Annotated in this window: 115 protein-coding genes, 8 tRNA genes, 1 other RNA gene and 1 riboswitch (1 of these 125 running past the window's edge); of the genes, 71 read left to right on the top strand and 53 right to left on the bottom strand. The window is 36.1% G+C overall.

Features of this window, described 5'->3' with window-relative positions; all coding sequences use genetic code 11:
* From DBR39_RS16500 to DBR39_RS16300, 42 genes are all read left to right on the top strand, one after another.
* Positions 1–391, top strand: the 3' end of a protein-coding gene (locus DBR39_RS16500) for a dicarboxylate/amino acid:cation symporter (protein WP_124534917.1). Its footprint begins 818 nt before the window's first position; the window shows 391 of its 1,209 coding nt (coding positions 819–1,209); its start codon lies beyond the left edge, outside the window; it ends in the stop codon at positions 389–391.
* Between the two features lie 80 nt (positions 392–471).
* Positions 472–1,194: a hypothetical protein gene (locus DBR39_RS16495; RefSeq protein WP_124534915.1), complete on the top strand. Its 723-nt coding sequence runs from the start codon at positions 472–474 to the stop codon at positions 1,192–1,194.
* A gap of 172 nt (positions 1,195–1,366) precedes the next feature.
* The gene (locus DBR39_RS24520) at positions 1,367–1,501 is read left to right on the top strand and encodes a hypothetical protein (protein WP_262484685.1); all 135 of its coding nucleotides are present in this window, start codon (positions 1,367–1,369) and stop codon (positions 1,499–1,501) included.
* A 166-nt stretch (positions 1,502–1,667) separates the two neighbouring features.
* Positions 1,668–1,946 (top strand): co-chaperone GroES, encoded by a 279-nt coding sequence (gene groES, locus DBR39_RS16490; RefSeq protein ID WP_034696138.1) that lies wholly within the window; start codon positions 1,668–1,670, stop codon positions 1,944–1,946.
* 104 nt (positions 1,947–2,050) lie between these two features.
* Complete coding sequence (gene groL, locus DBR39_RS16485) at positions 2,051–3,676, top strand: chaperonin GroEL (RefSeq protein ID WP_103232534.1); 1,626 nt, start codon at positions 2,051–2,053, stop codon at positions 3,674–3,676.
* Positions 3,677–3,777: 101 nt separating this feature from the next.
* Positions 3,778–4,779, top strand: coding sequence for an SEFIR domain-containing protein (locus tag DBR39_RS16480; RefSeq protein ID WP_124534913.1), 1,002 nt, complete (start codon positions 3,778–3,780; stop codon positions 4,777–4,779).
* A 388-nt stretch (positions 4,780–5,167) separates the two neighbouring features.
* Positions 5,168–5,986 (top strand): DUF5694 domain-containing protein, encoded by an 819-nt coding sequence (locus DBR39_RS16475; RefSeq protein ID WP_124534911.1) that lies wholly within the window; start codon positions 5,168–5,170, stop codon positions 5,984–5,986.
* A 358-nt stretch (positions 5,987–6,344) separates the two neighbouring features.
* Positions 6,345–7,301: a hypothetical protein gene (locus DBR39_RS16470; RefSeq protein WP_124534909.1), complete on the top strand. Its 957-nt coding sequence runs from the start codon at positions 6,345–6,347 to the stop codon at positions 7,299–7,301.
* Between the two features lie 98 nt (positions 7,302–7,399).
* Entirely contained in the window at positions 7,400–7,597 is a 198-nt protein-coding gene (locus DBR39_RS16465) for a hypothetical protein (RefSeq protein ID WP_124534907.1), read from the top strand.
* 135 nt (positions 7,598–7,732) lie between these two features.
* Positions 7,733–8,257: a hypothetical protein gene (locus DBR39_RS16460; protein ID WP_124534905.1), complete on the top strand. Its 525-nt coding sequence runs from the start codon at positions 7,733–7,735 to the stop codon at positions 8,255–8,257.
* 454 nt (positions 8,258–8,711) lie between these two features.
* Entirely contained in the window at positions 8,712–9,803 is a 1,092-nt protein-coding gene (locus tag DBR39_RS16455; RefSeq protein ID WP_124534903.1) for a kelch repeat-containing protein, read from the top strand.
* Between the two features lie 127 nt (positions 9,804–9,930).
* Positions 9,931–10,584 carry a DUF4919 domain-containing protein gene (locus DBR39_RS16450; protein ID WP_124534901.1) on the top strand — a complete coding sequence of 218 codons (654 nt, stop codon included), beginning with the start codon at positions 9,931–9,933 and terminating at the stop codon, positions 10,582–10,584.
* A 49-nt stretch (positions 10,585–10,633) separates the two neighbouring features.
* Positions 10,634–11,026: a DUF5071 domain-containing protein gene (locus DBR39_RS16445; protein ID WP_124534899.1), complete on the top strand. Its 393-nt coding sequence runs from the start codon at positions 10,634–10,636 to the stop codon at positions 11,024–11,026.
* 323 nt (positions 11,027–11,349) lie between these two features.
* Complete coding sequence (locus DBR39_RS16440; protein ID WP_124534897.1) at positions 11,350–12,306, top strand: DUF2157 domain-containing protein; 957 nt, start codon at positions 11,350–11,352, stop codon at positions 12,304–12,306.
* Positions 12,296–13,366 (top strand): DUF4401 domain-containing protein, encoded by a 1,071-nt coding sequence (locus tag DBR39_RS16435; protein WP_124534895.1) that lies wholly within the window; start codon positions 12,296–12,298, stop codon positions 13,364–13,366. Before DBR39_RS16440 ends, DBR39_RS16435 begins: the two co-directional genes overlap by 11 nt.
* Positions 13,353–13,841 (top strand): GDYXXLXY domain-containing protein, encoded by a 489-nt coding sequence (locus DBR39_RS16430; RefSeq protein ID WP_124534893.1) that lies wholly within the window; start codon positions 13,353–13,355, stop codon positions 13,839–13,841. The genes DBR39_RS16435 and DBR39_RS16430 overlap by 14 nt, the downstream gene beginning before the upstream one ends.
* A gap of 54 nt (positions 13,842–13,895) precedes the next feature.
* Positions 13,896–14,555, top strand: coding sequence for a DUF2461 domain-containing protein (locus tag DBR39_RS16425; protein WP_124534891.1), 660 nt, complete (start codon positions 13,896–13,898; stop codon positions 14,553–14,555).
* Positions 14,556–14,649: 94 nt separating this feature from the next.
* Positions 14,650–15,906 (top strand): serine hydrolase domain-containing protein, encoded by a 1,257-nt coding sequence (locus DBR39_RS16420; RefSeq protein ID WP_124534889.1) that lies wholly within the window; start codon positions 14,650–14,652, stop codon positions 15,904–15,906.
* A gap of 173 nt (positions 15,907–16,079) precedes the next feature.
* On the top strand, positions 16,080–16,640 hold the full coding sequence (locus tag DBR39_RS16415) for an SHOCT domain-containing protein (RefSeq protein ID WP_124534887.1): 561 nt from the start codon (positions 16,080–16,082) through the stop codon (positions 16,638–16,640).
* 187 nt (positions 16,641–16,827) lie between these two features.
* Positions 16,828–17,307 (top strand): hypothetical protein, encoded by a 480-nt coding sequence (locus DBR39_RS16410; RefSeq protein ID WP_124534885.1) that lies wholly within the window; start codon positions 16,828–16,830, stop codon positions 17,305–17,307.
* A gap of 50 nt (positions 17,308–17,357) precedes the next feature.
* Positions 17,358–17,999: a hypothetical protein gene (locus tag DBR39_RS16405; protein WP_124534883.1), complete on the top strand. Its 642-nt coding sequence runs from the start codon at positions 17,358–17,360 to the stop codon at positions 17,997–17,999.
* A 77-nt stretch (positions 18,000–18,076) separates the two neighbouring features.
* The gene (locus DBR39_RS16400; protein ID WP_124534881.1) at positions 18,077–18,835 is read left to right on the top strand and encodes a hypothetical protein; all 759 of its coding nucleotides are present in this window, start codon (positions 18,077–18,079) and stop codon (positions 18,833–18,835) included.
* A 37-nt stretch (positions 18,836–18,872) separates the two neighbouring features.
* The gene (locus DBR39_RS16395) at positions 18,873–19,529 is read left to right on the top strand and encodes a hypothetical protein (RefSeq protein WP_124534879.1); all 657 of its coding nucleotides are present in this window, start codon (positions 18,873–18,875) and stop codon (positions 19,527–19,529) included.
* Positions 19,530–19,592: 63 nt separating this feature from the next.
* Positions 19,593–20,354, top strand: coding sequence for a phosphodiester glycosidase family protein (locus DBR39_RS16390; protein ID WP_124534877.1), 762 nt, complete (start codon positions 19,593–19,595; stop codon positions 20,352–20,354).
* 85 nt (positions 20,355–20,439) lie between these two features.
* The gene (locus DBR39_RS16385) at positions 20,440–20,979 is read left to right on the top strand and encodes a dihydrofolate reductase family protein (protein WP_124534875.1); all 540 of its coding nucleotides are present in this window, start codon (positions 20,440–20,442) and stop codon (positions 20,977–20,979) included.
* A gap of 18 nt (positions 20,980–20,997) precedes the next feature.
* A complete protein-coding gene (locus DBR39_RS16380; RefSeq protein ID WP_124534873.1) occupies positions 20,998–21,372 on the top strand; it encodes a VOC family protein in 375 nt (124 codons plus the stop codon).
* Between the two features lie 23 nt (positions 21,373–21,395).
* Positions 21,396–22,169, top strand: coding sequence for a hypothetical protein (locus DBR39_RS16375; protein WP_124534871.1), 774 nt, complete (start codon positions 21,396–21,398; stop codon positions 22,167–22,169).
* 1 nt (position 22,170) lies between these two features.
* Positions 22,171–22,701, top strand: a complete 531-nt coding sequence (locus tag DBR39_RS16370; RefSeq protein WP_124534869.1) for a hypothetical protein — start codon at positions 22,171–22,173, stop codon at positions 22,699–22,701.
* Positions 22,670–23,203, top strand: coding sequence for a hypothetical protein (locus tag DBR39_RS16365; RefSeq protein WP_124534867.1), 534 nt, complete (start codon positions 22,670–22,672; stop codon positions 23,201–23,203). The genes DBR39_RS16370 and DBR39_RS16365 overlap by 32 nt, the downstream gene beginning before the upstream one ends.
* A gap of 2 nt (positions 23,204–23,205) precedes the next feature.
* Positions 23,206–24,009: a hypothetical protein gene (locus DBR39_RS16360; protein ID WP_124534865.1), complete on the top strand. Its 804-nt coding sequence runs from the start codon at positions 23,206–23,208 to the stop codon at positions 24,007–24,009.
* A 115-nt stretch (positions 24,010–24,124) separates the two neighbouring features.
* Complete coding sequence (locus DBR39_RS16355; RefSeq protein ID WP_124534863.1) at positions 24,125–25,741, top strand: serine hydrolase; 1,617 nt, start codon at positions 24,125–24,127, stop codon at positions 25,739–25,741.
* Between the two features lie 132 nt (positions 25,742–25,873).
* Positions 25,874–26,257: a 5-carboxymethyl-2-hydroxymuconate Delta-isomerase gene (locus tag DBR39_RS16350; RefSeq protein WP_124534860.1), complete on the top strand. Its 384-nt coding sequence runs from the start codon at positions 25,874–25,876 to the stop codon at positions 26,255–26,257.
* Positions 26,258–26,290: 33 nt separating this feature from the next.
* Positions 26,291–26,794 (top strand): DinB family protein, encoded by a 504-nt coding sequence (locus DBR39_RS16345; protein ID WP_103232609.1) that lies wholly within the window; start codon positions 26,291–26,293, stop codon positions 26,792–26,794.
* 80 nt (positions 26,795–26,874) lie between these two features.
* The gene (locus DBR39_RS16340; protein ID WP_124534858.1) at positions 26,875–27,645 is read left to right on the top strand and encodes a hypothetical protein; all 771 of its coding nucleotides are present in this window, start codon (positions 26,875–26,877) and stop codon (positions 27,643–27,645) included.
* A gap of 37 nt (positions 27,646–27,682) precedes the next feature.
* Complete coding sequence (locus DBR39_RS16335; RefSeq protein ID WP_124534857.1) at positions 27,683–28,690, top strand: DUF2268 domain-containing putative Zn-dependent protease; 1,008 nt, start codon at positions 27,683–27,685, stop codon at positions 28,688–28,690.
* A gap of 621 nt (positions 28,691–29,311) precedes the next feature.
* Complete coding sequence (locus DBR39_RS16330) at positions 29,312–30,142, top strand: hypothetical protein (protein ID WP_124534855.1); 831 nt, start codon at positions 29,312–29,314, stop codon at positions 30,140–30,142.
* A gap of 98 nt (positions 30,143–30,240) precedes the next feature.
* Complete coding sequence (locus tag DBR39_RS16325) at positions 30,241–31,485, top strand: hypothetical protein (protein WP_124534853.1); 1,245 nt, start codon at positions 30,241–30,243, stop codon at positions 31,483–31,485.
* A gap of 151 nt (positions 31,486–31,636) precedes the next feature.
* Complete coding sequence (locus DBR39_RS16320) at positions 31,637–32,413, top strand: alpha/beta fold hydrolase (RefSeq protein WP_124534852.1); 777 nt, start codon at positions 31,637–31,639, stop codon at positions 32,411–32,413.
* A gap of 351 nt (positions 32,414–32,764) precedes the next feature.
* Positions 32,765–33,178, top strand: coding sequence for an SMI1/KNR4 family protein (locus tag DBR39_RS16315; RefSeq protein WP_124534850.1), 414 nt, complete (start codon positions 32,765–32,767; stop codon positions 33,176–33,178).
* 2 nt (positions 33,179–33,180) lie between these two features.
* Positions 33,181–33,621, top strand: a complete 441-nt coding sequence (locus DBR39_RS16310; protein WP_124534848.1) for a DUF1801 domain-containing protein — start codon at positions 33,181–33,183, stop codon at positions 33,619–33,621.
* A gap of 126 nt (positions 33,622–33,747) precedes the next feature.
* Positions 33,748–33,873: riboswitch (FMN riboswitch) on the top strand.
* 92 nt (positions 33,874–33,965) lie between these two features.
* The gene (gene ribB / locus DBR39_RS16305) at positions 33,966–34,613 is read left to right on the top strand and encodes a 3,4-dihydroxy-2-butanone-4-phosphate synthase (protein ID WP_124534846.1); all 648 of its coding nucleotides are present in this window, start codon (positions 33,966–33,968) and stop codon (positions 34,611–34,613) included.
* A 132-nt stretch (positions 34,614–34,745) separates the two neighbouring features.
* Positions 34,746–35,744, top strand: a complete 999-nt coding sequence (locus DBR39_RS16300) for a T9SS type A sorting domain-containing protein (protein ID WP_124534844.1) — start codon at positions 34,746–34,748, stop codon at positions 35,742–35,744.
* Between the two features lie 204 nt (positions 35,745–35,948).
* On the opposite strand, the gene DBR39_RS16295 is transcribed toward DBR39_RS16300, so the two are convergent.
* Positions 35,949–38,033, bottom strand: a complete 2,085-nt coding sequence (locus DBR39_RS16295) for a TonB-dependent receptor domain-containing protein (RefSeq protein ID WP_124534842.1) — start codon at positions 38,031–38,033, stop codon at positions 35,949–35,951.
* 165 nt (positions 38,034–38,198) lie between these two features.
* Between DBR39_RS16295 and DBR39_RS16290 the strand changes: the two genes are divergently transcribed.
* A complete protein-coding gene (locus DBR39_RS16290) occupies positions 38,199–38,951 on the top strand; it encodes a DUF3575 domain-containing protein (protein ID WP_228447853.1) in 753 nt (250 codons plus the stop codon).
* A gap of 110 nt (positions 38,952–39,061) precedes the next feature.
* Complete coding sequence (locus DBR39_RS16285; protein ID WP_124534838.1) at positions 39,062–40,354, top strand: MFS transporter; 1,293 nt, start codon at positions 39,062–39,064, stop codon at positions 40,352–40,354.
* Positions 40,355–40,414: 60 nt separating this feature from the next.
* Here the strand turns inward: DBR39_RS16285 and DBR39_RS16280 are convergent, their stop codons facing one another.
* Positions 40,415–40,630, bottom strand: a complete 216-nt coding sequence (locus DBR39_RS16280) for a hypothetical protein (protein ID WP_034696179.1) — start codon at positions 40,628–40,630, stop codon at positions 40,415–40,417.
* Positions 40,631–40,849: 219 nt separating this feature from the next.
* Here DBR39_RS16280 and DBR39_RS16275 point away from each other — a divergent pair, with 219 nt between their 5' ends.
* From DBR39_RS16275 to DBR39_RS16250, 6 genes are all read left to right on the top strand, one after another.
* The gene (locus tag DBR39_RS16275; protein WP_124534836.1) at positions 40,850–41,524 is read left to right on the top strand and encodes a DUF4919 domain-containing protein; all 675 of its coding nucleotides are present in this window, start codon (positions 40,850–40,852) and stop codon (positions 41,522–41,524) included.
* Between the two features lie 203 nt (positions 41,525–41,727).
* The gene (locus tag DBR39_RS16270) at positions 41,728–42,579 is read left to right on the top strand and encodes an alpha/beta fold hydrolase (RefSeq protein ID WP_124534834.1); all 852 of its coding nucleotides are present in this window, start codon (positions 41,728–41,730) and stop codon (positions 42,577–42,579) included.
* Positions 42,579–43,049 (top strand): RNA polymerase sigma factor, encoded by a 471-nt coding sequence (locus DBR39_RS16265; RefSeq protein WP_124534832.1) that lies wholly within the window; start codon positions 42,579–42,581, stop codon positions 43,047–43,049. The genes DBR39_RS16270 and DBR39_RS16265 overlap by 1 nt, the downstream gene beginning before the upstream one ends.
* The gene (locus DBR39_RS16260; RefSeq protein WP_124534830.1) at positions 43,039–43,632 is read left to right on the top strand and encodes a hypothetical protein; all 594 of its coding nucleotides are present in this window, start codon (positions 43,039–43,041) and stop codon (positions 43,630–43,632) included. The genes DBR39_RS16265 and DBR39_RS16260 overlap by 11 nt, the downstream gene beginning before the upstream one ends.
* Positions 43,629–44,243 carry a class I SAM-dependent methyltransferase gene (locus tag DBR39_RS16255; RefSeq protein WP_124534828.1) on the top strand — a complete coding sequence of 205 codons (615 nt, stop codon included), beginning with the start codon at positions 43,629–43,631 and terminating at the stop codon, positions 44,241–44,243. Before DBR39_RS16260 ends, DBR39_RS16255 begins: the two co-directional genes overlap by 4 nt.
* Before the next feature lie 58 nt (positions 44,244–44,301).
* On the top strand, positions 44,302–46,083 hold the full coding sequence (locus DBR39_RS16250; protein ID WP_185147204.1) for a M43 family zinc metalloprotease: 1,782 nt from the start codon (positions 44,302–44,304) through the stop codon (positions 46,081–46,083).
* A 326-nt stretch (positions 46,084–46,409) separates the two neighbouring features.
* On the opposite strand, the gene DBR39_RS16245 is transcribed toward DBR39_RS16250, so the two are convergent.
* From DBR39_RS16245 to truA, 3 genes are all read right to left on the bottom strand, one after another.
* Positions 46,410–48,167: an ABC transporter ATP-binding protein gene (locus tag DBR39_RS16245; protein WP_124534824.1), complete on the bottom strand. Its 1,758-nt coding sequence runs from the start codon at positions 48,165–48,167 to the stop codon at positions 46,410–46,412.
* A 288-nt stretch (positions 48,168–48,455) separates the two neighbouring features.
* Positions 48,456–48,797, bottom strand: a complete 342-nt coding sequence (locus DBR39_RS16235; RefSeq protein WP_103231912.1) for a hypothetical protein — start codon at positions 48,795–48,797, stop codon at positions 48,456–48,458.
* Between the two features lie 28 nt (positions 48,798–48,825).
* A complete protein-coding gene (gene truA / locus DBR39_RS16230) occupies positions 48,826–49,557 on the bottom strand; it encodes a tRNA pseudouridine(38-40) synthase TruA (protein WP_103231911.1) in 732 nt (243 codons plus the stop codon).
* A 109-nt stretch (positions 49,558–49,666) separates the two neighbouring features.
* Between truA and lpxK the strand changes: the two genes are divergently transcribed.
* From lpxK to DBR39_RS16200, 6 genes are all read left to right on the top strand, one after another.
* A complete protein-coding gene (lpxK, locus tag DBR39_RS16225) occupies positions 49,667–50,692 on the top strand; it encodes a tetraacyldisaccharide 4'-kinase (RefSeq protein ID WP_103231910.1) in 1,026 nt (341 codons plus the stop codon).
* Positions 50,676–51,491, top strand: coding sequence for a purine-nucleoside phosphorylase (locus DBR39_RS16220; RefSeq protein WP_124534822.1), 816 nt, complete (start codon positions 50,676–50,678; stop codon positions 51,489–51,491). Before lpxK ends, DBR39_RS16220 begins: the two co-directional genes overlap by 17 nt.
* Before the next feature lie 211 nt (positions 51,492–51,702).
* Positions 51,703–52,218, top strand: a complete 516-nt coding sequence (locus DBR39_RS16215) for a TlpA family protein disulfide reductase (protein ID WP_124534820.1) — start codon at positions 51,703–51,705, stop codon at positions 52,216–52,218.
* 88 nt (positions 52,219–52,306) lie between these two features.
* The gene (locus tag DBR39_RS16210) at positions 52,307–52,759 is read left to right on the top strand and encodes a GNAT family N-acetyltransferase (RefSeq protein ID WP_124534818.1); all 453 of its coding nucleotides are present in this window, start codon (positions 52,307–52,309) and stop codon (positions 52,757–52,759) included.
* A 185-nt stretch (positions 52,760–52,944) separates the two neighbouring features.
* Positions 52,945–54,042 carry a DNA polymerase IV gene (gene dinB, locus DBR39_RS16205; RefSeq protein WP_124534816.1) on the top strand — a complete coding sequence of 366 codons (1,098 nt, stop codon included), beginning with the start codon at positions 52,945–52,947 and terminating at the stop codon, positions 54,040–54,042.
* A 44-nt stretch (positions 54,043–54,086) separates the two neighbouring features.
* Positions 54,087–55,559 (top strand): alpha-amylase, encoded by a 1,473-nt coding sequence (locus DBR39_RS16200; RefSeq protein WP_124534814.1) that lies wholly within the window; start codon positions 54,087–54,089, stop codon positions 55,557–55,559.
* Positions 55,560–55,844: 285 nt separating this feature from the next.
* Here DBR39_RS16200 and DBR39_RS24295 read toward each other — a convergent pair whose 3' ends face one another.
* The 3 genes from DBR39_RS24295 to DBR39_RS16190 form a co-directional block, all read right to left on the bottom strand.
* Positions 55,845–56,012, bottom strand: a complete 168-nt coding sequence (locus tag DBR39_RS24295) for a hypothetical protein (RefSeq protein WP_185147203.1) — start codon at positions 56,010–56,012, stop codon at positions 55,845–55,847.
* Between the two features lie 247 nt (positions 56,013–56,259).
* Positions 56,260–57,600, bottom strand: a complete 1,341-nt coding sequence (locus DBR39_RS16195; RefSeq protein ID WP_124534812.1) for a carboxylesterase family protein — start codon at positions 57,598–57,600, stop codon at positions 56,260–56,262.
* Positions 57,601–57,902: 302 nt separating this feature from the next.
* Positions 57,903–58,805 (bottom strand): helix-turn-helix domain-containing protein, encoded by a 903-nt coding sequence (locus tag DBR39_RS16190; RefSeq protein ID WP_109739072.1) that lies wholly within the window; start codon positions 58,803–58,805, stop codon positions 57,903–57,905.
* A 131-nt stretch (positions 58,806–58,936) separates the two neighbouring features.
* On the opposite strand from DBR39_RS16190, the gene DBR39_RS16185 reads away from it, so the two are divergent.
* Both DBR39_RS16185 and DBR39_RS16180 read left to right on the top strand, forming a co-directional pair.
* Positions 58,937–59,347, top strand: coding sequence for a cupin domain-containing protein (locus DBR39_RS16185; RefSeq protein WP_124534810.1), 411 nt, complete (start codon positions 58,937–58,939; stop codon positions 59,345–59,347).
* A 14-nt stretch (positions 59,348–59,361) separates the two neighbouring features.
* The gene (locus tag DBR39_RS16180; protein ID WP_124534808.1) at positions 59,362–60,414 is read left to right on the top strand and encodes an NAD(P)-dependent alcohol dehydrogenase; all 1,053 of its coding nucleotides are present in this window, start codon (positions 59,362–59,364) and stop codon (positions 60,412–60,414) included.
* A 49-nt stretch (positions 60,415–60,463) separates the two neighbouring features.
* Here the strand turns inward: DBR39_RS16180 and DBR39_RS16175 are convergent, their stop codons facing one another.
* Positions 60,464–60,892 (bottom strand): winged helix-turn-helix transcriptional regulator, encoded by a 429-nt coding sequence (locus tag DBR39_RS16175; protein WP_124534806.1) that lies wholly within the window; start codon positions 60,890–60,892, stop codon positions 60,464–60,466.
* Between the two features lie 83 nt (positions 60,893–60,975).
* Between DBR39_RS16175 and DBR39_RS16170 the strand changes: the two genes are divergently transcribed.
* Positions 60,976–61,854 carry an NAD(P)H-binding protein gene (locus tag DBR39_RS16170; RefSeq protein WP_124534804.1) on the top strand — a complete coding sequence of 293 codons (879 nt, stop codon included), beginning with the start codon at positions 60,976–60,978 and terminating at the stop codon, positions 61,852–61,854.
* A 275-nt stretch (positions 61,855–62,129) separates the two neighbouring features.
* Here DBR39_RS16170 and DBR39_RS16165 read toward each other — a convergent pair whose 3' ends face one another.
* From DBR39_RS16165 to tuf, 25 genes are all read right to left on the bottom strand, one after another.
* Entirely contained in the window at positions 62,130–63,413 is a 1,284-nt protein-coding gene (locus DBR39_RS16165; protein ID WP_124534802.1) for an ectonucleotide pyrophosphatase/phosphodiesterase, read from the bottom strand.
* Between the two features lie 109 nt (positions 63,414–63,522).
* Positions 63,523–64,368 (bottom strand): GNAT family N-acetyltransferase, encoded by an 846-nt coding sequence (locus DBR39_RS16160; protein WP_124534800.1) that lies wholly within the window; start codon positions 64,366–64,368, stop codon positions 63,523–63,525.
* 182 nt (positions 64,369–64,550) lie between these two features.
* On the bottom strand, positions 64,551–65,309 hold the full coding sequence (locus tag DBR39_RS16155; RefSeq protein ID WP_124534798.1) for a T9SS type A sorting domain-containing protein: 759 nt from the start codon (positions 65,307–65,309) through the stop codon (positions 64,551–64,553).
* Between the two features lies 1 nt (position 65,310).
* Positions 65,311–65,835 carry an ankyrin repeat domain-containing protein gene (locus DBR39_RS16150; RefSeq protein ID WP_124534796.1) on the bottom strand — a complete coding sequence of 175 codons (525 nt, stop codon included), beginning with the start codon at positions 65,833–65,835 and terminating at the stop codon, positions 65,311–65,313.
* A complete protein-coding gene (locus DBR39_RS16145; protein WP_124534794.1) occupies positions 65,832–66,377 on the bottom strand; it encodes a YceI family protein in 546 nt (181 codons plus the stop codon). The genes DBR39_RS16150 and DBR39_RS16145 overlap by 4 nt, the downstream gene beginning before the upstream one ends.
* Positions 66,378–66,387: 10 nt before the next feature.
* On the bottom strand, positions 66,388–66,735 hold the full coding sequence (locus tag DBR39_RS16140) for a hypothetical protein (RefSeq protein ID WP_228447852.1): 348 nt from the start codon (positions 66,733–66,735) through the stop codon (positions 66,388–66,390).
* 1 nt (position 66,736) lies between these two features.
* Positions 66,737–67,579: a DUF5777 family beta-barrel protein gene (locus DBR39_RS16135; RefSeq protein WP_124534790.1), complete on the bottom strand. Its 843-nt coding sequence runs from the start codon at positions 67,577–67,579 to the stop codon at positions 66,737–66,739.
* 126 nt (positions 67,580–67,705) lie between these two features.
* The gene (locus tag DBR39_RS16130) at positions 67,706–68,356 is read right to left on the bottom strand and encodes a Crp/Fnr family transcriptional regulator (protein ID WP_124534788.1); all 651 of its coding nucleotides are present in this window, start codon (positions 68,354–68,356) and stop codon (positions 67,706–67,708) included.
* A 189-nt stretch (positions 68,357–68,545) separates the two neighbouring features.
* Positions 68,546–68,851 (bottom strand): DUF3467 domain-containing protein, encoded by a 306-nt coding sequence (locus tag DBR39_RS16125; RefSeq protein WP_002976436.1) that lies wholly within the window; start codon positions 68,849–68,851, stop codon positions 68,546–68,548.
* Positions 68,852–68,938: 87 nt separating this feature from the next.
* On the bottom strand, positions 68,939–73,204 hold the full coding sequence (gene rpoC, locus DBR39_RS16120; RefSeq protein ID WP_124534786.1) for a DNA-directed RNA polymerase subunit beta': 4,266 nt from the start codon (positions 73,202–73,204) through the stop codon (positions 68,939–68,941).
* Between the two features lie 76 nt (positions 73,205–73,280).
* The gene (gene rpoB / locus DBR39_RS16115; RefSeq protein ID WP_124534784.1) at positions 73,281–77,102 is read right to left on the bottom strand and encodes a DNA-directed RNA polymerase subunit beta; all 3,822 of its coding nucleotides are present in this window, start codon (positions 77,100–77,102) and stop codon (positions 73,281–73,283) included.
* A 455-nt stretch (positions 77,103–77,557) separates the two neighbouring features.
* A complete protein-coding gene (locus DBR39_RS16110; protein WP_185147202.1) occupies positions 77,558–80,155 on the bottom strand; it encodes a T9SS type A sorting domain-containing protein in 2,598 nt (865 codons plus the stop codon).
* A 31-nt stretch (positions 80,156–80,186) separates the two neighbouring features.
* Positions 80,187–81,326: a hypothetical protein gene (locus tag DBR39_RS24290; RefSeq protein WP_185147201.1), complete on the bottom strand. Its 1,140-nt coding sequence runs from the start codon at positions 81,324–81,326 to the stop codon at positions 80,187–80,189.
* 130 nt (positions 81,327–81,456) lie between these two features.
* Positions 81,457–81,957: a hypothetical protein gene (locus DBR39_RS16105; protein WP_124534780.1), complete on the bottom strand. Its 501-nt coding sequence runs from the start codon at positions 81,955–81,957 to the stop codon at positions 81,457–81,459.
* 274 nt (positions 81,958–82,231) lie between these two features.
* A complete protein-coding gene (gene rplL / locus DBR39_RS16100) occupies positions 82,232–82,597 on the bottom strand; it encodes a 50S ribosomal protein L7/L12 (protein WP_007845452.1) in 366 nt (121 codons plus the stop codon).
* A gap of 46 nt (positions 82,598–82,643) precedes the next feature.
* Positions 82,644–83,237 carry a 50S ribosomal protein L10 gene (gene rplJ / locus DBR39_RS16095; RefSeq protein ID WP_124534778.1) on the bottom strand — a complete coding sequence of 198 codons (594 nt, stop codon included), beginning with the start codon at positions 83,235–83,237 and terminating at the stop codon, positions 82,644–82,646.
* Between the two features lie 17 nt (positions 83,238–83,254).
* Positions 83,255–83,947 carry a 50S ribosomal protein L1 gene (gene rplA, locus DBR39_RS16090; protein WP_047099699.1) on the bottom strand — a complete coding sequence of 231 codons (693 nt, stop codon included), beginning with the start codon at positions 83,945–83,947 and terminating at the stop codon, positions 83,255–83,257.
* Between the two features lie 11 nt (positions 83,948–83,958).
* Positions 83,959–84,402 carry a 50S ribosomal protein L11 gene (gene rplK, locus DBR39_RS16085; RefSeq protein WP_103235446.1) on the bottom strand — a complete coding sequence of 148 codons (444 nt, stop codon included), beginning with the start codon at positions 84,400–84,402 and terminating at the stop codon, positions 83,959–83,961.
* A 268-nt stretch (positions 84,403–84,670) separates the two neighbouring features.
* A complete protein-coding gene (locus tag DBR39_RS16080) occupies positions 84,671–85,339 on the bottom strand; it encodes a hypothetical protein (protein WP_109739065.1) in 669 nt (222 codons plus the stop codon).
* A 6-nt stretch (positions 85,340–85,345) separates the two neighbouring features.
* Positions 85,346–85,993, bottom strand: coding sequence for a hypothetical protein (locus DBR39_RS16075; RefSeq protein ID WP_124534776.1), 648 nt, complete (start codon positions 85,991–85,993; stop codon positions 85,346–85,348).
* 8 nt (positions 85,994–86,001) lie between these two features.
* Complete coding sequence (locus tag DBR39_RS16070; RefSeq protein ID WP_124534774.1) at positions 86,002–86,622, bottom strand: hypothetical protein; 621 nt, start codon at positions 86,620–86,622, stop codon at positions 86,002–86,004.
* Between the two features lie 543 nt (positions 86,623–87,165).
* Positions 87,166–87,708: a transcription termination/antitermination protein NusG gene (gene nusG / locus DBR39_RS16065; RefSeq protein WP_103233341.1), complete on the bottom strand. Its 543-nt coding sequence runs from the start codon at positions 87,706–87,708 to the stop codon at positions 87,166–87,168.
* A gap of 20 nt (positions 87,709–87,728) precedes the next feature.
* Positions 87,729–87,935, bottom strand: coding sequence for a preprotein translocase subunit SecE (gene secE, locus DBR39_RS16060; protein WP_103233340.1), 207 nt, complete (start codon positions 87,933–87,935; stop codon positions 87,729–87,731).
* A gap of 12 nt (positions 87,936–87,947) precedes the next feature.
* Positions 87,948–88,018 (bottom strand) — tRNA-Trp (locus DBR39_RS16055).
* A 57-nt stretch (positions 88,019–88,075) separates the two neighbouring features.
* Positions 88,076–89,287: an elongation factor Tu gene (gene tuf, locus DBR39_RS16050; protein WP_103233339.1), complete on the bottom strand. Its 1,212-nt coding sequence runs from the start codon at positions 89,285–89,287 to the stop codon at positions 88,076–88,078.
* 325 nt (positions 89,288–89,612) lie between these two features.
* Between tuf and DBR39_RS16045 the strand changes: the two genes are divergently transcribed.
* A complete protein-coding gene (locus DBR39_RS16045) occupies positions 89,613–91,112 on the top strand; it encodes a DUF4394 domain-containing protein (RefSeq protein ID WP_124534772.1) in 1,500 nt (499 codons plus the stop codon).
* 91 nt (positions 91,113–91,203) lie between these two features.
* Here the strand turns inward: DBR39_RS16045 and DBR39_RS16040 are convergent, their stop codons facing one another.
* The 15 genes from DBR39_RS16040 to rpsU form a co-directional block, all read right to left on the bottom strand.
* Positions 91,204–94,302, bottom strand: a complete 3,099-nt coding sequence (locus tag DBR39_RS16040) for an efflux RND transporter permease subunit (RefSeq protein WP_124534770.1) — start codon at positions 94,300–94,302, stop codon at positions 91,204–91,206.
* Positions 94,303–94,371: 69 nt separating this feature from the next.
* Positions 94,372–95,457 (bottom strand): efflux RND transporter periplasmic adaptor subunit, encoded by a 1,086-nt coding sequence (locus tag DBR39_RS16035; RefSeq protein WP_124534768.1) that lies wholly within the window; start codon positions 95,455–95,457, stop codon positions 94,372–94,374.
* Positions 95,458–95,461: 4 nt separating this feature from the next.
* A complete protein-coding gene (locus tag DBR39_RS16030) occupies positions 95,462–96,703 on the bottom strand; it encodes a TolC family protein (RefSeq protein ID WP_124534766.1) in 1,242 nt (413 codons plus the stop codon).
* Between the two features lie 219 nt (positions 96,704–96,922).
* The gene (locus DBR39_RS16025; protein WP_124534764.1) at positions 96,923–98,287 is read right to left on the bottom strand and encodes an ATP-binding protein; all 1,365 of its coding nucleotides are present in this window, start codon (positions 98,285–98,287) and stop codon (positions 96,923–96,925) included.
* Entirely contained in the window at positions 98,288–98,968 is a 681-nt protein-coding gene (locus DBR39_RS16020) for a response regulator transcription factor (protein WP_124534762.1), read from the bottom strand.
* Between the two features lie 249 nt (positions 98,969–99,217).
* Positions 99,218–99,289: transfer RNA gene (locus tag DBR39_RS16015), tRNA-Thr, on the bottom strand.
* A 40-nt stretch (positions 99,290–99,329) separates the two neighbouring features.
* Positions 99,330–99,402: transfer RNA gene (locus tag DBR39_RS16010), tRNA-Gly, on the bottom strand.
* Positions 99,403–99,487: 85 nt separating this feature from the next.
* A tRNA-Tyr gene (locus DBR39_RS16005) sits at positions 99,488–99,568 on the bottom strand.
* Between the two features lie 20 nt (positions 99,569–99,588).
* A tRNA-Thr gene (locus tag DBR39_RS16000) sits at positions 99,589–99,662 on the bottom strand.
* 89 nt (positions 99,663–99,751) lie between these two features.
* Positions 99,752–99,824 (bottom strand) — tRNA-Gly (locus tag DBR39_RS15995).
* A gap of 88 nt (positions 99,825–99,912) precedes the next feature.
* Positions 99,913–99,993: transfer RNA gene (locus DBR39_RS15990), tRNA-Tyr, on the bottom strand.
* Between the two features lie 20 nt (positions 99,994–100,013).
* A tRNA-Thr gene (locus DBR39_RS15985) sits at positions 100,014–100,087 on the bottom strand.
* A gap of 108 nt (positions 100,088–100,195) precedes the next feature.
* Positions 100,196–100,486, bottom strand: a complete 291-nt coding sequence (locus tag DBR39_RS15980) for an HPF/RaiA family ribosome-associated protein (protein ID WP_103233159.1) — start codon at positions 100,484–100,486, stop codon at positions 100,196–100,198.
* Complete coding sequence (locus DBR39_RS15975; RefSeq protein ID WP_124534760.1) at positions 100,483–101,370, bottom strand: tyrosine-type recombinase/integrase; 888 nt, start codon at positions 101,368–101,370, stop codon at positions 100,483–100,485. The genes DBR39_RS15980 and DBR39_RS15975 overlap by 4 nt, the downstream gene beginning before the upstream one ends.
* An 83-nt stretch (positions 101,371–101,453) precedes the next feature.
* Positions 101,454–101,651, bottom strand: coding sequence for a 30S ribosomal protein S21 (gene rpsU / locus DBR39_RS15970; protein WP_045501128.1), 198 nt, complete (start codon positions 101,649–101,651; stop codon positions 101,454–101,456).
* Between the two features lie 270 nt (positions 101,652–101,921).
* Between rpsU and ssrA the strand changes: the two genes are divergently transcribed.
* From ssrA to pyk, 7 genes are all read left to right on the top strand, one after another.
* Positions 101,922–102,319: a transfer-messenger RNA gene (gene ssrA / locus DBR39_RS15965) on the top strand.
* Positions 102,320–102,444: 125 nt separating this feature from the next.
* Positions 102,445–102,903, top strand: a complete 459-nt coding sequence (locus DBR39_RS15960; RefSeq protein ID WP_124534758.1) for a hypothetical protein — start codon at positions 102,445–102,447, stop codon at positions 102,901–102,903.
* A gap of 532 nt (positions 102,904–103,435) precedes the next feature.
* On the top strand, positions 103,436–103,675 hold the full coding sequence (locus DBR39_RS15955) for an acyl carrier protein (RefSeq protein WP_002976354.1): 240 nt from the start codon (positions 103,436–103,438) through the stop codon (positions 103,673–103,675).
* A gap of 34 nt (positions 103,676–103,709) precedes the next feature.
* Positions 103,710–104,954, top strand: coding sequence for a beta-ketoacyl-ACP synthase II (gene fabF, locus DBR39_RS15950; protein ID WP_103233925.1), 1,245 nt, complete (start codon positions 103,710–103,712; stop codon positions 104,952–104,954).
* Positions 104,955–104,963: 9 nt separating this feature from the next.
* On the top strand, positions 104,964–105,728 hold the full coding sequence (rnc, locus tag DBR39_RS15945; RefSeq protein WP_124534756.1) for a ribonuclease III: 765 nt from the start codon (positions 104,964–104,966) through the stop codon (positions 105,726–105,728).
* Positions 105,706–106,179 (top strand): IPExxxVDY family protein, encoded by a 474-nt coding sequence (locus tag DBR39_RS15940; RefSeq protein ID WP_103233927.1) that lies wholly within the window; start codon positions 105,706–105,708, stop codon positions 106,177–106,179. Before rnc ends, DBR39_RS15940 begins: the two co-directional genes overlap by 23 nt.
* Entirely contained in the window at positions 106,172–107,617 is a 1,446-nt protein-coding gene (pyk, locus tag DBR39_RS15935; RefSeq protein ID WP_124534754.1) for a pyruvate kinase, read from the top strand. Before DBR39_RS15940 ends, pyk begins: the two co-directional genes overlap by 8 nt.
* A gap of 107 nt (positions 107,618–107,724) precedes the next feature.
* On the opposite strand, the gene DBR39_RS15930 is transcribed toward pyk, so the two are convergent.
* The 4 genes from DBR39_RS15930 to hutI all read right to left on the bottom strand — a co-directional run bounded on the left by DBR39_RS15930 (position 107,725) and on the right by hutI (position 111,718).
* Positions 107,725–109,020, bottom strand: coding sequence for an aldehyde dehydrogenase family protein (locus DBR39_RS15930; RefSeq protein ID WP_124534752.1), 1,296 nt, complete (start codon positions 109,018–109,020; stop codon positions 107,725–107,727).
* A gap of 134 nt (positions 109,021–109,154) precedes the next feature.
* Entirely contained in the window at positions 109,155–110,069 is a 915-nt protein-coding gene (gene hutG, locus DBR39_RS15925; protein ID WP_124534750.1) for a formimidoylglutamase, read from the bottom strand.
* 9 nt (positions 110,070–110,078) lie between these two features.
* Positions 110,079–110,480 (bottom strand): hypothetical protein, encoded by a 402-nt coding sequence (locus tag DBR39_RS15920; protein ID WP_124534748.1) that lies wholly within the window; start codon positions 110,478–110,480, stop codon positions 110,079–110,081.
* 14 nt (positions 110,481–110,494) lie between these two features.
* A complete protein-coding gene (gene hutI / locus DBR39_RS15915) occupies positions 110,495–111,718 on the bottom strand; it encodes an imidazolonepropionase (protein WP_124534746.1) in 1,224 nt (407 codons plus the stop codon).
* Positions 111,719–111,964: 246 nt separating this feature from the next.
* Between hutI and ruvB the strand changes: the two genes are divergently transcribed.
* From ruvB to coaE, 4 genes are read left to right on the top strand one after another with little or no spacing between them, the layout of a single operon-like run.
* Entirely contained in the window at positions 111,965–112,987 is a 1,023-nt protein-coding gene (ruvB, locus tag DBR39_RS15910; RefSeq protein WP_109739049.1) for a Holliday junction branch migration DNA helicase RuvB, read from the top strand.
* 42 nt (positions 112,988–113,029) lie between these two features.
* Positions 113,030–113,641 carry an FMN-binding negative transcriptional regulator gene (locus DBR39_RS15905; RefSeq protein WP_124534744.1) on the top strand — a complete coding sequence of 204 codons (612 nt, stop codon included), beginning with the start codon at positions 113,030–113,032 and terminating at the stop codon, positions 113,639–113,641.
* A 13-nt stretch (positions 113,642–113,654) separates the two neighbouring features.
* Complete coding sequence (locus DBR39_RS15900; RefSeq protein ID WP_124534742.1) at positions 113,655–114,521, top strand: MBL fold metallo-hydrolase; 867 nt, start codon at positions 113,655–113,657, stop codon at positions 114,519–114,521.
* Positions 114,522–114,530: 9 nt separating this feature from the next.
* Complete coding sequence (coaE, locus tag DBR39_RS15895; RefSeq protein WP_124534740.1) at positions 114,531–115,160, top strand: dephospho-CoA kinase; 630 nt, start codon at positions 114,531–114,533, stop codon at positions 115,158–115,160.
* Positions 115,161–115,343: the final 183 nt, after the last annotated feature.

The following is a 115,343-nucleotide window of genomic DNA, read 5'->3' as shown; positions in this document are numbered from 1 at the left end:
TCAGGGATATGATCTGAAAATTCTGCGGTTTGTCATCCCGCTCGGATATAATTTTAATCTCGCAGGAGCCTGTATTTATCTTTCTATTTCATGTATTTTTCTGGTTCAGCTGTATAATATCCCTCTTACAACACAGGATTATTTATGGCTTTTCATCATTATTTCGCTAGCTTCAAAAACGGCATCCGGTGTTCCAGGCTCAGGTTTTCTGGCACTTATGTTTACCCTAAGCAGATTCGGAAAAATTCCAGTTACAGATCTGGCATTACTGTATAGTGTAGACCGTTTTATGAATGAGGCGAGATCAGTAACCAATTTCATAGGAATTTCGGTTTCGGCTGCTATTATTTCAAAACTGAATCAGCAGCAGAAAGACAAAATTCAATCTTAGGGATCTTTTTTATTTTCAAAAAACTCTCATAGTTTCCCTGTAACTTTTTGAAAACCAATAGTACTTATTGGGTAAAAACTATGAGAACATTCATTTTTCTTTTACTGATAAGCTGTACCCATTTATTTTCCCAGAAACTTCTTACCCCGGCCCATTCCGGTATTGATTCAAAATTGATAAAAGATGAAACTTCTGAAGCAATATGGTATCTTGAAAATGCAGGTTCAAAAACAGAAATCGGAAGCATCATTACGGAACTTAAAAAGCTAAATAAAACAGACCTTCTTATCAAAACTACTGTAAAAATGAAGCAAGCTCCGGACGCTAAATGGACAGATTCGACTATTGTAAAAAAGGCTGATTTTGCTCCACAATATCATTCTTCCTACAATTCTATGAGAGATATGGTTCTTAGATTCGGGAAAAATAGGGTAACCGGATATTATCTGGATAAAAAGTCTCAGAAAAAAGATCTTATCGAAACAGATGCGGTGAATTATTTTGACAGCAGCAGCTATCCCATGCTGATAAGATTTTTACCTTTACAGGAAAACTACTCTTCTGAAATTTCTATTTTCGACTATAATCCAAAAGCCAACAAAAATGGGGTGATCAAAGCCTATGTAGTAGATGTTAAAAAAACTGAATACAATGGGAAACCGGTTTGGGCAGTAAAAACAAATGATGACATCAGCAGTAAAACAACAACAACAACTTATTTTATTGATAGAGAAACAAGGAACATTGTAAAACAGGAAGTAGATATGGCGGGAAGAAAAATGTCACTGGAATTTATTAAATAAACACAAAGCCTCTATCAATTGAAAATCAAAATATTATTCAAAAAAATAAGATCTAAATATATCACATATTAAGGAAAAATATTATCTTTGATATAACACGCAAAACACCAAATGTCAAAAACCTGATTGACTATAAAATGTTCAGGAATCATACACACAAAAAATTATTACTATGAAAAATGCTAAATTATTAAGCAGAGATGCTCAAAAATCTATCAATGGAGGAGCAGCTGGACGCTTTTGTTGTGAATACAATTACAAAGGCCAATGCATCCTTTGGATCGGACCGGGACAGTATTGCCCATAGTTCAGTTCTCTCATAACAATCATAAAAGTCGGAAAGTTTCCGGCTTTTTCTTTTTTCTGCCAAATTTTCACATTCGGATACAAAAGTCTGCCATTTCAGCCATCTCCCTCTCATGGCATACATTTAGAGAAATATTAACCAGAAATAATTAATAAATAAACATATTATGTCAGTAAACTTTAAACCATTAGCAGACAGAGTTCTAGTAGAGCCTATCGCTGCAGAAACTAAAACAGCTTCAGGTATTATCATCCCGGACACTGCAAAGGAAAAGCCGCAAGAAGGTACTGTAGTGGCAGTAGGTCCTGGTAAAAAAGATGAGCCTACAACTGTTCAGGTAGGGGACAAAGTTCTTTATGGAAAATATTCAGGTGCTGAATTGAAGCTGGAAGGTAAAGATTATTTAATCGTAAGAGAAGCTGATTTATTAGGAATTATTGGCTAAGATTTAAGATCACAGACATCAGATTTAAGATTAAAAAAATCAAATTAAAAAACTTTTGTTAGTTGTCTAATATCTGACATCTAACATCTAATATCTAATCAAAAATGGCAAAAGAAATAAAATTCGATATTGAATCAAGAGACGCTCTAAAGAGAGGAGTAGATGCATTGGCTAATGCAGTAAAAGTAACTTTAGGTCCTAAAGGAAGAAACGTAGTAATCGAAAAATCTTTCGGTGCTCCTCACGTAACTAAGGACGGTGTTTCTGTTGCAAAAGAAATCGAACTTGAAGACAGAGTAGAAAATATGGGAGCGCAGATGGTAAAAGAAGTGGCTTCCAAAACTAATGATATCGCAGGAGACGGTACTACTACCGCTACTGTTTTGGCACAAGCTATCGTAAGAGAAGGTCTTAAGAATGTAGCTGCTGGTGCTAACCCAATGGACTTAAAAAGAGGAATCGACAAAGCAGTAACTGCAGTTGTTGAAAACCTTAAAGCACAGTCTCAAACTGTTGGAGATTCTACAGAAATGGTAAAGCAAGTGGCTTCCGTATCTGCTAACAATGACGAAACGATCGGTGCTTTGATCGCTGAAGCTTTCGGAAAAGTAGGTAAAGAAGGAGTAATCACTGTAGAAGAAGCTAAAGGTATCGATACAACAGTAGATGTTGTAGAAGGTATGCAGTTCGACAGAGGATACCAGTCACCTTACTTCGTGACTAACCCTGAGAAAATGTTAACTGAACTAGAAAATCCATATATCCTTTTAGTAGAGAAAAAAATCTCTTCAATGAAAGAATTATTACCAGTTCTTGAGCCAATCGCACAAGGTGGTAAGTCTTTATTGATCATCTCTGAAGAAGTTGAAGGGGAAGCTTTAGCTACTTTGGTTGTCAACAAACTAAGAGGTTCTCTTAAAATTGCTGCTGTAAAAGCTCCAGGATTCGGAGACAGAAGAAAAGCAATGTTAGAAGATATCGCAATCCTTACAGGTGGTCAGGTGATTTCTGAAGAGCAAGGTTTCACTATGGAAAACATCTCTTTAGATATGCTTGGTACTGCTGAGAAAGTAACGATCGACAAAGACAACACAACTGTTGTAAACGGTGGTGGTGACGAAGCTAAAATCAAAGGAAGAGTAGCTCAGATCAAAGCTCAGATGGAAACATCTACTTCTGATTATGATAAAGAAAAACTTCAGGAAAGATTAGCTAAGTTAGCTGGCGGTGTTGCTGTATTGTACGTAGGAGCAGCTTCTGAAGTTGAAATGAAAGAGAAAAAAGACAGAGTTGACGATGCACTTCACGCTACAAGAGCAGCAGTTGAAGAAGGTATCGTAGCAGGTGGAGGTGTTGCTTTAGTAAGAGCAATCTCTGCTTTGGAAAACCTTACAGGAATCAATTCTGACGAAACTACAGGGATCAAAATCGTGAAAAGAGCGATCGAAGAGCCATTAAGACAAATCGTTGCTAACGCAGGTGGTGAAGGTTCTGTAATCGTTGCTAAAGTAGCAGAAGGATCAGGAGACTTCGGATACAATGCTAAAACTGACGAGTATGTACACATGCTTGAAGCAGGAATCATTGACCCAACTAAAGTAACAAGAGTTGCCCTTGAAAATGCAGCTTCTGTATCTGGAATGCTTCTTACTACTGAATGTGTTATCACTGAAGTGAAGAGCGCTGAACCAGCTATGCCAATGGGTGGTGGAATGCCAGGAATGATGTAGTAGCGTAAGCTAAGACAAATTAATATACTAACCGTTCTACTTTGTAGAGCGGTTTTTTTAACCAAATTATAAAAATATTAATATAAATAAAAACAGAACCAATGGAAGAAAGTCAAAAAGAAAACGAGAAACAAAAAATAAATGTATTTGTAACTTATAGTTGGGACAATGAAGAACATCAAGAAAAAGTCCATGCTTTCACAAATCTATTGCGTGACAATGGCTTTCATGCTGAAGTAGATAAAATGTTAATACAGAGTGAAACAGCAAAAGATTTTAAAGTAATGATGCATAAAGGTATTACCGATTATAACAAAGTAATAGTTGTACTTTCTGAAGGTTATAAAACAAAAGCAGAAAATTTTATAGGAGGAGTTGGAACAGAATACTCTCTCATACTAAAAGATTTAGAAGAGAATCCCAATAAGTATATTTTAGTATCATTTGATGGAAGAGAAAATTCTATAATTCCATTATTCTTTAAAGCGCGAGAAATAATTAATTTGAAAGAAAATAATGAGAGCGAGAAACAAAAACTATTTTCTAAATTATTAGATATTAACTTATATAAATTTAATGAAGTAGCATCTAAACTTCCAGAAATAAATACAAAAGAAGTTCCATCAATGTTCTTTAAAGAACAGAAAAAAAGTCAAGGTATAGAAATATTAGAGTTAAATATTTCTCAAGATGGTAGTTCATATTTCGCTAAATTGTTAAAAAATGTAGAATTCAATTTAAGTATTGGGTTTAGGAATTTAAACGAAGAAGCTCTTAATGATTATAGTATAGAGATTTATTATCCAAAGCAAGCTTTATCTTTTGAAGTGGATGGAAGAATTGAAGGAGATTATAAGGTTTGCTTAATTGAATCAGCAAATAGAATTTTCTCTCAACAAACTAAAGTAGTTAATTTAGAACAGATAACATTAAGAAATTATACTATCAAAGAATTAATTGATAAAAACATAATTGTTAAAATCTATACGGAAAATGGGGTTTTTGAAAGAGAATTCCCACTGAAAAATTTCTTAATTAAAAATCATTTCACCGATATAAATGAAAAGTTAAGTTTAGATTTATTTCTTGATGAAAATTATTAATTTAAAATCCCCGCTGCGCAAAGTTGGAAGACTTTGGATAGTGCGGAACGTCAGGAATGATGTAGTAGCGCAAGCTAAGACAATTTAATATACTAACCGTTCTATTTTTATAGAGCGGTTTTTTGTTAATAAGATATCGGATCATGAAAAGCTCCCGGAGGCTTAGTTCAGAAGCTATTTCATGCATTTGCGAATTTTATAGCGAATTCATATTTACGTCTCGCAAGAAGCTTTATCTTTAGCCCCAAATAAAAACTATCGAAGTTCATAGCTGCATAAAGCGATGACACGTTGTAATTCACTTTTGAGCAAGAGAAATAATTGATCAATATTTTGTGGCAATTTTGGAAAACAACAACGATAAAAAAACTAATAATAAACTAAAACAATGACTTTCATTAAAACAATTTTCACATTTCTAATTATCCTTTTATCAGTAACAACAACTTTTGGACAAGCATCTAAGCATAAAACCAAAATCCTCTTAATCGGGACTATTCACTTCGAGACCCCTCATTTAGATACGTTTGAATTAAAGACTGACAATTTTTTAGCTCCGAAAAGACAGAAGGAACTGGAAGAACTGACCGAAATTTTAAAACGAACAAATGCAGATAAAGTAATGATAGAAAGACCATTGAATCAACAAAAGCAATTTGATAGTTTATATAATGCCTATTCCCAAAACAAGTATACATTAACCGTTTCTGAGCGAGAGCAAATTGGTTTTAGATTAGCCAAAAAATTAAATTTAAAACATATCAATTGTGTAGATATTTTTTATGGAATGAAACATGACAGTTTGGTTTCTGTCACTGCTAAAGAAAAAAATCAGTTGAATATATTAAAAGAATTAGGGACTACTGGGAATAACTTTATGCGTGAAATAGATGGTGTAACAAAACAAAATTCAATAACCGGAATACTAAAATATATCAACACAAAAGAACTTTTGCAGAAAAATTTATCATTGTACTTGAAATATTATGCAAAAATTGGTGCTGGAGACAATTACATTGGTGCAGAATCAGTTTCTGATTGGTATTTGAGGAATTTAGCCATTTACGCTAATATCATTACTCAGGTCAATGCCAATGACAAATACGTTGTCCTCCTATTTGGACAAGGACATATTCCTATATTAAAACACCTGCTGCAAAACAATGACGACTTTGAAGTCGTTGAAGTAAATAGCGTACTAAAATAAAAATACTTACTTCTTTAAAACATACTCCAAAGTCCAGAGACTTCTTACAATAGAATGTGTTAGCACTAAAGTAAAGAGCACTGAACCAGCTATGCCAATGGATGCTGGAATGCCGCGCTAACGCGCGATTGTATCGCTCGGTTTGGGCTTTTTATATCATTGGAAGTTTAATTTATAATATTTAAACCACACGAAAGCATTCGTGCGGTAGCGTGGTAAATAGTATATTTAAATTTTACATTTAATAATTAATAAATAGATAGCTAAAACCAAAACAACATTAACGCAATTATATTTTATACTATCGCAATGCGTAAATTTGGATGTTGTACGATATTTTGACCGAAAAAAACGAAAAATGAAAAACATATTAATTTTTGCTCTAATTTTTAATCTTTTATCTTGTAAAGCACAAGAATTTGAAAAATTATCTGTTTCAAAAACAGATGATTCCGAACTGTACATTAATGATGAAAATTCTACAGAATTATTTTATTATAAATATGTACCAAAAATTAGTATCAAAGGTGTTTTAGTTATTATTCCTTCTGGTGGAGAACTCGTTGAAAATACTTTAAAACAAATCACTCTGCAAAAAATAGCAGTTGAAAAAGGAATTATGGTAATTGTTCCATCAATAAATTGGGGAACAGATAATCGAGAAGCAGAATTCAAATTACTTGATAAAATTTTCAGTGAAATTGTCGCAAAGCATAAAGTACCGAAAGATAAATTTATAATCGGGGGCCTTTCAAGTGGCGCAATGATTTCTTTAACTTACGCTGAAAAGGCAACTAAAAATCCGGAAAAGTTTTTTCTGATACCAAAAGGAGTTTTTGCATTAGACGCACCTTTAGACCAGGCAAGATTTTATAAATATTGCGAAAGAGAAATCGAAAGAAATATTTACAAGCCTGCAGTAGATGAAGCAAAATGGATAAAGGATAATTGGGACAGTATTTATGGAGGGTCTCCAGATAAATTTCCAGAAAAATATCTGGAAAATTCTATTTATTCTTATGGAGCAAAAGATGGCGGAAACGCAAAGTATTTAAAAAAAATGCCTCTTTTAATGTTTACTGATTTGGATACAGATTGGTTAATCAATCAAAGACATCGTGACTTACATGATTGGAATGGAATTGATATAATCTCAATGATAAACCAATTAAAAATAATGGGAAATGAAAACGCCAGAGTAATAGTTAGTCAAGGAAAAGGAGTTCGATTAGACGGAACGAAAAACCCACATTCCTGGTCAATTATGGATTCCGAAGTTTGCCTGAATTGGCTAATAGAAACATTGGAAAAATAAAAACATCGCACAACAGGCGTTGGGCAATATTGCGACGTTTGTAGTAAACTCACGTTTACAGTTCGCAAAAAAAAATTATCTTTTATAGATTACATTTTATGTGGGATAAGTTAAATTATATCCATCTCAATCCTGTAAGGACTGGATTTGTTGAAAAAGGATATCATTATCTTTATTCTTCAGCTGGTAATTATGTTTTTGGAAAAGGATTACTTGAGGTTGAAATTGCTGAGAATCCAGTCATAGATCCTACTAAGAAAAATGAATTTTGGAAATATAATAATTATGATGAATGAAAATAAGTGCTCAAAGTCGGGAGACTTTGCGCAACGGGTTTTTATTATTTCCTTTATACATCAACAAAACCTGAAATAATAAGCAACATTTGTGTAAATTTGCGCACTTTAAATAAAAACTAATTCTTTTAATTTATGAAGTATTTATTCTTTACACTTTTTTGCTTTTCAGTAAGCTTTGCTCAATCTTCTAAATACGGGCTTGACAAACTTGGACCTAATCCTGTAACTTTTATCGATAGTGTAAAGGTTAACAAACCGGAAATTTTTGCGCTTGACCCAAAATTGGTTTCCTTAATGTCTGTCTATGATCCTGCCGAAGCAAAAGATCTAATTGGAGAAGATGGAAAAGATGGGGCTATCTATGTAGAAACAAAAGATTTTAGTACAAAAAGATTCTTAAGATATTTCAGATCCAAATCTAAAGAATTTTCAAAACTGTTGGATTCTAAGGGTGATGATCATACTTTTCAGTACATTCTTAACGGAAAAATTCTTACAAGTAATTTTGAAGGAGATCTAGCACTTATAGATGATAAGGTTTTCAAAAAAATAAATATTGTAAAGAAAAAAGAATTATCTGCACAATATAATATTACGGATAAGGAGTATGGAATCATGATAGCCTCTACTATTCCTGAGGATCCAACTAAGAAATAATTAAAGCCCGATATCAATTGCTTAATATCTCCCGATTTTAAGCTTTAGCACATACATCCGAAGTCAATAGGCTTCGGATTTCTTATGATAACAAATCATCCAAAGTCATCAGATTTCGGCAGTAAAGCACCTCTACCCACTTCCATACTCCCTCTAGCCCCTTCTATAAGTACCTCTAGCCCCTTGAGTAAGTGGGTACCCCCCTTTAGGAACGGTCTCTACCCCCTTACCTAAGTGGGTAACTACATCTGAGAGTGGAATACAGAACACGAGTGAAGTAATAGTTTTTTAGAAAATTCTTTTCAACTTTTTCTTATCTTTAAACCACCATATTCAATTAAAGAAATTCAAATAAACACTAACAACACCATTGAAAACAAAATTATTATTCCTTTCATTTTTTGGCTCAGTGCTAACCCATGCACAAACACTTGAATTTAAAACTCTCGCCAATATGTCTGCAGGCAGAGGTGCTATGACCAGTGTAATTGTGAATGATAATATATATGTGATCAATGGGTATCAGGAAAAAGGAGGTAACACCAATTATATTGAGAAATATAATATTACTGATAACCGCTGGAGTGTTTTCAATTCTACTCTACTTACCAAAAAATTTGCTAATTCGGAGACTTATGATAATAAAATTTATGTTTTTAATGGTTGGGGAAACAGCCATCTTGAAATTATAGACCTTGCCACCAATACAATAACGAAGGGAGCTGTTAATCATTCTTATACAGGAAATGCAGGTTCTGCCATCTATAATGGCAAAATATATGTGTTTGGTGGCAGCGGATTAAACGGAGCCAAAAGCACTGCATTTTCCAATAGATTCCAGTATTATGATATTGCTTCAAATACATGGCATCCGTTACCCGATATGCCCACAGCCAGAGAAGCAAAAGGCAAAATTGTGAATGATAAATTGTATGTCATTGGTGGTTTTAATGGTACTTCATCCCGCCTGATCAATGTTTATGACCTCAACACTAATCTATGGACCAATCAATATACGATGCCTGCTGGGATATCCGGACACTCATTAGCGGTATCCGGTAATAAGATTTTTATTGCAGGGGGATATAATAATCAAACTTTTCTGGCTTATTTTGATACCACAACCAATAAGGTACATCAGTTATCCTCCAATATGATTCCCCGAAGACACGCTGTAGCGGAGGTATATAACAATAAATTATACATCATTGGTGGAAGCACAACGTCTCTCACCAGCTCAGCTATTAAAAGCGTACAAGTAGCAGATATCAGTGAAAATGTACTTGCTGCGAATGAAACCAGCGAAAACCGTGCATTGGAAACAATGGTTTATACCAGTTCATCCAGAGACGGTTTTGTAATCAGTAATGAAAATAATAGTAATCAATTTGAATACACCGTTTACTCAGCAGATGGAAAACAGGTCAATAAAGGTTTTGCGTACTATAATAAAACGATAGATTTATCTAAAGTACAGCGCGGGACTTATATTTTCATGTATAAAAATGAGAAAGGGGTTTTGCAACAGGTTAGAATTGTAAGATAACAATAAGCCCATTCTTTTTTAAAACGCTGTTTCAAATAATACTTGTATACCTAGAAAATTGAAACCAAAATCGACAGAGAATAAAAACAACACTGACAAACAATTTTAGAATTCAAATAAAAAAACAATGAGAAAATATATTATTTCAGGCCTTTTAGTTGTAATCTTTCAGGTCTTCTATGCACAAATAAATACGGATCTTATCAAAAAGAATGTCACCGAAAATCCACAGGAAAATTTTTATAAGCTTCTGGATGTATTCAAAGCAACCCCTTCTGAATTGACACAGGAGCAAATGAACCAATTGTATTACGGAAGTAAATTCGTGAAAATTGATTACACCATTGGAAATTATAATAGCGAATCTGGTACGTTCTGGAAGCCTGCTCAAAAAAAACTGTCAAAGAGTAAAGCAGAAAGAATGGTTACTGAAGCTGAATCAAAATATGCTATCAATCCCCTCAATAAAGATTTACTGGATGATATGATGAATATTTATCGTGCACTTGATAATAATGAAAAAAGAGAGTTGTGTTCCAGACAAAAGGATTTAATCATGGAAACGATAGAAAAAAGTGGGGATGGGAAAAGTGAAGAAACAGCTATTTGTGTTTTAACCCCTGGAGAAGTCTTACAGCAGCTTGATAGATTAGCAAAATCCGGACCCAGAGCTGAATTTAGTCAAAAAATGAAACAACTTTCAGACGGAAGTATATTGACGACATATAAAATCGGAGACAGAGAGGTATTTGTGAAATTAGTGGGTGGATATTTTTTTTAAAGCTCCTAAAAGACAAGAACTGACAACCGCACACTAAAAACAGCTAAAAATGATTGAAAATATTCAAGATTTAATTCCAAAAAATAAAGGTGATTTATCTACAGCTGAAAAACTAAAAAACTATTCCTACGAGGATCTCAAAGAAATTATTCCGAATTTACTTGAATGGCTGCAGGATTTGAACTGGCCCGTGGCAAAACCTGTTTCAGAATACTTAGAAAGCATCCATGATAAAATGACAACAGAGTTACTTGCCATTATAAAAAGCAACGAAGATGAAGTATGGAAATATTGGATTATTACTATTTTTGGTCCTATCACTGAAAGTCCTGTTATCAAAAATGAAATAATTCGGATTGCTATTTCTCCAACAAAAAATGAGAGGATTGAAGAAGTAGATGAAGTTGCGAAAGAAATTGTGACTCGTAGAAATTGGAAATAAAAAACTGTTGACACTCAACTCCACCCAGTCTCCGACTCTGTGCCGATAAAATAAAAACATTTCCTTTAAAATACGCTCTAAAGCCCTCTAACTTCAGAACTTATTTTTCTGATATACAACAACGATATTATTCTAATTCGTAGATTTGAAGACTATTTACCTATATTTGTTTCTATACCATACACAAATATGCTAAACAAAAATATATCAAAAGGAAATCTTCAATGATCAATTGCTGATTTATTTCAGCAGTCAACCATATACATAAAACCCGGTGACATTCAATTCATCGGGTTTTTAAATAAAAATAAAAAACACCATCCATGAAAAACCTCCAACGGGAAGACCTCCATATCATCAGCCACCACAGCAATGTGACAGAGCAGGGCATAGAAAGAGCTTTGAAAGAAAACATTTACCACGACAAAGAAATGTGGCAAAAATTCCTTCGTCTGTTTTTTATCACCCTCGGTATAGGGTTTACCACGGTGGGAATTATTTTCTTTTTTGCCTACAATTGGGCAGACCTGAATAAATTTGCTAAACTGGGGTTAACTGAAACCCTTGTCATCGCAACAACTATTATCGTTTTACTGCCCAAAACAAACAGTACCACCCGAAATATTATCCTTACCGGTTCATCATTCTTGGTTGGGGTTCTTTTTGCGGTCTTCGGGCAGATTTATCAAACGGGTGCCAATGCGTACGACTTCTTTTTGGCCTGGACTCTTTTTATAACCCTATGGGTTGTCGTTTCCAACTTTGCTCCGTTATGGTTGTTGTATATTATTTTACTCAATACTACATTTTTTCTATACACCGAACAGGTTGCCAAAGACTGGTCACCAATATTGGTCATTACGCTCCTTTTCCTGTTCAATACAACGATACTTCTTATCTTTCTCTTTTTGGAGAAGGATAAAAAAATTCAAAATGTCCCCAAGTGGCTTACTTATATTTTAGCTTTAGGCTGTGTAACCTTTGCAACTGCAGGGATAATTTTCGGAATTGTTGATGGATATGATCCCGTATTTTCTGTTCTCATCCCCATAGTTCTAGTGGTTTTTGCGTTTGGAATCTGGCACGGAATCCAATCGAAAAACGGATTTTATCTTTCGGTGATACCATTAAGTATCATCATCATTATTTCAGCCTTACTCCTCAAAATATCAGAAGGAGGAAATATGCTTTTATTAGTCAGCCTGTTTATCATCGTAAGTGTTACACTGGTGATTATGAACCTGATCAACCTTCAAAAAAAATGGAACCATGAGAAATAAAGAAGAAATAAAAGAACTGCTGGATTATTTCCGGACCATAGAAAATAAAGATTTCACCTATGATGAAAAAGCAATCCTCACAGCTTATGAAAAGAATGAGACTCATCAATCTTTAGCTATAAAAATCCTTTCTATTTTTGGAGGTATTTTAGCAAGTCTCTCTTTTTTGGGTTTCCTGTTCCTCATTGGATTATATGACTCTACTACAGGCATTTTGACATTGGCAATAATAGCAATTGCTGCCGGAGTATTCATTAATAAAGCCTATGATAAAATCATCATAGATACCATAAGTGTTTCATCTTATCTCATGGGATTTATCCTTTTGGCCGTGGGATTGTCTAAACTTGAAGTGAGTGAAAATGCAGTAAGCCTTATTTCTATTCTGATTGCCGCAGCCTCATTGGTGATGGTCAGAAGCTATATCATTGCCTTTATTTCTGTACTTATTATCAATGGGGGCATTCTAACCCTGATTGCATCGAATAAGGATTTTGATATGATTCATCTTTATACTTCTTTTCTGGCCATCATGCTCACTGCCGTTTTCCTGAAAGAAGCCAAAATAATTTCCAAGAATATCACTTTTTCAAAACTATATAATCCGGTGCGCATCGGGCTGGTTTTTTCATTCCTCGCAGGATTGATTTTTCTTGGTAACGATTTTATTGAAGTATCCAGGGATTATATTTGGATATCATCCGTCGTTATTATCCTGGCTATAATGTATGTTCTTTCGCAGATTTTTGAAGTTTTAAACATTTCTCAAACCACTCAAAAAGCAGGAATTTATATTGTAACGATCGCCCTGTTATTACCTACTATCCTATCTCCTGCTATATCCGGATCTATTTTAATTATTCTTTTAAGCTTTTTAGTGAATTACAAAACCAGCCTGGCCATTGGCATTATGGCATTTATTTATTTTGTTTCACGATATTATTATGACCTTCATTTTACCCTGCTCACCAAATCCATTCTTTTATTTTCGTCTGGTATCTTATTCCTGGGGCTTTATTTATTAACCCGTAAAAAACTGACATCGAATGAAAAAGTATAAATGGTTCATTATCCTAGCAAACCTTGTTATTTTGCTGGTGTATTTCAATTATTCCGTTTCTAAAAAAGAAGAACTTATAAAAGATGGAAAACTGATTCTTTTGCAGCTAGCTCCCGTGGATCCCCGTTCTCTGATGCAGGGTGATTACATGAGGTTACGATACAGCATATCTGAAAATATAAATGCTGAACATCTTCCTAAAAGAGGATATTGCGTGGTACGTCTGGACAATAAAGGTGTTGCAGAAAAAGTAAGATTCCAACAGGAAACAACTCCTTTGAATAAGGGGGAATATTTGATTAATTATACCTCGTCCAACCAATGGAATATCAATATCGGAGCAGAGTCTTTCTTCTTTCAGGAAGGACACGCTCAGAAATATGAAAAGGCAAAATACGGAGGTATAAAAATTGATAAAAACGGAAACAGTGTGTTGATTGGCCTTTACGATGAGCAACTGAAAAATATAAAATAAAAGCATCGTCCCGGATATACTCAGGCCTACAACTTCTAACATTCATTCAACAACATGAAAAAAGTATTTGAATTCCTCAATCATTTAAAAGAAAATAACAATCGCGAATGGTTTGCGAAGCACAAATCTGAATATGATCAGATTGTGAAAGAAAATAAAGTTTTTTTCAATCAGATCTATACCGAACTTCAGGAGCATGATCAGCTCAAAGGAATCCATATTTTCAGGATTTATAAGGACGTTCGTTTTTCCAAGGATCAGACACCCTATAAAAACAATTTTGGAGTTGGATATTCCCGTTCCAAGCCTATGCTGAGAGGCGGATATTATATTCAGCTGGAACCCGGAAACAGTTTTGTGGGAGGTGGGTTTTGGGGTCCAGAAGCAAAGGATTTACTCCGTATCCGTAAAGAATTTGAAATCAGCAGCACAGAAATTGAAAAGATTACTTCAGACAAAACCTTCGTAAAATATTTCGGAGAGCTCAAAGGCGATTCTGTAAAAACGGCACCAAGAGGTTTTGATAAAAATCATCCGGCTATAGATTTAATCAGAAAAAAGCAATTCCTGGTTATGCGGAGGTTTACTGATAAGGAAGTTTTATCTGACAATTTTCAAAAGGAAGTTATTCTCACCTTACTGGCAATGCGTCCTTTTTTTGATTATATGAGTGAGGTATTGTCGACAGATCTCAATGGGGAGCCTTTATTTTAATTCTGAACCAGTTATACTACTATCTAAAAACTAAAATAAAGTTTTGAATATGTAATAATTAGGAGGTTGAAATTGTTTTTAAGTAAATGCCCATATGAAAAATAAAAATTACATTCTTCTTTTTGTTTTAATGATTATTTTCTGCCAGGCACAGAAAAAACAGTCACCGGAATTCATCAGAACCCAAAAAGAATTAACAGATAAACTAACGAAAATTAGTAAGAATGCAAGCTTCAATGGATTTGGAGTGGCATTGGTGAATGATCGTGATGTTTTGTATCAAAACGGATTCGGTATTGCCTCCATAAACCCTCTTCAAAAATATGATGAAAACACCGTTCAAAATATAGCTTCAGTTTCAAAAACATTGATTGGTATTGCGATCCTCAAAGCTCAGGAATTGGGGAAACTAAAACTGGATGATCCCGTTAATCAATATCTCCCGTTTAAAGTAACCAATCCCTATCATCCGGAAATCCCAATAACAATATGGCAATTGACCACCCATACCTCTTCTATCAATGATAATAGTGCTTATTTGAATAATACAGTTGTTTTAAAAGATACGATAGATCTTGCAAGCCATTTACATATTGATATTTCACCCACCAAATTCAATCCACCTTCCGCAAAAATTTCAATTGAAGAATTTTTGATTCATACTCTCAGCGAAAAAGGAAAATGGTATTCTAAAGAGGTATTTACAGAAAACAAACCTGGTGAAGTTTTTAATTATTCCAATATTGGAGCAACGCTGGCAGCACTGGTTTTGGAAAAAGCAACAGGAATGCCTTACAATACATTTACCACGAAATATATTCTTGAACCATTACAAATGAACCATTCAGGTTGGAGCTTTACTACCATCAATTTTTCAAAATATACCCGGACATTCATCAATAAACAGTCACCCTACCCTTATTATTCACTCAATACGTATCCTGACGGAGGACTGCTGACCACTTCAAGCGATATGAGCAAATACCTTCTGGAACTCATGAAAGGGTATTATGGAAACGGAAGCATTCTTTCTAAAGAAAGTTATAAAGAATATTTTACTCCTCAGCTTCAAGCCAACAATTTCAAGGACAGAAGCACCAGTGAATATAGTGACGAATACAATATGGGGATCACAATGGGCTTTGGCTCTACCGGCAATTTTGGACACACTGGCGGTGATCCGGGAATGAATTCCGTGATCTGGTTTTTTAAGGATAAAAAGATGGGCAGGTACCTTATCGTAAATACAGATTGGGATAACAGGGTTTCGGGAAAAGACCAAAAAGCCATTTATGATCTGTTGGATGAGTATTTTATAAAACTGGATGCACTGAGCAGGTTAAAAAAATAATATTTTAAACAACAAACAATAAGTTGGCCTGCAGGGCTATTTTTATCTTTATAAAACACATATGAATTTGCTGTTTTTTTAATAGCAATCCCCTGTATAAGGGGTTCCCGTAAGGCAAACCTCACCACTTGTTTTACTTTTGGTTTTCAATTTTGAATATTAAAAATAAAACAATGAAAAGACTAGCCGTATTATTGACGCTCCTTATTTTTGGAATTTCTTACGCTCAAAGCACCCCCAAATTTGAAAATGATACCCTTACCATCTCAACCGGTTTTAAAGTATATGAAGGATTAGACCTGAAAATCGGGACAGGCTCGATGAATGATGGGGATTTTAAATTTATCCGAACCAATGCCTCCTCGTTATTCAACTATTCTTCAACTACGGGATACCAAGGACTTGCCAATCAGGCCAATTCTTTTAAAAGAAGTAATTCCGGACTGACATTCAAAGTCAAGAAAATAATGCCTAGAGGCAGCAAAAAAAATGGTTTTGTCTATTATGCTAAAATTGGAAGCGGCCTCATGAACTATGAAATTGATCTGGAAAATGCCATCCGATCTGGTGAACTGATTATTCCCGATGAATTCTTACCGAAAGAAAAATCCCAACATCTCAACTCGGAAACTAAATATGACAGATTGAAAAAAATTAAAGAACTGCAAGATTCAGGAGTCTTATCCGAAGAAGAATTTCAGAAGGAGAAAGATAAAATAATGGCTGAAAAATAGATATCATTCATAACCGCTCTGAAAACAGAGCGGTTTTTATTTTTTGCACAATTATATATGTTTAATATGAGTATAATACATAAATTTGAGGCTCTGTAGCCATGTCCTTATGAAAATTATAACATTATACTTTACTGTTTTCTTTATTATATTAAGCTGTTCTGAGAATTCTCAAAAGACAAAATCAATGGATTTTGGCAGTTTTAAAATTCAGACTCCAAAAACCTGGAACAAATTAAAAACGGATGCTTACGATAGCAATGCCGGAATCATCGTCACCAAAAATAACGATTCAATTTTTTATGATTACGGACCTTATTCAAGCTCATTGGAAGAACCTACAGATGCAATTATTAGCAGAAAAGATTTGAACGAGCTTTTAAAAGTAAATCCAGAAGCTGACACTACCGCATTTATGATCCTCAATGCAAATGCAAATCAGGAGGATTTCATCAAAAGTAAAATAACCTATAAAAAAATTGATGGATACAAGGCAAAAATATTAGAGCCAAAACAAGTTGGAAAAGGGATGGCAGGAGTTTATATTGACAGCATTAAGACTGGATCCTTAGGAAAAATCAGATTCAACCTATACGGAACAAACCTAACGAAAGAAAGTCAGAATGAGCTTTTAAAAGCGATTCATACTTTACGGTTTACAAAATAGTTTTCCTTTCTTTTTTGTAATTTAGCTGACCTAAAAAACTAATAAAAACCATGAAATTCTCTATTTTATTTTGTCTACTTTTTATTTTCAACATAGCAACCGGACAGGAAAAAGAGTATCAATCCATCAGAAAAGGAGATTTTCCAGAAGGTATTTATATGACCTTAGAAGATGTGCTAAATAAAAAACCTTCATCAACCGAGGAACTTTACGTCAAAACTTGTCAAAAGTGCGATTCTATTGATCTGCCGGAAAAAGCATTCTTTTACTTTAAAGAAAAAAATAAAAGAGTGAGAATCCCCTTAGCCGTTTCGCATAAAGGGGAAATGTATTTTCAGACCTATCGAAAATACACCAACAAGAAAGACAATGGATATGATCCCGACCAATATTCAAGGTTTTGTAGAGTTTTGAACTATGGGAGATTTATTTATTTTGAAGAAAACATGAAAGGTTTATGGTCGAAGGCATTTTTAGGAGCATTAAGTCCTCTTACTTATTCCATTAATGGAAAAACCAAAGGAATTGTTTTAGATTTAGAAAACAAAGAATTTAATATTCTGCAAAACTGTGATGATTTAAATGATTTCCTATCGGCCCATAATATTCCTGAAATTCAATGCAACCCAGAAGCCTATACCATTGGAGATTTGAGAGCAAAAATTGAAGAAATCAATATGCCTTACCGCTAAGTGTACGTTAACAATATATGTAAAGCCGTTCCGTTATAAGGACGGTTTTATTATTTTACAAAAAAACTTTTAACCGAATGAAAAGATGTATAACCGTTTGTCTTGTTTTTTTCTCCTGTTTTTTATGGTCACAGGAAATAATCTTTCCTAAATATATTTACGAAAAAGATCTAAATAACATTACGATAGAAAAAACTGAAGACATCAATTTTTTCAGATATAAGCAAATACAGTATATAGGTCATCCTCAAAAAAATATTAAACTCAAGTATACTGATAATGAATTATATAGTAAAATTTTAGAAAGAAATTACAGGAATAAGGATTTCATAGCTCTTAATAAAGAATTTAATGAGCGTCAGTATAAAGATCTCCGAATTTTTGTAGATACCTCCCAAAAAACACCGTTAACTATAACCGATATTGATACTACAAAAATATCAACCGCAGCCTATAATGCTAAAATAGATAGTTTATCTGTAGGTTTAAAGCCTTCAACGGATATTCCAATCATTATGACTTATTATGATGGATTTCCTGTTACCATTTATAACATGGAAGGGAAGGAGCGTGTAATTGGTTTTGGTAACAATGTGATATTAGAGCTGGAAGCTTTAGATAAAAATTATCAATGGAAAAAAATATATAATTTCAGAAAATATACTTGTGGAACAGGTATTAAATTTTTCGTTTTAAAGCCAAAAGAAATGGCAACTGTATTTGAGCCTCGATTAAGTGGTAATTTTAAAACAAAATTCAGATACAAGTTAGGGAATATCATTTCTAATGAATTTGATGGGAGTATCAATGATACCTATTTAGAAAATAAAAATTAATTCACCCTTTCCTTCAATCAAGAAAAAAAATATTTCCATGAAATTCAGACTTTTTTTATTCTCTCTGTTATTATTTTCTGTGAAGATTCTTGCCTGCAAATGTAATGGTGACCCCACTCTGAAGTCTTCGTTTGAAAACGCAGATTTTGTTTTTATCGGTGAAGTATATGATGTCACAGAAGTTCCTTCGGGATTCAAAACTGCCCAAAATATTCTAAGCAAAGTAAAAATCAATAAGATCTACAAGTCAGATTACTACGATGAATTTTATACACAGAGTGCTACTCTTTTCGGGTCTCCTCTGCATTCTTGTGATGTTCTTTTCACAGAAAAAGGGAAATATTTAATTTTCGCTTATGATGAAAAAGATACCGGACTCCTCTACTCCAGTCAATGTTTTGTACAAAAAAGGCTGGATCAGCTTTCTCCGGAAGAATTAAAGGAACTGGGATCTCTAAGTGCTGAATATAAAAAATTAGCCGAAAGCTCCAATGCATCCAATCATGCTGAACTTACGGATTGGGTTGTGGACGATTTTAATCAATCCGATCGAAAAATCAATGAACAGAACAAAGAAATAGTAACGCTTACCCAACAAAATAGCAGGTACAAAATAATCATTTATATTTCAACATTTGTGATCGTCATGCTTCTGATTGCTTTAATTATTTTACGCAAGAAACATCAACACTGAAATACCACAAAACGGTCTTAATGAATAAGCAGAAAGCAATATATTTGTTTTGAAAACTACATTATGACCAAGACTCTCGAAATAAAAAACAAGAGATGTAATATAAAATCAATCCGTTACTTTCTCCTTTCACTGCTGCTCTTCTCTAGCTTTTGTTGTAAAGAAAAAGTAAAGGATGATCATCGTTTTATTACTTATCAGGTGAATCCTGAGAAACACAATATACAATTGTATTGGAAAAATGATAAAGGTGAACTCCTGAAAAGCATTGATCATCTTAATCTTGATGTTCAGTCTAGAAAAGAAAAATTAGTGTTCGCTATGAACGGAGGAATGTTTGAGACCGACAACGCTCCGAAAGGTCTGTATATTGAAAATTGTAAAACCCTGAAACCTATAGACACCCTGCAAGGCAACGGAAACTTTTATCTTCAGCCTAACGGAATATTTTATTTAACCCAAAACAAACGGGCAGGAATTGTTGAAACTAAAAAATACAGGCAAAGTAAAAACATCAGATACGCTACCCAATCCGGGCCTATGCTTCTAATAGATGGAAAAATCAATCCCATTTTTCAGAAAAATTCTAAAAATCTGAACATCAGAAACGGCGTAGGAATTCTGGAAAACGGAGAACTCATTTTTGCGATGTCTAAGAAAGAAGTCAGTTTTTATACCCTAGCACAGTTTTTCAAAAATTTAGGCTGTAAAGATGCTCTTTATCTTGATGGCTACGTTTCAAGAACCTATCTTCCTGAAAAAAACTGGACTCAGAAAGACGGAAATTTCGGGGTAATGATAGGAGTTACAGAGTCTGAAAAATAAAACAAAGTGATCTCATTTTGCCATAAAAAAGGAGAAATTTCCCTATCTTTCATGGTATTTCAAAATATTCAACACGTATTATAAAATGAAAAAAGTAATATTAGATCTTGCCACTACTTTAGACGGTTTTATAGAAGGTCCCAATGGAGAAACAGACTGGTGCATAATGGATGATGATATGAACTTTGATGGATTTCTTTCAGGGATAGACACCATCTTTTACGGAAGGGTAAGTTATGATGCATGGGGAAATTATCAGCCTGAGGAAAATGCAGGTCCGGAAGAGCAAAAACTATGGGAATCCGTTCATTCAAAAAATAAATTTGTGTTTTCCAGTCAAAACAGGGAAAATGAAAAGGCTGTTTTTATCAGTTCTGATATTGCGGAAAAAGTTTCAGAAATAAAAAATCAGGGTGGAAAAGACATCTGGCTGTACGGAGGGGCAAGTCTTATTAAAACCTTTATTCAGTATAATCTTATTGACACTTACAGAATATCTGTACATCCGGTTGCTTTAGGAAAAGGGAAACCTCTTTTTGAAGATATAAAGGAAAAATTAAATTTAAAGCTGATTACAACGAATGTTTTCAGATCTGGTGTAGTACAGCTTATCTACGAAGCCTAACCTAAAAATTGATACAACATGAATGCTCAGCTTAGTACCATCATTCTCTATGTAAAAGATGTACCATTGCTCAAAAATTTCTACGTGGAAAACTTTAGTCTGAAAGTGATTGAAGAAGATCCGATCTGGGCTTTGCTTGATGCAGGAGCTGCGCAGATAGGGTTGCACAAAATCGGAGATCAATATCTTGAGAAAATAGAACCCGGGTATATCTTTGATAGCAATACCAAAATCGTTTTTGAAATTGATAGCCATATAGAATTGGCGAGAAATGAACTGATCTCAAAAAATATCCAGATGAGAGAAATCAAAACTTTTGACAACTATCCCTTCTGGATGTGTGACGGAACCGATCCTGAGGGAAATGTATTCCAATTAAAAAGCAAAAAATAACACGAAACAAACACTAATAAACCATGAAAAAAACAGCTGGAATTTTATTCTTTCTGCTTTTGTCTAATATCGTATCCGGACAAAGTATAGCTGCTATTGAAAAAGAGCTGGATCTTTCTTTTCAGAAAATCAGTCACTGGTATGCTGATCTCGATCATAATACAAACGCTTATGACTCGCTTACGGTAGCCAATAATCAATTCGAAAAGCTACTGTTAAAGCACACCTCCAATCCCCAAACGATGAGACATGATTTTAAATCGCTCAGAAAAAATGGGCTGCAGGTTTCTTCTTCAGAAGATGGCAAGTTCAGGATTTACTCCTGGGATACATGGAACGGAGGAACCATGCACTTCTTTAGAAATATATTCCAGTATGAATCTGATCAGAAGGTATATTCTAAAATAATAGGTGATAACAGTGAAATGGATCCACAAACATTTTATTATCAGATCAACGATGTTGTATCACAGGATAAAAAATATTACCTCGCTCAAAATACAGCGGTATACAGTTCTGCCCTCACTTCCCACAGTATAAAAGTCTTTTCCATTGATGGCGGCCAACTCAACAGTAATGCCCAACTTATTAAAACGAAAACCGGCATCAGAAACCAACTTGGTTACGAAATTGATCTTTCGGCAAAATCTAACCGGGATAATGAGATCAGAAATTACGATATTGAATACGATGCTAAAAAGAAAATCATCAGCATTCCACTAATCCTTGATGATTATAAAGTTACGGACAAAAAAATACGGTATCAGTTTACTGGTAAGTATTTTGAAAAAATATAGCATGAAAAAAATAATTGCAGCCAGTAGTCTGGTCTTACTTCTGACCCTTTTTTATTATCCCATTTTGGATGACGAAAAAATTTCCTTTGCTGTTATTTTTCTGTGTTTTGTAGTTCTTATATTTTCAGTGGCAAAACTCTATTCTCCTGACGAAAAAGAAGACTATAATTCCGTTGAAAAAGAAATGGACAAATTACATGAAGATGATGGAATCTTTCAATATACAAACAGTGGATTTTACTTCAAGCAGAATAAAGAAACTGAATTTGTAAAATGGGATGAAATCGTTTCCGTATATACATTTACTATTCCTTCTCCGTTTGATAAAAAACAATCCGGACTGGAAATCATTACAAATGAAAAAAGTTATGAATTTGATGATAAGGTAACCCCAGGAATCATAAAATTAAAAGATCACCTTTCCTCGAATCTTCCTGTTTGGGAGCTGGATTCACCAACAGTTAGGATGAACAATTTCGGGCTTGAGAAGACAAAGCTGTATGAAAGAAAACTTTACAGTAAACCTACTTAATATGCCCATAACCCATACCATAAAAAATAAAACCAATTGGGCAGTAACCATTATAATGGGTTTAGGCTTACTCATGGCCTCTTTTATTATTCTGATTATTATCCCTTTAAGCATTCAAGCGGATGGTTTTTATTTTATTTTAAACTATATTTCATCCGTTATTCCTTTTGCAGCCTTTTTTATGCTTTTCCTGTATATCTGGTTATGGAATACTTTCGGAAAAACAATTCTCAAGATAGAACCCGAAAAAATAACAGTCCGATATAAAAACAAATTATTTACAGCTCCCAAAACTTATCTAAAAAAAGAAATTGATCAGATTCTGGTAAAAAATTTTGAAGTAGAAAAGTATAAGTTTGGGGTCCGTTATCACTTTTCGTTGAGTGGTTCAACGTATTCTGTTGTTCTGGTACAAAAAAATAACGAAACAAGAATCGTTAACTGGATCACTGAAAGCAAAGCAAATGAAACTGCAGATGAAATAAAAAAAATGTGGTATTAAAGATGTATAATCCAACCCGAAGAAATAGAAATATCGGTACTAAAAATCAAGGTCATAGCCAAAATAATAAACTGAGCATTTCCTCTCCTTATGGAGATCTGAAATCTTTTTATGAAAAGCTTACCGATTATAAAAAAGAAATCCGAATCATCAACAACCACGAGTTTGTATTTGTGGTTGAAAAGACTCGTGAAAATTCGATCCATTCTTGTTCCATAGACGATATTCAAAAAATTATAGAGAACATTTCCGTAAAAGATTATGGAGAATTGAAGTTTATTATTTTACGACAGCCTAAACGAAAGGAAGAAATTCTTTCACCTGTTTGGGGAAGGTTAATTTATAGTTATGATTTTGAGGATGAATATTATCCAGCCATCATACTAGATGCAATTGATATAGAAAAGCAATTATTCTGGCCTAAAAAACAAACGATTGAAGATCAGCAGGAATTTGAAAGGTTAAAAGCCGATGGTCATGTCTTTGCCGAAAGTAAAAGAAGCTTTATCGCAGAATTTATCCCTGAAAATATCAGAAATACACAACTTTACAGAACTTTACCTCATGAATTCGGACATTACGTTCATTATCTGGAAGTTGTTGAGAAGCCAGGATATAAAAACAAAGATGAAGATGAAGATATAGACTATGATGAAAAAGAAAAGAGAATGGATTTTTATTTCCGGATTTCAAAAAGTGAAAAAGAAAAATTTGCTCATACCTATGCTCAGAAATTTAAAAACAAACTCATCGATGAGCATATCATTCCTTTTGAATCTACAGATACAGAAACTATTAAAAAATAATTGAAAATAAAAAGATCAATACAGATTTAACTCTCCAATTTTTCATCATTAAAATATTTTTTGAAATCACATGTAATATTATCACACTTAAAAGTGTCTTATTTAAAAAAAATACATGAAATCCATTGTAACCTGCATTATTGTAATGCTTGCAGCCAGTCCTCTTTTTTCTCAAAAATCCAAACAGTTGGAACAATTATTCACCACCTATGAAAAGGCGGGTTTGTTTAGTGGTTCTGTTCTGATTGCTGAAAAAGGAAAAATTATTTTTGAAAAAAGCTACGGATACAGAAATGCTCCCAAAAAACAGAAAAATACCAATAACAGCCTTTACCGGGTTTTCTCCACTACAAAAATGTTTACCGCAACAGTGATTCTTCAGCTGGAAGAACAGGGAAAATTATCTTTGAACGACAAACTTTCAAAGTATTATCCGGATTTTCCAAAAGGAGACAGCATCACTCTTGCTAATCTGCTTTCCCATACATCAGGAATTCCCAATGATACAAACTCTGAGTACACTGTAGATGAGGAAACCTTTATAAAATATATTTCTGCAAAGCCTTTGAGTTTTTCTCCTGGTAAAGATTGGGATTATTCCAATTCCGGGTATTATATTCTCAGTTATATTATTAAAAAAGTTTCAGGCCTGAACTATGACCAAGCTATAGAAAATTATATTCTGAAGCCTTTGAAAATGGATCACAGTGGCTTTCACTTCAATATTGTTACCGATGAAAACAAAGCATTAGGATATGAATTTCTATCTGATAAAAGATCTAACGAAGCATTACGTTTCAAAACTGATCACCCTTTTGGTGCAGGAGCTATGTATTCAACGGTCGGCGATCTGTTCAAATTCAACGAAGCACTCAAGAACTATACAATCCTGAAAAAAGAAACCCTAGAGAAAGCTTTTACCCCTTACCTCAAAGATCACTATGGATTAGGTTTTCAGATTTCGTCTGTTTTTGGTAAAAAAAGAGTGGGTCATGACGGTGGTGGACCAGGTTACAGAAGCAGATATTATAGGGTTTTAGAGGATGACATCTGCCTTATCGTAATATCCAACTCAGAATTATCACACACTCATTTTATCATTCCTCAAGTTGAAAACATAGTATATAATAAACCTTATACAATTCCACCAGTTGTAAAAGTGAGTCAAGAAGACTTAAAAAAGCTGGAAGGCGTTTATTCTACGGAAAATTCAAACTTCTATATAACCGCTACTGATGGCCAGCTGATCTTCAAAGAAGGAGGCTATTCAAGAAATTCCTTATTACCGGTAAGCAATACATCATTTCAACTGGATGATAAATTCACCTGCACTTTTCAACCAGATCAAAACGGAAAAATAAACACTGTTGTCATTCATTTCTGGGATGGAACTGTGAAAACAGCCAAAAGAAATACCAATACCTCTTCCTGGGGAATCATAGGAAATGCTACTCCTATCGGCTGGGATGGAAAAGACAAAGACATCCCTTTACAGACAGATCCTAAAAATCCAACTATTTATTTTCTGAAAAATTATAAACTGAATAAAGGCAACTTTAAATTCAGGTATAATAACGACTGGGGATATAATTTAGGACTGAATAATGATGGCAAAAGCGTTGCCTTTGATGCCTATGATTTTCCAATACCTGAAGATGGAGTTTATGATATCGTTCTTGACATGACCAACACAGTACAACCACAATACAGCATCAAAAAATCTATTCAATAAAACTGACGCCTGTAAAGTAAAAAATATACATTTCCTAACCGTCCTGAAAACAGGACGGTTTTTATTTTGAATTTCCGTTGATATTTTTTATTATTTTTATGTCACACAAAATCAAACTACAAAATATAATCTATGCCTCATTTTATTATAGATTGTTCACAGGATATTCTTCAGCTGAAATCACCAGATGAGCTAATGGATGCTGTATATGAAGTGGCTGATGAAACAGGTCTGTTTGCTCCCAATGACATCAAAGTAAGGCTTCAGCCTTATCAATATTACCGATTGGGGACTCATAAGAAAAACTTTCTGCATGTGTTCGGATATATTATGGAAGGACGCACCACAGAACAAAAAGCCCATCTTTCAAATAAAATCAGTATCCGCCTTTCCGAGCTATTGACTGATATTTCTTTCCTTTCTGTAAACATTAGTGATTTTGAAGCCGCCACCTACAGCAACAAAGCAATCATCAATCCTGAAAACACAGATAAAAACCGGCATTTCGGATTATAATACTTTCCATGTAAACCACTAAATAGTAATAATATGAGCTTAAAAACATTAGTCAGCAAAAGTGCACAGTACAACAATTGGGTAGTCAACAAATACATCGACTGGTTATCCACAAAGTCCGACGAGCAACTTAACCAGGAAACAATTTCAAGTTTTCCTACTATTTTAAAAACCTTACACCATATCTGGCAGAGCCAGGAATACTGGTGGAGCCAGATTTCTGAAAGCAATGATTTTGATTTTACTAAAACTACAGAAACCACCAGTAAAGAAGATATTTTTAATGCTATAAAAAACAACTCACAAAAGCTGGTAGATTATGTGGAAAGCCTGTCTGAAGAAGATCTTTCAAAAAATGTGAAGATAGAATCCCAATGGTTTCAGTGTGATTTTTCCAAATATGAATACATCCAGCACGCCATTCTTCACGGAACATACCACAGAGGACAGATTGTAACTATGGGAAGAAATGTTGGGATAACAGATGCTCCCATGACTGATTTTAACTTTTGGAATATTTATAAGGATCAGCAATAGGAACCCTAATTTTATTATTCCCCAACTAACAACAATATTCTGCAGACTGGCAAATGAATTAAAGATTGGTAGACTTAATTATGACGACTAAAACCATTGAACTCAACTTATTTCAGGAAAACATCAAATACCTTTCAACAGGTGACCTTGGGAATTTTATTGCTGTAACCTCCCAAAACAGAATCGTTACCCTTGGTATAAAAACCCCATTAGAATTAGGGGTTGATATTGTAATGGCTAAAATCATTAATGAAGAAAAAATTTTAATTGTATTTCATCATCCAAACTCAGTAGAAAATGCTTTAATCATTGACTATGAGGGAAACTGTAAAGTAAAATTTAATATTGGGAACTCAATTAATGATATCAAAATAAATGGCAAAAAAATCATTGTCTCCTATTTTGACGAAGGCGTTTTAAAAGGTTACAAACCGGATTATGATGCTTTGGCTGTATTCAATCTTAATGGAAAACAAGTCTTTGGTTTTAATTCAAGCACTTTAAATGATAAATTGATAGACTGTTATTGTGTTGCCAATCAAGGGAATGGAAAAGTCATTTTTAATGGCTATGGAAATTTTTCATTGCAGGAACTGGACCTGAACAATTTGAATCTTATCAGCCATAAAGTCCCTACCGGTTGTATAGGTGCACAATCTGTATCCACAAAATCTGGCAATATTATATTTCATTCTACCTATAAAGACAAAACAAGTTTTTTTATTTGGAATCTAAAATCAGATGAATTTCATCAAATAAATTCTGAATTTAAAAATCTCCGATCTACAGAAAATGGAGTATTTTATAAAGTGGATAAAAAATCATTCACGCTTATCAGTCCTCTTGAATAAATGACTTTGTGGATAAATCAATCTAAATTTTTTATATATGAAAAGAAGCCTTCTGTTTTTATTACCTCTTACTTTTCTATTATTCTCAACACGGCCATTGATTGCTCAAAGCATCGATTTGAAAAAAATAGAGCAGATTCCCGACAGTGTAAAAATTGAGAATATTGTAATCCTTAATTTATTTAAACATCAGCTTCTTGCTCATAAAAACAATAAATATGACTCTACAAGGATTGTTAATAATGTTTATCTACCCCATAAAAAACTTTGGGACAGTTGCTATGGGGTAATCTTTGGTGAAGAAAATGGACGGCTTTTCAACAATCCAAAGGGCATGATCTCCTGGAATAAAACATTGTACAGAGACAATAAAAAACAGTTTGAAGAAAAAACCCATCTTCTTTTAGGTATTAATGTTGAAAAAACATTTAAGAAAACACTCACAAAATTCAGAACATTGGTTCCTTTTCAGCCAAAAGCTAAAATAAGTTTGCTGTTTACTCCTTTGACAGGAATTGCTTTTGGCGGCTGTAATGATGAGCAGTTTGCATTAGAGCTCAACAATAAAGGACTAGACATTCTCTATGCGCTTGAAAAAGGTCTTCCTCATGAGCTGAACCACATCGTATATGAACATTTCCGAAAAGCTGATCTGGATGGAGAATCTGCTTTGAGCCAAACCATCGATGAAGGTTTTGCCTGCTATTTTGCGTATGTATTTTTCGACAGGAAGATAGGAAAATATGAAGCTGTTGAAAATATGACTCAGGAAAACTGGGCCTGGTATATTAAAAATGAAAAAGAAATTTTCACAAAGCTGAAACCCTATTTTTCCGATACCTCCGGTAATAATCCCTTACTTCGAAATGATCAGCTTAAATTATTTCCGGAAGCTCCGAAATCTATAAACTATTGGCTTGGATTCAGAATTATTGAAAAATATGTAGAAAAACACGGTTCAGATTCATGGAAAGATGTTTATAACATGACTCCAAAAGACCTCTTGGAAAAGAGTGGCTATGAAAAATATATCGAAAGCTTATAGTTATCCACAATACTATCATCATTATAAAAAAATCAACTTCACAGAAAGACTATAATTTATTGATTTAATGATCACTTGAGCTCAAAACAGCTATCTATCCACCTATTATTAAAATATGTGGATAACTTTTCACATACCTATTACCCCTTGTGGATAAAGTATGGATAACTTTTTAATTACTGCAGAAAATGGATATAATCAACTTATATTTAAAAACTTACAATACATATCGGTTTTTGCAGGATTTCCACAATATAAAATCATGTGGATAAGTTTTGTGGATAAGTTATCCACCTTTTTTTTACATAATTTTCATAATAACGAACATTGATCCATCATTATTTTTGAATTGTTTTTTGTAAATTGCATTAGAAAAACAATTCACCTATAATAGAAATAAATTATTTAAATCAAAATTAAAATACTGATTTAAAGAAAAATATACTTAAAAATAAACCAAATGACAATAATTTAACATTCCCACTCAGTCGAAAAAACATTAGAATTGATCAGATAAAAAATAAAACACATTTCAAATTTTAAATAAGCTGATTACCCACAAGAAAAAAAGTTATCCACAAATGAAAAATAAATTTAGTAACCTAATAACCCCTCATTCACATGACAACAACCGACATCCAAAAAAACATCATTCCCTATCTTGGAGAAGCAGCACCGTACATCATTATTCCTGAAAACATTAGTTTCAGAGACCATAAGATTGAAACAGAAATAAAAAACTGGAATTTTGAAAACGAAAATTTCTCTCACCTGGTAAAGCTATTATTTTCACTAGGAAGCCTTGGTCTGTATAAGCTTCTTAATGATAACAGCAGGGAGAAAATTTATTTCCTGGGAGAAAAAGTAAGAATCAGAAAATTATCTTTCAAAGAACCCCAAGCGGCTACTATCACCAACGAAAGCATTCTTGAATCTGACAGAAAAGGGAAATCTTATATTCATATAAGAGACAGCCAATCCGATGAACTTCTATATACCGGTGAATTAGATTATTATATTGTAGCTCAGGAAGCATTTGAGCTTTTTTATAAAGATCTGCACACTACAGCTCCGGTGGAGTATCATGACAAGAACCTCCCTCAAAGTAAAATAATCAATACGGAAGTTCCCCATCATTTTACTATTTCAACAGAACCTTTTACCTCCAACCAGTGTAAAGGACATTTTGAAAATTATCCTATTGTCCCTTTTGCATTTATAGCCAATTGTATTTTAAAGGAGATATTTAACTTCCTCAACAGGGAAATGTCCTACGAAATAGAAAGCCTTGAAGGATATGCCTCAAATGCACTTCCAACAGGGATTACTTTCCTGACTGAAGTTTTCCACCAAAAATATTTGAAAAACCTGATTTACTTCAAATGTGAGATAAAAGATACTTCCGGAAATTCATACGGAGTGCTTATTTTCAGTATTAAATCAAAAAAATAAAAACAAACACTGCCATGATGCAGTGTTTATTTTTTTATATTAGAACGATATTAACACAAAATTAAACCAGAAAAGTTCATAAATAAAAATACAATTCAATGTATAACACTACAATCCAAAAACAATGGTTCTCGGAAGGGGAACACTATGCAAAAGAAATCAATGAAATGATTGAGTTTGGTGAAAAAAACGGATGGGAAAACTGGAAAGGTAAAGAACCTGAAGACAAAAGATCAGAAATTGTCCGCGAAGTTTTTGAATTACTTAAGACTGCCAATAAAAATGGAGAAACAGAAGTTTTCAGAGTGCATTTTCCTCCTGCTCATACCCCTATCATTCCGTTAATGGAAAATAAAGCTCAGAATATTGAACATCTACACTTTATTTCTGATGAAAAAATAGTTTTCATGACAGGCAGTTCTTATGAAAAAAGGCAGGCTTATCTTCTTGATCAGGAGATGATCACTAAGCTTGATGAAAACATCCATGCTATCGGGAAATCCAAGCAGGGAGATGTTTTTGCAATCGCAGATTCACATAGAATTTCCTTATACAAAGGTTGGAACGGAGACCTCATCAATGAATTTGAATTGGATGAAAACCCCGATTTTGGAATTACTGATATATACCCTTTCAATGACGGAAGCAAAGTCGTTGTTGTTTCCTCAGACGGGATTTTCCTGATTTCAAACAGGGAGAAAAAACTCATCCACCCAATCAATGAAGATGAAGAAGAAGACTGGAGTTCTCAGATCGATATGGAAAATGCAGCATTATCCAACGACAACGCTTATATCGTAGTCGGAGACCAGGGTTATGATCACAGAATATTGGATCATGAAGGCAATACATTAGGAGCTATAGGACCACAATCGTCTTATCCTCATTTCTGCCTGTTTGCAAAAGATGACAGCCAGTTGATTACCAATTCATGTCATTTCTACAATGGGATTACTATTGGCATCAATGCTGATCAATATGTAGGGGCAGATATTGAAGCGTACACAGAAAGTGATGACTTCACAGTCATTGATGAAGAAATGAGAGTATACGAAGGGGTTGCTGCAAAAGATTATTATATTCTGGGAGATGCCTATGGCTACATCAAAGCATTTGATAAAAACGGGAAACAGCTTTGGAGACACTTTTTAGGCTCTACCATTACCGGAATGGCCCTTTCTGACGATGAAGAAACACTATGGGTAGCCGCCCACTCAGGTATTCTGCACAAACTAAAATTAGGAAAAGGACACAGGGATACCCATACCATTGGCAACGGAAAACTTTATGAAGAATTCAGATTGCTGATCTGGAAAGATGAGCCACAGATCTGGAAATGGTAAATAACTGACTAAAAATGACTGCATCAGTACTCAACTCAACATTAGCGTGCAGTCATTCCCCCCCCCTTTCAAATTAAATAATAGATTCAGCTTTAAGAGTCTTTTTGTAAATTAGGCTTACAAACATAACACACCAATTCAACAGTTTTACATGGAAAAATATGCAATATCCTCAGACGGTCTGAAAGTCCATTATAAAGAATCCGGAAACGGAAATACAACATTGATCTTCATCCACGGATGGCTTGGCAACACCGAATGGTGGACCGACTCTCAGAAATTTTTCAGCAATCAATATCATATTGTACAGATGGATCTTGCGGGACACGGAAAATCTGATTCATCAAGACAGGAATGGACAAGTTCCGGATATGCGGATGACATTAAAGCTGTTGCTGATGCTCTCAATTCAAATGAAATTATTCTTGTAGGACATTCTATGTCCGGAGCTTACGTACTTGAGGCTTCATTAAAAATCCCACAGGTACAAGCTTTAATTCTGGTTGATACCCTAAAAAATCTGGATGAAGCTTTTACGGAACAGCAGGCTGAAGAAATTTTATTTACTCAGTACATGAAAGATTTTAAATATGCTGTGGAAAACTTCCTGCCTCAATATTTATTCGTTGAGCAAACTCCTGCTGATGTAAAAGAAAGATTGCAGCACGAATTTCTTCAGAATGCTCCTGAACTGGCAATTAATCTACTCAGACCTTTATATAAAACTGATTTCAATACCATTGCAAAACAGGTTCAGGTCCCTGTAATAGCCATCAATTCTGATGCTTCTCCTACGAATCTGGAAGCCAACCGCAAATATTTGAAAAACTATGATTACGTAATCATTGAAGGAGTTGGCCATTATCCTATGCTGGAAAAGCCTGAAGAATTCAATACGATCTTAGACAATGTATTAAAAACAGTTTGAAAGCAGAACACGACACAGGAAGGGATTATTAAACAATTTACAGATCTGTCAGAAGGGAAGCTCGCTGCTGAAGAGTGGGCTGAATGGTTTAATGCCTATAAAGATGATATAGAAAAAATCTGTGGCAGAAGAGCTTTTCTTAGTATAAAACCTAAAGAAAGCTTCAGTGGTATCAGAAACCTATACATAGGACAATTAGGAGCTTTTGAATGGTTAAAATCCCAAAATAGAACTCCTCATTTATCAGACCTTTATCAAAAAGGATGGGAAAAGGAATTTGAGGATTTTTGTCAACAAGAAAAACAAAAAGAAAAGCAGCTTCAGAAAGCCGTTGAAGATAAGTTTGGCTACTTGAAATATATATATCCTAAGTTTTTCAAACAGCTCACAAAATCATACAGTGATTCTGATTGTATTGAGATGGGTGTACAACCCGATATGATTAAAGCCAAAGAAAAAGAACTCTCTATACAACTTACAGATGAGCTGTCCATTTTTTTTCAAAATATTTCAAAGCTTATACTGGAAGGAGTAGAAATTAACTTTACAGAGCTGGCTGATGAAACAATTCAAAAAAAACAGTATTTGACCTTAGGTGAATTTTGGCTGTATGGTGATGGAGATCAGTTGCTTTACAATTTAGAGAATCACCACATTTATATTTTTGCCCACGAAAACCAACCTCCTAAAGCAATAAAAGTTGCCAATTCATTCACCGACTTTATTGAGAAAAAACTGGTAACTTATTTAAAAGAATATGAATAACTATGGCTAAACCCAATAAAACCAACGAAACAGACGTAAACGTAACCGATTTCATTAACTCATTTGTAGAAAAAGAGCAAAAAAAAGCAGACAGCTTTCAATTAATAGAACTGATGAGCGAATGGTCTGGATTTGAGCCTAAAATGTGGGGACCAACCATTATAGGGTTTGGCAGTTATCATTATAAATATGCAAGCGGACATGAAGGCGATATGCCTCTCATTGGGTTTTCACCACGTAAAGCAGAATTTTCCCTCTATGTGTATTCCCCAACTGAAGAAAGTAAGCTTTTGTTAGATGACTTTGGAACATTTAAAATGGGAAAAGCCTGCATCTACATCAAAAAGCTTTCTGATATCAACATTAGCACCTTAGAAAAAATGTGCAAAGCAACCATTGCTTATTTAAATGAAAATCATGAATGTGCCTGTAGAGAAAAATAAGGCAAGCTAATTAATAATAAATCTCTTCTCCAATTCAAAAAACTTCCCGAAATTAGCGGTCTGTGCGTTAAATATAATTCAATGAAATAAAAATTTAAATTACAACATACAACAAAACTTAGTATAAGTTTTCTTCGGGGCAGGGTGAGATTCCCTACCGGCGGTTACAGTCCGCGACTCCTTTCTTCGGAAAGGACTGATCTGGTGAAATTCCGGAACCGACAGTTAAAGTCTGGATGGGAGAAGAAAATGAGATGACCAATAAGATTCCTTATGGACTCTTGCTGTGTCGTATTTCATTTCCATGTACCGAAGACTATTTTAACTTTTAAAAGTAAAATAACATGGAAAAATTATTAGAACAATTCGGAGCTACCTCCAAAGAACGTGTAGAAAAAGCACTTCAAACATTACAAAAGGGAAAAGGTATTCTTTTAGTGGATGATGAAAACCGCGAAAACGAAGGTGATATCATCTTTCCCGCTTCTACAATTACAGAACAGGACATGGCACTTCTGATCCGCGAATGCAGCGGTATCGTCTGCTTATGCATTTCTGAGGAAAAAAGCCGCCACCTCAACCTTCGTCCGATGGTGGAAAACAACAATTCAAAAAATCAAACTGCATTTACTATTTCTATTGAAGCCAGAGAAGGCGTGGAATCAGGGGTTTCAGCTAAAGACCGTGTAACAACGATCAGAACAGCTGTAGCGGGAGATGCTCAGGCAGAACATATTGCGAGCCCGGGACACGTTTTTCCTCTGATCGCCAGAGAAGGGGGTGTATTTGAAAGACGCGGCCATACCGAAGGCAGTGTAGATCTTGTAAAAATGGCCAATCTGGGCAACGATGCCGTACTTTGTGAACTGACAAATGAAGATGGTTCTATGGCAAGGCTTCCGGAAATCGTAGACTTCGCCCTCAAAAAAGGGATGTGCGTCGTGACCATCGAAGATATTTATGCATACCGTAAAATGGTGATGAGCAACTAAACTTAAATATATTTAACGTACAGAACCGCCGGATGATATGATCGTTCGGCGGTTTCTTTAAATATTTAACCAAAAACAAGTTAAATTAAAATTCGAATTGTGTTTTTAATTAACTTTAACAAAAAAATTACTATGAAAAAATCTATACTCATTCTATTGGGAACTTCTGCCATGCTTTCTGCGCAGATTACGCTGACAAAAGCAGCCAATGACCCTATTTCGGGAGATATTGTTAACTACAATCAATTAAACGGAACTGTAAACAACTCTGCAACAGGTGCTAATGTTACGTTTTCAAACGGAAGCCTTACGATGGGTGCTTCTTCACAAACTACCTATTCTGCTCCTACTTCTCCTGAACTCACAACATTTCCGGGTTCTACAATTAAAATGGTAGATGGAACAACAACTATTTATTATAAAGCATCTGCAACTAAGCTGGAAATTACAGGAATTGTAAATCCACAGGCTACTTTAAACTTCAGTGTAGATAACGGTACTTATAATAATTATCCGACAGCCTATGGACCGGCTCAGAATGACACTGCTAAAGGAACCTTCACTTCATCTGTTGCCAACGGATTGTTCAGCGGTACTCTGGCAACTCAGGCAGATGCATACGGAACATTGATTGTAGGAAATCAGACATACAGTAACGTTCTTAGAGTAAAGTATACTCAGAACTTTAATTTATATGCATCTTTTGATGTTATTTATGCCAACCCGATCGGAACAGTTACCAATACAGCATATGCTTATTATGACGCTTCTCACAGATATGCCTTATTGAGCAATACAAGTGGAAATATCAGTGTACCATTGCTAGGGATCAACCAGTCGACTTCAAGTGCACAGGCTTTAAGCGAAACATTCCTGTCTATCAGCAATGCGGCAAAGAAGGAGAATTTAATCGTTTATCCTAACCCGGCACAGGATTTTATTGGCTTTAAAGGAAATACCGATAATTATTCAAAAGCAAATATTTACAGCCTGGATGGAAAATTGGTTAAAACTTCAGATGTAAAATCAGGAAACATACAAATCTCAGACCTTCCGCCAGCTTCTTATTTTATTGAGATCAGCGGAAAAAATACGGCTGATAAAAAGAATACAAAATTCATTAAGAAATAAAAAAAAAATCCCGTTCAACAGATTGAACGGGATTTTTTTGGTAGGGAAGCTGGAGGTTGGAGGATGGAAGCTATTTCAGCCTAAGAACAGATAGAGCTCAGTCTTTATTCTTTTCTAGCAAAATAATAATCTGCAGTAATGGTCTGCACTATATGAACTCCCCTCTTCCAGCTACCCACCTCCATCCTATTTTCAAAATTATTTCTAAAAAGTAGCTGCAGGAGCAGTTTCATTATTAAGCTTTCGCTGAATCTCTGTCTTTTTACCTTTTGAAAAATCATAACTTAGTCCTAGAACAAACATTGATTTATTGTTCATAATCTGGGTATGAACTTTATAGTCTACTAAACTTTCCGGCAAACTTTTCGTTTTATATTCCGATGGCATTCCTATCCAGTACATTCCTGTAGAAAATGTCCAGTTTTTGTGTTTATAGCTGATAAAAATATTATTCTGATTTTCGTTGGTATTAAGAAAGGCTCCACTAAGATTATATACAGGAATATTGAACTGGTATTGAACAGAAAATGATTTATATTCCGAGGAAAGCGAAAAATAATTTCCTAAATAATCATTTTTGATCAAAGCCCCTTTACTTGTCCTCACGGTCTCAGAAGTCGGTGTGATCACAGCTTTTATAACAAGCAGGCTATTTCCGAAAGGTTTATAAGACCCCGTCAGCTGTACTCCATATCGCTGTCCATTTTTTCCGTTTTCATACGTCAGCGCGTAGCCTCCCAATACATCATCCTGAACGTAATATTGATTGATCACCCTGTTGGTATACCGGTAAAATAGGCCTGCATTAAAATCAAAATATTTATTATTAAAAGAATATGTCAGGTTATTAGAAAAGACCTGCTGAGATTCTAAAAAAGGATTTCCTCTTTGAACAATATTAGGCGCCAGCTGCGCAACGTTGCTACTCAAAGCATTACTCCATGGGCTTACAGGATTATAACTTGCTGTAAACCGAAGATTCTGATTTCCTTTAATCTGATATGCCAGAATAACCTTTGGAGTAAAGGTCCATTCATCAAAAGTATTCTCTGCACTTTTGTTGTGAATATTTGTAAGTCCGGCTCCAATACGATAACTGAATTTATCTATTTTTCCTGCAAACTCAGTGTACAAATACTGCTCCAGATAGGTAACATTGTATTGAGAATATCCGGCAAGATTATTCAGGTCATTGGAAATAGACGATCTTGAAATACGATATCCGGATGAAAGTTTTCCTGCTTTGAAATCATGGGTATGAGCCAGCTCTCCCACCAGACTCGTCTGTTTTGCTTTCAGAACCATATCATTGTCATATACTGAAAGTCCTGACCCAACCACCCATTCTTTGGCTGTTTCCGATGTATTGGTTGTATAATGAGACCCCACCACATTAATGCTCAGCTCATCTTTTTCACCCATCTTTTTAGAATAATAAAGATCCAGCTTGGGAATCACATAATCTGAATTATTATTTTTAAACATCTCGTGTTCTTCTTTCAGATTGTCCTCTGTAAAGACACTCTGCCCTACTCCTTTTGAAAATCTGCTGAAAATATCCATATTCAGTTTTGCCTGAAAAGCATAATCATCAGGAACAAGCCTGGTATAACGCAAGGCAACATTCTGGAATGTATATCCAAAATGATCGGTTCTGTTTTCATCAGAACGGTAATGATTTCCGTTCAGCTGATAATCATAGACACTATTTACCCTTCTGTCATTATAATCTCTCAAATTCAGGGAATATTCAAGTCCGAAATTATTTTTCCCTTTGGTATAATTGGCGTAGGCAGAACCATTCACGAATCCGGTATTGGGAGCAGTAGAAATATCAGCTCCGAAAACATACCCCGTTTCCGTAGATCTTGTCAGAATATTGACCACAGTATCTGCCCGTGTTGCCCATCTTGCAGGCGGAATATCATAATATTCTACTTTGACAACCTCACTGGGAGCAACGCTTCGGATCTGCATGTCTGTAGCTTCAATTCCGTTGATAAGAAATAGTGTAGTTCCTCCTTTGGTACTGGTAATTGTATTGGCTACCGGATCCAGTTGTAATTCGGGAAGTGTACGAAGCAGATCCTTTGCATAGCGTGCTCTTTCCAGGGCTTCTTTATCAAAAGTATAAACGGCTTTATCGGCAAACTGTTTTTTACGTTGTGATTTCAAAATAACTTCCTGAATTTCTTTGGTTGCTGAAGCATCAGCCGTATCATTTTTTTTCTCCTGGGAAAAAATAAAAGTTCCGCAAAGAAAGAATATGGTATAAATAGTTTTTTTCATGTCTGATGATGAATTATACTATTAGGACAATTAATCACCGATGTATATTACATTTACAATCATAACCTAATAAAATTATCAATAAATTTTCTTTAAATTCTAATTATTATGTTAAATTCAGCCCGTTTTTTGCTGGTATTTTTTTACATCACAAAATATAGAGTCATGAAAAAAGCATTCATATTAATTCCGTGCTTCCTGTTTTCTGCGTTGGAAGCTCAGGAAATTGAAAACAGTTCGGCAGAAAAGATGAATATCGTCAAGACCAATGTCACGGCTTACGCATTCAGAAATATCAATCTGTCTTATGAGCGGGCCATCAACCAATGGTTTTCAGTGAACATCGGCTTCGGAACGATGCCGGAAGGAAAAGTGCCTTTCATCAATGCCTTTCTGAAAGATGAAGACGAGAAAAGATTCCAGAATCTTAGAGTAAAAGCTACGAATTTCACCATAGAACCAAGGTTTTACATTGGAAAAGGCTATGGAAAAGGATTTTATTTTGCACCGTATTACAGATATTCAAGTGTTACTTCCAATACTTTTGATTTTTATTATGATTACAATGGTCCTAATTCAATTACCTATCAAATCCCGCTTAAAGGTCAGGGAGACACTAATGGAAACAGCGGAGGATTAATGGTCGGAGTTCAGTTCTTTCTGACCAGAAGTCAGAATCTTGTACTGGATTTCTGGATCGCGGGAGCTCACTATGGAAGCGGAAAAGGAGACTTTACGATGACCTCCGATTATGTACTGACTCCTGATATGCAGGCTCAGCTTAAAAAAGAAATTGAAAACCTGGACATTCCATTTGTAAAGTATTCGGTAGAAACCAATGCCAATGGAGCCAGAATAAAAGTGGACGGACCATGGGCTGGTTTCAGAAGCGGGCTTTCTATAGGATATAGGTTTTAAAATATACAACCCCGTAATATTCAAACCGTTCTTTTTCAGAGCGGTTTATTTTTTTATGAAATTTGTATCTTGGATGCCATTATTACAAAACTTGCCTGAAAATAATATCTATGAACCCGACCTCTATTACCACCGCTCAAAGAATCAAAGCCATCATAGGCGGATCTATCGGAAATCTTGTCGAATGGTATGACTGGTATGCCTATGCAGCCTTTGCCATTTATTTTTCACATTCTTTTTTCCCGGACTCTGACCTTAATGCACAACTGATGAATACCGCAGGAATATTTGCTGTAGGTTTTCTTATGCGTCCTATTGGCGGATGGATGTTCGGGAGTATTGCAGATAAGGTGGGAAGAAAGAAAGCGATGACCCTTTCGGTGTTGCTTATGTCTTTCGGATCTCTGCTTATTGCGCTTACCCCAACTTATCAATCAATCGGTATTCTGGCTCCCTTATTACTTTTGCTTGCAAGATTGCTTCAGGGATTGAGTGTAGGCGGAGAATATGGTGTTTCGGCAACGTACCTCAGCGAAATGGCTACACAGGAGAGAAGAGGGTTTTATTCAAGTTTTCAATACGTCACTCTGATTGGCGGACAGCTTATCGCTTTGGGAATTCAGCTTATTTTACAGAAATTACTGCTGACTGAAGCTCAACTGGAAGATTGGGGATGGAGAATTCCTTTTGTGATTGGGGCTATGCTTTCTATCATTGCATTGTACCTTCGGGCTAATCTTCATGAAACGGAAGCTTTTGAGAATAAAAAAGAGGTGAGTGAAAAGAAAAAAGGAACTGTGAAGGAACTCCTGAAACACCCGAAAGCCTTGCTTACCGTTATAGGACTAACTTTAGGGGGAACATTAGCATTTTATACCTATACGACTTATATGCAGAAATTCCTGGTAAATACGGTACATCTTACGAAGGAAGAATCTACCCTAGTCTCTTTTATTTCATTATTTATATTTGCCTGTCTTCAGCCCGTATTTGGAGCATTATCCGACAAGATCGGAAGAAGACCTCTTCTTTTAGGCTTTGGTATCCTGGGAACTTTATGTACTGTTCCGCTTCTTACAGCACTCAGTACAACGACTTCAATGTGGGCTGCATTTTCACTGATTATGGCCGCTTTAATTATTGTAAGCGGATACACTTCTATCAATGCCGTAGTAAAGGCTGAGCTTTTCCCTTCCGAAATCAGGGCACTTGGTGTAGGATTACCTTATGCAGTTACAGTAGCGGTATTTGGGGGAACTGCAGAATATATCGCTCTTTGGTTTAAAAAGATTGGTTCTGAAGAATACTTTTACTGGTACATTACCGGATGTATTCTTTTTTCTCTGGTGGTGTATATCGGAATGAAAGATACCAGAAAGACCTCAACACTGGATAAAGATTAATATTATATACCCTTATAAAAAACATGCGCCACAGAGGATCTGTGGCGCATGTTCTATTTTTTAATGATAGGCTTGCTTAAATTTTTCAATCATACTGTCCAGATTATGACGCTGAACATATATACTTTTTACCTCCTCATACCTCGGCGATTTGTAGAAAACCTCATGGAAATCCATACTACCGTTTCCTACTTTTACAACTTTCTGTACTTCGATATTCAACTTTCTCAATTCGTCTTTAAAGACTTTAAATTCATCTTGTATACTACTACTCATTAATATTTTTTGGTTTTTTAGTTAAAAATTACATTTACCCCTCTCAATGTTAGGGGTAACCTCTCAAATTCCGAATAAAGTTAGTAAATTTATCAACACAAAATAACACTTTGATAATATTTTATTGTATTTTTTACAAATTGTCAGAGAATATCATTCAATTGATACATATTTTGTATTTTTAACTCTTCGAAAAATTGTAACAACGCTATACAATCCATGAATATCAAAGCATTCTTCTTATTATTCTTTTTAATACAGCTTAGCTTTTTACAAGCTCAGAAGCTGGAATTCAAAGCACCGGATTATGCTTTAATTCAAAAAAATATTGAGAATAAAAACTCAGAATTCTATTATCCGGAACTTTTAAAAAGTTTAAAAAAGAATGATACGCTTCTTACAAGCAATCAATACCGTCATCTTTACTTCGGCTATACCTTCCAAAAAGAATATAAACCTTATAAAATAGGGAAGAAAGCGGAAGAAGTAGCCAAATATTATCGTGGCGAAGGTATTTCACAAAAAGATCTTTCGAAAGGAATCCGGCTGTTTCTGGATGCTTTGGATGAAAACCCACTGGATCTGCGTGCCATGAATTATCTCGCTTATTTGTACCATTTGAATAATGACGATAACACTGCCAAAAAAATTGCAGGAAACTTCCACGGGTTATTAGGAGCAATTCTTACTTCCGGTGATGGTTTGACATGTGAAACAGGTTTTCATATCATTTCCGTTACTGATGAATATGTACTTTTGAACAGATTTCAAATGGAAACCAAAGCACAAAGCCACAATGGAAAATGTGATTATCAGGAATTCGAAAAAGGCAAATATAAAATCCCGGGGTTTTATTTTGATATCAGCAGATTCTATGGAAGAATATTAGATTAATAGTCCTGTGTTTTTTATACCATTTCATCTATTACAAATAGCACCTATCAATTTTTATAAAAATAAATTTCATATGATTTCGCCCTAATGATAAGGGTTTCGGAGAAGGGAAAATATTTTTTTTCAAAAAAAATAAATTTTTGTGTAACATTTTTTAACGGTTCGTCTCTAAAAGACAAATAAACCTTAAAACTTTAGAAATCATGAAAAAATTCACATTCCTTCTTATCATCATGTTATTTTTTTTAGCAGTATGCAATATATTCGGACAGGAAACAGCATATCCTTTTGACGTAAAGAAAACCGGAAAAGGAACTCAGTCTTTACTATTTATTCCGGGGTTTGCTTCCTCAGGAGAGGTATGGAACGAAACAACTGCAAAATTTGAAAAAGACTTTACCTGTTACACCTTAACAATGGCCGGGTTTGCAGGAACAAAACCACAGGCAGATGTCAGCTTTAAAGGGTGGGAAAAAGCAATTGCCACTTATATAAAGACTCATAAAATTGACAAACCTATTATCATCGGACACAGCATGGGAGGAGGCCTTGCTCTGGCAATTGCAGCAGACTATCCGGAGCTTGTAGGTAAGATCGTCATTGTAGATACTCTTCCTTGTCTGGCAGCATTATCTGATCCTAATTTCACTTCTAAGGAAAATAACGACTGTAGCTCTACCATCGAGAAATTAACAGCGATGAATGATGAGCAGTTCCGTAAAATGCAGACCCAGACTATCCCGCGCCTATTGGCTGATTCTTCTATGCAGGAAACAGTGATCGGTTGGAGTATGAAATCAGACCGTAAAACATTTGCCAAAATGTACTGTGATTTTTCCAATACCGATCTCAGAGAAAAAATAAAAAATGTACAGTGTCCTTCGCTTATTCTTTTGGAGTCATTTTTCGTAAATTTAAAACCTTCAATCGAAGAGCAATATAAAAACCTGAAAAACACCAATATGCAGTATGCTTCAAAAGGTTTACATTTCATTATGTATGATGATAAAGATTGGTATTTTAATCAGCTTACTCACTTTTTATCTGCGAAATAATGGTTTTTGAGGAGATATACGAACTCTACTGGCAAAGGATATTCCGTCTATGCATGGGATATGTGAATGATACTGACCTCGCTCAGGATCTTGCTCAGGAAACATTTATCATTGTGTGGCAGCAGCTCCCGAAATTCAGGAATGAATCCAGTGTAGGAACATGGATCTTCAGAATTGCTTCTAATAACTGTCTCCGGCAGATTGAAAAGGAAAAGAAATTTACCAAAACTGATTTACCCATCAACCTGGAAGAGAAAAAGCAGGAATCCATGGAACCTCAGATACAATTGCTGTATCAATTTATCTCAGAATTGCCTGAAACGGACAGAATCATCATTTCATTGGAACTGGAAGAGGTAAAGCAGGCTGAAATAGCCCACATTGTTGGACTTTCAGAATCTAATATCCGGGTAAAAATTCACAGGATAAAAGAAAAATTAACGCAAAAGTTTAAAGAAAATGGCTACTAATATAGATTTAAAAAATATATGGAAGCAGCAGACTTCCAGCAAACCTAATCTGGAAGAGCTTCTCGGAAAGCTGAAAAAATTCAGAAACCAAAATCTACGCAGATTGATCTTTGCCAACATTGGATTAATCACCACTTCATTATTAATTCTTTTCATCTGGTACCGTTACCAGCCTCAAATGATTACTACAAAGATCGGTATCGTACTGGTTATTCTGGCCATGGTCATGTTCCTGTTTGTCTATAACAAAATGTTTATGGTGTTTTACAAAATTGATCAGACGCAGTCCAATAATGAGTATCTCCAAAGTTTATATGTGGTAAAAAGCAAACAGAAGTTTATGCAGACAACGATACTCAACTTGTATTTCATCATGCTGTTTCTGGGAATTTGCTTTTATATGTATGAATACACTTCAAGAATGACTCTTGGCTCAGGTATTCTGACCTATGCCGTAACATTTGCTTGGATTGCTTTCAACTGGTTTTATCTGAGACCAAGAACCATAAAGAAGCAACAAGGGAAACTTAACGAATTAATCGATAAATTTGAAGAGATCAATAATCAATTAAAAAACTCATGAGTTCTTCTGACAACAAAAAACACTGGGAAAACGTATACGAAACCAAAAATCCTGATCAGGTAAGCTGGACCCAGAAAAAACCACAGACCTCGCTTGACTTTATCAAGTCATCAGGATTGGAAAAAGGAGCCCGCATCATTGATATTGGCGGCGGAGATAGCAGTCTCGTTGATTTTCTCCTTGAAGAAGGCTATGAAAATATCACAGTCCTTGACATCTCCGCCAAAGCTTTGGAAAAAGCGAAAGAAAGACTGGGAGATACAGCCGCTAAAGTAAAATGGATCGCCACAGATATTACTGCATTTGAACCGATGGAAACCTATGACATCTGGCATGACAGGGCAGCTTTTCATTTTCTGACCACTCAGGAACAGGTTTCAAAATATATTGATATTGCAGAGAAGAACGTGAATACCTTTATGATCCTCGGAACTTTTTCTAAAAACGGTCCCACGAAATGCAGCGGATTGGATATTCAGCAGTATGATGAAGAGTCATTATCGGGAAAATTTGAAGCAGGTTTTGACAAGATAAAATGTATTACTGAAGATCATATGACTCCTTTTGGAACCACTCAGAATTTTGTTTTCTGTAGTTTTAAAAAGCGTTAATTATTTATAAGTATTTTTTATTTATTTTTAGATTCACAACTCTTAAATGAAAAATACTATGAAAAAATTATTATTTCTGCTTATTTCAGGAGCATTCTGCTCTCATTTTTATTCACAAAGTTTGGAATTTCAGGAATGCGGGACCGATGAATTAATGAAAAAACATTATGAAAGGTATCCTGAGGAGAAAGCACAGGATGATGCTTTCAACCTGAAATTATCAAAAATGATCAAAAGCGGAAAACTCGCTTCCAAGCTCAACAACCAGGTGTATGAAATTCCTGTTGTTGTACATGTTGTAGGGGATGGAAGTGCTGTAGGTACGACCAATAATAAGTCTGATGCCGATATCATTGCTTGGGTAAATTATACCAACGGGGTTTTTGCCGGCAACTCTACCAGTGGAATGTCCGGAACAAGTGCTGTTCTTCCTGTGAAATTTGTTTTCGCAACCAAGGATCCCAGCTGTAATGCGACCAATGGAATCAACAGAATCAATGCATCCACACTTCCAAAATATGTAAGCGGAGGGGTAAATAACGATAATACCACCAATGCTGTAACGGCTTCTGAGATTACCGCAATGGGAATGTGGGATACTTCAAAATATTACAATATCTATGTTGTTAAAAAACTGACATCCAACTCCGGAGGCCTGAATGGTTTTGCGTATTATCCCGGAGGAAGCAATGACTATGCTTTTATGGCTACTAGTGCTTCTGCCGTGAATGCTCAGACTTTAGCCCATGAATTCGGACATGCTTTAGGTCTCAGACATACGCATCAGGGATATAATGAAACGACAGGAGACTGCCCTGTAAACAACGACTGTACATTGGATGGAGATCTTGTTTGTGATACAGAGCCTATGAAAAGTCTTTATCACTCTACTGTTCCTCATACCTGCCAGACAGGACAGATTAATCCTTGTACCAATCAGTTATACAGTGGAGGGGAAAGAAATGTGATGGCATATACATACTGTTTCAGAAATTTATTTACCCAGGGGCAAACCGACAGAGCAACGGCACAGCTTTTACAATACAGACTGTCATTAATCAATTCACCGGTAGCCTCTACAACTACTATTAATAACAGTGCAACATTAACGAATGCGTGTACTCCTGCTTCAATCACGAATCCTGGGGGATACAATGTAGGGATTACTTCAGTAAAATTCGGCAGCATCAACAATTACTCCAGTAATTTTAAACAGGCTGCCAATAATTTTTATGAAAACTTTACCGGCACTTATTGCTCAGGTATCTCAAAAACCACTATTCCTCAAAACTCCGCTACAACCCTTACTGTAGCTCCGGGAACAAACAATGCTCACGTTATCAAAGCGTATATTGATTATAATAATGACGGTCAGTTTAGTGAATCTACAGAATTGGTTCTTAACCAAACCGGGGTGAGTAACGGCTCATTTGCAACTGCTCAGGTAACCCCTCCAGCTAATGCGGTCCTCAATACTCCTTTAAGGATGAGAGTGATTGGTGAATTCAATGGTACGGCTGTAACAGCCTGCTATACTCCAAAATACGGACAGGTGGAAGATTATTCTGTAATTATTGAATCTCAGGGCTTATTAGCAGTAGAAAATGCAGGATTGAAAAATGCACCTTCTATTTTTAAAGATGAAAATTCTGTATCGGTAAGAAGTCATACGAAAATCTCTTCAGTGCATATTTATGATGCTTCAGGAAGGTTATTGATGAGAAAAACGGATGTCAAATCTTCAGAATTCAAATATACGGTTGATCAGAAGAATCTGGTTATTACTGTAACTGCAGTCCTGGAAGATGGAAAAGTGATCACTAAAAAATTAAAATTCTAACATTCATTCATAAAAACAGTCTCAACTTTATAAAGCCACAAAAGTCACAAAAGCTTTCGTTTTAAAATTCTTTAGTCCACATTAAGTAAGTTTAAAAGATGTCACAGGAAAGCTCACATAAGATGAATATCAAAGATTTTTACAAAACTTAGGTGTACTTATGATGCATAAAGCTTGGTTCTAAAAAAACTTAAGCGTTTAAAAATTTGTGTCTTTTGTGGTTAAAATAATCAATGTAATGGTTGTTCTGCTTCATAAAAAAAAGAGAGTCATTGATGGCTCTCTTTTTTGTTTATTTAATTTCTCAGGAATGATTTCTTCCTGGATTATGATTCTTTTTCTTCCTCCACTTCTACTTCGTGACGCAGCTGAGCTTTGTACAGAGTAGAGTAATATCCGTTTTTATCAAGAAGCTCAAGATGCTTGCCTTCTTCCACAATTTTCCCATGCTCCATTACAATGATCTTATCGGCCTTTTCAATCGTAGAAAGTCTGTGGGCAATAATAATGGACGTTCTGTTTTTGGTAATTTTTTCTGTTGCTCGCTGAATCAGCTTTTCACTTTCATGGTCTATGGAAGACGTTGCTTCATCCAGAATTAAAATTTTAGGATCGGATAAATAAGCTCTCAGGAAAGACAGTAATTGTCTCTGACCTAATGAGATGGATGAACCTCTTTCACTTACTACATAATCATATCCGCCTGGAAGCTGCTCGATAAACTGATCTACTTCAATTTCTCTGGCCCCAGCTTTTATTTTATCAAGCGTTATGCTGTCATCCCCGAACGCAAGGTTTTCAAAAATACTTCCATGGAAAAGGAAAACATCCTGCAATACCACTCCGATATGGCTTCTCAGATTATAAAGCTCATAATCTTTTAAATCAATATCATCAATCAGAATATTCCCGGAATTGATATCATATAATCTTGTGATCAAGCTGATAATAGTAGATTTTCCGGCACCTGTCGCCCCTACAATCGCTACCGTTTCGCCCGGATTTACTTTAAAATCAATTCCTTTCAGAACTTCCTGTTTCTCATCATAGGCAAAATGCACTTTCTGGAATTCAATTTTTCCGGCAAAATGATCTTTCTTCACCGTTCCGTGGTTCGGCATTGAATTTTCTTCATCCATTAATCCCAACACTCTTTCTGCTCCTACAATTCCTCTCTGGATATTATTGAAACGGTCTGCAATCTGCCTCAAAGGACGGATCAACATTGAAATATACTGAATAAAGGCAATTACTACTCCGGCACTGATCGTAATATAACCGCCGTAGAAAAGGATAAATCCTATGAATAATGAAGAGATAAGCTCCACTACAGGAAAGAATAGTGAGAAAATAAATACTGTTCTCAACAATGCTCCTTTCAATGTAATATTGATGTCATCAAATTTCTTAAACTCAGATTCCTGTCTGTTGAATACTTGAATAATCGACATTCCGGCCAGCCTTTCCTGAACAAAAGAGTTTTGATTGGACGTCCAGTTTCTTTCATCCCCAAAAGCTTTTTTAAGTCTTTTCTGGAAGAATCTTGTAATAAGCACCATTAAAGGTAAAATAGCCAGCGTAATATAACTCAGGTGAACATTGGTACTGAACATCATCACCAATACAAACAGAATTCTCAGAATATCCCCGAATACCATCAGGAAACCATCTGTATACACTGTAGCAATTGTTTCCACATCTCCTACAGCACGCGTTACTAACTGCCCGATAGGTGTTTTATCAAAAAATGAGGTCTTGAAATAAATTAGCTTGGCATATAATCTTTCTCTTATATCTCTGATTACATTCTGCGAGATAAAATTTGAGAAATAAACCAAGAAAAAGTTTAAAATCGTTTCTGCAAATACCAACCCTACAAGGATATAGATATGTTTCATCATCAAAGCTTTATCATGCAGCTTTGTAATATCGTTATCCACCACCTGCATAGTAAGATAAGGTCTATAAGTAGAAACTATTGAAAGGATGATGGAAATTACAAGAGTAAGGATGAACCATGAACGAAATTTCATTCCGATAAAGAACAGCCTTTTTATAATCTCCCAGGTATCTTGTTTTTTCATTGTACGAATCGAAAGAAAGAATTAAAATAAAATTCTATGCAAAAATAAGACTTTATAAATTGCCAGCCTTTACAACTTCAACAAATCGTCATAGAAAATTTCAGATACCTATGATTTACAATATGAATATATTAAGCATGCTTTTGTATCCAGCCCAAAACATATCCTGCTACTTCTTCCCAATTTTTTTCTCCACAAATGAAATGACTTCTGCCTGCAAACTCTTTGAAACCAACAATACTATTGGAATCTTAATTTCTGATACTAAAAAGAGAAATGTTCCGGTCCTTACTGATCAATAGTCTTCCCTATTTCTTCAATTTCAATTGTTTTTGTTGGTCTTTCTCTTATAAATTTGTTTTCAAGAAGTTTATAAACTCCCCAAACTGCCACAATAGAGATTAGCCAACTTAGGATGTTAATTCCTGAAAAACCTGTATAATTTACATTATCTAAAGATTCAGGATCTGTTGAAGCTAAATAAACACCATAGCTGAGTCCTAAAATAATCTGGGTTCCCAAATAAATACCTATTGCCAAAAGACCGTAGTGCCATTTTGTTTTCCCAAATCTTTCTGCTAGCTGTGCATAATATCGGTAGGCACCGATAAGAATGAAAATTGATAACATGATTATTATTTTGTTTTTAGTTTTTTATTTAAAATTCATATCCCACATCCACCAGATACAATCCATGTCCCGGTGCTGAAGTTCCTGCTGCATTTCGGTTTTTATCTTCAATTACTTGACGAAGATCTTCAGGCTGCAGTTTTCCGGTTCCTATTTCTACCATGGTACCGACAATAGCACGAACCATGTTTCTGAGAAAACGGTTGGCCGAAACGGTGAATTTCAGTTCCGTTCCATTCTGTTCCCATTCTGCTTTATACATTTTGCAGATATTGGTTTTGTTGTCGGTCTTTAATTTTGCAAAACTGGTAAAATCCTCATATTCAAAAAGAATTTTGCAGGCCTCATTCATTTTATCAATATCAAGAGTTCTTTTCCAGTGCTGCCAGGCAGATTCTTGTGTGAATGGATTTTTTTCCAGTGAGATATAATACTCATACGTTCTGTAAGTAGCATCAAAACGGGCGTGAAAATCATCTTTTACCGGAAAAATCCTTTTGATGGATATATCAGGCGGCAGAAAACCATTCAGCCTTCGTGGAAACTGATCGTTCAATTCCTGCTCCGTATCAAAATGGGCAAATATTTTTTTGGCATGAACACCCGTATCCGTTCTACCCGCTCCTGTAGTTTTAATCTCTTCCCTTAAAATAGTGGAAAGTGCTTTTTCCAGTTCTTCCTGTACAGAAATAGCATCCGGCTGTATCTGGTAGCCAAAATAATTCTTTCCGTTGTAAGAAAATTCTATAAAGTATCTCAATGTATTATAATAACTCCACAAAAATACTTTAATTTAATGAAATATTTATTGAAAAGTCTTTGAGAATATTGCTCAAAATGCCTGTGAAAATTCCTATTTTTGCAATCGTATGAAAAGATGGTACCTTTATCCTTTTTCCCTTGGTTATCATTTGGTAACGGGTATCCGGAACACGATGTATGATCTGGGAATTTTTAAGTCGACAAAATTCAAGACACCGATAATCAATGTCGGAAACCTTTCTGTGGGCGGAAGCGGAAAGTCACCCATGGTGATGTATCTTGCCCAGTATTTATCCAAACATTACAGAACCGGTGTACTTTCACGGGGTTACGGAAGACTGACCAAAGGTTATGAGGTAACCAATTACGAAAGCAACTACAAAGTGGTAGGTGATGAAGCCATGCAGCTTTTTGAACGTTTTAAAAACCGTTTTGTCATTGCCGTTTCAGAAGAACGTGTTCCCGGAGCTAAAAAAGTAATTGATGATATGGATCTTCAGGTTCTTGTACTGGATGATGCCATGCAGCATAGGGCTATTAAGGCTGGATTCAATATTCTGATGACTGATTTTAATGATCCTTTTTTTAAAGATTATGTGCTTCCCGCAGGAGATCTCAGAGAATCAAGATCCGGCTACAAAAGAGCAGACATCATTATGGTCAGTAAATGTCCTGATGAGCTTACTGAGGAAACAAAAAGATATTACATCTCAAGAATCAGACCTTCTTACGGGCAGAAAGTTTTCTTTTCATCCATTGGTTATGACGAAAATGTATACGGAAAAGATAAAATGCTTCCGGATAACAACCTGAATTATTATGATATTTTACTGATCACCGGAATTGCCAATCCTAAACCGCTTCTGGAACATCTTGCTAAATTTTCAAAAAGGGTAAAACATTTAAAGTTCAGAGATCATCATAATTTCACCGATGACGATATTAAAAAAATCGTTGCTGAGTATAAAAAATTAGGAGAATATAAACTGATATTAACCACAGAGAAAGATTATGTACGTCTGAAAACTTTTGATTATCTTAGAGATATTGTTTACTACTGGCCTATCAATGTACTTATTGATAAGAAAGAAGAATTCAATCAAATCATCTTAGATTATGTTAGAAAAAATTAAAGAGACTGCAGATTTTATTAAAAATATTATTCAGGAAACCCCTGATTTTGCAGTCGTTTTAGGATCCGGGCTGGGGAAATTACAGAATGAAATAGAACCTATCCATTCTTTAGACTACAAAGACATCCCCCATTTTCCACAAACCACGGTAGCCGGTCATACCGGAAAGCTCATTTATGGACTCCTGGAAGGAAAAAAAGTAATGATAATGAGTGGCCGTTTCCATTATTACGAAGGGCACTCAATGGAGACTGTGACTTTCCCTGTAAGAGTTTTTCATCTGCTGGGAATTCAAAATCTTATTCTTTCCAATGCCTGTGGCGGAGTGAATCCTGCTTACAGCGTTGCCGATATCGTTATTCTGAAAGATCACATCAACATTATGCCTGAGCATCCGCTTCGTGGAAAAAATATTGATGAGCTCGGACCTCGTTTTGTGGATATGAGCGAGCCTTATAACAAAAAAATGATTGCTACAGCAGAACAGGCTGCCGCTGACCATCATATTAAAATCTATCAAGGAGTTTATGTAGCATTACAGGGACCAACTTTTGAAACTCCGGCCGAATATGGTATGATCAAAGCCATTGGTGGCGATATGGTAGGAATGAGCACCGTTCCCGAAGTAATCGTTGCCAGACATATGGGAATGGATGTATTCTGTATTTCCGTGATCACAGACCTTGGCGGACCAGATGTAGCTTTTGCCGTTTCTCACGAAGAAGTTTTGAATGCCGCTAACAAAGCAATGCCTAACGTAATTGCCGTTGTAAAAGGTTTGATTAAAAACTATCAGTAAAAATATTTCACAAATATTACAACCGAAGACACAATATTCCCCTCCGTGGAAGAGGTGGCAAAAATTCTTTGAATTTTTGCCGGGGTGGTTTACACACTCCTACTCTCATACCCCATAGAATCCATCAATATTATAAATTTTTCCTAATTCAACAGAAATCAATCTCAGATTGCAATTCATTGTTTAGATTTGTACAAATGAAATTGTCGAGATGAAAAAGTTGATATTAATTTTTATGATGGGTATTTTTGGGATAAGCTATTCACAAAAGGTACCTGCCACTCTTAAAACAGGATTTTCAAAGGAAGCGTTACAACAGAAACTGGAAGATGAAGATGGAAAAACCATTAGCATCCAGCAGATTCTTGATCAGCATAAAGGAAAAGTTCTGGTTATCGATTTTTGGGCAGGATGGTGTAGAGATTGCTTAAATGCACTTCCCAAAGCGAAGGAACTGGAAGAAAATAACAAGAATATTGATTTTGTATTTCTATCATTAGACCGTTCAAAAGAAGGGTTTGAAAAAAGTCTGGAAAGATTTGATATGAAAAACAAAGAAAATTATTGGTTTGCTTCCGGATGGAAAAATGATTTCAATAACTATGTAGATCTTAACTGGATCCCAAGATACATGGTGATTGATCAGAAATCATCTATTGCAAAATATTATGCAATATCACCTGAAGACCCTGAACTTCAGCAAACCATAGACAAACTTTTAAAATAACCGTCATTTATTTTAATCCGAAAAACATAAAAACTCATTGAAAATCATCAGATTTCAATGAGTTTTAAAATTTTATTTATTGAACACCATGATCACAAGAGAAGCCAAAGAACAGGATTTAGAAATTCTTTTAGAATTCGAACAGGGAGTTGTTACTGCAGAAAGACCATTCAATAGTACACTTATTGAAGGAGAGATTCATTATTATGATTTAAAGTCTCTGATACAGTCTCCGGATGCAACTGTAATCGTTGCTGAAGAAAATAACGAAATTATTGCATCAGGATATGCCCTGATCAGAAAATCGGAAAAATATTACAATCAATTTGAAAAGTATTCTTATCTGGGGTTTATGTATGTAAAGCCGGAACACAGAGGAAAAGGAATCAATAAAGTGATTACTGATGAACTTATTTCATGGTCAAAGTCAAGAGGAATCAGTGAAATAAGACTGGATGTATATGCTCAAAACGAATCTGCGATAAAAGCTTATGAAAAAGCAGGTTTCGAGCCCCACCTTCTCACCATGAGACTGAAATAGTAAAAGGCTGAAAGCAGGAAGATAGAAGTAGTTATAGTGCAATAAATAATCGGGTATTCTTTTAATTAATTTTCAATAAGTCGGGTTATAAATTTCTCTATCGACCACATTAACTTCAAGCCTCCAGCTTCAAACTTCCCTTCTATAAAAAGTTACCATAAATAAAGGAATCCATATCTTTGTATATGGATTTTTCTTTGCCTCTTCGTAAAATTATTCATGTAGATATGGATGCATTCTATGCTTCTGTGGAGCAGCATGATAATCCTACATTGAAAGGCAAGCCTATTGCGGTTGGAGGACAACATCGTGGTGTAGTTGCAGCAGCAAGCTATGAAGCCAGAAAATATGGAGTACGCTCTGCAATGCCCAGTAAGACAGCCAAAGAAAAATGTCCGCATCTTATTTTTGTTCCTCCCCGATTTGCCAGATATAAAGAGATCTCAAAAAAAATCCGGGAAATTTTCTATGAATATACTGACCTAGTAGAACCCCTATCACTGGATGAAGCCTATCTGGATGTCACGGAAAATAAAAAAGGGATGGAATCTGCCAACCTCATCGCCAAAGAAATCCGTCAGAAAATTTTTGAACAGACTGGCCTTACAGCTTCTGCAGGTATTTCAGTTAATAAGTTTTTGGCTAAAGTAGCTTCTGACATCAATAAACCGAATGGCCAGAAAACGATTCATCCTGATAAAATGGAGCATTTTCTGGAAGAGTTGCCTGTAGAAAAATTTTATGGTGTTGGAAAAGTGACAGCTAACAAAATGTTTAGTTTAGGAATTTATAAAGGAAAAGATTTAAAAAAGAGATCACTCGAAGATCTGGTAAGGCTTTTCGGAAAGTCCGGCCAGCATTATTACAATGTGGTACGCGGTATTCATACTTCTGAGGTAAAACCTCATCGGATTCAGAAAAGTGTGGCTGTGGAAAGAACTTTCTTTGAAGATCTTCTGGATGAACAGCAGATCAACGAAAAACTGGAAAGTCTTGGAGAAGAACTTCACCAAAGGTTACAGAAAAATAATATTCTTGGAAGGACTTTAACCCTAAAGATAAAATATAAAGATTTCTCGCTTTTCACAAGAAGTATAACTAGGGAAGATTATTTTTCCTCTCCGGAACAATATTTCAGTACCGGAAAAAAACTTTGGGAACTTCGACCTTTTGACAAAGCGGTACGCCTGCTCGGATTATCTCTCTCTCAACTAAATACAGAAGAAAAAAAGCAGGTTTCCGTTCAACTAAAAATCCCGTTTGAAGAATTCGAAAATGAATAGGTCATATTTTTTCGCTACCTTGTATGAACCAAATCAGCAAATTTATGAACCCAACCATGATTCAGTTTTTCCATTGGTATTCTGAAGGCGACGGAAAATTGTGGAAAGAAGCCGAAAAACAGGCCGGATACTTAGCAAAACTTGGAATTACTTCTGTATGGTTTCCTCCCGCCTATAAAGGCACCAATGGCGGTTATTCTATCGGATATGATGCCTACGACCTTTATGATCTTGGAGAATTTGATCAAAAAGGAACCCTTCCTACCAAATACGGTACTAAAAACGATTATACAAAAGCAATTAAAGCCCTAAAGAAACAAAATATACAAGTCATTGTAGACATTGTGCTGGGGCATAAAGCCGGCGGTGATGAACTGGAAAAATTCAAAGTCGTAAAAGTAGATGAAGAGAACAGAGAAAAAGTAATTTCCGATGTCATCGAAATAGAGTCTTATACCAAATTTACCTTTCCCGGAAGAGGAAAAAAATATTCTGATTTTGAATGGAACTTCAACTGTTTCAGTGGCGTAGATTACGCTGAAGGTATGGATCCCCATATCTTCAAAATACAGTCAGAATACGGAAATGACTGGGAGGAAATGATAGATGATGAAAAAGGAAATTATGACTATCTGATGTATAATGATATTGAGCACCGGAATCCTTTTGTACGGGAAGAGCTCAATAATTGGGCAAAATGGTATTTTGACCAGACCGATTTTGATGGGGTAAGACTGGATGCTTTAAAACATATTTCTTTTGATTTTTATAAAGAATGGCTTATGCTGCTCCGTTCCAATTCCGGAAAAGATATTTTCGCTGTTGGAGAGTACTGGGCTCCCGGCTATCTTCATCTTCTTCAAAAATATATTGAGGTGACGGAAGGCTGTATGAGCCTTTTTGACAGTTCATTACAGAATAATTTCCATACAGCGTCCAGAGAAGGAGATTCTTATGATCTCAGACGAATTTTTGATGAAACCCTTACCCAGGCAGATCCTATGCATTCTGTAAGTTTGGTGGCCAATCATGATACACAGCCTTTACAAGATCTTGAAGCTCCTGTAGAACCATGGTTCAAGCCAATTGCCTATGCTTTGATTTTATTGAGAAAAGAGGGCTATCCCTGTGTATTTTATCCTGATCTTTATGGAGCACATTATGTGGATAAAGACAGAGAAGGCAATGATCAGGAAATATTTATGCCCAAAGTAGATGGTATTGAAGAGTTATTAAAAGCAAGGAAAGACCATGCGTATGGTGAACAGCAGGATTATTTTGAGGATGCGAACTGTCTCGGATGGGTACGGATGGGCGATGATGAGCATAGCGGATGTGCTGTTGTTCTGAGCAATAAAGATTCTTACAACAAGCCTATGGAAGTAGGAATACTGTATGCTGGAAAAAAATTCAAAGATCTATTGAAAAGATCCAAAGATAAAGTAATCATTGATGAAAACGGATGGGGAGATTTCCCTGCTCCGGCAGGAAATGTGAGCGTTTGGATTCCTGAATAAGATTAAATTTTAATACCCCTTGTCAAGGTTTGAAACCTTGACAAGGGGTATCGCCCATTAGAACCCCTCTTTCAATTACTTAAAGTGGGTTAAGTTTAAATTTTTCTGAATTAAATTAGTTCAAACTGCTGGAAGTGGTGAGTAAAATATAATGAAGAATCTCAAACAACTGACTATTATTAATAAGATTCTTCCTTCATCAGAAATTGAAGATTCGACGCAGTCAATGACAAAAGGCATACATGATGATCATATATGCCTTATATTGTATTAGAATACTCTATTTTAGCAATAGATATATTGACAGTTCCAAACATCTATCGCCCATTCACAGCATTGTCCATCTTCGTTGGAAGTACAGCATACTTTACCCCAATTTAAATCTCCGGCTTTTAAACTCTTCAATTCCTGACGGTTCAATTTTCTTACTTTAACATCTTTTTTTGTTTTCATAATGACTGTTTTTATGGTTTAGTAATTAAATATACATTAAAAATATCAATTATGAATATATATTCAATACCAATTACATGATTAAACATACATAATTTACATTAAAACAAGTGAGTATTGAAGATATGGCTGACCATCCCGTCAAAAATTCTTTGAATTTTCGCCACACCTCCAGAAAAGGAGAATGTTTACGTCTTCAGTTGAGGAATTTGTTAAGTTGATAGATTTTATAAGTTTTGATGTGTGGTTACATTTTTCTGAGTTCCAGGATTTCCGGTCTTTCTGAGGTATCAGATATCTTTCCGGTGCGAGAAAATTCAGCCCAGAGTGCCCTCAGCTTTTTACCATTCTCATGAATACGGCTCCAGGGAATATCTTTCAGCAGTTCGGAAGATTTCCAGGCTGACTCATTCCCAAAGATCAAAGGAAGATCAATGCAGTGCGGTGCTCCGATAGGATTGTCTTTCAATTTTGAATGAATTCTGAAAAGATAGACATTTCCACCGGCTTCGGCCAGATTCTGGGCAAACTTTCTTGCCGGATTCCCATAGATAAGTGCTGTAGTTTTTTCTACAGCTTTATCCATAATTGTTAATCCCAGCCCTTTCCCGAAATATTTATTTAAGGCCTCTGAGGTTTTAAGATAAAAAGCCGTTTCGTCATTATTGAAACCAATCAGCACATCATATTTCTGAGCATTCTTTCTCCACATTTCCACCGACTCCTCTTCTTTGCATAAAGGAAAGTATCCGTATTGAGTACCAAAAGGCATTACTGCTTTCAGACCATATTTTATTACAGATGGTAAAAAATTTCTGTACCCATCCATCATTTTTAAAACATCGGTTTCATCTTTCAATATTTCTGTTTTTGTCAGAAATTCCGCAGACATTTTTTGTCTTTTATGACGTAGTCCCAAAGGAGCACTTTGAATAATCACACGCTGAAATAAATTTTCCACTCCTTCTGAAATCATTAAGTGTGCAATGGCATCACCTCCTGAAGACTGTCCGAGAAGGGTTATATTATTTTCATCACCTCCAAGATCTGCAATATTGATTTTTATCCACTTCAATGCTTCAATCATATCCAAGAGCCCAAGATTAGCAGGTCTACCCTCTTCGCCACCTAAGAAGCCAAACAATCCTAGGCGATATGAAACAGCAACCACGATAATATGCTGTTCTTTGACCCATTCGGCAGAATCGGCAGTGGCGAGATCGCCACACCCTATCTCATGAGAACCTCCGTGAATCCAGACTACAACAGGAAGTTTTTCGTTTTCAGAAATTATTTCCGGACGGGTTATGGAAAGGTATTGTGTAGCTTCATCGACCTCGAAATTTTCGACAGGTGTTACTCCGATCATTTTTTCCACAAGCGGGCTTAAAGCCTGCGGACATACCGGAGTTTTTTCCGGAGAAATAATCATCGAAAATAATGAGGGCTCTACAGAAACAGGTTTTTTAAATCTTTCAGAATGGGCATAACGAATACTTCTAGCCCTGATAATTCCTTCTTCTTTTAGTGCTAAAATTCTTCCGAAACGGGTTTCAAAAATAGGAGTGTCTTGCTGATTTGGTGTCATCTTTAAAACTGTGAAACTTTTCTCTTTATAAATTTAATTATTTAAACACAAATCTCACAAATGAAAACACAAATATTCACAAACCATCATTGTGTTATTCGTGAAAAGATTAGTGTCCTTAGTGTTAAAAAAAATCTAAACACAAATCTCACAAATAAGAGCACAAATATTCACTAATTATAATGGTGCTATTTTCGAAAAAAATTAGTGTTATTAGTGTTGAAAAAAAACTTAAACACAAATTGCACAAATGAAAGCACAAATGTCCACTAACTATAATGGTGTTATTAGTGTTGAAAAAACTAGTTCAGCATTTTGTATTCGCTTGGAGAAATTCCTACTTTGGTTTTGAACAGTCTTGTAAAATGCTGTGGATATTTGAATCCCAAATCATAGGAAATTTCGCTGATTGTTTTTGCCTGATCCAGAATTTGTTCTTTGGCAATATCAATAAGCTTATTGTGAATAAATTCCTGCGCAGAAATTCCCAGTTCTTTTTTAATCAGGTCTCCGAAATAATTGGCAGAAAGATTCAGTTTCTCTGCAAAGTAATTGACCATGGGAAAACCTATATTTTTTGGATTCTCCGATTTTAAATAATCATCTACCAGATTTTCAAATTTTCCGATAACTCCCTGGTTGATATGATCTCTTGTAATAAACTGACGGTCATAAAACCGCATGCAGTAATTCAGGAACAGTTCAATATTATTAACAATTAAAGATTTGCTGTGTTTATCAATAGCCTGTTCCAGCTCCAGTTTAATATTTTTAAAGCAGTCCAGCACCACTTCTCTTTCTTTTTCAGAGAGATGGAGCGCTTCATGTACATCATAAGAGAAAAATGAATAGTCTTTGATGTTTTTCCCTAGGTTGGTTCCTTTTATTAAATCCGGATGAAAAATTAAGGCAAAACCTGCAGGCTGAACAAATCTGTCTTTATTATAAATTCCATAGGTCTGCCCGGGAGCAATAAAAACTAAAGTTCCTTCCTGATAATCGTAGCTGTGTTTTCCATACTGCATGTCTCCACACATTACATCTTTCAGAAAAACGGTATAAAACCCAAATGTTCTTTTATACTGGCAAATAGGATCGGATTTGGAAAAATCTATGATACTTACCAGCGGATGCAGGGTTTCATGATTTGCCATTTTATTATATTCCGAGACCGTATTATAGATTTCAACCTCCTGATTTTCCATGAAGTATATTTTTATTACTATTCAAAATTACCACTTTCATTTGTAATTGAAATGATGTCTGTAAAATTGGTAAGTAATTCGGTAATCTGTATAAGTATGGTTTACGGGAAAGTTTCGACTTTTGTATCGTTATGGAAACTTTTAATACAACTATCTTTCCGAAAGGGGAAAAAGCTCCTTCGGATTATTTCTCCGGAGGAACAGCGTGGGTTCATATCCTTAAACCCAATGAAGATAACCTGAACTGTCAGATCGGAAATGTCTTGTTCGAACCGGGATGCAGAAATAACTGGCACTCTCATGGCGGTGGACAGATTTTAATCGTAACTTCAGGAACAGGATTCTATCAGGAAAAGGGACAATCGGCTCAGGTTTTACATGCCGGAGATATTGTCAACATTCTTCCAGATGTCATCCACTGGCATGGGGCTGCTCCGAACAGTGAGTTTACCCATATTGCCATCAATCCCAATACCCAAAACGGAATTGTGGAATGGCTGGAACCTGTAACAGACGAAGAATATAATAAATTATCAACCTAAACTAAATATAAAAAATGAGTACAATCACAGTAAAAGCTTATGGTGCAGAGTCTACCACAGCAGATCTGAAAGAAATGAATATTGAAAGAAGAGAAGTAACCTCAAAAGATGTAGAAATTGAAATTCTATACTGTGGGGTATGCCACTCTGATCTTCATACCGCAAGAAACGACTGGGGCGGATCTTTGTATCCTGCAGTTCCGGGGCATGAAATCGTGGGAAGAATTACTAAAGTAGGAAGCGAAGTTTCCAAATTTAAAGTAGGTGATCTTGCAGGAGTAGGATGTATTGTAGATTCTTGCGGACATTGCGAAAGCTGCAAGCATGATCTGGAGCAATATTGTCTGAATGGTTTCACAGGGACATACAACGGAAAGGACAAGCATTTGGGAGGTCATACTTTTGGAGGATATTCTCAAAAAGTAGTTGTAGATTCTCACCACGTTTTAAAAGTACCTGAAAATCTTGATCTTGCAGCTGTAGCTCCACTTCTTTGTGCAGGTATTACAACATGGTCCCCTTTAAAGCACTGGAATGTAGGTCCTGGCTCTAAAGTAGCTGTTGTAGGGCTGGGTGGTTTGGGCCACATGGCTATCAAACTGGCAAAAGGATTGGGAGCTGAAGTTACCCTGTTCTCAAGAACTCCGGGAAAAACAGATGATGCCAAACAGCTGGGTGCTGATCATGTTATCATTTCTACAGATGATGCACAAATGGATTCTGTAAAAGGAAAATTCGATGTGATCATTGATACGGTTCCGTATGTACATGATGTAAATCCATATGTTTCCACGTTAAATATTAATGGAACGCATGTTCTTGTAGGATATTTGGGAGGTTTAGAACCTATTCTGAATACTGTTCCTATGATATTGGGAAGAAAGTCTGTAGCCGGTTCAGTAATTGGTGGTATCGCGGAAACTCAGGAATTGCTGGATTTCTGTGGTGAACATAATATTGTTTCAGAAATTGAAATGATCAAAATGCAGGACATCAACGAAGCTTATGAAAGAATGTTGAAAAGTGATGTAAGATACCGTTTCGTCATTGACATGCAATCTTTGTAATTCTTCTATAGAATAATAAAAACAGGCTCTTCGGATTGAAGAGCCTGTTTTATTTTTTAAGGTTTTGGCTAAAGGCATTCTGATCGTTATTCAGCATATATTTGTTTTCTTCAGCATATTGACTGTTATTTCTTTCCATATCCTGAAAAGCCCATGCTGCCATAGCATCAATAACAGGAGCCAGTTTATTGCCTGCTTCACTCAGTTTATAAGTCACATGAGGCGGCACTACAGGTCTTGCCATTCTGATAATTAATCCATCTGCTTCCAGTTGTTTCAAGTGTTGAATGAGCATTTTTTCTGTTACGGCGGGAATTGCTTTTTTCAATTCACTGTATCTTTTTTCTCCTGTGGAAAGATTGAACAGGATAATGGGTTTCCAGAATCCTCCAATTCTTTCCATGACGTACATTACAGGACAATCCTGTACTGTTTTTTTATTTTCCTGGATAGTTGAACTCTCTTTGATCGCTGTCATAGTTACATACTTTAGGGTAAGTACTTGTATAAAAGTAAGTACAAATATAACTTTGTTCTCAGAAATAAAAAAATATTTTACCTATGAAAATTATAATCACAGGATCATTAGGAAATGTAGCTAAACCATTAGCACAACGATTAGTTGCAGAAGGACATGATATTACCGTTATAAGCAGCAGCAATGCAAGAAAACAGGATATTGAATCTCTGGGAGCAACTCCGGCCATAGGGTCTATCACAGACGTTCAGTTTTTAACCCGAACATTTGAAGGAGCAGATGCTGTTTTTGTAATGACTCCTCCAGCGATCAGTCCGGATAAAATTGTGGAAAACACTACTAATGCAGGAAAAAATTATGCTGAAGCTTTAAAAAATGCCCATGTAAAAAGAGCGGTTATGCTTAGCAGCGTAGGTGCTGAATCTCCAGTTGAAAACGGTCCGATTGCCGGTCTTCATAATATTGAAAAAATATACAATGAAGTAGAAAATACCGCTTTTACTTTTTTAAGAGCCGGGTATTTCTATAATAACTTTTTCAATGATATTCCATTAATTCAGAATGCGGGTATCCTCGGAAGTAATTATCCAGCAGGTATTGAAGTACCGGTAGTACACCCTACTGATATTGCGAAAGCTGCTGCTGAAGAGCTTGTGAAAGCCGAAAATAATAACAGCATAAGATATATCGTGAGTGATGTACGAAAAGCTTCTGATTTTGCTAAAGTTTTAGGAACCTCAGTCAATAAACCGGAACTTCCATGGGTGGAATTTTCTGATGAAGAAGCCCTAAACGGAATGCTGCAGGCCGGACTTCCAAAAGATATGGCAGAACTGTATGTTGAAATGGGTAGAGGGATAAGAACCGGAGTGGTACAAAAGGATTTTATTGACCATGGCTCTCCTGTTGCAGGAAATGTTAAATTAGAAGATTTTGCGAAGGAATTTTCTTCTCAGTTTTAATTTCTTTTGTCTTGAAACAAAAGAATCAAAAGTTCAAGACTGGAATTAAAATGCTAAAAATAATTTTTGTTCTCTAAAAATTCTAAACTCGCGCGGATTTACTATTAATTTATTATCAAATTTGAACCCCGCGCTTCAAACAGTAGAATTTTCTTAACGTTCACAAAACTTATTTTTTTAACGCTTTTAATTCCTAAGTCAGTTATAAAAACAGTTTCGGCGCACCTTTGGTGCGCCGAAACTTATATTACCATATTATCTTTTTACTCTTCGGACTATTTCTGTTCTTTCAGAGTTTCTTTTAATACTTTCAGTTTTCCATCAATAGGCTGATCAATTTTTAATCCTAAAACTTCTGCAACCAAAGGATAAACATTAATATTAGCGAATTCACTGATGACAAGATTATTTTTAAACTCAGGTCCCCAGGCAAAGAAAGTAGCTTTCATTTCTGGAACAACTTTAGGATTGTACCCATGTTTTCCAACGGATGACTTTTTACCTTTTTCCAGGAATATTTTCGGAGCTTTCGGAATGAGAAGAATCTGCCCTATTCTGTTGTATTGATCGTCTCTTGTTGCAAAATGCAGATATTTAGGAAGCTTTTTATCCAGATATACTTCGTAATCATCTGTTTTATTCGCTTTCAGTTGTTTGTAAACCGCCTTTACCTCATCAGGGTTTTTAACGTAAACTCTTAATAAGGTCTGGGAATTGTAAAAGTCAAATCTGTTTTTATCCAAAAGAACAGCCGGGATTTCCAAAGGTGTACCTCCGTCTACTTTGATCATTCCGTGGTCGGAAACAAAAATAAAGTTGACATTTTTTAAGCCTAATCCATCTACTTTCTGAACAAGATCCCCTATTGCCTGGTCGATCAGATGAACAGCGGTTTCAGTTTCTTTCGTATCCGGGCCATAATGATGCCCGCTTCCATCCACTTCCGGGAAATATAATGTAATAAAATGCGGTCTTTTATCTTCCGGTAATTTCAACCAGTTGACTACTTTTTCTACTTTTTCGGAAGGTTTGAATTTTTCGTGATAAGGATAATAATAAGTAGGTCTCATTCCTCCGGCATCACTGGCAGATCCTACCCACATTAAAGAAGCTGATACCATTCCTTGTTTTTCAGCGAGCCCCCAAAGTGGAGTTCCCCCATACCAGCTGCCATCTTCAGCATTTTTCTTGCTGCTCATCGCATAAGTTTCCTTTCTCTTGTAATCATAGAAAAAGTTATCAATCAAACCATGATGAGAAGGATAAAGCCCGGTGATCAGGCTCCAGTGATTGGGAAACGTAATACTTGGATAACTGGGAATCATTGCTTCTGCTTTTACTCCACCATTAGCAAGCTTCAGCAGGTTTTCAGCATTATATTTTTGAGCATAATCATAACGGAACCCGTCTGTAGATATCATAATCACATAAGGTTTTGACTGTGCTTCAATACTGTTTTGTCTACCCGGTATAACAACCTGGGCTGTATCAATATTTACCTGTTGCGCAAAAGCCGTAAAGGAAATGAGCAGCAGTAAAAAATGGATTCCTCGCTTCATTATTTAAAAATTTTCAGCAAAGTTACATCCTATACTTCTCCCTGAAAAGTTTAAGAGATTAAAAGTATATTAAAACCTCTTATTTTTTTCGAATCAAAATTAATATTTGTTAAATAGGTCTTTTCATTTCAAATTGTGACAGCCAATTGTTGAGGCCAATCTTTTCACTGAGAAACTTACTGATATTTTCTGAGGAGTCATCCACATTGTTCAGGGCTATAGGCTGTCCGTTATTTTTTTGTAAGAGAGCATTGAAAAGCATGGTGCCAACTCCTTGATTTCTATAATTTTTATCAACAGCAATCTGATATACTTTTTTTGATGCAGGACCGTAGATGATATAACCAACCAATCTTTCACCATCATAAGCTCCCAGCGTTACATAATGTTCGGGCATGGGTTCCAATACAAAAACAGATCCCTGCCAGGAAGGTTCAATATCCCAGAATGAACATAATTTCTCCCATTGAAAGTCTTTCAGCTCCTGGATAGAAACCTCAGCATTTTCTTTTCCTTTCTTAATATTTCCGTTAAAGCAAAGCAGTCTTCGAACAATCGTGAAGCCCAGATTTTCATAGGCTCTGATTGCATTTTGATTTCCTTCAATCACTTCAAGCAGTAATATATTGGCATTTCTTTCTTTCAATACAGGAATGATAAAGTCATACATTTTCCTCACCAATCCTTTGCCTCTGCTTTCCGGAACGACACCAGTACCTCCATTATAGATTGTTTTCTCGCCATTTTCAACTTTTTCAGCCTGAAGAATAAAGCTTACCAACCGCCCCTCCTCAAATGCTCCGACAGAGATATTCATATCCAGTTTTTCAGCTGCAATTTTTGAAATAAGCACCTCTTTTGTTAAATGAAAAGGAACAATATAATCAGAAAATGAATGGTTGAACACTGATAAAATTTCATCTATACTTGTATTTGCTAATGTTTTGAACTCCATTGATATTTTAAATTATCAGATTAAAAATCATCATCCTATAACACGATCTTCTTTCCAATCCGGGTATACACAAATATATGGATTTTACAGCAATCCCCCTAGAATGGGTACTTTAAGAAAAAATGATACCCCTGAAAAATCAGAGGTATTCATTGCTAAATATTTAAGGTGTATTAAAAAAATTACTCTTTAATCAATTTTTCGTAAGATGTAGTTCCATCTTTAAGCTGAATTTCAAGATAATAGCTTCCTGTCTTCAGATCTTCGACACTGATATTTTCTCCATCCGGTCTTACTGACTTCACTTTTCTTCCAGTGGCTTCGTAGATATCAATGGATTTTATCTTATCAGCATTTTTGAAATTTACTGTTGTTTTCGCAGGATTTGGGTAAAGACTTACCTTCTTGCTATTGGCAGCAATTTCATTGGTTGATAAAGTAGCGGCAGCCATTGTTAATGATGCATATCCTCTTCCTATATCATGATAACCGATCCCGGTCCCTGTTTTTCTTGAATAAAAAATGTTGATTGTTCCTGCTGCGTTCGCAATAGCAAAATCTCCCGCTCCTCCGGAAAGTGATCTTGTTGCCACCACAGTTCTTGTAGATCCAGATATGGTATTGGAGGTTTCCGTCCAGTCTTGAGAACCATCAACGTTAGGTGTTGTCATTCCAATAAATGTATAATCTCTGTTAGTTGATGAATTATAAATAAATCCGTCTGAACCTGAAGCCATCCCCCCTGTGTTTACACCATTTCCTCCAAAACCTATTCCCAACATAGAGTTACTATCTCCTGTTACTGTAAGGGTTACTCCTGTTGGAGTTGTGTCTAATTTCACCGTCATGGCTGTTGCCGGTAAATTTACCGTTCCTGACGAAAACTGTGCCCAGGCAAAATTTGCAAGTGCTAAACTGAGTGCTAGTAGAGTTTTTTTCATATCAATTTTTTAAAAGATTAATAATTTCTTTGTTGTTGGTTTGTAATGCATATTCAAAAGGAGTCATTCCCATTGAGTCTTTTTTTGTTTTATCTGCTTTATATTTAAGCAGCTGTTCTATCAGTTCCTTATTTCCAGATTTTACAGCCCAGAATAAAGGGGTGTATCCTGTGGCATCTGCAATATTGGGATCTGCTTTTTTCTTCAATAGATGTTCTACCAGATCTTTGTTGTATTTTATGGCAAGACCTGCCAGTGCCGTTCCTTCACGGCTTTTATAGTTCACATCTTTCACGTTGTCGATCAAAAAATCAGCAACACTTGTGTTTCCTCTGTAGCAGGCTAAAATAAGTGGTGAAAAACCGTTTTCATTAACCTGATTAATGACGTCTGGGTTTTGTTTCATCAGTTCCTGTACTTCAGTAACTGTTCCGCTTCTGGCAACATCAAATATTGATTTCGCCTTTTCCTGACCCAATAGCAATGAGCTCAGAAATAGTCCTAATACCAAGATTATGTTTTTCATTGTTTTCCCATTACGTAGTTGTATTCAATATTGACATTTTCAGCTACTTTCTTGGTTACCATTTTAGGGATGGTCACTTTATAATCTACAGGTCTCGCTACAAAACCACCCTGCATATAGATTTTACCATCTTTTGCATATAGAGTTGCTGCAGAAGTAATGGCTTTGTCTACTCCGTGAAAATTAAGAGTTCCCTGAACTGTATATTTTTGAGGGCTTGTGCTCAGCTTTGCTTTATCAAAGTTGATAATTTTCCCTTTGAAAGTTGTTTTCGGATATTTTGCAGATTCGGCATAACTTTCATTAAAATGTTCTTCCATTAGTTTTGTTTTAAAATGAAAGTTTTTAACAGTTGACACCGATGCCATTTCACCGTTGTCTGCATTTAAAATCACTACATTCGTGTCATCCTGAGCAAAAATATTATCAAACAGGGGCACCGAAGCTTCGAAAGTAAGTTTCCCTGTTTTAGAGCTGTATTTCTGTGCTGAAGCGTACCCTGCAGAAAGAAGTAATACGCTTAATAATGTTAATTTTTTCATATCAATTTTTTTAATTTTCATTTAATCCGTCAGCTTTCCATTTGATGAAAATATTGATCTGGGCTGCAGACAGCGATCCTCCCTGCGGCATTTTCCCGGGATCACCATTAGGTCTTTGGATGCGGTCCAGAATTCCGTCTATGTTATTTTTTACCTGATTGTAAGTAACCAGAGGTTTGAAGCTTCCTGCAGAATGACAGCCTATACAGCTGTTATCTATAATTGGTTTCACCTCTGCAGTGTAATTTACAGGTGTAGTGATTGGTGTATTATCAGAAATCTCTTCATAAGTTCTGCTATCACAAGCCGTCAGTATGATTACTGACGATACTATTAATAAGGATGTTAGCTTTTTCATATTAAAAAACTCTATAAAGATTAAACCCAAAGAAAATATGCCCTTTTCCCCATGCTCCTGTGGCATTGGTAAGATATCCGATATCGGAGTTTATCTGGGAGTTCGTCAGTAAAAGCTGGAAAACGTGTCCTCCAGTTTCTATATCCATCCCCAATGACAGAGGGTTTTTATAAAAGCTGTGATCATCAAAATTCACAAAGTATTCTGCATTCAGAGAAACTCTTTTTGAAATTTTATACCGTCCTCCCAAACCTGCCAAAAACTGGTTTTTGTTTTCAATCGTGGGTTCGTAAAGGTTTTTATGAACAAAGGAAGGGGTAAGCTGTAACGAGAACTTATCACTGAATCTTCTTGAGATTAATGCCTGTGTAAGATAAGACAGCCTGTCACTGAACTTAAGGTGTGGATAAGTATCTTTATCCAATTCTGTATTGGCAGCCATTACATTATAGCCTACAATGTCTACAGGAAAGTTTTCGTTTTGTTTTACCAGTCTGTATTTCACTGCTCCTTCAAACGTTTTCATATTCGTTTCTCTGGAAAGGCTTACAGATACTGCATCTGAAATACCGTAGATAACACCTAATTTGGTTGAGGCATGATCCAGACCGAAAAAGTCTTTAAATCCTGCGCTTATGTCTCCAAATCTATGGGCTACGATGATGTACCATTCCTTTTTGGCGGCCAGTTTTGTAGATTGTCCCGTAACAATCTGAAGGGCTTTGAAAGCGGGTTGTGAGGTTTCTGTGTTGGTTTTCACCGTGTCAATATCTTTCAACAGATCTTCCTGTGCAAAGGCAAGACCTGAAGAAAATATTGACAAAAATAAGAGAGTTTTTGTCATATACAATTTAGATTAAATTATTGCTATGACAAACTTATTGAGTTCTCAATTCATAAACAGGTGATAAAAGTCACCAAAGAAATTGTTTTTATCAATTAGAGAGATAAACTTTCCAAACAAATAAAATTAGTCAACTCTAACATTTTCATTTACAGGAACTTTTATTCCTTCTTTCGTCTGAATAATTTCACCTTCGCTTTCAATTTTTTTCAAAACTCGGCTTACCACTTCTCTGGAAGTTCCCAAACTGCTGGCAATTTCACGATGAGTTATCTTAATAGGATTGTTTCCCGTAGATGAAATCTGCTGGTTAATATAATTCAGAACCCTTTTATCCAATCTGTGGAAAACGGCATCATTCACCATACTCATGACCTCTGAAAATCTCCGGTCATATTCATGGTAAAACACTTTATTGATCTCAGGAAATTTTATCAGCCATTCATGTATTATAGAAACAGGAATCAAAACAGCTTCTGAGTCTTCTTCTGCAACCGCGTATACTCTGCTGATATAATCTGTCAGAATGGACGAAAAGGTCATAAGACAGCTGTCTTTCGGCTTAATATAATAGTAGATGAGTTCTCTTCCATCATTAAGTGTAAAAACCTTGATAGAGCCTTTTATTAAGAAGGGTACAAATTTATTTTTCTGCCCCTCTCTTATGATTTCAGTTTTTGCTTTTATATCTATTGCAACCGCATGCTTTTCCAGTTCAGATAAAAAATCAGAACCTAAAAAGCCAAATTTACTTACAGCGAACGAGTTATCAATCATATCTTACTTTTTCTACTTTTTCTAAAACAAAGATATAAAATTGCTATATCGTTATTATATATTTTTATTTTATTAAAGAAAATTAACAATTAGATAAATTCAATCTTTATTTCATTATTGCAGCGTTGAGGATATAAAAAATGCCCTGGTAAAAACCAGGGCATTCTTATTTTATTGTAAAAAGAAATCTTACGCTTGAACGTTGTTCCCTCCTAATACGAAAGGCTCAACTTCTTTGATTTCTCCGAACTGCTGCTCGTAATTAGCGATGTTCTGCTGAAGAGCGTTTAATACTCTTTTAGCGTGAAGTGGAGCAAGAATAACTCTTGATCTTACTTTAGCTTGCTGAACACCTGGCATCAACTGAATAAAGTCTACTACAAATTCAGATGGAGAGTGGTTTACTAAAGCTAAGTTAGCATAGATACCAGCAGCTACCATTTCGTTTAATTCGATGTTGATGTTTCCGTCTTGTGGATTTTGATTGTTGTCCATTGTTATAAATTATGTTTTTAAAATTCGAAATTTGAGATTGTGAAAATATAAAAATAAATTCAAACCCCAAATTTCAAATCATTAATTTTAGTTAAGGTCTTCGAATTCTTTCTTAGAACCTACAATAACATTCTGATATTCTTTAAGACCTGTACCTGCAGGAATTCTGTGTCCTACAATTACATTTTCTTTAAGACCACCTAGGGCATCTACCTTACCAGCAACTGCTGCTTCGTTAAGAACCTTAGTTGTTTCCTGGAATGATGCTGCAGACATGAATGACTTAGTCTGAAGAGCTGCTCTTGTAATACCTTGTAGTACAGGCGTTGCTGTAGCAGGTAAAGCTTCTCTTACTTCAACTAAAGCCTGATCTTCACGCTTCAACTTAGAGTTTTCGTCTCTTAATTCTCTTGCAGTAATCATCTGACCTGGTTTGAATTCTTTAGAATCACCAGCTTCTACTACTACTTTAAGACCGAATACTCTGTTGTTTTCTTCTAGGAAGTCATATTTATGTTCAAGAGCTCCTTCAAGGAATTGAGTATCACCTCCATCTACGATAGATACTTTCGTCATCATCTGTCTTACGATAATTTCGAAGTGCTTGTCGTCGATTTTTACCCCCTGTAGACGGTAAACTTCCTGAATCTCATTTACTAAGTATTCCTGAACCGCAGTTGGTCCTTTGATCTTCAGGATGTCGTCCGGAGTCACTGAACCGTCAGAAAGTGGAGAACCAGCTCTTACGAAGTCATTCTCCTGAACCAAGATCTGGTTAGAAAGTTTTACCAAGTAAATTTTTCTTTCTCCAGTTTTAGCTTCTACGATCAATTCACGGTTACCTCTCTTAATTTTTCCGTAAGAAACTACCCCGTCGATTTCAGTAACAACCGCTGGGTTTGAAGGGTTTCTTGCTTCGAATAATTCGGTAACTCTCGGAAGACCTCCGGTGATATCCCCTGTCTTTGCAGCTTTTCTTGGGATCTTGATTAAAACTTTACCTGCTTTAATTTTTTCACCATCGTTTACCATTAAGTGGGCTCCTACCGGTAAGTTGTAAGCTTTCTGCTCAACTCCTTTAGAGTCTACCACTTTCAGGGTAGGTACGGCTTTCTTATTTCTAGATTCAGAGATTACTTTCTCTTCGAATCCTGTTTGTTCGTCAATTTCCAGTTGGAATGAAATACCCTGGATGATATCTTCATATTCTACTTTACCAGCAGTTTCTGCAATGATAACCGCGTTATACGGATCCCACTTACAGATGACATCTCCTTTTTTCACTTTATCACCTGGTTTTACAGATAATATAGCACCATAAGGTACGTTAGCGATCATTAATGGAGTTTTAGTCTCATTCTCAGCTACCAATCTGAATTCCGTTGTACGTGAAACCACTACTTCTGCAGTGTTACCGTTTTCGTCTTCAGAAGTAATTGTTCTTACTTCATCCAATTCAACGATACCGTCTCTTCTAGCAACAATAGATGGGTTTTCGGAAACGTTTGTTGAAACCCCTCCCTGGTGGAAAGTTCTCAATGTTAACTGAGTTCCCGGTTCACCAATTGACTGCGCGGCAATTACCCCTACAGCTTCACCCATATGGATCACTTTACCTGTTGCCAAGTTTCTACCGTAACATTTTGCACAGATTCCTTTCTTAGCCTCACAAGTTAACGGTGAACGAACTTCAACCGCTTCTAGTCCAGCTTCTTCAATTCTCTTAGCTAATGCTTCGATGATTACCTGATCTGCAGTAGCAATTAGCTCATCAGTTTCAGGATCATAGATATTATGAAGAGATACTCTACCTAAGATTCTTTCAGAAATCTTTTCAACGATCTCGTCATTTTTCTTAAGTGCAGTAACTTCTGTACCTCTTAGAGTTCCACAGTCGTCTTCTGTAACGATAACGTCCTGTGCAACGTCTACCAATCTTCTCGTTAAGTAACCAGCATCGGCTGTCTTAAGAGCGGTATCCGCAAGACCCTTACGAGCACCGTGGGTAGAGATAAAGTACTCTAGAATCGAAAGACCTTCCTTAAAGTTTGCAAGGATCGGGTTTTCGATAATTTCCGCTCCGGTAGAACCGGCTTTTTGCGGTTTTGCCATCAAACCTCTCATCCCTGATAACTGACGGATCTGTTCTTTAGAACCCCTCGCCCCAGAGTCAAGCATCATGTATACAGAATTGAATCCACCTTGGTCAACTTTCATTCTGCTCATGATCATTTCAGTTAATCCAGCGTTGGTGTTTGTCCAAACGTCGATTACCTGGTTATAACGTTCTGTATCTGTAATTAGACCCATGTTATAGTTGGCTCTAATTTCGTCTACTGTTTCAATAGAAGTAGCAATCATTTGCTTTTTCTCAACAGGAACTACAATATCCCCAAGTGAGAAAGAAAGACCTCCTTTGAATGCGTTTGAATACCCTAGGTCTTTCATTGCATCCAAGAACTTCACAGTTGTAGGGAAATCCGTATCAGCAAGAATCTTACCGATAACGTTTCTCAATGATTTCTTCGTAAGAAGTTCATTGATATATCCTGACTGCTTAGGAACGATTTGGTTAAATAAGATTCTACCAACAGAAGTTTCGATTAATTTCGTAGTGATTTCACCGTTTTCTTTGATTGGAAGTCTACATCTTACCTTAGCATTTAAAGAAACTCTACCTTCAGCATAAGCGATTTCCGCTTCCTCAGGAGAATAGAATGCAAGACCTTCCCCTTTTACTTTCATATCTTCTGTAGAGCTCAATTCTTTAGTCATGAAATAAAGACCAAGAACCATGTCCTGAGAAGGTACCGTAATTGGAGAACCGTTTGCAGGGTTCAAGATATTTTGAGAACCTAACATCAATAACTGCGCTTCAAGGATCGCTTCTGGTCCTAACGGTAAGTGTACCGCCATCTGGTCACCATCGAAATCGGCGTTGAATGCTGTTGTTACTAACGGGTGCAGCTGGATTGCCTTACCTTCGATCATCTTAGGTTGGAAAGCCTGAATACCCAGTCTGTGAAGCGTAGGTGCTCTGTTCAGTAGAACAGGGTGACCTTTCATCACGTTTTCAAGGATATCATATACTACAGGTTCTTTTCTGTCGATAATTCTCTTTGCAGATTTCACAGTTTTTACAATCCCTCTTTCAATTAGTTTTCTAATGATAAATGGTTTGTACAATTCAGCTGCCATATCTTTAGGAATACCACATTCGTGAAGCTGTAAGTTTGGACCTACAACAATTACGGAACGCGCCGAGTAATCTACCCTTTTCCCTAGTAAGTTCTGACGGAAACGACCTTGCTTACCTTTCAATGAATCTGAAAGTGATTTCAATGGTCTGTTTGATTCAGATTTTACTGCAGAAGATTTTCTTGTGTTATCGAATAATGAATCTACTGATTCCTGAAGCATACGCTTCTCGTTTCTCAAGATTACTTCAGGAGCTTTGATCTCCAATAATCTCTTCAAACGGTTATTTCTGATAATAACTCTTCTATAAAGGTCATTCAAGTCGGAAGTTGCGAAACGTCCTCCATCCAATGGAACTAATGGTCTTAGTTCTGGTGGGATAACAGGAAGTACACGCATGATCATCCACTCTGGTCTGTTGATCATTCTTGTATTAGCACCTCTTAATGCTTCTACAACGTTCAATCTTTTTAGAGCTTCTGTTCTTCTTTGCTTAGAACCTTCGTTGTGAGCTTTGTGTCTCAAGTCGAAAGACAATGCATCAAGATCGATTCTTTTTAATAGATCTTCAACAGCCTCAGCACCCATTCTGGCGATGAATTTGTTTGGATCAGAATCATCAAGATATTGGTTTTCTACAGGAAGGGTATCCATGATGTCAAGGTACTCTTCTTCTGTAAGGAATTCCATATTTTCAAAATCAGAACCGTCTAATTTTTTAGCAATACCCTGCTGAATCACTACATATCTTTCGTAGTAGATGATCATGTCTAATTTCTTAGAAGGAATTCCTAAAAGGTAACCGATTTTGTTTGGTAAAGAACGGAAATACCAGATATGAGCAATAGGAACAACCAAACCAATATGTCCGATTCTTTCTCTTCTTACTTTTTTCTCGGTAACTTCTACACCACAACGGTCACAAACGATCCCTTTGTAACGAATTCTCTTGTATTTACCACAAGCACATTCGTAATCCTTTACAGGACCAAAGATTTTCTCACAGAATAGCCCGTCTCTTTCCGGTTTGTGAGTTCTGTAGTTAATAGTTTCCGGTTTTAAAACCTCCCCTCTTGAGTCTTGCAAAATAGACTCCGGTGAAGCTAAACCGATGGTTATTTTATTAAATCTACTTGATTTATTTTTATTTGACATTATTTAGATTTTGGATTATAAATTTTGGATTATAGAATTCTGAACTGATTCAAAATTCAACATTCAAAATTTAAAATTATTCCTCAAGTCTTACGTCAAGTCCAAGTCCTTGTAACTCGTGAAGTAATACATTGAATGATTCTGGAATACCTGGTTCAGGCATAGATTCACCTTTTGCAATTGCTTCATAAGTTTTTGCTCTACCAATCACGTCATCAGACTTCACAGTCAGGATTTCTCTAAGGATATTCGATGCACCGAATGCTTCAAGTGCCCAAACCTCCATCTCTCCGAATCTCTGACCTCCGAACTGAGCTTTACCTCCTAACGGCTGTTGAGTAATCAATGAGTAAGGACCGATAGAACGTGCGTGCATCTTATCATCAACCATGTGCCCTAGTTTCAGCATGTAGATAATACCTACTGTAGCGGCCTGAGTAAATCTTTCTCCGGTACCTCCATCATAAAGGTGAGTGTGACCGAATTTAGGAACTCCTGCTTTCTCAGTATATTCAGTGATCTGATCAAGAGTAGCTCCGTCAAAGATCGGCGTAGCGAACTTCATACCCAGCTTCTGGCCAGCCCATCCAAGAACTGTTTCATAAATCTGACCGATGTTCATACGAGAAGGTACCCCTAGTGGATTCAATACGATATCTACTGGTGTTCCGTCTTCAAGGAATGGCATATCTTCTTCACGAACGATTCTTGAAACGATACCTTTGTTACCGTGACGTCCTGCCATTTTATCTCCTACATTCAGTTTACGTTTCTTAGCGATGTAAACTTTAGCCAACTTCATGATTCCTGCAGGAAGCTCATCTCCGATTGAAATTGCAAATTTCTCACGGTTTTTAACTCCTTGGATATCGTTATATTTGATTTTGTAATTGTGAATCAATTGTTTGATCAATTCATTCTTGTCAGCGTCAACTGTCCAGTCTGCACCACTAACGTTTACATAATCTTCAACTGAAGTCAATAATTTGTGAGTGAATTTTACTCCTTTACCGATAATTTCCTCATCAAGGTCGTTTTGTACCCCTTGAGAAGTTTTACCGCTTACCAGTGTATTTAATTTTTCAATTAAAGTATTTCTTAACTCATCAAATTTAGCCTTGTAAGTGTTTTCAATTTCTTCAAGTCTAAGTTTTTCTTCAGTTCTTTTCTTTTTGTCTTTGATGTTTCTTGAGAACAATTTCTTGTTGATCACAACCCCTCTTAATGAAGAGTCTGCTTTCAATGAAGCATCTTTCACATCACCAGCTTTATCACCGAAGATTGCTCTAAGAAGTTTTTCTTCAGGAGTCGGGTCAGATTCACCTTTTGGAGTAATTTTACCAATCATGATATCTCCAGGCTTCACTTCAGCACCGATTCTGATCATACCGTTCTCGTCAAGATCTTTAGTAGCTTCTTCAGAAACGTTTGGAATATCTGCTGTAAGCTCTTCCATACCTAGTTTGGTATCACGAACTTCAAGAGAATACTCATCTACGTGGATTGAAGTAAACCAGTCTTCACGTACAACTTTTTCATTGATTACGATTGCATCCTCAAAGTTGTATCCTTTCCAAGGCATGAACGCTACCACTAAGTTTCTACCAAGAGCCAATTCTCCTTTTTCAGTAGCATAACCATCGCAAAGTACTTGTCCTTTCTCTACTACATCACCTACTCTTACGTTTGGTCTTAGTGTGATCGTTGTACTCTGGTTAGTTTTTCTAAACTTAGTAAGTTTATATGTTTTAGTAGCAGACTCGAATTGTACTAAATCTTCGTCTTCACTTCTTTCATATTTAATAACGATTCTGTCAGCATCTACGTACTCTACAGTACCTGTACCTTCAGCGTTAATTAAGATTCTTGAATCTCTTGCAACTTGCTGCTCAAGCCCAGTACCAACGATTGGAGCCTGTGGCTTCAATAGAGGAACGGCCTGACGCATCATGTTAGATCCCATCAATGCACGGTTCGCATCATCATGCTCCAAGAATGGAATTAATGAAGCGGAAATACCAGAGATCTGGTTTGGTGCAACATCGATAAGGTTAACCTGAGCTGGTTCAACTACCGGGTAGTCACCATCTAATCTTGCAATAATTCTATCTGTTAAGAAATCACCGTTATCGCTCAATTCAACGTTTGCCTGAGCAATTACTTTGTCTTCTTCGTCTTCTGCATTCAGATAGATAGGATCTGCATTAAGCTCAATCTTACCACCTTCTACTTTTCTATACGGAGTTTCGATGAAACCTAGTCTGTTGATTTTAGCATAGATCCCTAGAGATGAAATCAAACCGATGTTTGGTCCTTCCGGAGTTTCAATCGGACAAATTCTTCCGTAGTGAGTATGGTGAACGTCACGAACCTCGAAACCTGCTCTTTCTCTTGATAAACCACCAGGCCCTAGTGCAGATAATCTTCTCTTGTGAGTGATCTCTGATAGAGGGTTGGTTTGGTCCATGAACTGAGAAAGCTGGTTGGTACCAAAGAACGAGTTGATAACAGATGTTAAAGTCTTAGCGTTTACAAGATCAAGTGGAGTAAAGATTTCGTTATCTCTAACGTTCATTCTTTCCTTGATTGTTCTTGCAATTCTTGAAAGACCTACCCCGAACTGTCCTGCTAATTGCTCACCAACAGTTTTAATTCTTCTGTTTGATAAGTGGTCAATATCATCAACATCAGTTTTTGAGTTTACTAACTCAATTAAGTGTCTTACAATCGCAATGATATCTTCTTTTGTAAGAACTTCAGTTGTAGTTGGGATGTTTAGGCTTAACTTTTTGTTTAGTCTGTAACGTCCTACTTCACCTAAAGAGTATCTCTGCTCGGAGAAGAATAATTTTTCAATGATTCCTCTTGCAGTTTCCTCATCGGGTGGATCTGCATTTCTTAACTGACGATAAATGTACTCTACCGCTTCTTTTTCAGAGTTAGTAGGGTCTTTTTGTAATGTATTCTGGATGATAGAGAATTCGTTGCTGTTTTCTTTGTGAATCAGGATTGATTTCACACCAGCATCCAAGATAAGATCTAAATGTTCTTTTTCAAGAATAGTTTCTCTATCCAAGATGATTTCGTTTCTTTCGATAGAAACTACTTCACCTGTATCTTCGTCTACGAAATCTTCGAACCAAGTGTTCAATACTCTCGCAGCCAATGTTCTCCCTTCTACTTTTTTCAGGGCAGCTTTAGAAACTTTCACTTCTTCAGCAAGGTCAAAGATCTGAAGGATGTCCTTGTCAGATTCGTACCCGATTGCTCTTAATAAAGTTGTTAATGGTAATTTTTTCTTACGGTCGATATACGCGTACATTACGCTGTTGATATCCGTTGTAAATTCCATCCAAGATCCTTTGAAAGGGATAATTCTTGAATAGTATAGTTTGGTTCCATTCGCGTGATAAGTTTGTCCGAAGAATACACCAGGTGAACGGTGAAGCTGCGTAACAATAACTCTCTCTGCACCATTGATGATGAAAGAACCACTTGGCGTCATGTAAGGAACCGGACCTAAATATACGTCCTGAACCACAGTTTGGAAATCTTCGTGTTCCGGGTCAGTACAATACAACTTAAGTCTAGCTTTTAGAGGAACTGAATAAGTAAGTCCTCTTTCCACACACTCATCGATTGAATAACGTGGAGAATCTACCAGATAGTCTAAGAATTCTAATACGAATTGGTTTCTTGAATCCGTAATTGGGAAATTCTCTTGGAAAGTCTTGTAAAGAGCTTCTGTCTTTCTGGCTTCAGGAAGTGTATCAAGCTGGAAAAATTCTCTGAAAGACTGGATTTGGATATCCAAAAAGTCAGGAGTGATAATTTTTCCTTTCGCTGATGAGAAATTAATTCTCGGATTTCCTTGAGTTGTTGATTTTGTTTTACTCATAAAACTTTTAAGAAAGGGTTAAAAAATATTTTGATTTATTAAAAAAATATCAGGAGAGAAAAAGTGAAAAGAGGCTGTAAAAAAGAAAAAGTAAAGAAAATTTTGGCGCAATTATCGGTCTTTGTTCTTTATTCTAAGTTCTTTAGATCTTTTGTCTGATTCCTAACTGCAACACTGGTATATCTTTTCACAGTGTAATGCAAAATATTTTTACTACTTTTGAGGCTGTATCACCGCAATATCTATATATACGAAATCCCCTTCATGTTTTCACAATGAAAGAGTTGATTTTCAATATTTTATAAATTTACAAACAATTTTCCGCGCCAAAAGAGGGGCAAAGATACAAAAATTCATCCACAATAACAAATAAATCATCTCATTTTGAGGCTCTTAAAATAAGAGAGACTGCTCAAACATGAGCAGCCTCTCCACAACACAAGCTAATCTTATGATTATTTTACAATAACCTTATAAGATTGTATTTTTGATTTAGTTTCTATTTTAATAATATACACCCCTGTTGGAAGTGAAGAAGTATCAATCCCTGTATTGGCATTAAACTTATCGGTCTTCACGACCTGTCCCTGTGCTGAGAACAATGTATACACCCCTTCTTCCGCTGATGTAATTCTAAGATTGTCTCCCGCTTTTACCGGATTCGGATATACTTTTATATCGTTAGCCGCATTATTAATTTCCGTTGCATTAATTCTTGCAGCAGCATTAGATGCATTTTTCAGCAATGAAGCATACGGTGAAAGTGGAGAATTTGGAGATCCTCTCTTTACAAGGTCTGTATCTACAACTGCCTGAATACCGTCTCTGTCCTTATCATCAATCGTAGAAATGAATCCACCACCCAATGTATCAAGATTTCCTTTTCCGATTTTATAAAGGTCAAGATCTGAACCATCGGAAGTAATATCCAGGAAGTCAGGCTTATCATCCCCATCTGTATTTTTGATTGGGTATTTCAAGATTCCTGAATCAGGTGAAGTTTCCAGAATATCTGCAATACCATTTTTACCTACCGGAACATTACTGTCGATCACTCCATTCTGGTCTGCATCAATCTGATTGATTACTGCCACCGGAATTCCGGATTCGAAAAGATCTAAAATACCATCGTTATCAGAATCAAGATCAAGATAATTAGGAACTGAATCTCCTAATACAGGTGTTAGAAGAATATCCCCTTCATCATCGTCATCCTGGAACTTACCGTTTTTATCAAAATCTTCAATAGCATCAGGAATCCCATCATTATCAGAATCCATATCACATGCATCTACAATACCATCACCATCGGTATCCAATGCTGGAGATTTATCATTTACAGCTGTACATCCTTCTGCACAGTCTGGAATTCCATTTCCATTATTATCTATGCTGTCATCTCCTCCCGAGCACTGATCGAAACAGTTCGGTACTCCATCATTATCATCATCCCTGCTTGCAAATGCATTGTAGATATAATAATTCTGCGGAATACGAATTGCCGTTCCGCTATTGAACGTAATCTTCATACGGTTGAAAGGTTTTGTAGCCTTTCCTCCAACATAGAACTTATTTGAATTTGTAGTGAAGAAGTTTCCACTGATAAGACTTCCTGAACTCGTAAAAGTATCAGTTAATGTATTTCCATTGTATAATGTTACCGTGATATTTTCCAGCACGCTTACCCCGAGAAGATTTCCTGCTTTTTCTACCGTGAATCCAGCCATCGTATTGACAGGAAGCACAGCATTACTGCTTACAGTAGCAAATGCTGAGAAAAGACTAAGGATAGAAGCTGCCGGAACGGTAGCTGTTGCATAATTGGACGGATTATTATCTACAATCGCTTCCGGATTGGTCATTTTAGCTAAAATAAGACCTAGAAATCCTGGTCCTGATGTCCATGAGGCTCCTGTTACCAAGTTTCCAGGAACAGAAGAACCGCTTGTCTGGATCTTATCGTCACATTCGCAAGAAATAGGCTCTTCGAAAGCATAGTATACTTTAAGTGCTCCTAAATTAAATCCTACGGTCTGGGTAATTTTTAACCTTACTTCATTAAAGGGCTTAGTGGTCGTCAATGTAATTTTTTGTTTTCCTGAACCATACCCTAAAACTTTAATATTAATCAAGCCTCCTCCGTCAGATAACTGCTTAGAATCCTGAAGCTGCCCGAAAAGATAAGTTTCTATCGTAATATTCTTTAAAAACTCAGCACTTAATAATTTCCCCTGATCATCCGGCTCTATGACAAATCCAGTTCTGTTCCCTGCAGGATACACCTGATTTTTATCTAAAACTCCCACTGAATAAGATCCCAGTAATCCGATTGGAAGAACGATTGATCCATAAGAGTTCTTATTTCCATCCCCTATTCTTTCTTTATTCTGAACATAAGAAAGCGGAGCCAGGAAACTGCTGCTTCCCGATACATTCCCGTCAACACCACTTCCTGCAATGATATCATCACAAAGACCATTATTATCTGTCGGTACTTTCGCAGGATCAAATGCAAATGCATAATACACATTCATCGCACTGAATACGGAAAGAACATTGGTTTGATATAATCTCACCTCATTAAATTCTTTTGATGTTTTGAAGTGGAGAAATATTCTGTTCTTACTTCCTCCAAATGCAGGTACTGATAAAAGCGTACTGCTGGTAGTTGTTTCCTGAAGAACACCATTTTTATAAGTACTGATCCTCAAAGAACTCAAAAGATCTATCGTAATAAAACTTGTCCCAAGGTCTACATTGAATCCTGTAATATACCCAGCAGGATAGGTTATATTTTTATTTTTCACAGATATTCCGTTTCCACTTAACAAGGAAGCGAAATTTCCCATGCTTACGCTGTTATCCAGGCTGGCATCCACCACCGGATTCATACTTCCGTTATAACATGCTAAGCAAATCCCTGAATTGTTCACAGGTTTTGCTTCTACACCCATCCCACGGATTGGTTCATAGCCCTGCTGCCCCAATACTACTGCAGACATTATGAATGTCATCAGCATAGCAGCTAGCTTTCCGAATAATTTTTTGGTCATATTCATTCTTTTTAAGTTTGTGTTTTTTTGATTAGTTAGTGTAAAGCGCTTTCCAGTTGGTTCCATTACAGCCCTCGTGTACTTTTGCAGTCGTATTATATCGGATCGCTCCTTCCTCAGCACCACTACATGCCGCATCAGCACCAGAAGCAATTCCTTTCATCTGAATAGCAGCTCCTGTAGATGTGGCTGCAGTAGGGACCATATTGATTCCCAATATAGTATCTGTCCCATTGCTTTTATTGAAGAAAACATGTGATTTATTGGCATAAACCATTTGCCCGGCAGCTGCCTGACCTGAAAACCCTATCACCAGAGCTTCTGTACCAGAGGCGGTATTTGCCGAACCGATAGCAATATTATTCAATGATGTTGTATTTCCGCTCCCTATGGTAATTCCTCCACTGTTTATATTACTGTTCCCAACCGTTAGCCCCGTTAAACCTGTTACTGTATTTAAGTTACCAAAGACTAAATTATTCGGGCCGGTAGCACTATTCGTATTCCCTATGACTTTAGCACCATTGTTGGCGGTATTTCCTAGTCCAATAGCTACTGCAGGAAAGTTTCCCTGCGCAGAAACAGCGTTATCTTTTCCCAAAGCCACATTTGAAGAAGTACTGTTGGTTAATGTATTATTTGATCCCCAGGTAAATGAAGCATAAGGACCTGTTGCAGAATTAGAATTCCCTCCCTGTAGCGTTCCATTAATATCCAGTATTCCTTTTACATTTTTCTGAGTGGCCAAAACTAAATTCTGACCATCATTTGTTCCTAAGTAGTTTCCGCTACCGATATTGGCTCCCAAAGCAGCTGTTGCTGCTGTTGTTCCCGTATTTCCCATAGTACGCCAGCTCCCGCTTAAGCTTCCCCATTTCGCACCATCAAAATAATAATACCCTGGTGAGACCACATCAGCAGTCTGCCCGGTAGGTGCAGCTTCGGCTACGGTAATGTATACGATTGCTCCTGTTTGAGCGGTAGTATAGTTTTTGGCTTTCAACTCTATTCCTGTAAGCCTTGGAGCAATCACGCCATCAAATTTATTTGTATTGGAAGGTGATCCTACTATATCAAAGGTTGCCTGAGGCTGAGGAGTATTAATCCCTACCTGAGCTATCATGGGCAATCCAGATGTTAAAAGAGCTAAGGTTAATAATTTGTTTTTCATTGTTAATGGTATTTGCTATTTTTATGTATGTGTGTTTTTATTAAAAGGACAGTTCTCTGGCTTTCTCATTTAAATAATAAATGAATTGCCGGATGATTCGCTAAAGAGTGGTAAACATTATTAGAACTATTTAAGATACAAGAGTATGAGCTGATTTGTCGGGGATTTTAATGAGAAATTTAAACCCTTCAATAAGTTTAAAAGAATTCGTATAGAACTCTTTGGCTTCTTTGAATGCCGGAAGAGCATATTCTTTATTGATTGAATAGGAATGTCCCCATTTATTCCAGCCTGCAACAAATTTTATATCTCTAAGGAATACGATCTGAATATGGCTATCATTAAAAGAAAGAAAGTTGTATTGTGAAGGGATACTATAGAATCTATTGGATTGCTTCTGATCAACGGACCGCTCATTTACCTCTACGAGATTTTTCCCTTCTGCAGGCCATTGATGAACTGAAGCACTTGCTAAGCATTGTTGTAGATAACTATTTATATCTGTGCGATATGGTAATTCAGACTTACCCATAGCTACAGATATAAACTTAGCGTTTAGTTTTCCTACAGCCGCCATCAGCAAAAGAATTGCTATCTTATGGCCACAGGAAAGAAAATAATTTCTATCCAATTATGTTGTGTTTTTTTCGGTACAAATATAATATTTTTTCAATCAAAACAATAATTTATTAAATAAAAATCAATCAAAATAGGTAAACAATAAAATACAGATAAAATATACTATTGATTTTTATCAAATAATCAATCATAATAAAATATTACACAATAGGAAATAAGAATATTCAAATACTATTATATATTAAAAGTCATATTTACAGAGTGTTACAACAAAAAAAAGCCCGGGCAAATTGCCCGGGCTTCTATATTTAGAATAAAATCGAAAATTATTTCAATTCTACTTCAGCACCAGCTTCTTCTAATTGCTTCTTAAGAGCTTCAGCTTCGTCTTTAGAGATACCAGTTTTGATTGGAGCAGGAGCACCATCTACGATATCTTTAGCTTCTTTAAGACCAGCACCAGTTAAATCTTTTACTAATTTAACGATAGCTAATTTAGAAGCACCTGCAGACTTAAGAATTACGTCGAATTCAGTTTTTTCTTCAGCAGCTTCTCCACCACCTGCAGCAACTACTACAGCAGCAGCAGCTGGCTCAATTCCGTACTCATCCTTAAGGATAGTAGCTAATTCGTTTACGTCTTTTACTGTTAAGTTTACTAGCGTTTCAGCTAAATTTTTTAAATCTGACATTGTTGTAATGTTTTTGTTGATTATTTATTTAATTTTTTGAGAGTAATTATTCAGCACTTGGAGTTTCTTCCGTGCTTTCTGCAGCAGGAGCTTCTGGAGCCACCTCAGCAGGAGTTTCTTCAACAGCAGGAGCAGCTTCTTCAGCTTTAGCTTCTACAGTTTCAGATTTGTTTTGAAGAGCAGAAACAACTCTTTGAATTGGAGATTGAAGTAATCCAATGATTTCTCCGATCATTTCTTCTCTAGACTTGATGTTAGCAAGTGCAGATAAGTTTTCGTCTCCAACATAGAAGGTTTCCTGAACAAAAGCAGACTTTAAAGCTGGCTTTTCTTCTTTCTTTCTGAACCCTTGGATTAATTTTGCTGGACCGTTTGCAGTCTCAGAAATCATTAATGCAGAGTTTCCTTTAAAAGTCTGGAACATTTCAGAGTAATCTACTCCTTCAATTTGTTCCATTGCTTTTTGTAAAAGTGTATTTTTTACAACTTTTACTTTGATATTTTGCTTGAAAGCCTGTCTTCTGAATTCTGAAGACTTAGCAGCGTTCAAACCGTCTAGATCCGCTACGTATACTACTTTTGCATCCTGAAGCAAGTCTTTGATCTCTTGTATTGCTACAACTTTTTGGTCTTTTGTCATTGTCTTAAGGATTTATATTAGTTAACAGATTTAGTATCAATTGCAATACCAGGGCTCATTGTAGAAGACAAATAAATGCTTTTTACATAAGTACCTTTAGCAGCAGTTGGCTTCATTTTGATCAATGTAGAGATCAATTCCTGCGCGTTTTCTTTGATCTTAGCAGCATCGAAAGATACTTTACCAATACCAGCGTGGATGATACCATACTTGTCTACTTTGAAATCAATTTTACCTGCTTTCACTTCAGTTACTGCTTTACCAATTTCCATTGTTACAGTTCCTGATTTAGGGTTAGGCATTAGACCTCTTGGACCTAATACTCTACCTAATGGACCTAATTTACCCATTACAGCTGGCATAGTAACGATAACGTCAACATCTGTCCAACCTTCTTTGATTTTTTGTAAATATTCGTCAAGACCTACATAGTCAGCACCAGCAGCTTTAGCTTCTGCTTCTTTATCTGGAGTTACAAGAGCTAATACTTTAACATCTTTACCAGTACCGTGAGGAAGAGATACAACACCTCTTACCATTTGGTTTGCTTTTCTAGGGTCTACACCTAATCTTACAGCGATATCTACAGAAGCATCAAACTTTGTAGTGTTCACCTCTTTTACAAGAGCTGAACCTTCTTCAAGGTTATAGATTCTTCCTTTTTCTACTTTACTTAAAGCTTCCTTTTGCTTTTTTGTCAATTTTGCCATTTCTTTAGGTTTTAAGCGTTAGTTGGTTTAGTTCCTGTTACTTTTAATCCCATAGATCTAGCAGTACCTGCAACCATAGAAAGAGCAGAGTCCAGTGTAAAGCAGTTAAGATCTGCCATTTTATCTTCAGCGATCTTTTTCACTTGATCCCAAGATACAGAACCTACTTTGTTTCTGTTTGGTTCACCAGAACCACCCTTGATTTTAGCCGCATCCATTAACTGGATTGCTGCAGGAGGAGTTTTAATTACGAATTCAAAAGATTTGTCTTCGTATACTGTAATTACTACAGGTAAAACTTGTCCTGGCTTATCTTGGGTTCTTCCGTTAAATTGCTTACAAAACTCCATGATGTTCACACCTGCAGAACCCAATGCTGGACCTACTGGTGGAGAAGGGTTAGCTGCGCCACCTTTCACCTGAAGCTTTACCATTTTAAAGACTTTCTTAGCCATTGTTTGTTTTTTAAATTTGAATAATTAATGAGTTTGGAAGCATTTATTATTCAGCAGGTTATCCTACTCACTTATGATAAACCTACTTTTTGGACTGCAAAAGTATAAAATATTTTTGAAATAGCAAACGGAAATTGCTGATTTTTAAAAAGTTTAAGAAAAAAAAATTATAAAGTACAGCAATCCATTTTATAATATTGCCAAGAAGATATAAAACAAAAACGGCCATTTAAATTAAATGACCGTTTTTTATAAAAAGAAAGTATTTTTAAAAACCAGATGGTTTATTAATCGTTTGTGTAGAACCATCAGTACCACCAAGATCAGCATTGATATCGCTGATATTCTGTTTTTCAATCAATCTTCTATACGCCATCAGATAAAGGTCAACAGTAAAGTTGTTATATGTTCTTGATGGAGTGGCTGAAGACACTGAGAGAAGTCTGCTGTCAGTAAACCTTGCTCTGATATGCCATGTTCCGTTACTTTTAAAGGCAACAACATCCGGAGATCCCTGTTTGTTATCATTCACACCATTGTCTCCATAATCAAGCATAACATTTGTAGTTCCATCATTTAGTTTGAATGAGTAGTTATGAAGTATAACCAGAAAATTGTTTGCATCAATTTTGGTATCATAGTCTGTAATTCCTGCTCCGGATATTCCTGTAAGGGTAAGCTTAAGATAATTAAATAACCCACTGCTTTCTAAGGTCGGATCATACAACTGCAAGCCATTTTGTGAAGTAGCCAAAAAGCTTCCTCCCGTCATGGTAGGCTCTCCCGGATTTCTTAAATATAAAGAATTTGTATATGTTTTTCCGTTAACGTCAAGTGTTTCTGTAGGGTTTGCTGTATTGATCCCTACTTTTCCTTTCTGGGCATTCAGAAATATCCCAAGGCACATGATTATTGTGATATAAATTTTTCTTTTCATAGTTTTTTATTGAAGCCCTATAGGCGTATTGGTTGATACTCCTGAATAACCAGGTGACGATGATGCAGAAACCGAACCGTTGAAGGTTCCCCAGTCTTTTACCAGTGATTTTTCAAAAACATTCAGCGTAAGTGTCCATGTTCCGTTTTGGGAAGAAACGGTTCCTGCCCCTTTAAAAGCTAAATTAATGGCATGGTAGTTTTTACCTCCACTCACAACCTGAGTAACTTCTGTGGCATAAGAACCATATGATTTTGGATTGGTTGTCGTGTTTGCTGCCGACACCGCTCCTGTAAAAACAGCACCTGTAATTGCTACTACATATTTATTAACATCCAATCCTGTATTGAGATTCACAACTTCATCTTGTCTTACATTGGTCAATACAACATTATACATATTTACAGGGGCTACATTACGGAGCGAGATATCCAGCAGCTTCACCTTACCTACCGGTGAAGTATCTTTAGAACGAGTAAGGAGAAGATAATTTCCGCTTGCCTTCGTGTTTTCAGTATCTATTAAATAGGACTCTACCAATGTTTCTCCTTCAACATCAAGAGTTCCCTGAGGTGTTTTAGTATTAATTCCTACTTGAGCGTTTATGCTTAAAGCAGCAAAACCCGTAAAGAGGATTGCAATAATTTTTTTCATATCGTATTTTATTGAATTAATGGAGCTGCTGCAGCACCTGTAGTTGAAGCATTAAGATTTTGTGTAGAATTAAAATCTTTGGCATATGATCTGTCAAATACCAATAAATTCAGTGTCCAGATTCCCGTTGGGAAAGAGTTATCGGGAGCAAATCCCTGATAATCTGCTTTAAGCTTCCATGTTCCTCCTGATGAATATGCAAAGATCTGAGGCATTGGAGTAACCCAGTCTGCAGTAAAAGTTCTTGTAGGCTGTGTAAATCCAAAAGATGAGATAACTACCAGAAATTTAGTAGAATTAATCATTGTGTCAAACTGATTTACCCAATCTTTATCAGAAGGATCACAGGTGATTTTGAACTGAATAAGATTAATGGGTGCCGGTGAATTGGGTACAAAAGAGTCATTGTACGCTGTAATTTTGTTTTCCGGAGCAGGAGATTTGATAATGAAAGTGTAATTCTCATCCGCCTTCAGTTTTTCCATCGGCTGTTTGAAAACAATTCCTGATGTCTTCATTGTACCGTTTACGCTAAGTTGCTTCTCCGGTGTTGTGGTATTGATGCCAACCTGAGCACTGGTGAGCACAGATGCCCCCACCAAAATGATCATCGAAATAATTTTTGTCATTGGGTTATGTGTTTATATAAGCTTGTGTTTTTGAATACCTAATCCAATTTTTTATGCTTTTAGTTAAAAACATAAAATATTCATACACCTGCAAATAGTGTATAGAAATAAAAAGCATAAAATTTTATGGATTATTTAACAGTTGGTTTGCAAGAAGTATGCCATCTAAAAGTGAATTAAGTAAAAGAAAAAAGCTTTGGAGTAAAAAAAAACACAAATAATCCCTAAAAGGAGAAAATTAATACAAAGCAAAGTACGCGATAGAAGTAATCAACAGAAGAATATATTTTAAACCATTAAAAAAATAATAATCAGAAAGTTTATATACATTTAATATATAGACAAAATCGAAATTTATTTTCAACATTTAAGCAAAGTTTTACAGTAGGAGGATTTTACTTATTGGAAAATTTAAAGCTAAAATCTGTTTCCATGAATTGCTTCATAATCTTATCTTCATCATTTATAATTAATACGTAATTCATGTAGAAAAGCAAAAAAGACCGCTTAATAGCGGTCTTTTATATTTTATATAAGTAATTATTATACTTTTTCTACTTGCATATAGCTAAGCTCCATTGGAGTTTTTCTACCGAAGATCAATACAGAAACTTCAATTTTCTTTTTGTCTTCAAGAATTTTCTCAACTGTACCATTGAATCCGTTGAAAGGTCCATCGATTACTTTAACGTTTTCACCTACTACATAAGGAATTTCAATATCGCTTGCGAATTCAGAAAGTTCATCCATTCTTCCAAGCATTCTGTTTACCTCTGATTTTCTCATTGGAACAGGATCTCCTCCTTTTGTTAAACTTAAGAAAGAAATAACCCCAGGAATATTCTTGATAGCGTGAGGAATCTCTCCCATCAGATCAGCTTCAATCATCAAGTATCCAGGATAGTAAGGTCTTTCTTTAGGAACTTTTTTACCGTTTCTAATTTGGATTACCTTTTCCATAGGAATAACCACTTGAGTAACGTACTGCTCAAACCCTAGACGTTTGATTTCTGTCTCAATATAGTTTTTCACTTTATTTTCCTGTCCGCTGATTGCTTTCAGCACATACCATTTCAATTCGCTCATTATGGGAAAATACTTAATTATTAATTGAACAAGTTGATTAGCATTCCTATTATGTTGCTGACTGCTTTTGAAAACAATTCATCAACTCCAAAGGTAAATAATGCCAGAATCACTGTCGCAATAGTCACCACGATTGTAGAAGACTGAAGGTCAGCCCATTTTGGCCATTCAACCTTATGTCTGAATTCGTTATAAGAACCTTTTAAAAAATCGACAAATGAACTCATAATTTATATTTGCACGGGCACAAGGATTCGAACCCTGATCAACGGTTTTGGAGACCGGTATCCTACCATTGGACGATGCCCGTAGATTAAAAGCTCCGTAAAGAAATTCCTTACGGAAGCTTTTTATATTTTTAAGATGATTAGTCTAGGATTTCAGTAACCTGACCTGAACCAACTGTTCTACCTCCTTCTCTGATCGCAAATCTAAGACCTACGTTAAGAGCGATTGGTTGTAACAATTCTACAGTGATCTCTAAGTTATCACCAGGCATTACCATTTCTACACCTTCTGGTAAGAAGATCTCACCTGTAACGTCAGTAGTTCTTACATAGAACTGAGGACGGTACTTGTTGTGGAATGGAGTGTGACGTCCACCTTCTTCCTTAGAAAGGATATAAACAGAAGCTTTGAATTTTTTGTGTGGCTTAACTGAATCTTTCTTAGCGATAACCATACCTCTCTTGATGTCAGTTTTTTCAATACCTCTCAACAATAGACCTACGTTATCTCCAGCTTCACCTCTATCTAGGATCTTTCTGAACATCTCAACTCCTGTAATAGTAGAAGTTAATTTCTCATCACCCATACCAACGATATCAACTGGATCACCAGTGTTGATAACACCAGCCTCGATTCTACCAGTTGCTACAGTACCTCTACCTGTAATAGAGAATACATCTTCAATAGGCATCAAGAATGGCTTATCCATATCTCTTGTTGGTTGCTCGATCCAATTATCAACAGCATCCATTAATTCTTCTACACTTTTGAACCATTTGTCTTCTGTGTTAACAGGAGATGAAGTAGCTGCAGTAAGTGCACCTAGTGCAGAACCTTGAATTACTGGAGAGTTATCTCCGTCAAAATCATAAGTAGACAATAAGTCTCTAAGTTCCATTTCAACTAGCTCTAATAATTCAGCATCGTCTACCATGTCAACTTTGTTCATGAAAACAACAATTCTAGGTACGTTTACCTGACGGCAAAGTAAGATATGTTCTCTTGTTTGAGGCATTGGTCCATCAGTTGCAGCACATACTACGATTGCTCCATCCATCTGAGCAGCACCAGTTACCATGTTCTTAACATAGTCGGCGTGACCTGGACAGTCAACGTGAGCATAGTGTCTATTTTCAGTTTCGTACTCAATGTGAGCAGTATTGATAGTGATACCTCTTTCTTTTTCTTCTGGAGCAGAGTCAATAGCAGAGAAATCTTTCTTCTCAGCAAGACCTTTGCTAGCTAACACAGCACTAATTGCTGCAGTAAGTGTTGTTTTACCATGGTCAACGTGACCAATAGTACCAATGTTCAAGTGTGGTTTGTTACGATTAAACGTTTCCTTTGCCATGATTTAAATTATTTATTTATTGTTTTTCAAATTTTCAGTGTGCAAATATAATGAATTTTTAAATACCAAAAACTTTTTATTAAAAAAACTTTCAATATTCTCATCCACTGAAGGACAAACCTTACATTTCCACGTATTGAGAATGCAAATTTACACAAATTTCTTAATTGAAAAAAATCCTTAGAAACGTTTTATTAAAAATATAAACTATCTTACTAATTATGAATACAATATACAGGTGAAAAAATCCTGAGAATAAGTCTGTCCGTAAATCCATTTCTGTTTTTTTCTCGTACATACAAAAACAACAACTAAAATTAATATTATGAGAAAACTATTACACATCTGCCTGGCCCTGTTTGCCTTTGCAACTTTGTTTTCGTGTGACAATTCGGATGAAAACTATATGTCAGAAAATACCCCTCAGGGTCCGGATCTTATGGTATACGGAATAACAGCAATGAATGAGCTTGTTTATTTTAATTCCAATAATCCGAAAACTTTCACCTCAAAAACAGCTGTAACAGGCGTTACATCAGGAGAAAAATTGTTAAGTATAGATTTCAGACCTGCAACAGGAGAACTATATGCATTATCAAGTGCCAGTAAATTATATATCATCAATACTTCCAATGCTTCAGCAAGAGCCGTAAGCTCCACAGCATTTGCTCCTTTGATTTCGGGGACAATAGCTTCTATTGATTTCAATCCTACCGTTGACAGAATTCGCCTGGTGAGTAATACCGGACAAAACCTGCGTTTACATCCGGAAACCGGAGCTGTTGCCGCCACTGATATTACTATTAACGGTACCGGAACCCCTTCGATAACAGGATTAGCCTACACAAACAGTAAAGCCGGTGCTACTGCAACTGTTTTATATGATATTGATCCGGCTTTAGGAAAATTATATAAACAAGATCCTCCCAACAATGGAACTTTAGTGGAAGTGGGAAATTTGGGAGCTACTTTTACCGGACAGGCCGCCTTTGATATTAAATTTGATAACAGTACCGCTCTATTGGCTCTCAGTGATAAATTGCATGTTCTGGATCTGAATAATGGAAAAACTACTTATGTAGGTTCTCTTCAGCAGGCAGTCATTGATCTTGCCATTCCCACAGAACCGGTAGCCTATGCCATTGACAATTCTAATAATCTACAAATTTTCAATCCAAACAGTCCGATGCCAGTTTCCAAGACAGTGGCAGGATTACAGAGTGGTGAGAATATTTTAGGGATAGATTTCCGTCCTGTAAACGGACAATTGTATGCATTGGGAAGTTCAAGCAGAATTTACACCATCAATTTGGGTACAGGAGCCGCTACCGCTGTGGGTACTTCTCCTTTTGCTACTTTACTTTCAGGAACAGATTTCGGCTTCGATTTCAATCCTACTGTGGATAGAATAAGGGTAGTGAGCAATACAGGGCAGAATCTTCGCTTAAATCCTAACGACGGAACAATTGCCGCTGTAGATCTTGCATTAAATCCAGGAAGCCCTATGATAAGCGCTGCAGCGTATACGAATAATTTTGCAGGAAGCACGGCTACTACTTTATTTGTAATTGATCATAATACGGATAAATTATACCAGCAGAACCCACCTAATAATGGAACTTTAGTAGAGACGGGTTCTTTAGGGATTAACATTACAAGTGCTAATGGTTTTGATATTGGAAGCATGAGCCAAAAAGCCTATTTAATGGCGTCGGTAGGTTCATCTACAAAAATTTACTCCATCAATACAACAACAGGAGCTGCAACTTCAGTATCCGATTATCCGAATGCTGTAAAAGCTTTTACAGTGGGATTAGGATTTTAAACTTTGACTCATCCTTTTTTTATTTCAATAAATGCAGAAGCGCGGAAAACTTTGTTTTCCGCGCTTCTTACTAATATAAATGAAAGATAATTTAAATATGACTGAGCTTCTTCGTCCTGTTGAATATCCAGAAGATAATCGGAAAAATAAGCAGTGTAAGAACTGTTGCTGTAATAAGTCCTCCAATAATTACAATAGCCAAAGGTTTTTGAGATTCCGATCCAATACCTGTAGATAAAGCTGCCGGCATCAATCCGATAGATGCCATAAGTGCCGTCATAATTACCGGTCTGGTTCTTGATTTCACTCCGTTTAATATCGCTGAGTCTATATCCATGCCGTCTTTAACGTTCTGATGGAACTCCGTGATAAGGATAACACCGTTCTGGATACAAATTCCCAAAAGGGCAATCATTCCTACTCCGGCAGAGATTCCAAAATTGATTCCGGTAACATGCAGTGCAATAATACCACCGATTAAAGCAAACGGTACGTTGGCCAATACCAAAAGGGAATCCTTCATATTTCCAAACAGAATAAACAGCAGGAAGAAAATCATCAGAATACTCACCGGTACCACCTGCGTCAGCCTGTGTGATGCACGTTGCTGGTTTTCAAACTGCCCGGTCCATCCTACGGAATAGCCATCAGGAAGTTCAATAGCATCCACTTTTTTCTGGGCATCAGCGATAGTACTTCCTAAATCTCTATCACGAATGGAGAATTTAACCCCAATATATCTTTTGATATTATCTCTATAAATAAATGCAGCCCCGTTGTCTTTAACGATAGTACTTATTTCTTTTAAAGGAATCTTTGCCCCATCCTGTGTAGGAACCATCAAAGCTGCAATGTCATTTTCATTGGTTCTGTATTCCTGGGAATACCGTAGACGGATTGGGAACTTTCTTTCGCCATCGAACATTTCTGAAGCGGTTTTCCCTCCAAAAGCCATTTCCAGTACAGCCTGTGCATCTGCCGGCATTACTCCATAAGCAGCCATTTTATCTCTGTCCAGCACAACGCTTACTTCCGGCTGTCCGATATTTTTAATAATTCCCGGATCTTTTACCCCTTGTACATCTTTAATTTTCAGTACCACTTCGTTGGCTAATTTATCAAGGGTTTCCAGGTTATCACCATAAATTTTGATTCCGTTTTCGGCTTTAAAACCAGCTACGGCTTCTGCTACGTTATCGGAGATCGGCTGGGAATAGTTGAACGTAATTCCCTGATAACTTCTGAGCTTTTTGTCAATTTCATTAATCAATTCATCGTAGGTGATCTTACGTTTCCATTCTTCTCTCGGCTTAAGATTAACGGCAAACTGTACAAATCCGAATCCATTGGGGTCTGTTCCATCGTTACTTCTCCCCGTCTGTGCCAGAACATCTGTGACTTCCGAGAAGCTCATAATATCTTTCTTTAAAAGATCTGCTGTTTTCAATGATTCTTTCAATGAAGAACTCATTGGCATTTCCGCAGTGATCCAAAGTGAACCTTCGTTGAGCTGCGGCAAGAATTCTGTTCCTAAAAATTTACCGGAAAATAAAGTGACTACCAGAAACGAGATCGCAACAATCATACTCGTTTTTTTATGCTTAAATGTTAAATTAAAGCCTTTCAAAACGATTCTATCCCAAAAATTAACAAACGGATTATTTTTTTCTCTTACATTTTTATTTAAAAGCAGATGGGAAAGAACAGGAACCAGTGTTAATGTAAATATCAACGCTCCTATCAATGCAAATCCTAACGTAAATGCTAAAGGCGAGAACATTTTCCCTTCCACTTTCTGGAATGAGAAGATGGGAATAAGAGAGGTAATGATAATCAATTTTGAAAAGAAGATTGCTTTTCCTAATCCGGTTCCGGTCTGCTTGATCCAGCCTCCCTTTGCGAGTTTATTAAATTTCTCCATGCCATACCGTTTGGCTTTATGATCCAGCATTACGAAGAGTCCTTCTACCATGACGACGGCTCCGTCAATGATAATTCCAAAGTCTACCGCTCCTAATGAAAGAAGGTTGGCACTCATCCCGGCTAGTTTTAAACATAAAAATGCAAACAGTAAGGATAGAGGAATAATGATGGAAACAATTAATGTTGTTCTCCAGTCGGCCATAAAGATCAAAACGATTACCGTTACCAGTACAATTCCTTCAATAAGATTATGCATTACAGTATGGGTCGTAAAATCCATCAGGTTATCACGGTCATAGAACGTAACCATCTTCACATCTTTTGGAAGAACTTTTTCGTTGAGCTCTTTAATTTTAGCTTTCACTCCCACCAAAACTTCTCTTGGATTTTCTCCTTTTCTCATTACCACGATTCCTTCTACTGTATCATCGTGATTATTCAGAGCCGCCTGCCCTACTCTAGGCATAGAGCTTTCATGTACTTCTGCTACATTTTTTACCAAAACAGGGTTTCCACTATCATTTTGAATGGTAATATTTCCGATGTCAGTAATCGATTTTACCAAACCAATTCCTCTTACAACATAGGCCTGCCCATTTTTCTCAATCACATCACCCCCTACATTCAGATTACTCTTGGTAACGGCATCATATACCTGAAGTGGTGTCAGATTGTATTTATCTAATGCGCGTGGATCGATACTCAATTCGAACACTTTATCCTGTCCTCCGAAAACGTTAATATCCGCTACACCGGGTACTCCTCTTAAAGCACGGTCTATCACCCAATTTTGCAGCGTAAGCAGACTACGGGAATCTTTTGTTTTACTTTCCAGCGTATATCTGAAAATCTCACCGGTTGGCCCGTAGGGCGGCTGTACTTCCGGGTCTACCTCATCAGGAAGGCTAATGGTTCTTAACTGGTTATTGACCTGATTTCTGGCAAAAGTATCATCCACCCCATCATCAAACAGAATTTTAACAATGGAAAGTCCAAACATCGTGGTACTTCTCACACTTGTTTTCTTCTGAACCGGGCTCATTGCCAATTCAATGGGTGTAGTAACAAAACGCTCTACTTCTTCTGCACTACGGCCATTCCACTGGGTAATGATTACAATCTGGGTATTGGTAACATCCGGAAAAGCTTCAATAGGCATATTTTTGAAACTTATAAAACCGGAGATCGCTAAAATCGCCACCCAGATAAAGGTAAATGCTTTATTTTTTAATGAAAAAGCGATTATATTTTTTATGAATTTATTCATGATAGATAAATTGATGACCTAAAAAAGCCGTTGAAAGAAAATACAAATATTCTTAATGGTTTAATAAGACTAGCTGTTCAGTGAACGGTATATCAGCAGCTGATTGTTGGTAATCACTTCTTCTCCTTCTTTCAGTCCATCTGCAACATAGGTAACATCTCCTACCTGCTTTAATACTTTAATTTCTCTGATTTTCACATCTGTTCTGGATTTGAAAATAACGACAAAGCTTTTATTGTCATCAAAAATAACAGCCTTTGACGGTAAAGTAAGCATCGTACTGCTTTCTAAGCTGGATACTTTTATCGTAGCTTTACTATCCGGAATCAGAAGTCCGTTGGCGTTATCCAGCACCACTCTTGCCTGCATGGCATTGGTCTGCGGATCAATAATCTTGAATATTTTATCAATTTTCCCGTCAAAAAATTTATCCGGATAAGAAAGAGTAGATACCTGCGCTTTCATTCCAAGGCTGATCTTATCAATATCAGATTCATTGACGTTCATGATGGCCCATACATTGGTTGTATTGGCAACATCAAAGATATTATCACTTCTGTCACTTCTCAGCTGCATATCTTTATTGATACTTTTCTGAACAATATAACCGCTGATAGGGGCTACTACACTGTATATATTTCCGCTTTTCACATTATAGACCGTACTGATTGCTGCTGTTCTCTGCATTTGGTCTTCGGCTTTTTGCAATTGGCTTTTGGCTTCCAGGACATCTCTTTCTGTATTAAGCTTTCCTTCATACAATTCTTTAGCAACACGAAGGTTATTTTTAGCTACTACCATATCGGTTTTAGCATCACTTACATCTTTTTGAATTTCTGCAAGCTCGGTACTTCGGATTGTTGCCAGCACCTGCCCTTTTTTCACATAATCTCCAAGCTCTACATTTACACTCATTACGTTTCCTCCTACCAACGGATAAACATCTATATAACTGTTTTTATCTGCAGAGATCTTTCCGTAAAAGCTATACTGATCTTCTATATTCTTCTTTTCAACTTTTGCCAGAGAAATGGAACTTAACATGGTATTGCTAAGCTCAAATCCTTTTTTAGCCTGATTGGGTTTTTCTTCCTCTTTTTTTGAACATGCCAATAATGAGAGGGCTATCAATACGGGGATAATATATGTTTTCATGGTTTTAATAGAAGATTTTCGTTTGTACTAGTTGATTAAGCTGTTCTGCCGACTGCATGATTTCATTTTTCATATCATAGATCTGAAGGGCTGTTTCCCTATAGCTGTCCATGAAATCTGTAAATTCTATCAGGTTGACATTTCCTTTTCTGAAATTGGTCAGCATTCCGTTGTATACAAGATCCATATTCTGCAGATCTGTCGTTTTAATATCCAGGAGCTGATCATACTGGGTCTTCCAGGTTTTATAGGCAGACTGAATTTTGGTTTGTAGCGTGAGTTTCTGGAAGTCTGCATTTTTCTGGTTCTGCTGAATAGCATAATTTGCTTTTTCCACATTCCCCTGATTTGATTTCCATAAAGGCAAAGGAATTCCTAGAGTCAGGTTGGCTTCATTATTAAATGTTCCTCCTGCCTGATCCCATGCAGCACCTACTGTCACATCAGGTACATTCAATGATTTCTGCCATTGTGCATATAGTTTGCTGTTATCAATAAGTTTCAGGTTATATCGGTAATCTGCATTATTTTCCAATGCTTTGCCTTTAAGCTCTTCTTCATCACCGAAGGGTTGTGCTGCCAATGCTTCTTTAGCTTCAGCCTCAGACATTGCTGGTTCTATATCTTCTGAAATTCCCGTTAAAACTTTTAAATTCTGTTCAAAATCAAGAATGTTTTTATTGATCTCCAGTTTATCATGATTCAATTGGATCACAATACTCTGTAATCTGACAGCATCTTTAAGGGAAACGTTTCCTTTTGCCGACTGTACACGATAGGCATTTAAGAGGTCGTTCATATACCCTAGCTGCTTATTGGTGTTCTCAAGTTTTAGTTTTTCGTAATAAAGATTAAAATAAGCAGAACGAAGCTGAGATCTTAGATCGGCAAGCAATTGGGAAAACTGAAGCTGCGCCAATTCTTTATTGGATTTGGCAAAAGCAATTTCATTTTTCTTTTTCCCCCCCATATAGATCAGCTGTGTAATTCCTGCTCCTTTTGAATGTCCTACATCAAAAACCTTTTTGTCCTGAGGGTTGTACGCATTAAACTGTCCGCTCAACTGGGGCAATTCCCAGATTTTAGCCTGCAGAATATCTGCATCAGCCATATTGATGTTGTATTGTTCGGCGAGCAGTTGTAAGTTGTTCTTCTGAAAAGCTTCTTCGCAATCCAAAAGAGACATCTGCTGTTGTGCCGCCATGAATGAGGAAATGGTGAGGCACAGCACTGCAATTCTGTTCATTATTTTTCTTTTTAAAATACAAAATTGCTTTGATGCGATTAAAAGAAACTTAAATGACGCTTAAAAAAATATTAAAATAGGCTTGAATAGCCCATTTACAAGAAGTCTGAAAGAATAAAAAGAGCATTTTATTCTCTTATTGTTGAATTTTTAATTAAAAATTTAATCCGTAGTTTAACAAAAAAGCAACTGTTTTTTTAAGACCAGTTGCTTTTATACTTATTTTTTAAAAAATAATGTGAATTTATTAATGTAATCTTCAGGAGAAGAGTATATAATATCAGCATCGTGATATTCCAGGATTCTTTTAACGATTCTAAGACCCAAGCCTGATCCTGATATATTTTGAGCATTATTTCCTCTTGTGAAAGCTTCAAACAGCTTTATCTGCTCTCCTTCAGAAATAGTATTTCCGTGAGAAATAACTTCTATAGAAAGATTATCATTTGTTTCGGTAATCAGGACATTCACTTCCGTATTGTCTGAATATACCGCTGCATTTTTGAACAGATTAATAAAGACAATCACCAGCAGCGACTGAATCCCTTTTATAGTCAGAAAAGCATTTTCAGAACTATCTTCATTAATCAGGAAATCCATCTTAAGTTTCGGGTAACTTTTCTCGACTGCTTCAAAGGCCTCAAAAATGACTTCATCAATCCTTACCTCTTCATAGATACTCTGAATATTTTCTTTATCAAATTTCGTAAGCAGCAAGAGGGAATTCGTCAGATCTGACAACTGGTATACATCCCGCTGAATCTGCTGTAAGGCAGATAATGTTTCTGGAGAGTGTTCCTCAAATTTAATAAGGTTTTCCAACTGAAATGCCATTCTTGTAATGGGTGTTCTGATCTCATGTGAAGCACTGGCCGTAAAATCCTTTTGCGACTGAAATACATCATCCAGTCTTCCGATCATCGTATTAAAAGATTTTGCAAGGACACTCACTTCATCATTGGACTGCTGAACAGGAATCTGCGTCGTCAGTTTATGGGCCGTAACTTCAGAAATTTCCTTATTCAGGTCTTCCAGCGGACGAAGAAATTTTTCCACAAAATAATAACTAAAAAACCCAATAAGCATTGTACTCATCACATATGCTGTGATCAAAAGATATTTAAGATACCCCAGCTTTGATTTTCCATTAGTATCAAAAGCACTGGTAAGAATATAATAGTTTTCACCATTGATATTTCTAAGTGCAGCATAGATCTCCGGAATTGTTTTCTCGGTGTAAATAATCTTCTTTCTATCCAGCTCTTTAAGCATTGCACTGTCCCAGGTGACATTCCGGTCCTTGATTGTACTATAGATCAGTTCCTTTTTTTCATTGAAAATTAAAATCTTTTCATTCAGAAGGATATTATCTGAGTTCTCATTGAAAAAAACCGGGGCTTCTTCTTCAAAGTCTTTGGATTTTGAAATGAAATGAGAAGTAAATTCCAGTCTCTGTCTGAATCTTTCTTTGAACTCATCTCTTCTAAAATCATTAAAAGATAAATAAATGACCGCCATCACCATTCCAAAGAGTAATGAAAAGGCGATACTGATCGTCAAAGCTATCTTTCTTTTTAAAGACATTTATAATGGACTTAGGTAATATCCGAAACCGGAACGGGTGTGAATTAATTTTACTTTGAAATCTTTATCAATCTTTTTCCTTAAGAAATTAATATAAACTTCCACTGTGTTCGTATTTGTATTAAAATTGTGCTCCCAGACATGTTCTGTGATCTGCTGTTTGGAAACCGTTCTCCCTTGCGCTTCCGCAAGATAGACCAGCAGTTGAAATTCTTTCAGCGTAAGTGTTATTTCATTTCCACCTCGATAGACCTTTTGCTCAGTTTTATTAATAATGAGGTCATCTATCCTCAGAATATCCTGATCCGAATTATCTGAAGGTGCTTTTCGTCTCAACAAAGAATTTATTCTTAAAAGAAGTTCTTCAAACTGAAAAGGTTTTACCAGATAATCATCAGCCAGCCTGTTAAAGGCATCCTTTTTATCAGAGATATCTCCATAAGCAGAAATGATAATAATGGGTGTATTCTTGTCAAAAGAACGAATCGTCTGGCAGACATCAAGTCCATTTATTTTAGGAACATTGATATCTAATAAATACAGATCATATGTATTATTCTTTATCTGGCGGAGAAAAGTTTCTCCGTCATAGATCTTATCACAGTTAAAATTATTTGATTCTAAAAATCTGCAAAGCTCTGCAGAAAGAATGAGATCATCTTCTAATAAAAGAATATTCATCAAAAATTTATTTTACACGAATTTAACGAAAATTTTATGATTGAGATTCTAAAGATGAAGTAAAAGTTTTTAGGACCCATCTCTATTTAATATTTAAGAGAGATTAGGTTAAAAAATTGTAGAGCAATCGGTCATGATTTTATCTAAGCAAATGTTTAACCATAAGATGTCTTTAAGAACAAAATCAATTTCCTTTTCTAAATAAAATTTGGGTAAAAAAAAATCCCGAAGAAATTCGGGAAAATCGAGAGCCAACTACGGGACTTGAACCCGTGACCTCTTCCTTACCAAGGAAGCACTCTACCGCTGAGCTAAGTCGGCATCAAATAAAAAAATCACACTGAGTAGCGTGATTTTTTTGAGCGGAAGACGGGGGTCGAACCCGCGACATTCAGCTTGGAAGGCTGACGCTCTACCAACTGAGCTACTTCCGCAATTTTGTTTCCAAAATTATTGGTAAACGCTGTGCAAAACTAAGAAAACTTCTTTGATTTTGCAAGTTTTTTTTAATATAAAAAGTGGGGAGAGCAGGATTCGAACCTGCGAAGCCGAAGCAACTGAGTTACAGTCAGTCCCATTTAGCCACTCTGGAATCTCCCCAAATATGTTATATTAAATTGAGCCTCCAGAGGGATTCGAACCCACGACCCCGAGATTACAAATCACGTGCTCTGGCCAACTGAGCTATGGAGGCATTTTAATAAAAGACTGAAAGTGATAGAGAGACTCTACTCTACACATTTCAGTGTTAAAAAAAATCACTTTAAAAGGGTGATTTTTTTGAGCGGAAGACGGGGGTCGAACCCGCGACATTCAGCTTGGAAGGCTGACGCTCTACCAACTGAGCTACTTCCGCAATTTTGTTTCCAAAACCATTGGTAAACGCTGTGCAAAACTAAGAAAACTTATTTAATCTTGCAAGTTTTTTTTATAAAAATATAAAGTGGGGAGAGCAGGATTCGAACCTGCGAAGCCGAAGCAACTGAGTTACAGTCAGTCCCATTTAGCCACTCTGGAATCTCCCCAAATATGTTATATTAAAATGAGCCTCCAGAGGGATTCGAACCCACGACCCCGAGATTACAAATCACGTGCTCTGGCCAACTGAGCTATGGAGGCAAATATAAAAAAGAATTCAAAAGATCGCTGTTCCTTTTTTGCGAGTGCAAATATAGAACGGATTTTTTGAATTCTCAAATATTTTATAAACTTTTTTCGACTTTTTTTTTAAGCCATTTCTTTCTTCTTGATTAAGAGCTTTTTAGCAGTATCAACGCAAAGGTCCATACTTTCTTCAAAACTCGCTGTTGTCTTTTTTACTACGATATCGTCACCCGGAACCGCCAAAATAATCTCAGCAGTTTTATTCGCTTTATCAGCGTTATTTTCTACTTTCAAGAATACCTTACACTCATGAATCTTGTCATAAAAGGTATCCAATTTGCTTACTTTTTTTTCGATGTGTGATTCTAGTGGTTCGTGTGGAGTTAAACCAATTGATTGTACTGAAATCTTCATAATTCTTCTTTTTTTGATGCTCGAGGGTGAGCCTGATTAAACACTTTTTTCAATTGTTCAATATTAGCATTCGTATAGACTTGAGTACTGGCAAGACTGGAATGCCCTAATATTTTTTTCACTTTGGAGATCTCCGCCCCATTATCCAATACGTGAGTAGCAAAGCTATGACGAAGGATGTGAGGACTTCTTTTTTCTTTCGTTGTTATAAGACTAAGGTACTTATTAACTACCACATAAACAAATTTTTCGCTGAGTTTTTTCCCTTTCTTATTTACAAAAAAATACGATTGATATTCTGCCTGTGGTTTTCTTATTTCCATATAGCTCTTAAGAAGCTCAGACAATTCATTGGAAATGGGAACTACCCTTTCTTTATTCCCTTTCCCTATTACTTTTAATTCATTTCCGTATAAGTCAACATTCTCAAATATCAGGCCACAAAGTTCGGCTTTACGCATCCCAGTTTGGTAAAGTACCTCCATAATGCATTTTTCAAGAACATTATATACCTGTTCGAAGATTCTTTCATTAAGATCCTTCATTTCTTCTTCAGACATAGGGATCTGTTTTTCAGCGTAAAACTTCAGGGAAGAGATTCCTTCGGTAGGAGAAACTTTAATTTCCCCTATTTTCAAAAGAAATAGATAAAAACTACGAAGAGATGACAGCTTCCTATTGATACTTCTTTTGGAAATATTGTTTTCACTCAGTTCAACAATAAAATTTCTTATAATTTTCTTGTCTGCTTTGGCTAAATTGTCGGAAGATTCTGTTCGGAGACAGAAATGGGAAAAGTCTGCAAGGTCTTTTTTGTAGCTTGTAATGGTATGAGGAGAATACCTTTTCTCGAATTGTAAGTAGTCTATAAATTTATCCAACATGAGCTAGGGTATAAAATAAAAAATTCACTCCTCAAATATAATATTTAAGAAGTGAATTTAATATGTGTTTAAGAAAAAAATTCTTAAGCCTGCTCTTCCTTGCTAAGTGCTCTTTGTTTGTAAGCAGCTTTTAACTTAGATTGTCTCAAAGTTACAGAAGGCTTGATAAACGCTTGTCTAGATCTTAATTGACGAACTGTACCTGTTTTATCAAATTTTCTCTTGTATTTTTTTAAAGCTCTGTCGATGGATTCACCATCTTTTACTGGAATTATTAACATATTTTACATCTCATTTTGGATTGCAAAACTAAACTTTTTTTCTTAAAGTACAAAATATATTACAACAAACAATCAATTCCTTATTCAAAATTTGCTTAAAAATCCAGTATTGAAGACCATTAACACAGAATAATATTTTTATCCACAATGATCAAATGTGATCATCACAAGATCTTTAATCCATATACCCTACGCCCAATTTTTATTAAAATCCAACCATATTAATGAAATGTAAACTAAAAGCATTATCTTTGCATTCACTTTATTCATGGGGTTGACTGGTTTCGACAGCAAGACCAATGGGTAAGTAAGCATGCAGAGAACCGTAGCGCGATCTCTATAATCCCTTGCTACAAAATTTTAACTGGCAACGAAGAGTTCGCTCTTGCAGCTTAATATCGAAGTATAGTAGATCAAGCGTTTTCCCGAAGATAGTAAGGAAGCAAGATATTCCACAAATGCTCTGTTCTGCGGCGTTTGATTCTGGGATATAGGAATGCGGAAATAAGGTTTTAGAAGCTTCGGCTAAAACACGAAAACTTAGAAGATAAGCTGGAAGTTGGGCGTCTGCTCTCTGCCTCCAGTCGAAAATCAATAGTAGAATAAGCATGTAGAAAGCTTATGTATTGCTTGTTTGGACGAGGGTTCGAATCCCTCCAACTCCACAAAAAACCGCTTGAGTTTAACTTAAAGCGGTTTTTTATTTCAATATTAAAGTATTATCCGAAATTCTTATATTTACTCAAATTAATAACAACTACTCATGCTTTGGGTAGAATAATAACATTAACTCATGAAATTTTCATTATTATTACCTCTTCTAGGTATATCACTGTTAACTCTAAGTTGTTCAGGAAACGATGATACTCTACCTAACACTGAACAAGAACCGACAACACCTGTTCAACCTAAAACTACACATTTTAATCCACCAACATGGATACAAGGCACCTGGTCATGGAAACAAACGAGTGTCGCCCCAATTCAACGTATAAAATTCACTCAAAATGACATTATCTTACCTAACAATGTAAGCTATAATGATTTAATAAACCAATCAAAAACTAAAACTTTGGTACTAGCAATTGAAAGTGAAGGATCTTCAAGCACAATGTATGCTTACACAGAAACTCGCAGACCCACTACTAGTAGTGCATATAGTGCTGATGAATTTAGAGTTAAAAAAATAAATGACACCCTAATGGTAAGATATCCGGAGTTTTCCCCTGCTATATATTATACAAAGGAATAAGCAACTTTAAGAACCGACTTCTATTTAAGGTTTCATTAAAATAGAATAGAAAATTTATGCATTACCAGGCTGTATAAGGGCTCAATACATTTAAAACTACTGATTTTCGGTAGTTTTTTTTATTTTGCACACTTTTTACCCTAATAAAACAAGCACTCATATATTATATAGTATAGGCGTATGTTTAAGAAAAAAAGTTTCTAACCCGTTTTTAGAAGTTTGATTTGACAATACTTCTTAACTTTAAAGATCAAAAAAAACAAATAAACTAATTTTCCAAGATCATATTTCATCAAACTAGAGTTCACAATAGTGAAATTTGGAAGATATATCTTTATACCCCCTATTAGACTTTCTATGATTGGTTTTATATTTATCCACAAGCAACAAATATAACCTACTGAAAACTAAAAGACTAAATCGGGACAATCCAAAATGAAAGTTTCTGGTCCACAAAAAAGACTAAAAAAATGTTTTATCGTAAAGAATTTTATATATTTGCACCATCTAACAATTAAAAAAATAATTTACTATGTCAGACATTGCATCAAGAGTAAAAGCTATCATCGCTGATAAGCTTGACGTTGAAGAAACAGAAGTAACTCCTGAAGCTAGCTTCACTAACGATTTAGGAGCTGATTCACTAGATACAGTTGAACTTATCATGGAATTTGAAAAAGAATTTAATATTCAAATCCCTGATGACCAGGCTGAAAAAATTACTACTGTAGGACACGCTATCGCTTACATCGAAGAAGTAGTAAATAAATAATATTCTTCAACAAAAAAGAAATTAAACAAAGTTTATGGAATTAAAAAGAGTAGTTGTAACAGGATTTGGAGCAATAACACCAATAGGAAATAATGCAAAAGAATACTGGGAAAACCTTGTAAAAGGTGAGAGCGGTGCCGCTTCGATTACTCTTTTTGATGCCACAAACTTTAAAACAAAGTTTGCCTGCGAGGTGAAGAGTTTCGATCCACTACAGCATTTCGATAAGAAAGAAGCTAAAAAAATGGACCGAAATACTCAATTGGGACTTGTTGCTGCTAGAGAAGCAGTGGCACATTCCAGAATTATTGAAGACAATGTAGACAAAAACAGAGTTGGTGTAATCTGGGGATCCGGAATTGGAGGTTTAGAGACCTTCGAAACTGAGGTATTAGGATGGGCAAATACGGAAATTCCGAGATTTAACCCTTTCTTTATTCCTAAAATGATTGCAGATATCACTCCTGGTCATATCTCAATTGAATATGGTTTCCACGGACCCAACTATACTACTGTTTCTGCATGTGCATCTTCAGCAAATGCTATAATTGATTCCAAAATGCTGATCCAATTAGGAAAAGCAGACGTGATTGTGTGCGGAGGCTCTGAAGCAGCCGTTACAGCAAGTGGTGTCGGTGGATTTAATGCAATGATGGCCCTTTCTACAAGAAACGATGATCCAACAACAGCTTCAAGACCTTTTGACAAAGACAGAGATGGATTTGTATTGGGTGAAGGTGCAGGAACAATCATTCTTGAAGAATATGAGCACGCAGTAAAACGTGGGGCTACAATTTATGCAGAATTATTAGGAGGAGGTTTGAGTGCTGATGCACATCACATGACTGCTCCACACCCTGAAGGTCTTGGTGCTTATCTGGTAATGAAGAGTTGTTTGGAAGATGCAGGTTTAACTGCTGATGAAGTAGATCACATCAATATGCATGGTACATCTACTCCATTAGGAGACATCGCAGAATCCAATGCAATCTCAAGACTATTAGGCGAGCATGCTTACGACATTCAGATTAATTCTACAAAATCAATGACCGGACACCTTTTAGGTGCTGCAGGTGTTATTGAAGCTATCGCTGCATTGGGAACTATTATTCATGGTATTGTTCCTCCTACCATCAACCATTTTACTGATGATGAAAATATTGACAGCAGACTAAACTTTACGTTTAATTCAGCTGTGAAGAAAGATGTAAAAGTAGCCATGAGCAATACTTTCGGATTTGGCGGGCATAATGCTTGCGTTCTATTTAAGAAAATCTAAATTCAATGAATGGAGTTACAGAAATACTTTTCTAAATTCCTTATCAAAAAAAGAAAAAGACAACTCACGGAGAGAGAATATTTTCTCAGTACCGAACTTAAAAAAGTATTGGGTACCGAGGTACAAAATATAGCTCTTTACCGCGAAGCTTTTTCTTTGAAAAATTCTTCTAAAAATCAAGACAGCAATTACGAAAGACTTGAATTTTTGGGAGATTCTGTTTTGGGTACAATTATTTCTTGTCATTTGTTCCAGACTTATCCTCAAGCTAATGAAGGATACCTGACACAGATGAAATCTAAGATTGTTAATAGGAAAAACCTCAATAAATTAGGAGAAGACCTTAAGCTTACCAGCCTTTTGCAAAAGCAAAACAATTCTTCAGCCTTAGGTGAAAATATCTCCGGAAATTTATTCGAAGCTTTAATTGGTGCCGTTTATTTGGACTTCCACTATGATGCCTGCAAAAGGATCATTCTGGAAAAATTACTGACCCCTTCCGAGATCAACAAGCTTGAAAACAAAATTGTAAGCTACAAAGGTCTCCTGCTTGAATGGAGCCAAAAGAAGAAGGTTAATATCAAGTACGAAACCTGCGAGGAAATACAAGCTAATAAATCTGTCGTATTCAGGTGCCACGTGTGGCTGGGAGATGAAAAAATTGCAAATGCATCAGAGACTTCCAAGAAGAAAGCAGAGGAAAAAGCAGCACAGAGGGCATTTTATATTTTAAATAAAAAAGAAAATATACTTGGAAATTCAAAAACTTTATGATCTTGATGATATAGAATTTGAAGATATTGCCATAGGATTGGTAAGATTAGCAAAAGATATACCTGCTCATGAGTTTTTCTACAAAATAAATCAAACCAACAACCTCAATTTTGCAAGAAAGAAAGACCTGGTCTTTCATGGGGGATATTATGATTATTTTTTTCCTAGATATGAGGCCTACCACAAGTTTTCAAAAACTTGTTTTACCTTTATTTCAAATAAATCTTCGGAAAGTAAGCAAAAAAAAGTTCAGACGGAACTCTTTACAGAAGAAGAAAACATTAAATTTTTATTAAATAATCAGGTAGATGTCGAATATATTTTACATAGTTCGGAACAGTTTCCTGATTTTTCCGTAATTTTGCTCCCTGAAAATCTTGTGTTTCCAATTCAAGATTATACACTGAGTTCTGATGAGGAACTTTATCAAATTATCCAGTATTATGAATAAGTATTTAAAGAAGACAAAAATTATCGCAACACTAGGACCTGCTTCATCATCGAAGGAGGTAATGTTAGATTTAATGAAAGCGGGTGTTGACATTTTCAGAATAAATTTTTCCCATGCAGATTACGACTTAGTTCGATCAAATATTGAAATAATTAGAGAGCTAAACAGCGAGTATGGGTATTCAGTGGGTATTCTAGGAGACCTTCAGGGACCTAAACTAAGAGTAGGTGTTGTAAAAGAAGGTTCTTATCTGAACCCTGGAGATATTCTTACTTTCACTAATGAAAAGATGGAAGGAGATTCTACCAAGGTTTATATGACTTACCAACAGTTTCCACAGGATGTAAAAGTAGGGGAAAGAATCCTTATTGACGATGGGAAGCTAATGTTAGAAGTTATCGAAACCAATGAAATAGATACTGTAAAAGCAAAAACCATTCAAGGAGGTCCGTTAAGTTCTAAAAAAGGAGTTAATCTACCTAATACGAATGTTTCTCTTCCTGCTTTGACAGAAAAGGATGTTCAGGATGCTAATTTCATGCTTGACATGGAAGTTGACTGGATTGCCTTATCATTTGTTCGCCATGCTCAGGATATTATCGACTTGAAGGAGCTTATCAATGCGCATCCAAATGGTAAATTCAAAACTCCGATCATTGCGAAGATTGAAAAGCCTGAAGGGGTAAAAAATATTGAAGAAATTCTTCTAGAATGTGACGGATTAATGGTTGCCCGTGGTGACCTGGGTGTAGAAGTTCCAATGGAAGAAGTTCCTGCTATCCAGAAAAATCTGGTAGAAAAGGCAAGATTCTACTCCAAGCCAGTTATCATTGCTACGCAGATGATGGAAACCATGATCAACAGCTTAACGCCAACCAGAGCAGAAGTAAATGACGTTGCCAACTCTGTATTGGATGGAGCTGATGCTGTAATGCTTTCAGGAGAAACTTCTGTAGGGAGGTATCCGGTACAGGTTGTGGAAAACATGGCTAAGATCGTAAAGAATATCGAAACAACTCATTTTTACCAACATAAAAATGAGCCTATCGAAAAGGATTACAACTGCATCGATGAGAGGTTCATTACCAATAGAGTTTGTCTTGCAGCAGTAAGAATTGCTAAAACAACTAACGTTTCTGCTATTGTAACGCTTACTCATTCGGGGTATACCGCTTTTCAGCTTGCAGCACACAGACCTAACTCACAGATCATTGTTTACAGTGGAAACAAAAGAGTAATCGCTATGCTGAACCTTCTTTGGGGAGTTCATGCTTACTATTATGATATGAAAAAGTCTACTGATGAAACGATCATCCAGGTAAATATGCTAACCCATAACTATGGTTATATCGAAACAGGAGATTTCGTAATCAACATCAATGCTACTCCATCATACGAAGGTGGAAAAACGAATACATTGAGATTGACTACTGTTTAAGACGAATAGGCAAATTACTTTTGTCAAAACATACAAAAAAACTCCCGGAAATCAATTTCCGGGAGTTTTTTATTTATAAAAATAAGGCTGTGTCATTAATACCAACCTTAATAATGTCCTACAATAGTTCTCGCCGTTACAAACTCTTTTAGAGCCAGCAAAGAAAGCTCAGTTCCATATCCTGAAGCCTTGCTCCCACCGAATGGAAAACGTGGATCAGAACTCGTCATTCTGTTGATGTTTACCGTTCCGGATTCAAGATTCTCAATAAAGAATAATTGACGCTCCGGTTTCTTTGTCCAAACAGAATTGGAAAGTCCGAAAGGAATATCATTTGCCATTTGTAAAGCTTCCTCATCACTTTTTGCAATCATGATCATTCCAAGAGGTCCGAAAAGTTCTTCTTTTAAAATTGGATTTCCTTCCTGAACTCTGATTAAACCGGGTTTAAATTCATTCTCTGAAATTCTCTCCAAAGGAATAATAATTTCTGCGCCATTTTCCAATGCTCTATTAAATTGAGCTTCTAACTCATCAGCAAGGTCGGGTCTTGCCATTCCGGCTAATTTAGTTTCCTTAAGTAAAGGATCTCCGATTTCATATTTTTTATATTCTTCAATGAATTTAGGTAAAAACTCACCTTCAATCTTTTCATCTATAATAAATCTTTTTGCTGCAGTACAGGTTTGTCCGCAGTTTTGAAGTCTGGATTTCACTCCTGCTTTTGCTGCTGTTTCCAGATCTGCATCATCGAAAATGATAAAAGCATCACTTCCTCCTAATTCAAGTAAAGATTTTTTGATATTTAAACCAGCTATTGAAGCCACTTCTCCCCCTGCTTTACCACTCCCTGTTAAGCTTACTCCTTTTACAACATCGTGTTCAAGAATTTCCTTTACAGCCTGATGTCCTACTTCAAGATTCTGGAAAATACCTTCCGGAAAGCCTGCCTCCAAAAGAACATCTACTATTGCATTTCCACTTCCGAAACAAATTGAAGCATGTTTCAAAACGACTGTATTTCCAGCTAAAATTGCAGGAACAGCAAATCTCAATACCTGCCAGAAAGGAAAATTCCATGGCATTACTCCTAAAATCACTCCTTTTGGAACATAATGAACTTCAGAATAAGCAAATTCAGATTCAATTTTTTCGGGTTTTAAAATATTCTCAGCGTCTGCATAATAATTCATCATTAAAGCACACTTTTCTACTTCCGCAATCGATTCTGAAACAGGCTTATTCATTTCCTTAGTAATGATTGTCCCAAACTTTTCAGAATTATTCTTTAAAATTTCTGCTGCTTTTGCAATTAACTTCTGCCTTTCCTCAAACGGCACTTTTCTCCACACTGAAAACGCTTTATCTGCTTTAATAAGCTTGCTTTCAATTAATTGTTCCATAATATAATTTCTGTTTTAAATTCAGCTAATGAATTTATGAGCGCTTTTATTTTAAAAGCACGGTGAAGTCAGCAAATTTCATTCCTTAAGGGTTAATAAAATAATGATTTTCTCTATCGGAAGAATATAACTTCTTACATCATTAGCCATTCATTCACAAGACATGCTGCCAGCCTTGCCGTCCTATCCTGAATATCGAAAGACGGATTAACTTCTGCTACATCCAGTGCAACCAGTTTTTTGTTTTTTAAGATATGTCTGTAAAAATGCATAAAGGTTGTATCTGCAAAGATACCATTATATGCTGAAGCGGAAACTCCGGGAGCAATAGATGCGTTAAATACATCCATACAAATAGTAAGATAGGCGAAATCCACATTATCCAGCAGTTCATCTATACGCTGATAGATAGAAGGAAGGTTTTCAAAAAACAATTCATCTGAAAGGATGTATTTCATTCCATACTGATGAGCTGTATCAAAAAGCTTTAGCGTATTCGAGTTTCTCTGAATTCCGATATGAAGAGAATTGATAGGACCTTCCTGGGCAATCTGCCAGAATCCTGTTCCGGAGCTTGGTCCTATCCCTTTTTCCGGCTGTCTGTTATCAAAATGGGCATCAATATTAATGATCCCGATTTTTTGTTCAGGAAAGGCTGTTTTCAGCCCTAAATAATGGGCATACGTCACTTCATGCCCTCCGCCCAGCACAAGAGATTTCCCGCCTTTTAAAAGTAGTTTTGAAACATTTTTGGCAAGATTATTCTGAGTATTTTCCAGATTTCTGTCTTCACAGGTAACATTCCCAAAATCCAGCATCGAAAACCCCGGAATAATTACCGGAAAATTAGCCATATTCTTTCTGATCAGATCAGGTGAATCTTTAGCTCCCTGACGACCTTTGTTTCTCCTTACTCCTTCATCTACAGCAAAACCATGCAAAACAAAATCATCTGTAGAAATGTTGTCGTAATTACGTTCTTCCTTTACTCTTTGAAATAATCTGTGATAGAGAAGTTCTTCTCCGTCCAATCTGCCTTGCCAAATCATAATCTAAAATTATTCTCTAAACCTACCTTTTATTGTAGGTATAAATGTTCTGAAAAATAAAACTATAAATACTAATAAAGCACTACCGAGTTTAAACTGCATACTTCTATTTTCTCTACTAAAATAAAAAGTCACAATACCTAAAGCAACAATGGCTATTAGGTAAAATGTAGAATAAAGATATCCTCCTCTATTTTCATACTTAAATTCCCCGCCATTTGCAGCAAACATTTCATCCAACATATTATGGGCTATAGCAGGCTCTACTTTTCTAATATCTGAAGTCAAATTCTTCATGATAAAGTCTTTTTTCGTGCCTGACTTTACAGCATTTAATGCATAATCAACGTTTTTTTCTGCAATACCAAGAGAGACATATTTATCTTTAATCTCTTCTAATGTAATTTTCATGGATGTGTTTTCTATTACTTTTTATTTCCATCAATGTACACACTTTCCGCTTTTAAGCTTCCCTGATTATAAAGTACATTCTGGAAATTATTGGTTTTGAAAGTGACAAAATCCGCCTTTTTTCCTGCCTCCAACTGCCCTCTATCCTCAAGATTAAGTGCATAAGCAGCACGGAAGGTCATTCCTGCCAAAACTTCAGCAGTTGTCAGTTTCTGGAAAGTTGCCAGAATAGAAGCCTGGGTAATTAAATTTCCCATGGGAGCTGATCCCGGATTCCAGTCACTTGCGATGGCTACGATAGCTCCTGCATCTAATAATTTTCTTGCCGGAGTAAATTTTTCACCCAATCCTAAACTTGCGCCAGGAAGGGCTGTTGCCACAGTATCTGATTCAGCCAAAAATTGAATATCCTCGTCAATGGTTGCTTCCAAATGATCTGCAGACTTCGCTCCTACTTCTACCGCAATTCTTGAACTTCCCGGTGTAAACTGATCCGCATGTACGGTAATTTCAAAACCTAATACTTTTGCTTTAAGCAAGAATTCTTTACTCTCGTCAGGCTGAAATGCGGACTTTTCAATGAAAATATCTACTCTATTCGCCAATCCCTCTTCTTTTACTTTTGGTAAAATTTCGGTAATGATATATTCCAGATATTCGGGATTGCTTCCTTCAAAGTCTCTTGGTTTTAAATGGGCCGAAAGACAGGTAGGTACCAAAGTTGCCTTCGTTGAATTTTGTGCTTTTTTAATAATTCTAAGCATTTTAAGCTCATTTTCCACATCCAGTCCGTAACCGCTCTTCACTTCAATTGTGGTAATTCCCAGATCAACCAGAAAATTGATTCTTTCTATCAAAGTTTTCAATAATTCTTCTTCTGAAGCATTTCTTGTGTGCTGCACAGAACTCCAGATTCCACCACCGCTTTCTGCAATTTCCAGATACGTCTTCCCAGCATTACGCATGGCAAAATCGTTAGCACGGTTTCCTCCGAAACAAATATGGGTATGTGAATCTACAAAGGCAGGAAGAACAATCTGTTCTCCTTCTATCTTTTCGATTTCTATGGTAGGATTTTCTGTTTTTAATGTTTCAAAATTTCCAACTTTCTGAATGGTATTCTGATTTACTATAATTCCTCCGTCTACAATAATTTCCAGTTGTTCATCGGAAAGTTTTCCTCTTAATGGTAAGTTAGCAAGCGTTACCACCTGCTTAAATGGTCCTATTAATTTCATTTATTTAATATTAAGGCGAATGTTTACTTCATCAATTGGTATTGATCTATCTAAACAATCAAAATTTATTAATTTTTATTAATAATTTCTCCTCTCAAAAATACTTAAAATATCCCAATTATTTCAATCTTAGCGATTCTCATTTTTAACGTCTGTCTAAACGTCTGTATCAATCTTAACCTTTTCTCAATCTGCCCTTCAACCTTAGCCTAAATTTGCTATCTTTGAAGTAAATGAAATGAATTAATGCCAGATTTTTTACATCCAGATAAGGAAAACTACTCACGAGAGGAGCTCATGCAGGAAGAACAGATCCGTCCCCAAAGCTTTAAAGATTTTGCGGGACAGAGAAAAACGCTGGAGAACCTTGATGTTTTTGTTACCGCTGCGAAAAGACGTGGTGGAGCACTAGATCATGTTTTATTACATGGTCCGCCGGGGCTTGGAAAAACTACTTTAGCCAATATTATTGCCAATGAACTTGGGGTAAATTGTAAAATCACTTCGGGTCCTGTATTGGATAAACCTGGAAGCTTAGCTGGTTTGTTGACCAATCTGGAAGAAAATGATGTTCTTTTCATTGATGAAATTCACCGCCTATCTCCTATTGTAGAAGAATATTTGTATTCTGCAATGGAAGATTACAAGATTGATATTATGCTGGAAACAGGTCCTAATGCCAGAAGTGTACAAATCGGACTGAATCCCTTTACCCTGGTGGGCGCAACAACCAGAAGCGGAATGCTTACGAAGCCTATGCTTGCCCGATTTGGAATTCAAAGCAGACTGGAATATTATTCTATTGAACTTTTATCAATGATTATTCAAAGAAGTGCAAGGGTATTAGGAGTTGTTATTTATGAAGATGCCGCAATAGAAATTGCAAGAAGAAGCCGTGGAACACCAAGGATTGCCAACGCATTATTGAGAAGGGTGCGTGACTTTGCCGAGATCAAAGGGAATGGTGAAATTGAAATCAATATTACAAAATATGCATTAAATTCTCTGAATGTGGATGAATTCGGTTTGGATGAAATGGACAATAAGATCATGCGTGTTATGATTGAAAACTTCAAAGGAAAGCCCGTTGGTATTTCTGCTCTTGCCACATCCATTGCTGAAAATCCTGAAACATTAGAGGAGGTTTATGAACCATTTTTGATCCAGGAAGGATTTATTATCCGGACTCCTCGAGGAAGAGAAGTTACTGACAAGGCTTACAAACATTTAAATATTACAAGACCTAAAAATCCGGGTGAGCTTTTTTAATGCAAAGTTCAAGGTTTAAGGCTAATTAGAATTTCTTAGTTTATGTTTATACCCAAATTATACAGAAGTGAAGATTTTGATGTGATGAGAGATATCATCAAGGAAAACTCTTTTGCTCTACTGATTTCCTCCACTGATAAAATCAGGGCGACTCATTCTATGATGATGCTGAATGAAGATGACCCTGAAAATGCTTATATTGAAACTCATATTTCGAGAGCAAATCCTCAGGCAAAAATCTTAAAAGACGGCGATGAAGTTCTCTGTGACTTTTTGGGAGCCCATACTTATATTTCCAGCAGCTGGTATGATCATATTAATGTTTCCACATGGAATTACGAGGCAGTACAGATCTATGGCAAGGTTGAATTGATGAATCATGACGAGCTTTATGCCCATTTGGATAAATTAACATCCAAATATGAAAATTACCAGCAATGTCCAATGATGGTGAAAGATATGGGAAAAGAATTTGTAGAAAAGGAAATGAAAGGAGCTTTTGGGATAAAGATAATTCCTACCGAAATATTTATCAAGCAAAAACTTTCCCAGAACAGGAAAGAGGCTGATTTTAACAACATCATTACGCAACTTGAACAATCTGATGATAACGGAAAAAAGATTGCGGAGAAAATGAAATTAATAAAGAAATAATCAAAATATACATATGAAGTTATATCCAATACAATGTGGAAAATTTAAACTGGACGGCGGCGCTATGTTCGGAGTCGTCCCAAAGAGTCTGTGGGAAAAAACAAACCCAGCAGACGAAAAAAACCTAATCGAGTTGGGAACACGCTCCCTGCTTATAGAAGACGGAAAAAAGCTTATCCTTGTAGACTGCGGTCTGGGCAACAAGCAGGATGATAAATTTTTCGGACATTATTCTCTTTGGGGAGATGATACTCTTGATAAAAATCTAAAGAAATACGGCTTTATAAAGGAAGATATCACCGATGTATTCCTTACTCACCTTCACTTCGACCATTGTGGTGGCGCTATAGAGTGGAATGGCGACAGAACCGGATACAGACCGGCTTTCAAAAATGCCAACTTCTGGACTAATGAAAACCACTGGCAGTGGGCAACTGAACCTAATGCGAGAGAAAAAGCAAGCTTCCTGAAGGAAAATATTATGCCGATACAGGAAAGCGGACAGCTTAATTTTTTACCCCTTCCTACTACCGGCAACTACGGTTTTGCCCCGGATCTGAAAATGGATGTCATTTTTGTAGATGGCCATACGGAAAAACAGATGCTTCCGGTAATCCAATACCAGGAAAAGACTGTTGTTTTTGCGGCAGACCTTATTCCTACAGCAGGGCATATCAATCAGGTTTATGTAATGGGATATGATACGAGACCTCTTTTGACTTTGGAAGAGAAAGGAAAATTCCTTAAACAATGTGTAGACAACGAATATCTATTGTTCTTTGAACATGATGCTCACAATGAACTTGCAAGCCTTAAAATGACTGAGAAAGGCGTAAGACTTGATGAAACGTTCACCTTTAATGATGTTTTTGGATATTAATTTTTAATTATGGAAGAATTACATTCAGAAATACAACAGACAGAACCGGAACCATCGCCCAAGGTTATAGGATTAACAGGCGGAATAGGTTCTGGAAAAACAACAGTAGCCCAATTTATAGAAGAACTCGGTTTTCCGGTTTACTATTCTGATGACAGGGCAAAAGCGATCGTTAATGAAAGCGAAGAACTGAAAATAAAAGTCAAGGAACTTCTTGGTGAAGAATCCTATGATGAAAACGGATTGTATGATAGAAAATTTGTTGCAGATAAAGTTTTCAACAATAAAGATCTGCTCCATCAGCTAAACGAAATTATTCATCCTGCTGTACGGATTGATTTCGAAGATTGGGTGAAAAAGCAGAGTAAATATTTAGTATTCAAAGAAACAGCACTCTTGTTTGAACTAAAGCTCAACAGAAAATGTTATAAGTCTCTTTTGGTAACAGCTGAGGATAATATCAGGATCAAAAGAGTGATGGACAGGGATAACAAAACCTACCGTGAAGTAGGAGTTGTCATGGAGAAACAAATGCCTGAAAGGGATAAAATTAAAATGGCAGATTGTATTATCTACAACAATACCAATCTGGAAGAATTAAAAGAACAGACTGAAAAAGTGATTTTCAGTATTGAATAAATAAAAACTCGTTAGAAGCTTTTCTAACGAGTTTTTTTATGTAAAAATATTATTCTGGAATTGTTTCTCCAACGAGATCTTTTAACAAAAATAAGCCTCCATTTCTGGAGGCTTATTCTATTTGAAATTCAGTTCATTTATTCTTTGATAAATTTCTTCTGAGCAGTTTTACCGTTATCATCG

Origin of the sequence: Chryseobacterium sp. KBW03, from assembly GCF_003852415.1 — a bacterium.
In the GTDB taxonomy this organism is placed as follows: Bacteria; Bacteroidota; Bacteroidia; order Flavobacteriales; family Weeksellaceae; genus Chryseobacterium; species Chryseobacterium viscerum.
This window is presented reverse-complemented; position numbering and strand designations above follow the sequence as displayed.

Bases quoted from the DNA above. Each gene is read 5' to 3' on its own strand.
- DBR39_RS16385 (WP_124534875.1), top strand. From the start codon at position 20,440: ATGAAAAAAGTAATATTAGATCTTGCCACTACTTTAGACGGTTTTATA.
- DBR39_RS15975 (WP_124534760.1), bottom strand. From the start codon at position 101,370: ATGTTGGATAAATTTATAGACTACTTACAATTCGAGAAAAGGTATTCT.
- DBR39_RS15960 (WP_124534758.1), top strand. From the start codon at position 102,445: ATGAAATTTTCATTATTATTACCTCTTCTAGGTATATCACTGTTAACT.
- DBR39_RS16185 (WP_124534810.1), top strand. From the start codon at position 58,937: ATGGAAACTTTTAATACAACTATCTTTCCGAAAGGGGAAAAAGCTCCT.
- hutG (WP_124534750.1), bottom strand. From the start codon at position 110,069: ATGATTTGGCAAGGCAGATTGGACGGAGAAGAACTTCTCTATCACAGA.
- lpxK (WP_103231910.1), top strand. From the start codon at position 49,667: ATGAAAAGATGGTACCTTTATCCTTTTTCCCTTGGTTATCATTTGGTA.
- DBR39_RS16320 (WP_124534852.1), top strand. From the start codon at position 31,637: ATGGAAAAATATGCAATATCCTCAGACGGTCTGAAAGTCCATTATAAA.
- DBR39_RS16045 (WP_124534772.1), top strand. From the start codon at position 89,613: ATGAGAAAACTATTACACATCTGCCTGGCCCTGTTTGCCTTTGCAACT.
- DBR39_RS16420 (WP_124534889.1), top strand. From the start codon at position 14,650: ATGAAAAATAAAAATTACATTCTTCTTTTTGTTTTAATGATTATTTTC.
- DBR39_RS16290 (WP_228447853.1), top strand. From the start codon at position 38,199: ATGAAAAAAGCATTCATATTAATTCCGTGCTTCCTGTTTTCTGCGTTG.
- hutI (WP_124534746.1), bottom strand. From the start codon at position 111,718: ATGAAATTAATAGGACCATTTAAGCAGGTGGTAACGCTTGCTAACTTA.
- DBR39_RS16340 (WP_124534858.1), top strand. From the start codon at position 26,875: ATGACGACTAAAACCATTGAACTCAACTTATTTCAGGAAAACATCAAA.
- fabF (WP_103233925.1), top strand. From the start codon at position 103,710: ATGGAATTAAAAAGAGTAGTTGTAACAGGATTTGGAGCAATAACACCA.
- DBR39_RS16355 (WP_124534863.1), top strand. From the start codon at position 24,125: ATGAAATCCATTGTAACCTGCATTATTGTAATGCTTGCAGCCAGTCCT.
- DBR39_RS16405 (WP_124534883.1), top strand. From the start codon at position 17,358: ATGAAATTCTCTATTTTATTTTGTCTACTTTTTATTTTCAACATAGCA.
- DBR39_RS16360 (WP_124534865.1), top strand. From the start codon at position 23,206: ATGTATAATCCAACCCGAAGAAATAGAAATATCGGTACTAAAAATCAA.
- DBR39_RS16170 (WP_124534804.1), top strand. From the start codon at position 60,976: ATGAAAATTATAATCACAGGATCATTAGGAAATGTAGCTAAACCATTA.
- DBR39_RS16465 (WP_124534907.1), top strand. From the start codon at position 7,400: ATGTGGGATAAGTTAAATTATATCCATCTCAATCCTGTAAGGACTGGA.
- DBR39_RS16435 (WP_124534895.1), top strand. From the start codon at position 12,296: ATGAGAAATAAAGAAGAAATAAAAGAACTGCTGGATTATTTCCGGACC.
- secE (WP_103233340.1), bottom strand. From the start codon at position 87,935: ATGAGTTCATTTGTCGATTTTTTAAAAGGTTCTTATAACGAATTCAGA.
- DBR39_RS24295 (WP_185147203.1), bottom strand. From the start codon at position 56,012: ATGAAAACAAAAAAAGATGTTAAAGTAAGAAAATTGAACCGTCAGGAA.
- DBR39_RS16080 (WP_109739065.1), bottom strand. From the start codon at position 85,339: ATGAAAAGAAAAATTTATATCACAATAATCATGTGCCTTGGGATATTT.
- rnc (WP_124534756.1), top strand. From the start codon at position 104,964: ATGGAGTTACAGAAATACTTTTCTAAATTCCTTATCAAAAAAAGAAAA.
- DBR39_RS16195 (WP_124534812.1), bottom strand. From the start codon at position 57,600: ATGACACCAAATCAGCAAGACACTCCTATTTTTGAAACCCGTTTCGGA.
- DBR39_RS15980 (WP_103233159.1), bottom strand. From the start codon at position 100,486: ATGAAGATTTCAGTACAATCAATTGGTTTAACTCCACACGAACCACTA.
- DBR39_RS16370 (WP_124534869.1), top strand. From the start codon at position 22,171: ATGAAAAAAATAATTGCAGCCAGTAGTCTGGTCTTACTTCTGACCCTT.
- DBR39_RS16220 (WP_124534822.1), top strand. From the start codon at position 50,676: ATGTTAGAAAAAATTAAAGAGACTGCAGATTTTATTAAAAATATTATT.
- DBR39_RS16300 (WP_124534844.1), top strand. From the start codon at position 34,746: ATGAAAAAATCTATACTCATTCTATTGGGAACTTCTGCCATGCTTTCT.
- DBR39_RS16245 (WP_124534824.1), bottom strand. From the start codon at position 48,167: ATGAAAAAACAAGATACCTGGGAGATTATAAAAAGGCTGTTCTTTATC.
- DBR39_RS16445 (WP_124534899.1), top strand. From the start codon at position 10,634: ATGATTGAAAATATTCAAGATTTAATTCCAAAAAATAAAGGTGATTTA.
- pyk (WP_124534754.1), top strand. From the start codon at position 106,172: ATGAATAAGTATTTAAAGAAGACAAAAATTATCGCAACACTAGGACCT.
- DBR39_RS16335 (WP_124534857.1), top strand. From the start codon at position 27,683: ATGAAAAGAAGCCTTCTGTTTTTATTACCTCTTACTTTTCTATTATTC.
- DBR39_RS16455 (WP_124534903.1), top strand. From the start codon at position 8,712: ATGTCTGCAGGCAGAGGTGCTATGACCAGTGTAATTGTGAATGATAAT.
- DBR39_RS16430 (WP_124534893.1), top strand. From the start codon at position 13,353: ATGAAAAAGTATAAATGGTTCATTATCCTAGCAAACCTTGTTATTTTG.
- DBR39_RS16330 (WP_124534855.1), top strand. From the start codon at position 29,312: ATGACAACAACCGACATCCAAAAAAACATCATTCCCTATCTTGGAGAA.
- DBR39_RS16400 (WP_124534881.1), top strand. From the start codon at position 18,077: ATGAAAAGATGTATAACCGTTTGTCTTGTTTTTTTCTCCTGTTTTTTA.
- dinB (WP_124534816.1), top strand. From the start codon at position 52,945: ATGGATTTTTCTTTGCCTCTTCGTAAAATTATTCATGTAGATATGGAT.
- rplL (WP_007845452.1), bottom strand. From the start codon at position 82,597: ATGTCAGATTTAAAAAATTTAGCTGAAACGCTAGTAAACTTAACAGTA.
- DBR39_RS16030 (WP_124534766.1), bottom strand. From the start codon at position 96,703: ATGAACAGAATTGCAGTGCTGTGCCTCACCATTTCCTCATTCATGGCG.
- nusG (WP_103233341.1), bottom strand. From the start codon at position 87,708: ATGAGCGAATTGAAATGGTATGTGCTGAAAGCAATCAGCGGACAGGAA.
- DBR39_RS16140 (WP_228447852.1), bottom strand. From the start codon at position 66,735: ATGAAAAAGCTAACATCCTTATTAATAGTATCGTCAGTAATCATACTG.
- DBR39_RS16475 (WP_124534911.1), top strand. From the start codon at position 5,168: ATGACTTTCATTAAAACAATTTTCACATTTCTAATTATCCTTTTATCA.
- DBR39_RS16260 (WP_124534830.1), top strand. From the start codon at position 43,039: ATGGCTACTAATATAGATTTAAAAAATATATGGAAGCAGCAGACTTCC.
- DBR39_RS16285 (WP_124534838.1), top strand. From the start codon at position 39,062: ATGAACCCGACCTCTATTACCACCGCTCAAAGAATCAAAGCCATCATA.
- DBR39_RS24290 (WP_185147201.1), bottom strand. From the start codon at position 81,326: ATGAAAAACAAATTATTAACCTTAGCTCTTTTAACATCTGGATTGCCC.
- DBR39_RS16440 (WP_124534897.1), top strand. From the start codon at position 11,350: ATGAAAAACCTCCAACGGGAAGACCTCCATATCATCAGCCACCACAGC.
- rpoC (WP_124534786.1), bottom strand. From the start codon at position 73,204: ATGTCAAATAAAAATAAATCAAGTAGATTTAATAAAATAACCATCGGT.
- DBR39_RS16165 (WP_124534802.1), bottom strand. From the start codon at position 63,413: ATGAAGCGAGGAATCCATTTTTTACTGCTGCTCATTTCCTTTACGGCT.
- DBR39_RS16450 (WP_124534901.1), top strand. From the start codon at position 9,931: ATGAGAAAATATATTATTTCAGGCCTTTTAGTTGTAATCTTTCAGGTC.
- DBR39_RS16040 (WP_124534770.1), bottom strand. From the start codon at position 94,302: ATGAATAAATTCATAAAAAATATAATCGCTTTTTCATTAAAAAATAAA.
- DBR39_RS24520 (WP_262484685.1), top strand. From the start codon at position 1,367: ATGAAAAATGCTAAATTATTAAGCAGAGATGCTCAAAAATCTATCAAT.
- DBR39_RS16270 (WP_124534834.1), top strand. From the start codon at position 41,728: ATGAAAAAATTCACATTCCTTCTTATCATCATGTTATTTTTTTTAGCA.
- tuf (WP_103233339.1), bottom strand. From the start codon at position 89,287: ATGGCAAAGGAAACGTTTAATCGTAACAAACCACACTTGAACATTGGT.
- DBR39_RS16125 (WP_002976436.1), bottom strand. From the start codon at position 68,851: ATGGACAACAATCAAAATCCACAAGACGGAAACATCAACATCGAATTA.
- DBR39_RS16150 (WP_124534796.1), bottom strand. From the start codon at position 65,835: ATGAAAAACATAATCTTGGTATTAGGACTATTTCTGAGCTCATTGCTA.
- DBR39_RS16380 (WP_124534873.1), top strand. From the start codon at position 20,998: ATGAATGCTCAGCTTAGTACCATCATTCTCTATGTAAAAGATGTACCA.
- DBR39_RS16190 (WP_109739072.1), bottom strand. From the start codon at position 58,805: ATGGAAAATCAGGAGGTTGAAATCTATAATACGGTCTCGGAATATAAT.
- DBR39_RS16070 (WP_124534774.1), bottom strand. From the start codon at position 86,622: ATGACAAAAATTATTTCGATGATCATTTTGGTGGGGGCATCTGTGCTC.
- DBR39_RS16130 (WP_124534788.1), bottom strand. From the start codon at position 68,356: ATGATTGATAACTCGTTCGCTGTAAGTAAATTTGGCTTTTTAGGTTCT.
- DBR39_RS16350 (WP_124534860.1), top strand. From the start codon at position 25,874: ATGCCTCATTTTATTATAGATTGTTCACAGGATATTCTTCAGCTGAAA.
- ribB (WP_124534846.1), top strand. From the start codon at position 33,966: ATGGAAAAATTATTAGAACAATTCGGAGCTACCTCCAAAGAACGTGTA.
- DBR39_RS16075 (WP_124534776.1), bottom strand. From the start codon at position 85,993: ATGAAAAAAATTATTGCAATCCTCTTTACGGGTTTTGCTGCTTTAAGC.
- DBR39_RS16110 (WP_185147202.1), bottom strand. From the start codon at position 80,155: ATGACCAAAAAATTATTCGGAAAGCTAGCTGCTATGCTGATGACATTC.
- groL (WP_103232534.1), top strand. From the start codon at position 2,051: ATGGCAAAAGAAATAAAATTCGATATTGAATCAAGAGACGCTCTAAAG.
- DBR39_RS16235 (WP_103231912.1), bottom strand. From the start codon at position 48,797: ATGTTATCAATTTTCATTCTTATCGGTGCCTACCGATATTATGCACAG.
- DBR39_RS16280 (WP_034696179.1), bottom strand. From the start codon at position 40,630: ATGAGTAGTAGTATACAAGATGAATTTAAAGTCTTTAAAGACGAATTG.
- DBR39_RS16135 (WP_124534790.1), bottom strand. From the start codon at position 67,579: ATGACAAAAACTCTCTTATTTTTGTCAATATTTTCTTCAGGTCTTGCC.
- DBR39_RS16180 (WP_124534808.1), top strand. From the start codon at position 59,362: ATGAGTACAATCACAGTAAAAGCTTATGGTGCAGAGTCTACCACAGCA.
- DBR39_RS16255 (WP_124534828.1), top strand. From the start codon at position 43,629: ATGAGTTCTTCTGACAACAAAAAACACTGGGAAAACGTATACGAAACC.
- DBR39_RS16410 (WP_124534885.1), top strand. From the start codon at position 16,828: ATGGATTTTGGCAGTTTTAAAATTCAGACTCCAAAAACCTGGAACAAA.
- DBR39_RS15920 (WP_124534748.1), bottom strand. From the start codon at position 110,480: ATGAAAATTACATTAGAAGAGATTAAAGATAAATATGTCTCTCTTGGT.
- DBR39_RS16460 (WP_124534905.1), top strand. From the start codon at position 7,733: ATGAAGTATTTATTCTTTACACTTTTTTGCTTTTCAGTAAGCTTTGCT.
- DBR39_RS16375 (WP_124534871.1), top strand. From the start codon at position 21,396: ATGAAAAAAACAGCTGGAATTTTATTCTTTCTGCTTTTGTCTAATATC.
- DBR39_RS16295 (WP_124534842.1), bottom strand. From the start codon at position 38,033: ATGAAAAAAACTATTTATACCATATTCTTTCTTTGCGGAACTTTTATT.
- DBR39_RS16415 (WP_124534887.1), top strand. From the start codon at position 16,080: ATGAAAAGACTAGCCGTATTATTGACGCTCCTTATTTTTGGAATTTCT.
- DBR39_RS16425 (WP_124534891.1), top strand. From the start codon at position 13,896: ATGAAAAAAGTATTTGAATTCCTCAATCATTTAAAAGAAAATAACAAT.
- DBR39_RS16365 (WP_124534867.1), top strand. From the start codon at position 22,670: ATGAAAGAAAACTTTACAGTAAACCTACTTAATATGCCCATAACCCAT.
- DBR39_RS16155 (WP_124534798.1), bottom strand. From the start codon at position 65,309: ATGAAAAAAACTCTACTAGCACTCAGTTTAGCACTTGCAAATTTTGCC.
- rplA (WP_047099699.1), bottom strand. From the start codon at position 83,947: ATGGCAAAATTGACAAAAAAGCAAAAGGAAGCTTTAAGTAAAGTAGAA.
- DBR39_RS16345 (WP_103232609.1), top strand. From the start codon at position 26,291: ATGAGCTTAAAAACATTAGTCAGCAAAAGTGCACAGTACAACAATTGG.
- groES (WP_034696138.1), top strand. From the start codon at position 1,668: ATGTCAGTAAACTTTAAACCATTAGCAGACAGAGTTCTAGTAGAGCCT.
- rplJ (WP_124534778.1), bottom strand. From the start codon at position 83,237: ATGACAAAAGACCAAAAAGTTGTAGCAATACAAGAGATCAAAGACTTG.
- DBR39_RS15900 (WP_124534742.1), top strand. From the start codon at position 113,655: ATGAAGTTATATCCAATACAATGTGGAAAATTTAAACTGGACGGCGGC.
- DBR39_RS16035 (WP_124534768.1), bottom strand. From the start codon at position 95,457: ATGAAAACATATATTATCCCCGTATTGATAGCCCTCTCATTATTGGCA.
- DBR39_RS16390 (WP_124534877.1), top strand. From the start codon at position 19,593: ATGACCAAGACTCTCGAAATAAAAAACAAGAGATGTAATATAAAATCA.
- ruvB (WP_109739049.1), top strand. From the start codon at position 111,965: ATGCCAGATTTTTTACATCCAGATAAGGAAAACTACTCACGAGAGGAG.
- DBR39_RS16250 (WP_185147204.1), top strand. From the start codon at position 44,302: ATGAAAAAATTATTATTTCTGCTTATTTCAGGAGCATTCTGCTCTCAT.
- coaE (WP_124534740.1), top strand. From the start codon at position 114,531: ATGGAAGAATTACATTCAGAAATACAACAGACAGAACCGGAACCATCG.
- DBR39_RS15930 (WP_124534752.1), bottom strand. From the start codon at position 109,020: ATGGAACAATTAATTGAAAGCAAGCTTATTAAAGCAGATAAAGCGTTT.
- DBR39_RS15955 (WP_002976354.1), top strand. From the start codon at position 103,436: ATGTCAGACATTGCATCAAGAGTAAAAGCTATCATCGCTGATAAGCTT.
- DBR39_RS16175 (WP_124534806.1), bottom strand. From the start codon at position 60,892: ATGACAGCGATCAAAGAGAGTTCAACTATCCAGGAAAATAAAAAAACA.
- DBR39_RS16200 (WP_124534814.1), top strand. From the start codon at position 54,087: ATGAACCCAACCATGATTCAGTTTTTCCATTGGTATTCTGAAGGCGAC.
- DBR39_RS16215 (WP_124534820.1), top strand. From the start codon at position 51,703: ATGAAAAAGTTGATATTAATTTTTATGATGGGTATTTTTGGGATAAGC.
- DBR39_RS16210 (WP_124534818.1), top strand. From the start codon at position 52,307: ATGATCACAAGAGAAGCCAAAGAACAGGATTTAGAAATTCTTTTAGAA.
- DBR39_RS16160 (WP_124534800.1), bottom strand. From the start codon at position 64,368: ATGGAGTTCAAAACATTAGCAAATACAAGTATAGATGAAATTTTATCA.
- DBR39_RS15905 (WP_124534744.1), top strand. From the start codon at position 113,030: ATGTTTATACCCAAATTATACAGAAGTGAAGATTTTGATGTGATGAGA.
- DBR39_RS16395 (WP_124534879.1), top strand. From the start codon at position 18,873: ATGAAATTCAGACTTTTTTTATTCTCTCTGTTATTATTTTCTGTGAAG.
- DBR39_RS16325 (WP_124534853.1), top strand. From the start codon at position 30,241: ATGTATAACACTACAATCCAAAAACAATGGTTCTCGGAAGGGGAACAC.
- DBR39_RS16145 (WP_124534794.1), bottom strand. From the start codon at position 66,377: ATGAAAAAATTAACATTATTAAGCGTATTACTTCTTTCTGCAGGGTAC.
- rpoB (WP_124534784.1), bottom strand. From the start codon at position 77,102: ATGAGTAAAACAAAATCAACAACTCAAGGAAATCCGAGAATTAATTTC.
- rplK (WP_103235446.1), bottom strand. From the start codon at position 84,402: ATGGCTAAGAAAGTCTTTAAAATGGTAAAGCTTCAGGTGAAAGGTGGC.
- DBR39_RS16275 (WP_124534836.1), top strand. From the start codon at position 40,850: ATGAATATCAAAGCATTCTTCTTATTATTCTTTTTAATACAGCTTAGC.
- DBR39_RS16470 (WP_124534909.1), top strand. From the start codon at position 6,345: ATGAAAAACATATTAATTTTTGCTCTAATTTTTAATCTTTTATCTTGT.
- DBR39_RS16025 (WP_124534764.1), bottom strand. From the start codon at position 98,287: ATGTCTTTAAAAAGAAAGATAGCTTTGACGATCAGTATCGCCTTTTCA.
- DBR39_RS16310 (WP_124534848.1), top strand. From the start codon at position 33,181: ATGGCTAAACCCAATAAAACCAACGAAACAGACGTAAACGTAACCGAT.
- DBR39_RS16495 (WP_124534915.1), top strand. From the start codon at position 472: ATGAGAACATTCATTTTTCTTTTACTGATAAGCTGTACCCATTTATTT.
- rpsU (WP_045501128.1), bottom strand. From the start codon at position 101,651: ATGTTAATAATTCCAGTAAAAGATGGTGAATCCATCGACAGAGCTTTA.
- DBR39_RS16020 (WP_124534762.1), bottom strand. From the start codon at position 98,968: ATGAATATTCTTTTATTAGAAGATGATCTCATTCTTTCTGCAGAGCTT.
- DBR39_RS16265 (WP_124534832.1), top strand. From the start codon at position 42,579: ATGGTTTTTGAGGAGATATACGAACTCTACTGGCAAAGGATATTCCGT.
- DBR39_RS16480 (WP_124534913.1), top strand. From the start codon at position 3,778: ATGGAAGAAAGTCAAAAAGAAAACGAGAAACAAAAAATAAATGTATTT.